Raw genomic sequence first — 82,263 nt, 5'->3', positions numbered from 1 at the left:
AACGGCAACACGCCGTTGGTGTAGGTCGGTCCGACCGCGATGCTTTCCCCCTTCACGGTGTCACGTCCACTGAACGGGTCCCTCAGGCTGCGCACGAAGACCACACTGCCGTGCATGGCGCTGGCCTGGGTGTCCAGCGCGTCCAGCACCTTGGGCAGATCGCGAGATTCTCCCGCCGTCACGACCACCACGCTGCGGCCCGAGGCCAAGGGAGATTCAAACCCCAGCAGCGCAGCCAAAGGGCCCGTGGCTTCGATGCGCTCCTGCGTCACGGAGCGGGTCTCGCGTGGCAAGCCGAAACCACCGTACAAGGCGGTGCCGGGGCGCGCGGGCTGACTGACGCTGCGCTGGGTGCCCGCCACCACGGCGGGCAGGTGCTCCTTCCAGTCCTGCAACAGGGGCTGCGCGGGCGCGGTGCCGATCAGCAGCAGGTCGCGGTCGCGCACCGTGTCCACCTGCCGCGGCCCCACCACGGCGACCTGGGTGGCCGGGGTGCCGGTGGATTCGCCCATGCGGCCCAGCAGCGTGAGCAGGGTCTCGATGTCGTCACGGCCCGGCTGCTCGGGCACGACCACCGCCGTCTGCGACAAGTCCGCGTACCGGGTGAAGGGAAAGCCCAGGGACGCGAAGTGGCTGAGCTGCGGCAGCTCGACGTAATGCGGGTAGCCGGAGAAATCGATGGTGGAGTCCGGATCGACCGCGCCGCGTGCGTTGTCCACGGCGGGGTTCTCGCAATCGGCGCCACGGTGCGTGGCGAAGGAATAGGCGTACTGCAACTGGCTGCGCGGCGCGAGCTGGAAGGGCGACAGCACCACGCGCTGGCGTTCGACGGCCAGGCCCTTGTCCATCAAAGGCAAGGACCAGGACCGCTCCTCGCCGCGGCCCGGCTCGGACGCGCGCAAGTTGAAGGCCTGCACCAGGGACTGGTTGAGGCTCATGGTCATGCGCGATTCGCCCGCGCGCACGGGCGGCGTGTAGCGGAACTTCAGGTCCACCGGCACGCCCTGGCTCTTCCAGGCGTAGAGGTCGGGCGGAATGCGCAGGTCCACGCGGATGCTGTCGGTCTGGCGGCCGGCCGCCTGCAGCTGCTCGGGCGTCTGAACCAGTTCACCGAAAGTCGTGGGGCGATCCATGCGCACCCAATTGGGCGCGTCGTAGGGCGCGCGCGCAGGGGCTGCCGGGCCGGGCTGCACCGCCACTTGCGAGCCCGAGAGCGCGATCGCGCCGCGCACCAGGGCGTCGGCGGCGACGCGCAAGTCTTCGCCGTCGCGGCCGCTGACCAGCAGCAGGCGCGACCCACCGTCGCCCGGGTTGCTCAGCATGCTCAGGCCGGGGCCGGTGAAGGGGGGCGTCTGGGCCAGCCAGGCCGGCCGCTCGCTGTTGGTCGCGAAGACCAGGGCGTGGCCTGCTGGCAAGGCGCCATCCACGCCGTCCAGGTGGGCCGTGAAACGCGCGCCGCGCCAGGCCGCCAGCTGGCCGAACCACGATGCGGTGATGCCCGCGGCGCGCAAGGTGGCGGGCGAAGGCTGCGCGGCGAACACGAAGGGCAGGTTCAAGCGCCCCAAGTCGCGCGGGTCGAAAAAAGGTTCGGGCAGGCGCGCCAGGTCGTTGCGCAACTCGATCGGGCGCACGGTCAGCTCCAGCTCGCTGGCGCCGCTGACATCAGCCCACAGACTGCTGTGCCCGGAGAGTTCGCAGTTCTGCGCGTAGTGGCCGACGAACTGCAGCGTCAGGCGGTTGAAGTCGACGATGAAACGCGGGTCGATCGTCACCTCTTGCGTCACCGGCTGGCCCGCGTTGTTGGCCGTGAGGGGCAGCGTGGTCATGACCTCGTCGTTGAGCAGCACCTTGATGTGCGACTGCCCGGGGATCAAGGCGGGCGAGTACGCGTAGCGCAACCGCAGCACGGCCTGGGTGACCAGTTCGTCGGCGCGCAGACCGAAGTTGATGTCGGCCCGGCCCTCGGTCGTGCGCAGGCGGAACGCGGTCTGGTTGCCGAGCTGCCCCAGGTTCAGACGGCGCACCCGCGTCGGCAGCGGTGACGCGGTCGTGTTGGAGACCGTGGGCATCGTGGCCGCGTTGACTGGGGCCGCGGACGCCGACGCCGGGGCCGCCCTCGACCAAGCCGGGCCCCCAAGCAGCGAAGACAGGGCGGTGACCAGGGTCAGCGCGGCGGCGCCCCCTCGGGATGGCGAAAAAACAAGGGTCTGTCGGTTCATGCGAATTCAGTGGGTCGGCGAGGACCGGCCTGCGGTACGGACTGCGGTACGGACTGAGCAGGCGACGAGCTGGGGAGCCTGCCGGAGACGGGCGTGCGCGGCAACAGGCTGGCGATCCTCGCGCCCCAGCGCCGGCTGGCTTGCGTGAAGGGGGCGGCGAAGGGCAAGGCGTGTTCGGCGATGCGCTGGTAGCCGTCCACGCCGGTGCGCAGCACCTGGCGCAGACCCGCCAGGGGCCGGTCGCGCCGCCGCCCTTGCGACCAAGTCAGCCAGGCATCGGCGCGCCCAAAGGTGCACTGCACCAGGGCCATGCGCTGCTCCACGCCCTCCAGGGCCCAGCGCAGACGCAGGCGCGTCGCCGAGCTGCCCACCACTTGAGCGGGAAAAACGAATTCCTCCGCGCCCCGCCACAGCGACACCTGCACCGACGCGTTGGCTGGCAAGCCCTGCTTGGCCGGCACGGTGAGCGACAGGCCGCCTTCAGAAAAGTCCTCGGTCTCGCAGCGCAGCAGCTGGCCATCGGGCCGGCGCAGCGCGGCGGGCAGTCGCATGTCGACGCGGTGAGTGCGGCGCACCTGCCGGGTTTCGGAGGCCACCGAAACAGCCGCGCCCAGCAACAGCACGTTGTAGCCCACCCAGAACAGGTTGAGCAGCGTGGTCGGAATCTCGTCCACCGGCCCCCAGAACACCCGCCAGATGCCAAAGCCCAGGCCCAGCAGGTTGAGTCCGATGATGACGAGGTAAGGCAGCGAGATGCGCCAGTCGAAGTAGTTGCGCTCGACCAGGCCGCCCTTGCCGGTGACATTGAATTGGCCCTGGCGCGGGTCGATCAGCGCGGCCAGGGTCGGGCGCCAGATGTACCAGGCCAGCACCGTCTCGTAGACCTCGGCCCAAAAGGAATGGCGGTGCGCGCCCTGGATGCGCGAGTTGGTGATGTTGGCGTGCACCATGTGCGGCAGCACGTAGAGCAGCACGGCGATGGCCGGCGTGTAGATCACGTAGGCGTGGAACAGCAGGAAGGCCAGCGGCGCGGTCAGGAAGATCAGGCGCGGGCCGCCGTTGAGGAAGTGCAGCATCGCGTTGCCGTAGCAGATGCGCTGCATCCAGTTCAGGCCCTTGCCCAGGAAGGGGTTGTCGATGCGGAAGATCTGCGCCATGCCGCGCGCCCAGCGGATGCGCTGGCCGATGTGGGCGGACAGGCTCTCGGTGGCCAGTCCCGCCGCCTGCGGCACGTTGATGTAGGCCGTGTTGTAGCCCAGCCGCTGCAGCTTGAGCGCAGTGTGGGCGTCTTCGGTCACCGTCTCGACCGCGATGCCGCCCACCTCCTGCAACGGCGCGCGCTTGAGCACCGCGCAGGAACCGCAGAAGAAGGCGGCGTTCCAGAGGTCGTTGCCGTCCTGGATCACGCCATAGAACAGCTCGCCCTCGTTGGGCATGGTGCGAAACAGACCCAGGTTGCGCTCGAAGGGGTCGGGCGAGAAGAAGTGGTGCGGCGTCTGCACCAGGGCCAGCTTGGGGTCACGCAGGAACCAGCCCATGGTGGCCTGCAAGAAGGAGCGCACCGGAATGTGGTCGCAGTCGAAGACGGCGATGTATTCACCCTCGGTGCGCGTCAGCGCGTGGTTGAGGTTGCCGGCCTTGGCGTGCTTGTTGTCGGGGCGGACGATGTAGCCCACGCCCGACTGTTCGGCGAACTGGCGGAAAGCCTCGCGCCGCCCATCGTCGAGCAGCCAAACCTTGATCTTGTCGCGCGGCCAGTCCAGGCCCAGGGCCGCATGGACCGTGGGCATGACCACGTTCAAGGGCTCGTTGTAGGTCGGAATGAACACGTCCACCGTCGGCCAGTCGCGCGTGTCCTCGGGCAGGGGCGCGGGCTTGCGCTTCAGGGGCCAGGCCGACTGCACGTAACCCAGCAGCAAGATGATCCAGGTGTAGACCTCGGCGGCCAGGAGCAGCAGGCCCCAGATCAGGTCCAGGCTTTCCTGCCAGTTCAGCGTCTCGGTCACGCGCCACCAGAGGTAGCGCGTGGAAGCGGTGAGGGACAGGACGATCAGCAACAAGGTCGCCACCGAGCCCGGCACGCGCCGCACCAGCATGGCAATCGCCCACAACAAGGTGATGAACACCAGTTGGGCCACGGTGTTGAAGGGGGTGGTCACGCACAGGAAAGCCAGCAAGGCGGCCAAGCCATAGGCGGCGTAGCGCAGCAAGGGCCGGTCCCACAGCCCATGTCCAGCGAGCGCTTCAGACCGCGTTTGCAAACGCTGCCAATCCGCCGAGCGCGGCCGGACCCGGTGACTCCAGGTCTCCCACCCCCTGCGCATGCGTCGTGGCACCCACCCAAGCGCGGCGCTCGCGACCCGTGACGGCAGCGCGCGCCAAGCCTGCCCCCACGCCCTTGAACGGCCGGGTGACCCGGTCCGCGGCATGGCGCGCACCAGGGCCAGCCACAGCAGCTGCAGGGGCACGCGCAGCACATCCCCCCAGCGCGGCCGGCGCAGGTTCACATGCGGAAAGGCCATCGCGCACCAAGAACACCAGCCCGACCAGGTGGTCCAAGGTGGCGCGCGAAAAACCAGGGACAGCAGGCGGTCGCGCCAGGGCAAGTCCGGCGCGACGCCTCCCGCGCGCCACAAGCGCCCCCAGAAACCCCCGGCATGGGTGCGGCCCGCGCTCACTCGGGGCGCCCCAGGTCCGGCCAATTCGCGGGGGCAGCGGGCAGCGGCCGACCGGCCGCACGGGCCTCGATCTGGCCCAGCCGGGCGAGTGTCCAGGTGGCCAGGGCGGCGCAATCGTGCGCGGCCTGGCTGGCTGGCGCGACATCGAACACCGTCTGCTTGCAGGCCAGGGCCTCGCGCAGCGATTCATCGCGGTGCACGAGGGTCGGGGCGAAGACCGACTTGTAGCCGGTCCGCAGCAACAGGGCGATGTCACGGTCCAAGAGGCGCGCGGGGTCATGGCCGTTGAGCACGATGGCGGTCTCGGGCGGGCGCCCTGTGTCGGGCGCGCCCGGCATGCCCACCGCCCCTTCCCACCCGCGCTCGATCCTGCGCGTGGCTTGGGCGTAGGACAGCGTGTCCGGCGCGCAGACCAGCAGCGCCAGGTCGGCCGCCGTCAGGGCCTGGTCGCGCAGCGCCGCGGCTGCGATGGGGCAGTCGCAGACCACGATGGTGCCCGGGTCCAACTCGGTCTCCTCCAAGCGGTCGCGCAGCCAGCGGGGGTGCGCGCGCAGCGTCTGCGCCAGGCGCTCCGTTGCGGCATCGTCACGCAGCGCGCCAAAGGGCACGAACGCGCGGCCCTGGCTGTCACGCCAGGCGGCGTCGTGCCAGGCCTGCTCCGCCAGCAATTGCCGGGCCCAGCCCTGCTCCTCGGCCCACTCCATGCCATAGAACAGGCGCAGGGCATTGGCTGGGGACAGATCGATGGCCAGGACGGGGCGCTTCTGCAAGGCCAGCGCGCAGGCCAAATGGGCCGCCACCGTGGTGGCGCCCGCACCGCCCGTGGCGCCCATGACCGCGACCAAGCGCACGTGTTGGCCTGATTCCTGGCTCAAGGCGCGCGCGACCGTCCGCACGACTGACCGACGATCTCCGCCAGCAAGGGCCAGCGGCCCGCCGCGGCCTGGGCGGCTTCGTCACGCACCAGCTCTTGGTAGTCCGCTGATCGCGATGCCGCGCCGACGTGGGCGAACAGGGCCGTGACGTCGCTGCCCGGTAGACCGGACGCAGCGCGGGTTTCGGAATTTCGAGTCGGAACCGCCATGGGAAATGGAGCAATCTACCTAGGGAATACCAGATTATGTTACAAATGAATCGATGGCTGTAACAATTAGTCCTCATTCCGTCTACGGTTTGAGTATCCAGAATCTGGCACCGGCACTCCACATGGAGACGGGCAAGGTGTATGCCATCGTGGGCGAGGACGATGCGCCATCCGCCGCGTTGCTGTGGCAAACGCTGCTCGACGCCTCTGAAAAAGGGGCAGCCGCCACCTTGATTTCGGCGCCGGGCATGGCCGAACACCTCGCGCAATCTGGCCTGCAAACAAAAGCACATGAGGCCCTACGCCGCAAGAGCCTTGCTGTATTTGAAACCGTGCCACCAGCGCGGTCGGCCACCCCGCCCACCCCTGCCGCGAACCTCGCCCACGCACACGGCCTGGTACAGGATTTGACGTATCTGGAACGCAAGACGGGCCGACGGGCCCAGCTGCTGGTGATCAACGGCATGGACACCCTGTTCCCAGCGCTCGACGAAGCCACGCTGCGCTTTTGGCGCACCTGCGCCGAGCAAGAGGACCGCGCCGTGGTTCTGCTGTTCCGTGAGCACGCTCGGGCCTTGTCGGCCCTCAGGCCCATGGTCCATGTCGTCGCGGGCCTGGCTGAACTCAAAAGCCGCTACGGCGCGACGACCCTGGGCATTTTTCACTGGTTCCACCGGGAAGGCCTGCTGGCGAGCCGCAGCGTGGCGGTGCGCCAAGGAAGCCGAGGCGCCCTGGAAGTCTGCGAGCCCCCGCGAGGCACGCAAGCTTCCAACGCCCTGACGACCCCGCCCCCGGCGGCGGACGAAGCCCAGTTCATCGCCATGGGCTCGGTCTTCGCACCGCAGGAGAAAGCCCCCTCGGGCTGGCGCATCACCGACGACGACCTCGCCCTGGTGCAGGCACTGGGCGAAGACGCGGTGGCCGCCACCTTCGTGCTGGCCTTCACGCCCGAGACCGACTTCGATCCCTTGGCGCGCTGCATCTACGGCCTGCGCAAGCGCGGCGGCCCCCGGGTGAAGATCCTGGTGCGCGAGGTCGGCACCCGACTGCGCTACAACCAGGAGACTCTGGCCGTTCGGCTGGGCGCCAACCTGGTGGTCCCGGCCGAACTCAGCACCGCGCGCTTTCTGAGCCTGAGCACCATGGTGCAGGGCCAGGTCTTCCCGCACAGTCTGCCGTCCAGCTACGAGCAGGCGCTCAAGACCAGCATGCCAGAGCAGGAACGCGGTTACCAGCCCCCCGCCGAGTTCACGCGCACGGTGCGGGCCGCGCTGGCCCAGAGTCAGGTGCTGGGCGTGCAGGTGGCGCTGGTGCGCCTGCCCCTGGCCTACGGCCTGCAGCCCTTGGACGCGCTGCGGTACTGCACGATCAAGCGCGCGGGGGACCTGTGCGGCGCGGACGCGGCGAGCGTCTACCTCTTCCTCTACGCCTGCCGCGAGAACGACGTGGACGCCACGCTCAAGCGCCTGTTCACCCTGCCCGTTGGAGAACTCTTCACGGGCGATGACCGCCTGCTCTCGCCGCGCGCCATCGAGGACGCGCTGCGTGACTACGACAGCCGCGGCGCGAGCGGGCGGTTCCCCGAGCTCACGGGCGAGCTGGCGCGGCTCGCCTCAGCCCCCGGGCTGGCGGCATCCAGTCCGTCGACGGTGAGCTCGGCGCCACAAGAATCCGCTGCCCAGCCGACCCCCGCCGCCAGCCGCGCACGCAACACCAGCGCCTCACTCTCGGCAGCGTATGTCGCACCACCGCCCGCGGTGCCGGCGCCGCTGACGCTGCGTGAGCCGCGCGCGGCCGTGGCGTTGGCAACTTCATCCAGCGACAACGCCGAAGGCCTCGCAGCTTCCGATCTCAGCCCCATGCTCTCGACCCATTCATGACTTTCACCGTTGCCCTGCTGCTCCTCGCCTTGGGGGTCCTGATCGGTTACCAGTTGCCCGGGCGGATGGCCGCCTTGAAGGCGCTGCTGCGACGCCTGCGCTACCGCCCACAGCACTTGCGCGCCTGGACCCCGGACCCGGCGCCCGCCCAGCCCCAGCCCCGGTCCCGCGCCGCCAACCCAGCCTCGCGCCGCCATGGCTGAGCCCGGTTCGTCCTCCGGGCCCCGCGCTTCGAACGCCCTGACCCCCGCGGCGCCCATCCACCTGGGCGGCTGGAGCTTTTATTTCATTGCCAAGTTCGTGCTCTACGCGCGCGAGCTGATCGGCTGGCATGCGCTGGAGAACCTGGCTTTCGCCGCCGCCCTGCTGGTGCCTGTGCAGCCCGCCTGGCGGCGCGTGCGCAACGGGCTCGCGCTGCCGGTGGCGGCCGCCCTGCTCTACCACGACTCCTGGCTGCCACCGTTCTCACGCCTGTGGTCACAAGCCACGCTGCTGAGCGACTTCAGCGCCGAGTACCTGCTGGAACTGGCCGGACGCTTCGTGAATGGGCAGGTGATCGCGCTGCTGGTGTTGGCCTGGGCCGCGCACCGTGTCGTGGCGCCCTACCTGCGCACGGGCGTGCTGGTGATGGCGGGATTGATCGGGCTGGCGCTCGCGCCCCATGTCCAGGCACTGATGCCCGGCAGCCCTCCGCCGGCCATGGCCGCGCAGAGCGCGGAGCCAGCACGGGGCCCGCTCGACCCGGACGCCCTGCTGCGCGAGTTCTACGCGGCCGAGGCGCAACGCGCGGTGCGCCTGCCCGACGCGGCGTCGACTGCGGCGCAAGCGCCGTTCGACATCGTCTTCCTGCATGTCTGCTCGCTGTCGTGGGACGACCTGCGCCTCGCCGGACTCGACCAACACCCCTTGTGGTCACGCTTCGACGCGCTGTTCACGCAATTCAATTCCGCGGCCTCGTACAGCGGTCCCTCGGCCATCCGCATTCAGCGCGCCCTGTGCGGACAAACCTCGCATCACGGTTTGTACGACCCAGCCAGCGACCAGTGTTATCTGTTCCCCAACCTCAAGCGCGCCGGCTACACGCCTGAGCTGGCGATGAACCATGACGGTCACTTTGACGACTTCCTGCCCGTGTTGCGCCGCCAGGGCCTGAACGCGCAGCCCCTGTCTCTGGCCGGCGTGCCCATCCCTCAGCGAGGCTTCGACAACTCCCCCATCCACGACGACCTGGCGGTCCTGACACGCTGGCTGGACGCGCGTCGGCAGCAGGACCCGGGCCAGACCGCCCAGGACCGCTCGGCGCTCTACTACAACACCATCAGCCTGCACGATGGCAACAAGCTGGTTTCCGGCGGCAAGCTCGATGCGGTGTCGAGCTACCGAGTGCGAGCGGGCAAGCTGTTCGACGACATCAACGCCTTCCTGAGCCTGCTCGAACAAAGCGGCCGCCGCGCCGTGGTCGTGCTGGTGCCTGAACACGGCGCGGCACTGCGCGGCGACAAGTTCCAGATCGCCGGGCTGCGTGAGATTCCCACGCCCAGCATCACCACCGTCCCGGTGGGCGTGAAAATCATTGGGGCCCAGCGTGACGGCGATGGCGCGCGCATCGACGCACCCAGCAGCTACCTCGCTCTTTCACAGTTGCTGGCGCATGTGATGACCCGCCCGCCCTTCGAGGCGGGGACGGCATCCGACACTCCGGCCCGCTTCCGCATGTCCGACTACACCGCCCAACTGCCCTCCACCCGCTACGTGGCGGACCACGAGGGCACGGTCGTCATGGCCTTGCCCGATGGCCATGGCGGGGACAGCACAGGCGCGGAAACCGCCGGCCATGCCACGCACTACCTCATCCAGCGCGCGGGTCAAGCCTGGCAAGACTATGCGCCCTGAGCAGCGGCTGAAGCGCTTGCTGACGATGCTGCTCGCCACCCTGGCGCTGACGGGCCAAGCTACTCCGGTGCCCGCTGAACGGTCAGGCCAGCCACCGGCATCGGCGCAGACCCGCGTGATCCGCTGGCCCCATGCTGTCGCTTCCGCGCATCCGGGCTCTGGGTCGTCCGCGTCGCCAGCGCTCAGGCTGCGCCCCGGCTTCGCGGCACCGCCCCTGGACTTCAGCCTGCGGGCGGACGAGACCGTGACCCAGGCCAGCGCCCGCCTGAGTTACGCCTTCGCGCCCGGCCTGTCCCCCTCGCTGACGCACCTGCGTGTGCTGCTCAACGGCGAGGTCGTGGCCACCGTGCCGATGCCGCGTGACGGGGCAGGCCCCAGCAACAAGCACAAGGGCAGTGGACAGACCGCCGCGCTGCGGACCCAGGACATTGCTCTCGATCCGACCGCGCTGCAGCGTTACAACCAGCTGAGGTTGGAGCTGGTGGCCGACGCAGATGCGACGGCGTCATGCCCCGCGCCCGGCAGTCCCAGGCCGGACCAGGGCTCGGCCCACTCCCCCGCGCCGGACGAACCCTGGGCGGACATCGCCGCGGACAGCGCGGTGCGTCTGACGGTGCGGCGGCGCAGCCTGCCCAACGATCTGGGCCTGTTGCCCGAGCCCTTCCTGGACCGCGCCGACGTTGGGCCTGTGTCCCTGCCTTTCGTCTTCGCGGCCGCGCCGTCCGACACGGTCTTGCGTGCGGCAGGCATCACGGCCTCCTGGTTCGGGATGCTGGCCCCATGGCACCGACCGCGCTTTCCCGTTCACGTGGACGAACTGCCCACCGGGCATGCCGTGGTCTTCGCCACCAACCGTGAACGCCCCGCCGCGCTCGCCCAGTTGCCGCCCTTCAGCGGCCCGGAGCTGCGGGTGCTGGACCATCCCACTGAGCCTCTGGCCAAGCTGCTGCTGATCGGCGGGCGGGACGACGCGGATCTGGCGCGGGCGGCCCAGGCGCTGGCCTTGGGATCGGGGGGGCTGTCCGGTGCGCAGGCCCGGGTGCATACCCCCCAGGATGCCCCCCCCAGGCAAGCTTACGACGCCCCGAACTGGGTCCGCCTGGACCGGCCCATGCGCTTTGGCGAGTTGGTGGACAACCCGGCACAACTGCAGGTGCAGGGCCAGTCGCCGCCCCCGGTGGCCTTGAGTCTGCGCCTTCCGCCCGACCTCTTCACCTGGCGCAGCCGCGGTGTGCCGGTGGACCTGAAGTTGCGCTACACCCCTCCAGGGCTGGAGGGCGGCAGTTCGGCCCGGGAGGGCCGGGAAGCCCAGGTGACCCTGCGCATCAACGGCGAAGCCGTGCAGACCATGCGGCTGAGCGCCAGTGGCCGGGGCGGTACCAGCGCGCGCGTGGTGCTGCCGCTGCTGGACGCGGGACTGATGGGCGACAGCCGGGAATTGCTGATTCCCGCCTTCAAGCTCGGCAGCCGCAACCAGCTGGACTACGTCTTTGACTTTGGGGGCGCCGCCGATCTCGGCTGTGGCGAGGCACGGCCAGGCAGCCTGCGCGCCCTGATCGATGCGGATTCGCGCATCGATTTCTCAGGCCACCCGCACTACGCCGAGATGCCCCACCTGGGCTACTTCGCCACGTCCGGTTTTCCCTTCACGATCCACGCGGACCTCGGTCAGACCGTGGCCCTGCTGCCCGAAACGCCCGCCCCGCGAGAAATCGAGGTGCTGCTGGCCTTGTTGGCGCGCATGGGCGAAACCACGGGCTACCCCGCCACACGGCTGCAGGTGATGCGCGGCCATCGGCAAGGCGAGCTCGGCCCGCTGCGGGACCGTGATCTGTTGATGGTCGGCACGCCCCAGCGGCTGCCGCTGCTGCAAAGCTGGCACAAGACCTGGGAACCGCTGCTGGCGGAACGGCACGAGTTCCAGGCGGCCGTGCTGGGTTTTGAATCGCCCCTGACACCGCGACGCAGCGTGGTGGCCGTGACCGCGACCACCCCCGAGTCCCTGACCCAGGTGCTCGACTTGCTGGACCAGGACGGGGCCGTCTACGCATTGCACGGTGGCGCCGTGCTGCTGCCGGGCCGTGAAGGCACGGCTGCCGACAGCATCCCGGCCCCGAAGGGTTACACGACGGGTGAACTGCCTTTCTGGACGGCGGTGTGGTACCCGCTGTCCCGACACCCCGTGTTGCTGGCCCTGATGGCGGTGCTGGCCGTGCTGGTCCTCGCCTTCGCGCTCTGGCGCAGCCTGAACGCCGCAGCACAACGGCGTCTGGGCGTACCTGAGGCCTGAGCCAGCGCCGACGGCAAGCGGCCACCGGCGGGAAATCAGCGCTTGAAGGCGACGACGCGCTGGGTCTGCGTGCCCAGGCCCTCGATGCCCAGCGTCATCACGTCGCCGGGCCGCAGGAAGCGCTGTGGCTTCATGCCCATGCCCACGCCGGGCGGTGTGCCGGTGATGACCACGTCACCGGGGGTGAGCGTCATGTATTCGCTGAGGTGGCTGATGATCTTGGCCACGCTGAAGATCATGGTGCGGGTGTTGCCGGTCTGCATGCGCTGGCCGTTGACGTCCAGCCACATGGCCAGCTTTTGCGGGTTCGGGATCTCGTCTTTCGTCACCAGCCAGGGCCCCAAGGGGCCGAAGGTGTCGCAACCCTTGCCTTTGTCCCACTGACCGCCGCGCTCCAACTGGAAGGCGCGTTCGCTCACGTCGTTGGCCAGCACGTAGCCCGCAACGTGGTCCAGCGCAGCCTTCTGCGTGACATGGCGCGCGGTCTTGCCGATGACCACGCCCAGTTCCACCTCCCAGTCACCCTTCTGGCTGCCCTTGGGCAGCATCACGTCATCGTCGGGCCCCTGGATACAGCTGATGGCCTTGGTGAAGACGATGGGTTCGGCCGGAATGGGCATGCCCGCTTCCTTGGCATGGTCGCTGTAGTTCAAACCGATGGCGATGAACTTGGGCGTCCCGGCGACCGGTGAGCCATAGCGGACCTTGCCGCGAACGAGCGGGAGTTTGTCGGCCTTCAGTTTTTGCAGCTTGTTCAGCGCTGCGTCCGACAGTTGCGCGGGCCCGATGTCAGGCAACACCCCGGCGAGCGAGCGCAGCTTGCCTTCGGCATCGATCAGGCCAGGCTTTTCCTGGCCGGGCTTGCCGTAGCGAACGAGTTTCATGGCGGTCTCCTACTTGTTGTTGGTCGTTCCGGGCCTTGTCATGCCCCACGGGTGCCAGGGCCTCAGCCCATGCCCCGACGGGGTGCAGTCTCGCCTGGAAGGGGCACAGGGCGGCGCGCAGGTGTCCGCCGCGCGTCGGCCTCAGCGCAGCATTTGCGCCAGGCTGTCGTCCAGGAATTCCGTGGGCGGACGGCGAAAGCCTGAGCGGGCAAAACGCTGCAGACGCCCCACCACGAAGGCCGTCAACACAGAAGCCTGCACCTGGGCATCGGCCGAGGGCGTGGAGGCGTCTGCCGCCCCGCCAAAGCGCAGGCCTTGCTTGAGCAGGGTTTCGATCTTGTCGAAAAACTGGTTCATGCGCTGCTGCAGGCGCTCGTTCTCGTAGACCAGGGCGTCACCCACCATCACCCGCACCATGCCGGGGTTCTTCTCGGCGAACTGCAGCAGCATGGTCACGACCGCCGCGGCCTGGCGCAGGCCCGCGCTGGGGTCGGTAGCCTGGGATTCGCGCTCGGCAATCTGGTTGGCCAAGGTGAACACGGACTGCTCGATGAATTCGATCAGCCCCTCGAACATCTGTGCCTTGCTGGCGAAATGGCGGTAAAGGGCGGCCTCGCTCACTTCCAGCCGGGCTGCCAGGGCGGCGGTGGTGATGCGCTCGGCGCCGGGTTGTTCCAGCATGGAAGCCAACGCCTGCAGGATTTGGATGCGCCGCTCGCCCGGCTTGGGGCGTTTGCGGGCCGGGGCGGCCTCCGCACCAGCCTCCAACTCGGGGGCGTCCGTGGCGGGAGGTTCGGCGGCGGAGGGAAGGTCGGCGTCGGACATTCGGTGCGGAGAATCAGTGTTGAGCGGTACGGGCCATTGTCCAACATTCGGCAGCGGTAATTCAGGATGGACAGGAATCTCCATCCCCCGGGCCCTCAATGCGAACGGATCATGGTGCCGTAGGCATCACCGGTCAGGATTTCCAACAGCATGGCATGGGGCACCCGGCCGTCGATGATGTGCACGGCATTCACGCCGCTGCGGGCCGCGTCCACCGCGCCCGCGATCTTCGGGATCATGCCGCCCGAAATGGTGCCGTCGGCGGTCAACTCGTCGATGCGTTTCATGGTCAGTTCGGTCAGCAATTGGCCCTGCTTGTCCAGCACGCCGGGAATGTTGGACAACATCAGCAATTTCTCGGCCTGCAACACCATGGCCAACCTGGCCGCCACCACGTCGGCGTTGATGTTGTAGCTCTCGTTGGCTTCGCCAAAACCGATGGGACTGATCACCGGGATGAACTGATCGTCTTGCAGGGCCTTGACGACCGAGGGATCGATGGCGGTGATGTCGCCGACCTGGCCCAGTTCGGGGTTCAAGGTTTTCGCGCGGATCATGCCGCCGTCACGCCCCGTCAGGCCCACGGCCTTGCCGCCCGCCTGGTTGATCAGGCCCACGATGTCCTGCTGCACCTCGCCGGCAAGCACCCATTCCACGACCTCCATGGTCTCGGCGTCGGTCACGCGCATGCCCTGGACGAACTCACCCTTCTTGCCCAGGCGCTTCAACGCCGTCTCGATCTGAGGCCCACCGCCATGCACCACCACGGGGTTGATGCCCACCAGCTTGAGCAACACCACGTCTTCCGCGAAGGCCCGCTGCAGCGCAGGCTCCGTCATCGCGTTGCCACCGTACTTGATGACCATGGTCTTGCCATGGAACTGGCGGATGTAGGGCAGGGCCTGGGCCAGGATGGCGGCTTTGTTCTGCGACGAAAAGACGGAGGATGAAGACATGACAGAAACAAGTGAGGCAGACGACGCGGATGGTACTGCGATCATTCTGCGGTGAGACAAGCATCTCTCAAAGTGCGCCGCGTCCAGTAAGAACCACCCGTACGGTTTTCATCAAAATGACAAAATCGAGCCACAGCGACCAGTTGCGGACGTACCAATTGTCCAGGGCGAGGCGTTGCTCGAAAGCGGCGTTGCTGCGTCCGCTGACCTGCCACAAACCGGTAATCCCTGGCTTCACGCTCTTGTAGGATGCAATGGCCTCAGGTGTGACGCGTTCCAGCTCACGATGCAGAAAGGGACGCGGCCCCACCATGCTCATCTCGCCGCGCAACACATTCCACAACTGCGGCAATTCATCAATACTCATGCGCCGCAACCATTTCCCACATCGCAACAAACGCGGATCGTCAGCCAGCTTGAAATTCTTTTGATACTTCGCATATAGCTCTGGATGGTCAGTCCGCCAAAGCTCCAGCGCTTGGTCAGCATCTCGAACCATGCTGCGAAACTTATAGAAGCCGAACTCATGGCCACCTTCACCAATCCGCATTTGGCGATAGAAGATAGGCCGACCATCTTCCAGCCAGATGCGTAGCGCCGCCCAAAGCATCAAAGGCGAGAACAGCAACAGCGCCAAGGACGCCCCGATGACATCCGCCACTCTCTTGGTCCAGATGGCTCGTCGCTTGAGCAGGTTTTGCTGTAAACGGAGGAAAACGGCATCACTACTCACGAAAGACTGAATCTGCATGCCGTGCACCGGCAAACCCCAAAGCGGCGGCGCGAGCAGCACATCGAAGCGGTGCGTTGTCGTTAGTACTTCCGCCAAGACCCGCGGACGAGGAGATTCAAAATTCTGTGGTGCGATGATGACGGTGCTGCACTCAAGTGCCTGTGCTTGCAAAGCGACATCTGATGTCATTTCACCCACAGTGGCTACGACCTCAAGACCGAGATGCCGCTCCTGCAGGATGGCCAAGCGTGCCTCATCCGCATTAATGCCCTGGCCAACTACAAGGGCACGCAAGCGCCACTGGCCGCTCAACAGCAGCATCTCACGCATAGCGAGCCGGGCCATCGGGATTAACAGGAATGCGAGCACCCATGCCAGCAGGAATTGCGTCCGTGTATAGGCCACTTGAGCGAAAAAACTCAGCGCGAAGCTACCCAAGGCCACGATGGCCAAGCTGCGCCAGACGATGCTCACCTCATCCCAAAAAGCAGCGCGCTTTGTGTACTGCCCCAAAAAGGCAAATACGCCAAGTGCAGCCAACGCACCCAGGACAAAGAGACTGCCGACTGGGCTGTTGAAGGGCCAAAGCTGGTGCCACACCCCACGCTCCAACAAGACGGCCCCCGCAACCGCCAGCCCCCATGCCAATAAAAAAGCACCCACATCGCCAACCAGCAATGCAAGCAAGCGAACCATCTGAACTCCCCGGGAGCGCGTAATCACAGGAAAAAAAGACAAAATCAAATGCTCTCTTTTTTATGTTCAACTTCATTCTGCTGCCAACGCCAGACGCTAGAACACATATCAACCAATCCACGCCGAGCTTGCCAGCCCAACATCTGCCGCGCCTTGTCTACCTTGGCGTAGGTCGATGCGACATCCCCCGGCCGACGATCCACGATCACGTAAGGAATCTTGCGCCCACTGGCCTGCTCGAAAGCGCGCACCAACTCGAGTACGCTACTTCCACGTCCAGCACCCAGATTGAATGCATGCCACCCTGAGTTAGTGCCTAAGAACTCCAAGGCAGCCAAATGCCCTTCCGCCAAGTCCATGACATGAATGAAATCACGCACTCCCGTTCCATCGTGGGTGTCATAGTCACCCCCAAACACTCTCAATTGAGAGCGGCGCCCCACAGCCACCTGTGAAATGAACGGCATCAAGTTGTTCGGCGTACCATTTGGATCCTCTCCAATCATGCTTGATTCATGAGCACCAACCGGGTTGAAATAACGCAAGCAAGCAATGCGCCAATCGGCATCCGATGCCGCCAAATCAGCCAACACTTCCTCAACGTGGAGCTTGCTACGCCCGTACGGATTGGTTGCGCCGGTAGGATGTTGCTCGTCCATAGGCAAATACCGAGGCTCACCATATACCGTTGCACTCGAACTAAAAACCAGAGTGCGCACGCCACCCTGCTGCATGGCACGCAAAAGACTTAGCGCGCCCGAGACATTGTTGTCGTAGTAGGCCAACGGCATGCCCACGGATTCACCCACCGCCTTCAGTCCCGCAAAATGCAGCACGGCATCAACACGATACTGGCATAACGTTTTCCTAAGCAGATCAGTGTCGCGGACGTCACCCCGCACAAGGGATGGGGCACGACCGAAGATCCGGCCCAGCCGCCCGGGCACATCTGCACGACTGTTGCAAAGGTTATCGAAAAGCACCACTTCGTGGCCAGCCTGACTCAATGCCACGGCCGCGTGGCTACCAATATAGCCATTGCCCCCTGTCAAAAGAATATTCACATTCCACCTCTTGCACTGCATCCCGGAACGCCGTCGCCCAATGCGCCGTCACTCCCCAGTGAGTCCTCAACGAATCCGGCAGTGTAGTCCCGGATCCGTCACATGGAGCCCTCTCCTGGGGGCGTTTTCGCTGCGGGTAGAATCCCCCGGCTATGGCATTGCAGCAATATTCCTAGAGACATCCTTCGGCCTGTCACCCGAACAGAACCCATGCAGCTCGTTTCAGTCGTACTTTCAGGCGGGGCGGGTACCCGCTTGTGGCCTGTTTCGCGCCAATCATTGCCCAAACCATTCATGCCGCTAGGTGGCAGTCCTTTGTTGACACAAGCGCTAGAACGTGGCCAGCATTGCGGCGCCAATGACACCTTGATAGTGACAAATCAGGATTATCTATTCCTGACCCGTAGCCTGATCGCCGACATGGACGCGCAGCCGGCTGCTCACTACCTGCTGGAACCACAAGGACGCAATACCGCACCCGCTATAGCCCTGGCTGCGCTGGCCTGCGCAACGATGCATGGCCCCGAAACCATCATGCTGGTGCTGCCGGCGGATCACCTGATCCCGGACACCGAGGCTTTCGTTGCCTGCGCGCTCGAAGCTGTTCACCATGCCCAAAAAGGTGAACTGGTCGTCTTTGGCATCCGCCCGACCAACCCGGAAACTGGCTTCGGCTACATCGAAGTTGCACAGCTCGGCCCACAAACTCAGGCGGCTCTGCGCTTTGTCGAAAAGCCCGACCAGCAAACCGCGCAGGAATACCTGGCAACGGGTCGTTATTACTGGAACAGCGGCATGTTTTGCTTCAGTGCTGGCGCTATATTGCAAGCCCTGAGAGAACACAGCCCAGAGGTGCTACAGGCCGCAGAACACACTTGGGGCCATGCCAGCACCCACGGCGACGCCAGTTGCTTCGATGCCCAGGCCTTCGCACAACTGCCCGACATCAGCATCGACTACGCCGTGATGGAGCGCGCACGCAATGTCACCCTGGTTCCTGCAAAATTCGGCTGGAGTGATGTCGGAAGCTGGCCTGCAGTGGCACAGGCCATTCCACCGGACCCTAGTGGCAACACCTTGAACTGCGCTCGTGGCACAGAATACATAGGCGTGGACACCAGCGGCACCCATGTGCACGTGGAAAGCCATGGCCCCAAAATCGTCGCGACAGTCGGCATTCGCGATCTGGTTATCGTAGACACACCCGATGCCCTGCTGGTCACTCACAAAGACGCAGCGCAGAAGGTCAAGTCTGTGGTGGACGCACTCAAAGCCCGCCAGCAAAGCTGTACGCAACTTCCCGCCATCGTGCATCGCCCATGGGGTACCTATGCCACGCTCAAAGAAGAAACGGGCTACAAGGTCAAACGGATCACGGTTCGCTCCGGCCAGTCGCTCAGCCTGCAATACCACCACCAACGCGCGGAACACTGGGTGGTGGTGCAAGGAACGGCCATCGTGCAAATCGGCGACTTGGAACACCTCACCGTGCCCGGCCAATACCGATACATCCCACTCAAGGAGAAACATCGCCTCACCAACATTGGTGACGACGAGTTGGTATTGATTGAAGTCCAGTGCGGCAGCTATCTGGGGGAGGACGACATCGTCCGCCTCGCGGATAAGTACGGTCGCACGGAACTGCCTGCCGGGAAATAGTTCGTTCGCCTCTTTCCGTTTTCATGACATTATTTCGAATCCTATGGGGATATCGCGGCTTCATCCTCGGCAGCGTCCAGCGTGAGTTTCAGCTCAAGTACCGGCATTCCGTATTGGGGATGAGCTGGGTCATCATCAATCCTCTGGCAATGATCACGGTTTATACCGTCATATTCGCTAATGTCATGCGCGCCAAGCTACCCGGGATAGAAAACACTTTCGGGTACAGCATCTATCTGTGTGCGGGCCTCCTCACCTGGGGTCTGTTCACCGAAATCGCAAGTCGTGGACTTATCACTTTTATTGAGCACGCGAACATGCTCAAGAAAGTGAGTTTCCCGCGCCTTGCCCTACCCGTCATTGTCGTCCTCAACGCCAGCGTCAATTTCGCAATTGTCTTTGGCCTGTTCGCCCTCTTTTTGCTACTTACAGGTAACTTCCCAGGTTGGCCCAGCCTGGCACTCTTTCCATTGCTGGCCTTGCTCGTCGTTTTCGCCATCGGTCTGGGCGTCACACTGGGCGTGCTAAATGTTTTCTTTCGCGACGTCGGCCATTTATTTGGCTTGATGCTGACCTTCTGGTTTTGGCTCACCCCCATCGTCTACCCCCTCAGCATCCTGCCCGCCTGGGCCCAGCCCTGGCTGAACCTCAACCCGCTGACACCGGTCATGGCCGCCTTCCAGTGCATTCTGGTCACCGGCCAGTGGCCTCACTGGCCCAGTCTCTGGTGGCCCGCGTTTGCGGCCTTTTTCTTTTGCGTTCTTGGCTTGCAGCTCTATCGCAAGCGCGCGGGCGAAATGACGGACGAACTGTAATGGGCTACATCACCGTGACCCGCCTTGGCAAGGCATATAAACAGTACACGCGCCGCTGGCATCGCGCGGCCGAATGGCTGGACCCGCGCGACAAACCACGCCACCAATTGCATTGGGTGCTGCAAGACGTTAGCTTCAACGTCCAACCTGGCGAAGCCGTGGGCATCATCGGCATCAACGGCGCAGGCAAAAGCACGCTGCTCAAGATGCTCGCCGGCACCACCCAGCCCACCACTGGCAGCGTGCGGATGACGGGCCGTGTAGCCGCACTACTAGAACTTGGCATGGGCTTCCACCCGGACTTCACCGGGCGGCAAAACGCCATCATGGCAGGGCAGTTGCTGGGCTATGGCGCAGAAGGACTCCAGCGCCTGATGCCGGATATCGAAGCCTTCGCCGAAGTCGGCGACTATATGGATCAGCCTGTGCGCGTTTACAGCAGCGGCATGCAGGTACGGCTGGCCTTTGCCGTAGCAACCGCCATACGGCCCGACATCCTGATCGTCGACGAAGCCCTCTCAGTTGGTGACGCCTTCTTTCAGCACAAGAGCTTCGACCGCATCCGCGAGTTTCGCAAGCAAGGCACGACCCTCCTGCTGGTGAGTCACGACAAACAGGCCATTCAGAGCGTGTGCGACCGCGCCATCCTGCTCAACAAAGGCGGTATCGCGATGGAAAGCAAGCCAGAAGAAGTGATGGATTACTACAACGCGATGCTGGCAGCTCATCAGAGCCAACGTGTGCAACAGATTCAACGGAGCGATGGCAAAGCGGAAACCACCTCCGGGACCGGTGAAGCCGTGGTCACGCAAGTCCAGATCACCAACATTGAAGGGCAGCCACTCGAATTCGTGGGCGTGGGCCAGCCAGTACGTCTGCGTATTACAGTCCAGGTCAAACAGGACATTCCCCGCCTGATTCTGGGCTACAGCATCAAAGACCGGCTGGGGCAAACGATCTACGGGACCAATACAGATCTGACAAAGCAGCCTTTGCTCAACGTGCGCGCAGGGCAAACGCATTTGTTTGACATCCAGTTTCCGGCCAACCTTGGCCCGGGAACCTATTCGATACAAACCGCGCTAGTCAGCACGGAAACTCATCTCGTCAACAATTATGAATGGCGGGACCTGGCCCTGATTTTCAATGTAGTCAACATCGACAAGTCGCATTTCGCAGGGTGTGCATGGCTGGATACGAAAATAGAAGTGACTCCGCAGATCTGAAATAGTGAATGCCCTTGCCCCTGAAATTGCATCCCCTGCACACAGCGATTTGCATGATCAACGCAATTGAGTGTTAAACAGTTCGGCTCGCAGACTCCATCTCCCGCTCTCCATGACTTTTGTTTCCTTCGCACAGAACCTCGAAGACGTCGTACTCTGGCGCGCCCTGAAGGGCGTGGCACAGGGCTTTTACATTGATGCTGGCGCCAACGACCCGCACGAAGACTCCATCACCAAGGCGTTTTACGAGCGCGGCTGGCATGGCGTCAATATCGAGCCACTGGCATCGCACTGGACCGACTTGGCCCGGGAACGCCCCCGGGACATCAATCTGCGCTGCGCCGCTGGGAATGCTCCTGGCGAGTTGGAGTTGTGGGAGGGCGATGTACGTGGCTGGGCGACCCTGGATCCGCAAGTCATCGCCAAGCACCAAGCCACGGGGCACAACGGCGTCTTGCACAAAGTTCCCGTGCGCACCTTGACCGACATTTGCACGGAACACGCGACTGGCAACATCCACTTTCTGAAAATTGACGTGGAAGGCTTTGAAAAAACCGTGCTGGAAGGGATGGACTTCCAACGATTCCGCCCTTGGATATTGGTTATTGAGGCCATCGCACCCAATTCGACAGTCGAAGACCACCAGCAATGGGAATCACTGGTATTGACTGCCAATTACGTATTTGCCTACGCGGATGGTCTCAATCGTTTCTATGTGGCTCAAGAGCATTCGCACTTGCTTGACAAGCTGCGCTACCCACCAAATGTGCTGGACGGCTTTGTGCGCGCGGCCGAAAAGCAGGCGCATGCCGAAGCCCAGCAGGCTCGAGCCGAAGCCCAGCAGGCTCGTGCTGAAGCCCAGCAGGTTCGCGCTGAAATTGAATCCATGCTCAAAAGCCGCTCTTGGCGCATCACAGCGCCAATGCGCTGGGGCGCTTTGCAAATCCGCCGCTTGCGCGAACAGGGTCTGAAATCCCGCTCGAAGGCGCTGCTGAAGAAACTCACCCGCCCCGCACAAAAAGCATTCGCCGATTGGAAGCACACGCTGAAGTTGGCGGCGATGAAGCCGATATTCTTTTTGCATCCGCTCATTGCAAGAAACCGGTTTCTCAAAGCAATGGCGCTGCGGGTTCTGAATCGATTTCCGGCCATCAAGCAAAAAATGCAGGTGGCGCTTGTCCGGCGCCGATTTGTGCATATCTCAAATCCGTCCGCGACGCGGACAAGCGCTTTATCTCCTTTGGCTGACGGCATACTGGGCAAAGACATCGTACGTGATAACCAACGAGTCGTTTTGCTTTATGTCGAGCACACAGCCTCGTTTGACAGGATCACCGGCGTCCAGCGCGTGTGCCACAAGCTCGCGCCGATGCTGGAAAGCAATGGCGAGATGGTTGTTCTGATCAAGCTCGATCCCACAACCCTCCGCTTGGCGCCGCTGGATGCCAGCGAGCGGCAGAACTTTCTCAAACAAGCGGGGTTCGGCAGCTTTGGAAATGACCGGCTTCATGATCCGGCGGTATTCGAGGGCATGCTGACGGCCTTGCAAGACCATCCACGCAAGCATTGGCTAATCATACCGGAGGTCACCTATCACACGCATCACGCCAATCCCCCGACATCAAGACTGATCAAGCTTGCCCGGGACTTCAGCATGCGGGTCGGTGTGATCTATTACGACATCATCCCTTTTCTCACCGAAGACGCAGGCGAGAACGCGCGGAACCACGCAGACTACACGTCAACGATTGCGCTCGCAGACGTCATTTGGCCCATCTCGCGCTATTCAGCTGAACATCTGATCGATTATTACAAGCGTTACGACAAGATTGATGACGCCGACATGCCTGCCATATCAGTTGCCGTGCTGGCAGAGGAGATGGACACACCGCGGCGGATTGACCGCGATTCCGACAACGACCGAAGCATTGTTTGCGTTGGAACCATTGACGAGCGCAAAAACCAAATCACGCTGATCAAGGCATTCAACAGATATTGCGCCAGTCATCAAGACACTCGGTGGAAGTTGAAGATCGTTGGCATGGTTCGCGAAAACTACAGGAAAATCATAGAGCGAGAGACCTCGCAAAACCCGAACATCGAACTTCACTATGGCGCCAGCGACGAGGACATCAAACAGTTTTATGTGAATAGTGATTTCACGGTATTTCCGTCGCTGGAAGAAGGCTTCGGCCTGCCCATCGTGGAAAGTCTCTGGAACATCAAGCCTTGCATTTGCGCCAACTTCAGTTCCATGGCCGAGCTCCATGCCAATGGCGGATGCGTGGCCGCCGATACCCAGAGTGTTGATGCACTCCTGTCCGCGATCACTGCACTGATCGAAGATGAGAGTCTCTATCGCGCAAAGATAGACGAAATCATGCGGCGCCCAGTGAAGTCATGGTTCGAGTATGCCGGTGGCCTGTGCGCTGACATGGACAAACTGCAGTTTGGCAAACCCGCCGAAGGGCCCATCTACTACTGGGTTGACGCCACCTTGGCGGCCAGCAGCAATACCGGCATCCAGCGGGTCACTCGCCAGCTCGCCAAGCATCTAATGAAACAAGGGCACAGGCTGGTGCCGATCAAATGGGACGAGCACAGTAATTCCATTGTCTTGGCCTCCAGGAAAGATTTGGACTACCTAGCGCACTGGAATGGTCCCGAGCCGGACAGTTGGGGCCAGTCGTTCGCCAGCACACAAATTGAGGCGGAAGCCGCCTATCTGATGGTGGAGTTACCACTCAATCGGCCGCTCGAAATTCAAGAACGAGTGCTCACTTTCTTCAAGGAAAGAGCTGTCCGCTGTGCCGCCGTTTTTTACGACGCTATCCCCTACAAGCTTTCAGCCCTCTATCCGCCCCACTTTGCCAGCGCCCACATGGACTACATGGAACTGCTGGACAGGATGGATTTCATCCTTCCAATATCTGGCACGAGCGCCAGAGACTTCATCGACTATCTCGGCACAAGCGCCTGTCGCGGCTTGTCGATCGAAACACGCGTCAAGACGGTCGCCCTTCCATTCGAGTTTCCAGAGGCGCGGGCAACAACGAGGGAAACAGCTTTCGATGCTGACAAGCCTTGCAATATCCTCGCCGTCGGAACAGTCGAACCACGCAAGAACCACGAGACACTGATTCGTGCTTTTTTTGAAGCGGAAAAGAAGTCGACTCGCAAGCTGCGGCTGACAATTGTGGGCGGCGACGAATCGTTCGACAAGGATTTGCCAGGAAAAATCACCGCGCTCATCGGCAACAGCAAGAGCATCACTTGGATCAAGAAGGCAACCGATGCGCTCCTGAAGGAACAATTCGAGCAGGCCGATTTCACTGTCTTTCCTTCTTTCGAAGAAGGATTCGGCATGCCTATCGTTGAAAGCCTGTGGTTCGACGTCCCGTGCATCTGCTCGGCAAGCGGTCAGATGGGCGAACTGGCCGCACATGGCGGCTGCGAAACTATTGACGTGCGAAGTGTCGAAGACATGAGCAATGCGATTGTGCGCTTGGCAAACGACCCAGATCGCGCGAAACAACTCAAGGACGAAATTCTCGACTGCCACTTCAAGACATGGGATGAATACGCGGCCGAGATTTCGGCCTGCATCCGGGCCGCGAATCTGAAACCGAATTCGAATTCACGACTGCAAACACCGCCCATTGCGAGTTATGAACTTCCCGCCCAGCCGACAATATCAATCTGTATTACCACATACAACCGCGCGGACTGGCTTGCCGTTAATCTGGAAAATTTGATGCGCGTCTCGCAGGCGGTCCGAGACAAAATTGAGATCATCGTTTGCGATAACTGTTCTGAGGACAAGACTCCAGAGATTGCGGCCCGGTTCTTTACCCACAAGAATTTCTTCTACTATCGGAACACTGCCAACATCGGGATGCTCGGCAATCTGCCGCAGACAGTTGCCCATGCGCGTGGCGCTTATGTTTGGCTTTTAGGTGACGACGATCTTCTACATCAGGGTGCGCTGGAACGTGTGCTTGGTGTCATCGAGAAAGATGCGCCGGATCTCATCAACGTCAATTACGCTTACACCCCCGAGCCGGTTCCTCCATCAATTGACAAGCTGGATCGCTATTTCGCAGCGGCCCTCAAGATCTCGCAAGGCGATGCATCAGGACCGGGCAAGGTGCAAGACATCTCCGCATTCAATGAGAACTTCTACACGGCGATCTACACCTTCGTTGTGAAGCGGAAACATGCTCAGAAGATCTTCAATCAGGACACCAGTGGAGCGCCGTTCTCGAACCTGCAGACCTGCGTGCCATCGTCGAAGTACATCTTGTCGTACATGATGGATCTGCCGGGATACTGGATCAACGAGCCCCAGATAACGATCAATATGAACGTCTCCTGGGGCAAGTACGCGCCCTTGTGGATCTTGGAACGACTTCCCGAGGTGTACGACCTGGCTGAGCTAAAAGGGGTTGCGCAAGAGCAGGCTGATCGCTGGCGGCGGCACACGCTGCAGATGGTTCCGGGTTTCTTCAAAATCCTCTTCGAGTCGGAATACGATCTTTCCTCTTTCGCATCTTTTGACGTGACACGTTTCATCCGTCGCTCGCGACATCTGAACGAGTTCCGGACACTCTATCCGCAACTGGAAACGATTTATGCCAAGGCGCAGGGGCAGAACCATCCCTTGGCCAAAACCTCCATGGATATCCTGAAAGCTGCAATGCAATGAGCGCCGCATCTGAGGACCGGCTGCTGTCCATCGCCATCCCCGTGCATAACTTCGGGGCCTTTCTGCCGCAGACGCTGGATAGCATTCTCGATCAAACACTTGCTGAAAAGATCGAAGTGCTTGTGTTTGATGGCGGATCAACGGACAACACACCACACGTCGCGCGCAGCTATGCCAGGCACTACCCGAACTTCCGGTATGTGCGCGCCTTGAAAAAAGGCGGCATTGACGCAGACATGGCACGCTGCGTCGAACTTGCAAGCACGCCCTATTGCTGGCTTTTCTCCGGCGATGACGTGATGCTGCCGGGAGCCATTGAAAAGGTCTTGAACACGCTGAGACGCTGGCAACCCGATCTCGTCCTGAGTCGGCACAACGAATGCACCGTCGATATGACGGTGCTCAAAGACTGGCCCGTTCTGTCGATCAAAACAAACAAAGTCTTCGATCTTCAGAATGGCGATGAAAGAAGCGCATATCTCGAGGCCGCACGCACGTCCGAGGCATTCCTATCGTTCATGGGTGGACTGGTAATCAAACGCCAACGTTGGTTTCAAGGTAGGCTTACGCCGTCGTTCAACGGTTCCAACTGGGCGCACATAGGGCGTTTATGGTCGCTGATGGACGAGCCATTCAGGCTTGCCTATCTCCACGAAGTTCTGCTGAACAGGCGTGGCGGCAACGACAGTTTCTCAAAAGACGGCATGCTCTCCCGTCTAGGCATTCAGATCGACGGTCTGCTTGATATCATCGAATCGATTTTCGGTGCCGAATCGATGGAGGCGCGACATCTCCGCCGCGTCATCAAAACCGAAGTCGAGCCGGATTGGGCAAATACCGTCCGGCGGGACCTGCAAAACCGGCATGCGCCTCAAAAGGACTTTGAACGGCTTGACCAAATGTTGAGTCGCATTGCGTGACGAACTCTACTCATATTGATTAAAAAGGCAAACATGCTGAACTATCATGAAATCACCCAATGTCGGGTCGGCAAGAGCAGCAATCTGGTTTCCGTGCTGAATCTTGGGCATCAGGCTCTGACCGGGGTTTTCCCCCGCAGCGCGTCCGAGCCTGTCACCAACGGTCCGCTGGAACTGGTGTGGTCGCCTGACAGCGGCTTGCTGCAACTCAAGCACAGCTACGAATCGTCGGAAATGTATGGCGAAAACTATGGTTATCGCTCGGGCCTGAACCAGTCCATGGTGGATCACCTGACGAGCAAGGTGCGCTATCTGGAGCGCTTGGTACCACTGACTACTGGCGATGCGGTGCTAGATATCGGCAGCAATGACTGCACCACGCTCAAGGCTTATGAGCGCAAGGATCTTCAGCGCATCGGCATCGATCCGACGGGCAAGAAGTTCGCCCAGTATTACCCGGCAGATATAAAACTGGTGCCGGATTTTTTCTCGGCAGCGGCTTACAAGTCCGCCATGAACAAGCCGGCCAAGATCATCACATCGATCGCGATGTTCTACGACTTGGAAGACCCGATCGCCTTTGCGCGGCAGATCGAGCAGTGCTTGGCAGATGATGGTGTCTGGCATTTCGAGCAGAGCTACATGCCGTCGATGCTGCGCCTCAACTCCTACGACACCATTTGCCACGAACACCTGGAATATTACTCACTAGGCGTCGTGCAGAAGATTTTGACCTCCGCCGGCCTGAAGGTCGTGGACGTCATCATGAACAACATCAATGGCGGCAGCTTCGCCGTGACTGCCACCAAGGTGGGCAATACGTCGCGCAAGGTCAATCACGCCGTGGTGCAATGGCTGCTGGAGCAGGAAGACCGCATGGGTATCCACACACCCAAACCCTACCGGGAATTCGAAGAGCGGGTTTTCCGCCACCGTGAGGACTTGGTGCGACTGATTCGAGCGCTGGTGGCTGACGGTAAGAAAGTGCTGGGTTATGGCGCCTCCACCAAGGGCAATGTGGTGCTGCAGTTTTGCGGTTTGACAGCCAAGGACATTCCGGCCATCGCGGAAGTAAACCCGGAGAAATATGGCCGAGTGACGCCCGGAACACACATCCCCATCGTGTCGGAAGCCGATGCCCGCGCCATGAACCCGGATTACTTCCTCGTCCTGCCCTGGCACTTCAAGGATGGCATTTTGCGCCGCGAGAAGGAATATCTGGCGAGTGGCGGCAAATTCATTTTCCCGTTCCCCGAGATCGAAATTGTCTAAATTGAACCGCGCATGAAAACTGCCATCATCACAGGCATCACAGGCCAAGACGGCGCTTATCTGGCACAACTGCTGCTCGAGAAAGGTTACACGGTTTACGGTACCTATCGCCGCACCAGCTCGGTCAATTTCTGGCGCATCGAGGAACTGGGCATTGCCAAGCATCCGAAGCTGCACTTGGTGGAATACGATTTGACGGATCTGTCGACAAGCATTCGTCTGCTGCAAACAACCGAGGCAGCCGAGGTCTATAACCTGGCGGCACAGAGTTTTGTGGGCGTGTCGTTCGAGCAACCCGTGACCACTGCGGAAATCACGGGCCTCGGCCCATTGAACCTGCTGGAAGCCATCCGTACCGTCAACCCGAGAATCCGTTTCTACCAAGCCAGCACGTCCGAGATGTTTGGCAAAGTGCAAGCCATACCCCAGGTGGAAAACACGCCCTTCTACCCTCGCAGCCCCTACGGCGTGGCCAAGCTCTACGCGCACTGGATGACGGTGAACTATCGCGAAAGCTACGGCATCTTTGGCAGCAGTGGCATCTTGTTCAACCATGAATCACCGCTGCGCGGTCGCGAGTTCGTCACGCGCAAGATCACAGACAGCGTGGCCAAGATCAGACTGGGTCAGCTGGACGCGCTGGAACTGGGCAACCTGGACGCCAAGCGCGACTGGGGCTTTGCCAAGGAATATGTGGAAGGCATGTGGCGCATGTTGCAGGCGGATGAGCCGGATACTTACGTGCTCGCCACCAACCGCACGGAGACTGTGCGCGATTTCGTGCACATGGCTTTCAAGGGTGCAGGCGTCATTGTGGAATTCAAAGGCAAGGACGAAAGCGAAACCGCCATTGACACCACCACCGGCAAAACCGTCATGCGCGTGAACCCCAAGTTCTACCGCCCGGCGGAAGTCGACTTGCTGATCGGGAATCCGGCCAAGGCCAAGGCCAAGCTAGGCTGGGAGCCCCAAACCACGCTGGAACAGCTGTGCCAGATGATGGTAGAGGCTGATTTGCGGCGCAACAAGGCCGGCTTCTCATTCTGAGATCGCCAAGAAAGCGTAAGGCAAACTCCCGTGAAAATCTTGCTCACCGGTGCCGGCGGCTTCACGGGACGGCACTTCACCCGCCATGCCCAAGCTGCGGGGCACGAGGTCGTGGCGCTGCGTGCCCAGCTGGGCGAACGCGAAGCCGTTGAACATGAAGTATTGGCCGCCGGGCCCGATGTAGTGGTGCACCTGGCCGCCATCAGCTTTATCATCCACCAGGATGAGCAGACGTTTTATGCCGTCAACACCATCGGCACCATGAATTTGCTGGCCGCCTTGGCCAAACTGCCCTCGCCTCCATGTCAGGTACTGCTGGCAAGCAGCGCCAATGTGTACGGCAACGCCGAAGCGTCGCCCCTTGTCGAAGACCAGTTCCCCGCGCCGGTCAACCACTACGCCATGAGCAAGCTGGCGATGGAGTACATGGCACGAACTTACGCGGACAAACTGCCCATTGTCATCGCGCGCCCCTTCAATTACACCGGACCCGGACAGGACAAGAGTTTCGTCATCCCCAAAATTGTGGGCCACTTTGCGAACAAATCACCATTCATCGAACTTGGCAATCTGCATGTGGAGCGGGAGTACAACGACGTGCGGATGGTATGCGATGCCTATTTGCAGCTGCTACAACATGGTGAAGTTGGACAGACCTACAACGTGTGCTCCGGTCAGACCTATACTCTGCAGCATGTCATTGAAACACTTTCACGATTGAGCGCGCACAAACTGGAAGTCAAGGTCAATCCAGCATTCGTACGCGCCAATGAAGTGCATCGGCTTTGCGGCAACCCTGCCAAGCTTCGCAAACTGCTCGCAGACCGTGGCGTCACGCAGCAGCAAGTGTCTTTGTCGGATACTTTGACCTGGATGCTCTCTTCCAATCAAGGATTTTGATGAAACTCATCATTCAAATCCCATGCTTCAATGAAGAAGCCACCTTGGGCATCACGCTGGCAGATTTACCGCGGAAAGTCCAAGGATTCGACTCCGTGGAATGGCTCGTCATTGACGATGGAAGCACCGATGGCACAGTTCAGGTGGCCAAATCGCATGGCGTGGACCATGTCGTCAGCTTCAACAAGAATCAGGGCCTGGCCAAAGGATTCATGGCCGGGCTGGATGCCTGTCTGAAAGCGGGGGCCGACGTCATTGTCAACACGGATGCGGACAACCAATATGACGCAAAGTGCATTCCCGATCTGGTGAAACCCATCATCGAGCATCGCGCCGACCTGGTGATCGGTGCTCGGCCCATCCGCGACATCGAGCATTTTTCACCGATCAAGAAACTGCTGCAACGGCTTGGCAGTCTGGTGGTACGCATGGTCAGCGGTACGACCGTCAATGATGCACCCAGCGGCTTTCGCGCCATCAGCCGTGATGCCGCGTTGCGACTGAACGTCTTCAATACCTATACCTACACACTGGAAACCATCATTCAGGCCGGGCAGAAAAACATGCGCATCGAATCCGTGCCGGTTCGCGTGAATGGCGAATTGCGCCCATCCAAGCTGCTCAAAAGCATTTCGTCCTACATCAAGAAGTCTGTCACGACCATCGTTCGGGTGTTTGTGATTTATCGCCCTTTCCGATTCTTCATGTCGATCGGGCTGATTTTAATTTTTCTAGGTGCCTTGCTAGGTCTGCGTTTCTTGGTCGCCTGGTTCACGCAGGGTTCTGACGGACACATTCAGTCGCTGATATTGGCATCCATTCTGATCGGCGCAGGCTTCTACACCGTGATTGCGGCCTTTTTGGCGGATTTACTTGGTGTCAATCGCAAGCTGCTGGAAGATGTGCAGTATCGGCTACGGCGCATGGAGCTGGCCGCACAGTGGCCCGAAAAGACCGAAACTCGTTAGTTAAATCTGCCCTGCCATGTATTGACCCAGCGGTTTCTGCAGAGGTCGGGCTGCTAAAGCATAGGCCTCAGTGGGGGTCTTCATGCCCAGCGCCTGGTGAGGGCGCCGGTGGTTGTAAAAGCCGATCCAGTCTGCGATCACACGGCAGGCATGCTGCGGGGTTTCGAACTGGTGGTGGTGCACGTACTGGTCTGCGTGCCGATGGCGGATTCAGTCTCTAACACCAGTACTTCACACCCTGCCCGGGCCAAAGCACGCGCGGCAGCCAGACCAGCGACAACAACATCAACCCGTTCGGACATGCGCGCCGTTCAGTCGAAGGTTGTTGCTAGCGCCAGCGGCACCCCTTGCTGATCCTTGGCCGAAAGCTGGACCTCCAACCCCTGCACGGGCCATCGGATACCGATGGCTGGATCGTTCCAGAGGATGCAGCGTTCGTGCTGCGGGGCATAATTTTCCGTCATCTTGTAAAGTACATCTGCGCTTTCGCTCGTGACGGCAAAGCCATGTGCAAAGCCGGGCGGTATCCAAAGCTGGCGCCGGTTTTCCTCGCTCAGTTCCACGCCCACCCATTTCCCAAAGTTAGCTGAACTCTTGCGGATGTCCACGGCCACATCGAACACGCTGCCACGCGTCACGCGGACAATCTTGCCTTGCGTCTGCTGGATCTGGTAATGCAGACCGCGCAGCACGCCCTTGCCACTCTTGCTGTGGCCGTCTTGCACGAAATTGAAGTTCGCTCCGGTAATTTCGACAAATACCTTCTGGTTGAAGCTCTCGAAGAAAAATCCGCGCGAGTCACCAAAGACTTGGGGTTCCAGGATCAATACGCCGGGCAAGGCCGTCGGATTTGCTTTCATGATTTGTGATCATGCCTTTGTTTTCGCCCAATCATTCAATACCTCGACCACCCGCTCAACCTCCTTGGTCGTGTGCGCAAAAGAGATAGGTAAGCTCAAGGTGGTCGCGTGGATTTCTTCCGTGATAGGAAGTTTTCCGTCATACGAATCCAGAATGCCTTTCATGGCCTCCTGCTTGTGCGGGGCAATCGGATAGTGAATCTCCGTGCCAATGCCGTTCTCCTGAAGGTACGCCTTCAGTGCATCTCGCTTGGGATGACGTATGTTGTAGATGTGGAAAACATCCTCGAAATCAGGGTGGCGAACAGGTTTGATGAAGCCGCCGCTCAAATGCGCGTCGTAAATGTCCGCCAAGGCGCGTTTATGCAGCGTGATTGCGGAAAGATGCGCGAGCTTGATATTCAGGAAAGCCGCCTGTACTTCATCAAGGCGCGAGTTGACGCCACGATAGATATTGACGTACTTCTTGAAGGATCCGTAGTTGCGCAGCGCCCTGACTTTGTTGGCTAAGGCTTCATCATCCACCAGCAACGCACCAGCGTCACCCAAAGCACCGAGGTTCTTGGTGGGATAAAAACTGAAGGCGCCGGCCTCGCCAAAGCTGCCCGCCGGGCGCCCCTTGTAGCGCGCATCATGTGCCTGAGCCACGTCTTCGAGCACGGCCAGCTTGGCGTCCTTGGCGATAGACAGGATCGGGTCCATGTCACAGACCTTGCCGTACAAATGTACAAGCATGATGGCCCTGGTTTTTTTGGTCAGCGCCTCCAGGATGCGCTTGGGATCGATGTTGTAGGTGCGAGGATCGGGCTCCACCAGCACCGGCTTGTGCCCGGCGTTGATGATCGCCAGAATCGTGGCGATATAGGTGTTGGCGGGAACAATGACCTCGCTGCCCTGTGGCAAATCAAGACTGAGGAGCCCAAGGTACAAGGCATCGAGCCCCGATGCGAGACCGATGCCGAATTTTCGATTGCACCTCTGCGCGAAATCGGCTTCGAACTGCGCAACCTGCTTGCCCAGGACATACCAGCCCGATTCGGCCGTGGCCTGAAAAGCCGCCATGTACTCCTTGAAGAAAGGCTCATTTGCCTTCTTCAAATTTTCGTAATCAATCGTCATAGGACTCATGGATATAGTCATCTTCGGAGTAGTTTTCGGAAGCCAGCACGAGCAAGACGCAATCGCTCGAAAAATGGAGCATCTCGTGCCAGTCTTCGGGCGGAACCAGCAGCACTTGGTCAGGCCGCGAAAGAACGACGTCTTCCCATTCCCCTTTGCGGCGATTAAGCCGGAAAGTGCAAGAGCCCTTTACGCAAATCGCCGCCTGAAAGTTATTGACATGGCGGTGACCACCACGCACGACATCTTCCGAAGGGACACCGTAAATGTAAAAAATTCGTTTGATAGCGAAGGGAAGCTGCTTTTCCAGCACGGTCAAGAAACCGCGGCTGTCTCCCCGACTGGTCGGCAATGTCAATACGGTAGCCATTGAGTGTCTTTCTCGTCAGTGAATGGGGCGCAATGTCATGTTGATGTGCTCGCCATATCGGAGCTGCGCGAGCAGCCAATCCAGGGGACGAATGGCTTCCATCAGGAGCAGGAGCACCCCTTTCCTGAATTTGGGATTCACGCCCGTCCGCGCCTCATATTCATCAAACTTGTGGCGATGCAGGGATGGGAAGAATGACGCAATCAGCGACGGCGGGTTGAAACGGGGAGACTTCGTACTGATGGAAACGATCTCGTAGCCGGCGCGTTTGCTCAGATTCCTGACCGACTGAATCGAAAACTGGTGAAGATGCCGCGGGTAGTCCAATCCTATCCATGCTTGGCGCTTGAGCCTGAAGCCCAGCGAGTCGAGATTGGGCAGGCCCTGGACAATGACCAAGCCACCGGGGTTCAGCAATCTCTTGCAAGTACGAAGATGCGCGAAGGGGTTGGGAACGTGCTCCAGCACGCCGTTGTAGGTGATAAGGTCAAATCGCTCGTCCCCGAAATCATGGGTCACCAGATCGCCTTGAGCAACATCGAGCTTGCGCTCCTTGACGCAATATTCAACTGCGCTGGGACTGAACTCGATGCCCTTCACCTTGGCCCCGGCATTTTGACAAATCATCAGAAAATCGCCCGTCGAACATCCGACATCAAGCAAGCTGATCCCGGGTCTGATGCGGCTCCGGATCAAAGAGAAATCTCGCATCATCAGGCGGTTGCGATACCAATGCTCGAACCGCTTGAGCAATGACGGCCGCTCCGCGCTCTCGCTGGTTCGCCAGAAAGACTGCGGATAGAACGAAGCAATCTCGTCTGAATCAGGAAAGGGAAACAGACAGACATGCCCGCACGCGCCACATTTCAGGTATGAGAAATTCAGCCTTGCTCCGGGGCGCAAGCGGTCCACTACGCGATCAAGAAATGGACTCAGCGAACCGCCGCAAGTGGGACAGTTAGACAGGATTTGTGCTGTCATGTGTTCTCTTTTCTTTACGTTGAAGCATTGCCGTCCCCGTGGCAATCGCAAAAGTTACGAGTTCCCCTGCGATATTCAGAATCCGAAGCCCCAAGAAAAGAGATGCCGCAGACGCACCACCAATCGAGGGAGCGAAAAGAGCGAAGGCTATAAATTCGCGAACCCCGACTCCTCCGGGGGCGCCCGGCATGACAAAACCGATGGCCCATGCCAATGCGAAGCCCCAGGTCAAGCTTGCCCAGCTCAGAAAAGCACCCTCCGAAACAAACAGAAATTGCAGAAGGTAAAGACTGATCCCAAGCATTATGTAGTCGGCCACATTCAACACAAATGCAAAAGCCAGACGCTTAGGAGACAGGTACGCGTGCTGGGCTCCCATCCAAGATCGTGTTCGGGGGTGCAATATGCCGGCCAAAATGATCGAGATCGCACATGCCAGTCCCAGTGCGAGCCACTTCGGAGAGAAATCGAGACCGAGCGCGGCAAGCAACTGCCAATCGAGAAACACACCAGGCGCTGTGACGAGCGCCGCCGCGGCAATCGCTAGCAAAACCTCCAGAATTGAGCAAACCGCCATGGCTTGTGGCGCAATCCCATAGGCTTTGCCCAAAACAATCCGACCGACATAGTGGAATATGTTGCCGGGCAGGTACTTTGCAATCGAGGAGCGTCCGTATAAGACAAAGGCATCACGCAGCTGCAAATTGACTTGCCCGCCGATGAGCAGCACTTTCAAGATGACTGCTCCAAAAAACTGCGTCAAAACGCCCAAACCTACGACGAAGCAGGCGATGAGGACCAAGCGGGCATTCCATTCAAGCGGTGGCAATGCATGAAATCCGTTCACGAACTGCCGGCCCAGAAAAACAATGCAGGCCACTGTCAACAGGTAGCCAACGATTTTCAGCGCGCGCTTCATGGTTTACCCAAGCCGAAAAATTCAAGGTATCGGGCCGCGATGCTTTTCCAGGAAAAGGTTTCCGCCATCGCCACGCTGTGAGCACCGAGCTCCCTGATGGCTTCGCGCTTTTCAAGCAGATGCCGCATCCTGGCGGCAAGCGCCAGGGGGTCACCATAACTCACCAGAAAGCCGTTGTAACCGTCTTTGACATAGGCTCTGTTGCCAGGATGATCACTGGCCAGCACGGGCAGACCGTAAGACACCGCTTCGATCATCGCCAACGATGACCCCTCGCGGTTGCCATAGAACAAATAGGCGTGGCTTGCCAGGTAATAGCGCTCAAGCTCCGCATATTCCACACGTCCTACCATCGTGACCATTCCGTTCAGGCCGCGCGCATCCAACAGGGTTTCGATCTCATCCTTCTTCTTGCCGTACCCGACGATGGTCAGATGGAAATCCGATCGCTCGGCCTTGAGGATCGCCAGTGCTTCAATGATGTCGCTGAACCCTTTGCGCAGCACCAGCCGGCCTATGGACAGAAACTGCACGACCTCGCCGGCTTGCAAAGGCGCGTGCCTAAGCTTGAGCGGCGTGCCGTTAGGAATGACCGTGACGTTCTGGTTTCGCATGTACGGCGTGGCCAGATCCTGCAGGCCATCGAGGATCACAACCCCCATGGAATACCGGGAGACGAAACGCAGCAAAAAGCCCAGGTACTTCACCAAGCCCTTCATTTCGGAATCAACACCTGGCGTATCTGCGGCATCGACAAAAACAAAGCTCGGCACCCTCAAGACCTTGCTCAGCACCACGGCCATCAAGCCCGACGGAAAGGCAAAAACGGGAAACAAGACGCAGGGTCGGCGCCACAGCAGATGGAAGAACATCTGCGGTAGCCCCAACAAGAAGAAAAACAGATGCTCATGCAGGCGAGCGTCCATCGCCGAGCGGCGCCCCGTGAAAAAGCGGCGCACTGTGAAGCCTTCGGTCATTTCCGACCGGGGAAATCTCAAGCCGATCCCGCTGGTCAAGACACTCACTTCATACCCGAGTGCAACGAACTCGGCGGCTATCTTGTGGGTGAACACGGTTCCACCACATAGCACGGGGTAATACTCGTGGGTCAGAATGACAATGCGCTTCTTTTTCACGGACGGTTCAGCCTCTCCAGACAGTTCGTCAAACCGGCTTGCAGTGCGATCTCGGGCTGCCAGTCCGTGGCCTTGCTCAATTCGGCATGGCTACCGACGAACGTGCGCTCGTCAATAGGCGAAAGCAGAATCTGCTTGTGCTCTATCGCGGACATTCGCCCCGTCATCCGCCCCGCTTCTTGTACCAGGAAGCGAACCATTTCGATGAATGGCGTGCCAATGCCAGTACAGACGTTGAATACGCGCGCGCCGGAAATTTTCAATTCTCCCGCGCGCACGAACGCGTCCACGACGTCGTTGACATGCACATAGTCACGCAGCCACGCGCCAGAGCCAAAGACCGTGATCGGCTCCGCCGCCAATGCCTTGCGGCCCAGCATCGTCACCACGCCCCTGTCCTGACCCGAAACGCCGTTGGACGGCCCATACACATTGGCGAGACGCAGGCTGACGGCACTCAATTCGCCCATCTGCGCAAAAAAACCAAGAAAGCTCTCGGCAGAGAATTTATGAATGTCATAAACGGTCAATGGCGACACACGCTGCGTCTCCTTGACCGGAAAGTCAGCGTAATCCGTCAGCCCATAGACCGTCACGGTGGAAGCAAGCACGACATGGCAAGGCGTCTTGCGAGGCTCCTTGCCATTTTTCAACGCTGCGGCCAAATGCAGAACAGGCGCGACGTTGAGCGCCCAATCGCCTGCGGGATCTCGATTCGCCTCATAGTGGCTGGTCTGCGCAGCCATGTGAAACACGAGATCGCAGTCGCGCACCCAATCGCCCCAGGCGGAAGGATCGCGGATGTCTCCTGCAATGATTTCGAGGTCGGCGCCAAAGCGTTCCAGCACCACCCGATCCAGGCCTTTGTCCTGGATGATCACGCGAGGACGAGCACCCAAGGCCAGCAGGCGCTCAACCAACAAGGACCCGATATACCCGGCCCCGCCGGTCACCAGGATGGTTCGTCCAGCATAGATGCCCACGAAAGCACCCCAACCATCAACCGGGCAGCAGCCCGGCCAGCAAATTCACTGTATCACCTACGCACTTGGTGATGTCGCCGGACGGCATGAACCCCTGGCGCTTGAACTTGTCATTCAAAACGCGATAGGAGAGTTGATTCATGATCTGGGTGTCAACAAACTTGACTTGCACGGCAGGGACAAATTTTTTGATTTCCGAGACGATCTGCCGCACCGTCGCGTTCAAAGTCAGGACGTTGTAGATTTCACCGTCAAACATGTCGTTGCGAAGAATATGGGCGATTGCTCGCACGCCGTCTTGCAAGTCAAGGTAGGGGCGCTCTTGGTCATACGCGGTCGTCCAGACGGTCAGCGGTTCGCCCACGACGGCTTGCCAGCAAAACTTGTTGACGGCGGTATGAAAACGCATCCCGGGAGATGTGCCGAAAATAGTTCCAAATCGGAAAGTGACAAAGCCGAAGCCCGGGTTCTCCCGGCGCATGTCCTGCAAGAGCTTTTCTTCCCGCAGCTTGGTTTCAGCATACGGGCTTTGCGGCTTCAGTTCCTCTTCGGTGCAGTTCTCGTCCACCCAGTCGTTCTGAGTCCCATAAACACTGGTGGATGAAAGAGCGATCAACTTGGCACCGACAGCATTGCACGCCTTGGCCACGTTGTGGGTCGCCCCGAAATTGACCTTCTCGACCTGCTGCCGCATCTCGAAGCTGCCCGCCGCATTGGTGATGGCTGCCAAATGAACGACAGCGTCATAGCCGTCAAACAACTTCGCAAGATCAGACTTCGTCACATCCGCCTCGACAAAGCGATACTTCGTCAAGCCCTTGGGTAAATTGAATACGGACGAATAGCGCTGGCACGAAAAATCGTCCAGCAGCAGGATTTCCTCGCAATGAACAATCTCCGGCAATTTCCGAATCAAGCTCGAGCCGATATGCCCTAGAGCGCCAGTCACCGCAATTTTCATGAGTTCAACCCTGCATTCGCCTGCTTATTCAATCCCGACCTGCGGGACAAAAACAATCCACTTGCCGCCCCTGGCCATAAAGTCACCTTCTTTTTCCAGAATCTCTTTCTTGTGATTCCAGCCAAACAGGAGCGCATAGTCGGGATAATTCTTCTTGAAGTTCTCGTAAGCTAACACCGGAATGTGCTGGCCTGGACTGAATTTCCCCTGCTTGTTTGGCGTCGTGTCGCTGATGAATTCAATCAGATCGGAAGAGATGCCGCAGTAGTTGAGCACCGTTGTGCTCTTGGACGTGGCCGCATAGCCCACGACGCGCTTGTTCTGGCGCTTGAGGTCAGTCAGCAATTTGACAAGATCGGCACGGGACTGCTCGCAATTTTTGCGAAACTGTTCGAAAGTCGCCAACGAGGCAAGCCCCAACGCCTTTTCCTTGAGCACTTGATTCTCGACCGCTGCCGTGATTCCGTGCTGCCCTTTGTGCCCGATGTAATACCGCATCGAGCCACCATGTGTTTCCTGCGCCTCGACGTCAAAAATCTCAAGCCCGTGAAGCCCCGCCAGATACTGCACTGACAGCACAGAAAACAGAAAGGTGTGTTCGTCGTAAACCTGATCGTAGGAAGTCTTCTCGATCACGTCGCCCAGGTACGGATCTTCAAACGCCAATACGCCACTCGGCTTGAGAATGCGACTGATACCCTTGAAAATCTGCCCGATATAAGGGATGTGGCACATCACATTGGCACTATAGAAAACGTCTGCCTGGCCATATTGCTTGAGAAGCAGTTCGGTGGTGTCTTCATCGAAAAAGCGCACGAGCGTATTAACACCCTGATCTTGCGCAACTTTTGCGACGTTGGCCGAGGGCTCGATACCTACATGGCGATAGCCCCAACCCTTGAAATTGCGCAGCATGATGCCATCGTTGCTGCCCATTTCAATGATCAAGGGATCTTTGGCCTCGCTCAAAAAACGAGTCCGAACCGTTTGCGCAAACTGCTCAAAATGACGCGCCATGTGCGTGGATGTACCTGAAAAGAACGCATAGTTCTCATTGAACATCTGCTCTCTATCTGGCTGCTCCGCAAGTTGCACCATATTGCATTTTTGGCAATGGCAAACCTGCATCTCAAAGAAATACTCCTTGCCAAAATCCTCTTTCTTCAAGAAACCGTTGGCAATGGGCTGCTTGCCAAAGGAAATGAAGGGGGTGACCGAACTGCCACACACGTGGCACGCATAGGATTTCGACATGATGCGATGAATGAAACCTGGTACTTGAGTTGAAAGCCGCGCGAATATGGAGTGTCGATCTACCGATAATGCCAAGACCATGACTCATCAAGCGAGGCCGGACCGACTTAGCGAGATTATCATAGTTGAAGTAGGTGTTTGCATAAACATTCAAGCCAGAAACAAGCTCCATGAAGCTCCAGAAATTCACCATAGCTCCATTCGACCTCGTCAGCGCAGCCATCATCAGCACCAGCATCGTCATGCTGCTCCTATTGGCATTCCGTGCCTTTGATGCGGCTGCCGCGATCGTGCTGGGCACATTGCTGACCAGCACGTTTTATTTCTCATGCGTGAAATCGATACGCTGGCCCAGCCGTACCAGTTGGGGCGTCGTTCTCGCGCTCGGCTTGGCGGCCTTAAGCCTGCGTCTTCATCCTGGCTTGTATGTCTGGGGCGGCCAAGACGAAGGTCTATATGTCAACATCTCCTCTTATGTTGAGCGCACTGGCTCATTGGCAATCAAGGACGAACTTCGTGAAGCGTTGCCAGTGGAAGCACGAGCCTACTACGACAAGTACAACTTCTGGAAATTTAAGAATGCAGTTCCTGACCAACACGAAGGAACCGCCGACCCCGGTGTGTACATCAAGGACCTGAACACATCACAGTATGTATTCCAGTTTTATCCCCTTCACTCGCTGTGGCTCGCTGCAGCCTCCACCATCGCGGGCCCGGATAACCGGGCATATGCGGCCGTGGTCTTTTCCCTGCTGAACATTCTTGTTCTTGGCCTGATTGCCTTCGAATTGTCAGGTAGGCGGCTTTGGGCCGGCGGCATTACTGCCGCGCTTCTGGCCACCAACACCATGCACGTTTTTCTGGCAGGCTTCCCCTTGTCGGAAAGTCTGGTCACCTTCCTTCTAGCGAGCACACTTTACTTCCTGCTGTGCTACTGGAAGCAGCGGAACGATGGCCAACGCAGCAACCATTACTTGCTATTTTCATTGGGCTGCTGGTTGTGCCTGACGTTCACACACATCTCGGCGTTTCTGTTCTTACCCATCTTGGGCCTAATCGCCTTGTCACTCGTCGTCGCGGCACGGGATGCGACTGAAGCTCGTACGCCGGCGCTGTACTTCATGCTCGTCTTGGTCACGTATTGCCTGTCGCTACTCTATGGCTTGACGTATTCCTTCCCCTACACCTACGATACTTTTAGAGCCATATTGGGACCGCATTTGGGATCGATATATCTCGATCACTCCCCGCTCATTTTTGCTATCGCAACGTTGACTTGTGCGCCGATCTTCCGGGCAGCCTGGAAATATCGCACCTCACTGCGGGAGTGGGCCGAAAAGCACGGCATTGTCACTGTCAGATACATCACGTCTGGATTGCTTTTGCTGGTCACCGTGTATTGCTGCGTCATCGGCTACCGGCTTGCTTTCACGGATGTCTACGCTGCCAATGAGTACTTGCAGGAATATCAATTACCTCATCAGGGACTGAACTCGCTCTCGCATGTCTCGCTGTTCGCGCTGATGCTGTACATATCACCGATGGTTTTGGTGCTCGCCGCGCTCTATGTCGTACGCGGCTCTCGCATCGCCGCATGGAGTGGCGCAGTATTCCTGCTGACCTTGGCCTGGATAACTGTGCTACGAACAGTGGCCGACGATCCAATCATTCCTTACTATTACTTTGGTCGCTATTTGTCCACTGATGCGGTGCCCATCGCCATCATTGCCGCTGCCCTTGCAATGGCGACGGGCCTGGACCATCCGAAGCGCTGGATCAAGATCGGGACATGGATCTCTCTTCTGTTTTGTTTGGCTTGGAATCTGAACTTGCTGGCAATACAGGGCGGGCAACGCGAAATGGCTCATCTGGATGCAAGCTTCAAGCCACTGATGCGTCACTTCGGCGATGAAGACCTTGTTCTGCTGGACATGCCTCACAAACAATACATGCCGTTAAGAACGGCGCTTCGGTACTATTACGGGAAGCGGGCTGTCTTCATTCACGGTTCAGACGGTGAAATTCGAAATTTCATTCAATCGATTCCGAAACGTTTTCTGGCCGGCAACATTTATATCCTCTCTACAAATATCTCCAAGCCTACTCAACTGGCTGCGGAAAATGAAGGAATTTTCACGCTCAAGCTTTCTTCCCATTACAGAGGGGAATACGACGTTCTTCCCATGGGAAATGTCGGGCAAGACTTGTCGCTCCACCTGTTCAAACTCAACTTCAGCGAGATCTCAACACTGAGTCGGCATGGGCGGATTCTTTTCGGCGGGCAAGGCCACAGCGATTGGTATGTCGGCGAGGGTTGGAGCGGGGCGGAGCCTGATGCCCGTTGGACGGAGGGTGACGGTGCCACGCTTAATCTGCCATTGGCGCCTGGGCGCTACCGACTGCGCTTCTCACTGGCCGGACTAAAAACGCAATCTGTCAACGTTTCGGTCAATGGCATTTTGCGAACGACATGGCGCGTTTCTGAACTCCCGGATGGCTATAAAGTTTATGAGTTGAATATTCAAGACGCAGATACCACCAAAGGCAGGGTTGATATTCGTCTGGAAACACCCATGGCCATTTCTCCCGCAGAAATCTCCACCAGCCAGGACACGAGAAAACTCGGCGTCATGGTCAAGTCGATAGATGTGGACTGAACGGCGAGATCAGTCATGCGGAAGATCGCATTCAACGCCAGCGCCCTGCTCTCCCCACTGACTGGCATTGGTCAGTATGTGCGACACATTGCATTGGGACTTCAGCAGCAGTCGGATTGGGAATCGGAGTTTTTCTACGACGTTTTCTGGAGCAGAGAGGTGCGTGATGCGCCCCTTGCGCTGACGACAAAGCTCTTACCTTGGGTACGCCAGCAAGTGCCCTTCTCTTATCTATTGCGCCGATTAGTGCAACATCGGCGCTTTGCCGCTCACGCCAAAGCGGAGCGCTTTGATCTGTATCACGAACCCAATCTGTTGCTGCTGCCTTTCGATGGCCCCTCCGTACTGACGGTGCATGACCTGTCCTGGATACGCCACCCTGAAGCGCATCCCGCGAAACGGGTACGCGCGATGAACCAGTATTTCGAGCCCAGCCTGCGTCGCGCAACACGGGTGTTGACGGATTCAGATTTCGTGAAGCGTGAGTTGATGGATGTATTTGGCATGCCCGCAGAGCGCATCCAGACCGTGCCACTTGGTGCCGAGGATCTGTTTCGACCGATGGCAGTGGACGAAACACGGGCCGCCCTAACCCCGCGCCAACTGACACACGGCCAATACCTGCTGGCCGTGGGCACGCTGGAACCGCGCAAAAACCTGGGCGTGGCGCTACGCGCCTACATGAATCTGCCATCCGCGCTGCGTCATCGCTTTCCGCTGGTACTGGCAGGCATGAAAGGCTGGAGCACCGGCATGCTGGAACAGCAAATGGCCCCATTGCTGCAAACGGGCGAAATACGGCTGCTTGGCTATGTGCCACGCGCAGAACTGGCCGCCATCATTGCCGGAGCGGCTGCGCTGGTTTATCCATCTATTTACGAAGGCTTTGGCCTGCCGCCACTGGAAGCCATGCGGTGCGGCGTGCCGGTCATCGCATCCAATGTTTCATCCATCCCCGAAGTTGTTGGAAGAAACGGCAGCGGTGGCGGCATCCTAATTGACCCGCAGGATGTGGACGGGTTCCAGCAAGCCATGTCAATGATGTTGACGGCCTCCGATGTGCGCGCCGACTTAGCAAACAATGCACTGGCGTACAGCAAACAGTTCAGTTGGGAACGCACCGTTACCGAGACGATGGCCGCTTACCGGCTGGCGTGCGGCAAATCCTGATACAACTGCAAGTGCCGCTGCGTCATCGCGGACAGAGAATACAGCCCCAGCGCGCGCGCCTGAGCTTGCCGCCCCATCTGTTGCCGCACGGCGTCGTTTTGCAATAGCAGATTCAGCGCGATGGCCAAAGCCCCCGCGTCTTGCGGTGGCACGGCCATCCCTGTTTCCCCATTTACGTTGACAACATTGACCCCGTTGTTCAGCAACGTACAGATCACAGGCTTGCCACAGGCCATGGCTTCAAGTTGCACTAGGCCAAAGGCTTCCACCTGCGTGACGGAAGGCAAGCAAAACACATCGCAGGCGTGGAAATAGGCTGCCAGATCAGCCTCGGGGATGCGTCCGACGAACGCCACTCGGTCAGCCACATCCAGCGCATGGGCCTGCGCCTTGAGCGCATCGCTCAACGGTCCGCTACCACCCAGCAACAACAAGGCATCCACTTGGCGCATGGCTGCGATCAGTACATCGAAGCCTTTGTAGGACACGTGGCGACCCAGCGCAAAGATCAATTTGCGTCCATCGGCACGGACACGCAATGCATCAACCAGCAAGACAGTGGAATGATTCAACGCCAGATTTCCGAAATCCAGCCCGTAGGGAATGACATGCTTGCGTTCGGCGGGGATATCCACCGGAATTTGCGCCGAGGTATCGAAGTGCGCTTGGGTGGCCGCCACCAATGCATCGGCACGGCGCAATTCGTTCTGCAACCAAGGCCTATATGCCGACAGCATTGCTTTCTGTCGCACGATGTCGTGATGCCAGGTGATGACCCGCGGCACCTTGCGCGGCAACAGCAGAGAAGCCAGATGAGACAGGGGATCCTGAAAATGCAGATGAAAAGCGTCAAACGGCTTTTCGCGGTGCAATTGCCGGGCCTTGAACACCAGCGCAGGGGACATGGCGGTGCGAAATGCCACGCCAAACGATGGTACCTGCACGAGGCGATAGCCATCGTGTGTAGTATCGCTACCCCCCAAGCCCGTAGCCGCCACTAAGTTGACAATCTCCACACCCTGCGCAGCTAGCCCTTTGCTGAGTTCGGCCACATGCCGCTCTATCCCGCCGTGCTGATCATTCCAGAAACGGCCAAATTGAAGAATGCGCATCAAGCAACGACCTCTGCCTGCACCGCCGGCAGCCTCTGCTGGTCCTTGGCCGACAACGTAACCATCATCACTTGCACAGGCCCTCGGATGTCCACCGCCACGTCAAACACACTGCTGCGCGCCAAGCACACGAGTTCGCTCTGTGGTTGCCCGATCTGGTAATGCAAATCGCACAGCACGCCCCTTGCGCTGCGGCTGTGATTGTCCGGCACGAAACGGTGGTTCCTGCCCGCGACCTCGTTGAAGGCGCACTGATTGAAACTCTCGAAAAAAAACGGCGAGCGGCGTCGAAGTCCTTGGGTCCGAGGATCGGCACCTCGAGCGAGGCGGTGGAGATGACGCTCATCACGCGCTATCCTTAAGCAAGCGCAACAGGTACTGGCCGTATCCATTCTTCGCCACGGGCTGAGCCAGTTTTTCCAGTTGCGCGTCATCGATCCAGCCCTGCCGCCAAGCAATTTCCTCGGGGCTGGCCACCTTCAGACCCTGGCGCTGTTCCAGCGTGGCGATGAACTGACTAGCCTCCAGCAAGCTCTCATGCGTGCCCGTGTCCAGCCAGGCGTACCCACGGCCCATGAGTTCCACGCTCAGCTTCCCCTGCTCGAGATACAGGCGATTGAGGTCGGTGATCTCGAGCTCGCCTCGCGCGGAGGGACGCACGCGCTTCGCCAACTCCACCACTTGAGCATCATAGAAATAAAGGCCGGTTACCGCATAGTTGCTCTTGGGCACCTTGGGTTTTTCCTCGAGCGACAGCACCCTGCCCTGCGCATCGAATTCCGCCACGCCATAGCGCTCCGGATCATTGACGTGATAGGCGAACACGGTGGCGCCACCCTGGTGCGCCATGGCCTTGCCCAGCAAGGTCTGGAAGTCATGTCCATGAAAGATGTTGTCGCCTAACACCAGAGCACTGGGGTGATTACCAACGAACCGCTCGCCAATGATGAACGCCTGAACCAACCCGTCCGGGCTGGGCTGCACGGCGTACTGGATGTTCAGGCCCCACCGGCTACCATCACCCAGCAACTGCGTGAAGCGCGGCGTATCCTGAGGCGTGCTGATGAGCAGGATGTCGCCGATGCCCGCGAGCATCAGCGTGCTCAAGGGGTAATAAACCATGGGCTTGTCATAGACCGGCAACAGTTGCTTGCTGATGGCCAGCGTGGCCGGATGCAGCCGAGTCCCGGAGCCGCCTGCGAGGATGATGCCCTTGCGTTTGGGAAATGCCATGGTGATCTTGTCTCAGAGAATTTCGTCGAGCATGCGCGTCATGCCGCTTTGCCAAGGCGGCAGTGCCAGACCAAAAGTCTGCCGCAGGCGTGTGCAATCCAACCGCGAATTGTGGGGCCTGCGCGCAGACCCAGGGTAGGCACTGGCTGGGATGGCCCGAACCTGCTGCGGAGCGACCTTGAGCACCCGGCCTTTTTGCTGCGCATGCGCCAGAACAAATCGCGCATAGTCAAACCAGCTAGCCTCCCCCGCCGAGGCGAGGTGATAGATACCTGAAGCTGCGCTGCCGTCGTTCGCAAGCACAACCCAACGAATTGCATGAGCCGTCACGTCCGCCAGCAGATCCGCCCCGGTCGGCGCGCCCAACTGGTCGTTGATCGCCCTTAGCTCGTCTTGTTCCACAGCGAGGCGGAGCATGGCCTTGGCGAAATTGTCCCCACGCGCGGCATAGACCCAACTGGTGCGAAAAATCAGATGTCGGCAGCTACTGGCTCGGATGGCTTGCTCGCCTTCCAGCTTGGTTCGGCCATACACGCTCAGGGGCGCGGGGGCATCGTCCTCACGCCAGGGCCGTTCACCGCTGCCATCAAACACATAGTCCGTGCTGTAGTGCACCAGTAGCGCGTCGTGTTGCGCGGCTGCACGAGCCAGCACCCCTGGTGCCTCTGCATTGATGCGGTACGCGGCGGCGACATCGGTCTCGGCAAGGTCCACCGCGGTGTAGGCTGCGGCGTTGACGATCACCTGGGGCTGCACGGCACGCACGGTGCGTTGCAGGCAGTCGAGGTCACTCAGGTCGCCGCACAGACCATCCACGCCCACACGATCCACCGCAATCACTTCGCCCAGCGGCGCCAGGCTGCGTTGCAGCTCCCAGCCGACCTGGCCGTTCTTGCCAAAAAGAAGGATCTTCATGCGCGCGCCGTACTTGGTGCTCAGGCGTACTGCTTTTGAACCCAGTCGCGGTAAGCGCCGGATTGCACCCTTGCCACCCAATCCGGGTTCTGCAGATACCACTCGACCGTTTTGCGGATGCCGGTTTCGAAGGTTTCGGTAGGCTTCCAACCCAGCTCACGTTCCAGCTTGCGCGCGTCGATGGCGTAGCGCCGGTCGTGGCCGGGCCGGTCCTTCACGTAGCTAATCTGTCGGGCATAAGCTTGACCGTCCCCCCGTGGATGCAACTCATCGAGCAAGGTACACAGGGTCTTAACGATCTCGATATTGGGTTTCTCGTTCCACCCACCCACGTTGTAGGTCTCGCCCACCCGGCCACTCACCAGCACCTCGCGGACGGCGCTGCAATGGTCCTTGACGTAGAGCCAGTCGCGTACCTGCATGCCGTCGCCATACACCGGCAGCGGCTTGCCGTCAATGGCGTTGACGATCATCAGCGGGATCAGCTTTTCGGGGAAATGGTAGGGTCCGTAGTTGTTCGAACAGTTGGTGGTCAGCACCGGCAGACCATAGGTATGGTGATAGGCGCGCACCAGGTGGTCACTCGCGGCCTTGCTGGCGGAATAGGGGCTGTTTGGTTCGTAGCTATGCGCCTCGGTGAAGGCTGGGTCTTGTGCCGCCAAGGAACCATAAACCTCGTCGGTGGACACATGCAGGAAGCGGAAGGCCGATCGGGTAGGCTCGTTCAGGCCACTCCAATAAGCCCGCACGGCCTCCAGCAGGCGGAAGGTGCCAACGATGTTGGTCTGGATGAAATCCTCGGGACCGTGGATGGAGCGGTCCACATGGGACTCGGCGGCGAAGTTGACGACGGCTCGCGGCCGGTGCTCGGCCAGCAGGCAGGTCAACAAGGCGCTGTCGCCAATGTCGCCCTGCACAAAAACATGCCGAGCATCACCTTGCAACGAGGCAAGATTTTCCAGATTGCCCGCGTAGGTGAGCTTGTCCAGATTCAGCACCGGCTCGTCGCGATGCGCATGGCCTGTCCCCAGCCAGTCCAGCACGAAGTTGGAGCCGATGAAACCCGCCCCACCTGTCACCAGAATCATTCCTGCCATCCCTCGGTATTTTTAATCGCAGGGATTATCGCAGCACCCTCTGGTGCTCCCCTCACCGACACCTTACAGTGCATACCTGCGGAGGAGACATCATGCAGAAACACCCTGATTTCGACGAAACCGCCCGTCAGATCTGGCAAGGCGGCCTGGACGCCTTGGCACGGGCTCAAGCGCAAGGCAGCCAGGTGCTGGACGCGCTGGTGCAGGAGGGCTTGGCCATGCAACGCCGCACCCAGGCCATGGCCGGCTCGGTGGCGGAAAAAGCTCAGGCCGCCTTTAACCAGAAGTTGGGCGACAACTTCAGTGACAAACTGAGTGACAACCTGGGTCAGCAGTGGAGCAAGCTGGAAGGTCTGTTCGAGGAGCGCGTAGCGCGCACCCTGCAGCGGCTGGGCCTGCCGACCGCCCAGGAGCTGCAGGCATTGAAGGACCGCATTGCGCGCCTGGAAGCCGAGCTTGAGGCCACCAACACCGACGGGCGCGGTACGGCGCGCGCCACAAAGACCGCGGCGAGGAAAAAAACCACGGGCGCGGCAAAGACAGCGGCACGCAAAACGCCCACCCGCAAGACTGCCGCCAAGCAGACCCGCTGAACGCGGGCCAACACCGCGATGACCCGCAAAGCTCCGCGCCGCACGGCCGAGCGTATCCAGGAAACGGCGCTGGCGCTGTTCAACCGCTATGGCGAACCGCAGGTGTCGACCGGGCAGATCGCTGCTGAGATGGGCATCAGCGCGGGCAATTTGCACTACCACCACCCCAGCAAGGATGGCCTGGTCAATACCCTGTTCGACCACCACCTGGAGGCCTTGTCCCCCCTTTTGACCGCCGCCTCGGATGCGCGCGACGTGGAAGACGCCTGGTTCTTCACCCACAGCTTGGCGGAACGCATCTGGGATTGCCGCTTCCTGTACCGCGACCTGAGCTTGCTGCTGCAGCGCAACCGCCACCTGGAACAGGGCATGCGTAGGCTGATGCTGGCCCAGACTGCCGCCCTGCGCCAGCTGCTCGACAGCCTGCAGGCGCAGGGCGCGCTCGAACCCGGTCGACTGGCCGAAGGCCCGGACGCGGCGCGGGACTTCGCGGCCCAGCTCGACCAACTGGCCACCACCCAGAGCGTGCTGCTGAGCCTTGGGCTTAGCCATGACTACGCCCTCGATCCACGCCATGCGCTCGAACCCGAACAATTGCAGAACGCGGTGCTGCGCGCAGCGGCCCAGTCCCTGGCTTTGCTGTTACCCTATCTGGTTCCAGCGCAACAAACGCTGCTGCGGCACCTGCTGCGCGCCTACCAGCCCGAGGCCATCCTGCTTCGTGAACGACAACCCCTGAACACGGAACCCCGCCATGAGCGACCTGAAAAAACAGTTTGAAGCCGCCATCGCCAAATCCAAGGAACTGGACGAACGCCCCGACAACGCCACCCTGCTCAAGATCTATTCCCTCTACAAGCAGGCGACCGAAGGCGACGCAACCGGCTCGCGCCCCAGCTTCACCGACATGGTGGCCCGCGCCAAGTGGGACTCGTGGAACGCGCACAAGGGCAAGAGCGCCGACGCGGCCATGCAGGACTACATTGATTTGATCGATTCCCTGAGCTGAACCCAGCGGCGCTACGCCCCCACCCGGGCGGCGCGCCGCTTAACCGACTGCACACCATGCTCTACAAGTTCCAGTCCCGCGCCGCCTCCGACCTGCTGATGCTGGAGCCGCAGGGGCGACGCATCCTGCAGATCATCGGCAAGTACGGTGAGGAACGGCGCGGGATCTTGCGCCCCGGCGACATGCCAGCGGCAGTCGCTGCGTTGGAGGCCGCGATCCAGCGTGAAGAGCAGGAAGCCGTCGAAGCTCACGCAGAGGATGTGGAAGATGGGGCCGAGGAGACCGTCAGCCTGCGCCAGCGGGCCGCCCCCTTCATCGACATGCTGCGACACAGCCGGGCAGCGGACGCGGACGTGGTTTGGGGAATCTGAGCATGGCTTGGAACGCCAGAAACGCAAAGCGCGAAAGGCCGTAGAACCGGCTTTGCCGCGCTGCTGGCGTTACCCCCTTGAGGGGAAGCGGCCACTGCCCCTCAGGGGTGGGCCTGCTGGACAATGCCGCCGCCCAGGCAGACTTCACCGTCGTACAACACGGCGCTTTGTCCCGGAGTCACCGCCCACTGGGCTTCGGGAAACCGCAGACTGAAACCTGAGTCCTCGACGTGGTCCAGCGTGCAGGCCGCGTCGGCCTGACGGTAGCGGGCCTTGGCGTGCAAGTCCCCGGGCAGGGGCGGCTCGCCCGCGATCCAGCTGGCATCCAGCGCGTGCAAGCCGTGGCTTTGCAGCAGCGGATGATCATGGCCCTGCACCACCCACAGCTGGTTCTTGTCCATGTCCTTGCGGGCGACGAACCAGGGCTCGTGCTCACCCCCGCCCTTTTGGGCACCCTTGTCCTTGATGCCGCCGATGCCCAAGCCCTGACGCTGCCCCAGGGTGTAGAAGCTCAGGCCCACATGCTTGCCAATGACGCGGCCATGGGCGCGTTCGTAGTCCGGGCTGCCCGGCAAGGGCGTGCCGTCCTTGATCGGGCCGGGTTCCTTCTGGATGTAGCGGTTGAGAAACTCGCGGAACGGCCGCTCCCCAATGAAGCAGATGCCGGTGGAGTCCTTCTTCTTGGCGTTCGGCAGGCCGATCTCGGCCGCGATGCGGCGCACCTCGGTCTTGTGCAACTCGCCCACGGGGAACAGCGTCTTGCTGAGCTGCGCCTGGTTCAGGCGATGCAGGAAATAACTCTGGTCCTTGGACGGGTCCAGCCCCTTGAGCAGTTCGTGCTTACCGGTCTTTTCGTTGAGTCGCACGCGGGCATAGTGCCCGGTGGCGATCTTCTCGGCCCCCAAGCGCATGGCGTGGTCCAGGAAAGCCTTGAACTTGATTTCGGCGTTGCACAGCACGTCCGGGTTGGGCGTGCGACCGGCCTGGTACTCGCGCAGGAATTCGGCGAACACGCGGTCCTTGTACTCGGCGGCGAAATTGACGTGCTCGATCTCGATGCCGATCACGTCAGCCACGGCGGCTGCGTCCACGAAATCGACGTTGGAGGAGCAGTACTCGTTGTCGTCGTCATCTTCCCAGTTCTTCATGAAGATGCCGACAACGTCGTGGCCCTGCTTTTTCAGCAGGTAGGCGGTGACGGCGGAGTCCACGCCCCCGCTCAAACCCACAACCACGCGCTGACCGCGATTCGACTTGTCCATGATGACCAGGATTATCCCCAGGCCTCCCGTAGACCGCCGGGCTGGGGATTTGTTGCAAGCTGAGCTAGTCGGTCGGGGCGGTCTCAGGCAAGGTACAAGGAAACGTCGGTGTAAACCACATCCAGCGGATAACGTTGTCCGCGCAGATGGTCTTCCATGCAGCGCAGCACCAAGGGGCTGCGATGGCGCTCTTGGCTGGCACGCACCTCGTCGGGACTGAGCCAGACCGTGCGCAAGATGCCTGCGTCGAGCACGCGGCCAGCCACCTGATCACCCAGCTCACCGGTGAAGGCGAAGCGCAGGTAGGTGATGTCCTGCAGCGGCTCACCCGGGCGCTGGCGCTGGAAGCGCGAAAGGTAAACACCCAGCAAATCGGTGGGCGTGAAGCGGTGGGTGGTTTCCTCCAGCGCCTCGCGCACACAGCCGTCCAGGGGTGATTCACCCGGCTCCAGATGGCCGGCCGGATTGTTCAGGCGCAAGCCCTCGGGCGTCTCCTCCTCGACCAGGAGATAACGGCCAGCACGCTCGATCACGGCGGCCACGGTGACACTGGGGCTCCAACGGTTGTCCATGGGGCGGGATTCTATGAAACGGCCTGGGACGCCCTGGAACGCCATAGCGCTTATTCCAAGGAGACATGAGTTTCTCGGGTAAGCTTGCCGCCCAATAGAGCGGCATCCCACCCGGCATGGAACGGCCTCCGGGCGACCCCGCGCGACTGTTTTCAAAACTACCCAGGAGATATGCATGCAGACTGGCTCAACGACCCCGGTCGCCCAGCGCATCGGCGTGCCGCGGGAAATTTTCCCCGGTGAACAACGCGTGGCCACCTCGCCCGAGGTGGTGGAAAAACTCGTGAAGCTGGGCTTCGCGGTCACGGTGGAATCCGGCGCGGGAGCGGCGGCGAATTTCAGCGACGAAGCCTTCCTTGCTGCGGGCGCGGACATCGCCGCGGATGCCACCGCCTTGTGGACAAAGGCGGACGTGGTGTTCAAGGTGCGCCCCCCGACCCCGGCCGAAGTCAGCCAGTTGCGCGAGGGCGCGACATTGATCGGCTTCGTCTGGCCCGCGCAGAACCCCGAACTGATGCAGCAGCTCGCCGCGCGCAAGGCCACGGTGCTGGCGATTGACTGCCTGCCGCGTACCCTGTCACGGGCCCAGAAGATGGACGCCCTGACCTCCCAGGCCAGCGTCGCTGGCTACCGCGCCGTGATCGAGGCCGCCAACGCTTTCGGCCGTTTCTTCAACGGCCAGATCACGGCTGCAGGCAAGGTACCGCCGGCCAAGGTCTTCATCGCTGGCGCGGGCGTGGCCGGCCTCGCCGCGATTGGCGCGGCAGCGGGTTTGGGTGCCATCGTGCGCGCCAATGACACGCGTGCCGAGGTGGCCGACCAGGTCATTTCCCTGGGCGGTGAATTCGTCAAGGTCGATTACGAGGAGGAAGGCTCGGGCGGCGGCGGCTACGCCAAGGTCATGAGCGAAGGTTTCCAAGCGGCGCAGCGCGCGATGTACGCGCAGCAAGCGCGCGAGGTGGACATCATCATCACCACCGCGCTGATCCCGGGCAAGCCCGCGCCCAAGCTGATCACGGCCGAAATGGTCCAGAGCATGAAGCCGGGCAGCGTGATCGTGGACATGGCCGCCGAGCAAGGCGGCAATTGCGAGCTGACCGAGCCAGGCCGGGCCGTTGTGAAGCACGGCGTCACCATCATTGGCTACACAGACCTGGTCAGCCGCCTGGCCAAGCAGTCGTCGTCGCTGTACGCGACGAATCTGTTCCGCCTGACCGAGGAGCTGTGCAAGGCCAAGGATGGCGTCATGCACGTCAACATGGAGGACGACGCCATTCGCGGCCTGACCGTGGTCAAGGACGGCACCATCACCTGGCCGGCCCCCCCGCTCAAGGCTGCGGCCCCCGCGCCCAAGCCGGCTGCCGCCGCACCCGAGAAAAAAGCCGCCGCTCACGGCCACGGCCCGGGCGGCCCCATGCCCGCCAAGACCCTGGCCATCGTCTTCGCGCTGGGCGCGCTGGCCTTCTGGTTCATCGGTGCCTACGCGCCGGCAGCCTTCGTCGGCCATTTCACCGTCTTCGTGCTGGCCTGCTTCATTGGTTACATGGTGGTCTGGAACGTCACGCCCGCCTTGCACACGCCGCTGATGAGCGTGACCAACGCCATCTCCAGCATCATCGCCATCGGCGCGCTGGTGCAGATCGCGCCGCCGGTCGCGGAAGGCGCGAGCCGGCCCGACGGGCTGATCCGTTGGCTGGCCGCCGCCGCGCTGGTGCTCACGGCGGTCAACATGTTCGGCGGCTTCGCCGTCACGCGCCGCATGCTGGCGATGTTCCGCAAGTAAAACGACAAGAAAGAGCAGAAGATCATGTCCTCAAGTCTCGCGACGGTGGCCTACCTGGGCGCCGCCATTCTTTTCATCCTGAGCCTGGGTGGTCTGTCCAACCCGGAAACCTCGCGCCGCGGCAATCTGTTTGGCATGGTGGGCATGGCGCTGGCCGTGCTCGCCACTGTGTTCGGTCCGCAGGTCAGCGCGGCAGGCATCGCGTGGATCGTCGGCGCGCTGCTAATAGGCGGCTGCGTGGGCCTGTACGCGGCCAAGGTCGTGAAGATGACCCAGATGCCCGAGCTCGTCGCGCTGATGCACAGCCTGGTCGGCCTGGCGGCTTGCTTGGTGGGCTATGCCAGCTATGTCGACACCTCCATCCATTTCGAAGGCGCCGAGAAGCTGATCCACGAGGTGGAGATCTATGTCGGCATCCTGATCGGCGCAGTCACCTTCAGTGGTTCTCTGGTCGCCTTTGGCAAGCTCTCGGGCAAGATCGGCGGCAAGCCCCTGTTGCTGCCCGCCCGCCACTGGCTCAACCTGGTCGGCCTGCTGGCCGTGATCTGGTTTGGGCGCGACTTCGTCCATGCCGCGACGCCGGCCGAGGGCATGGTGGCGCTCTACATCATGACCGCCATCGCCCTGCTGTTCGGCATCCACATGGTGATGGCCATCGGCGGCGCCGACATGCCCGTGGTCGTGTCCATGCTCAACAGCTACTCGGGCTGGGCTGCCGCGGCCACGGGTTTCATGCTGGGCAATGACCTGCTGATCGTCACGGGCGCGTTGGTCGGTTCTTCCGGGGCCATCCTGTCCTACATCATGTGCCGGGCCATGAACCGCAATTTCGTCAGCGTGATCGCGGGCGGGTTCGGTGCCGCACCGGCCAAGGCCGCCGCGGGCGCGGGCACACAGCCACAAGGTGAGGTCAGCCCGATCAGCGCGGCGGAGACGGCGGAACTGCTGGCCGGCAGCAAGAGCGTGGTCATCGTGCCGGGTTACGGCATGGCCGTGGCGCAAGCCCAGCACACGGTGAATGAAATCACCAAGACCCTGCGTGCACGCGGCGTCAATGTGCGCTTCGCCATCCACCCGGTGGCGGGCCGCATGCCCGGGCACATGAACGTGCTGCTGGCCGAAGCCAAGGTGCCGTACGACATCGTGATGGAGATGGACGAGATCAACGACGACTTTGGCGACACCGATGTGGCCATGGTCATCGGTGCCAACGACATCGTGAACCCCGCCGCGCAGGACGACCCGGCCAGCCCCATCGCCGGCATGCCGGTGCTGGAAGTGTGGAAGGCTCGCACCTCCATCGTCATGAAGCGCTCCATGGCCTCGGGGTATGCCGGCGTGGATAACCCCCTGTTCTACAAGGAAAACAACCGCATGCTTTTCGGGGATGCGAAGAAGATGTTGGACGAAGTGCTGGTCGCCCTGAAAATTTGACGGGCATAATTCCGCGGCGGAAAAAAGCACGACCGTGCTGGAATTTCCAGCACGGTCTTTTTTTCGCTATCGTCAGAACCGACAACACAGGAGACAAGACATGAGCGAACGCATCTGGCTCAAAAGCTACCCCGAAGGCGTGCCGCACGACCTGCCGCCCCTGCCCTACGACTCGCTGGTGGGCCTGCTGGACGAGAGCTTTCGCAAGTACACGGACCGCCCCGCCTACAGCTTCCTGGGCAAGGAACTGAGCTACGCGGACACCGACCGGCTGAGTCGCGCCTTCGCGGCCTATCTGCAAGGCCTGGGGCTGGTGCAAGGCGACCGTGTCGCCATCATGATGCCCAACGTCCCGCAATACCCGGTGACGGTGGCCGCCATCCTGCGCGCCGGCTACGTGGTGGTGAACGTCAACCCGCTGTACACGGCGCGCGAACTGGAGCATCAGCTCAAGGACAGCGGCGCCAAGGCCATCGTCATCATCGAGAACTTCGCCGCCACGCTGCAGAAGTGCATCGCCAACACCCCCGTCAAGCACGTGGTGCTGGCCGCCATGGGCGACCTGATCGGCCTCAAGGGCCACATCGTCAACCTGGTGGTGCGCAAGGTCAAGAAACTGGTGCCGCCCTTTGAGTTGCCGAACGCCGTGCGCTTCAACGACGCCCTGGCCCAGGGCGCGCGCAAGACCCTGACACCGCCCAAGTTGAAGCTCGACGACGTCGCTGTGCTGCAGTACACGGGCGGCACCACGGGTGTGAGCAAGGGCGCGGTGCTGCTGCACCGCAACGTCATTGCCAACGCCCTGCAGTCGGAGCTATGGAACGCCCCGGTCATGAGCAAGGTGCCGGCGGGCGAACAGCCCACAGGCGTCTGCGCTCTGCCGCTCTATCACATCTTCGCGTTCACCGTCGGCATGATGCTCAGCCTGCGCAATGGCAGCAAGCTGATCCTCATCCCGAACCCGCGCGACCTGCCCGCCGTGCTCAAGGAACTGAGCCAGCACACCTTCCACAGCTTCCCGGCGGTCAACACGCTCTTCAACGGCTTGGTGAACCACCCGGATTTCCACACCGTGGATTGGAGCAACCTCAAGGTGTCGCTGGGCGGCGGCATGTCCGTGCAAAGCGCGGTGGCGGACAAGTGGCTCAAGCAGACGCACTGCCCCATCGTCGAGGGCTATGGTTTGTCTGAAACCAGCCCCTCGGCCAGCTGCAACCCGGTGACCAACAAGGAGTTCACGGGCACCATCGGCGTGCCGCTGCCGTCGACGTACATGAGGATCATCGACGACGAAGGTCGCGAAGTTCCACAAGGCCAAGCTGGCGAGATCGCCATCAAGGGTCCGCAGGTGATGGCCGGCTATTGGCAGCGCCCGGACGAAACGGCCAAGGTCATGACCGCGGACGGCTGGTTCAAGAGCGGCGACATCGGCGTCATGGATGAGAAGGGCTACTTAAAGATCGTCGACCGCAAAAAGGACATGATCCTGGTCAGCGGCTTCAACGTCTACCCGAACGAAGTCGAAGACGTCGTGGCACGCATGCCCGGCGTGCTGGAAGTGGCGGCCGTGGGTGTGCCCAATGAGGAAAGCGGCGAGGCCGTCAAGCTGGTCATCGTCAAGCGAGATCCAGCCCTGACCCCGGAGCAGGTTCAGGCCTATTGCCGCGAGAACCTGACGGGCTACAAGCGGCCGAAGGTCATCGAGTTCCGCACCGAACTGCCCAAGACCCCGGTGGGCAAGATCCTGCGGCGGGAGCTGCGAGACAAAGCATGACTCCAAGGGTCATGCTTTGCGACTTAGGCAAACTTGGCGTCGCCAAGTTAAGCGCAGCGGGCCGAAGCCATAAGCGCGAGAAAGCACCATGACCATCGCCATCGTGTCCGCCATGCGCGAGGAACTCGCCGCCGTGCTCGAGGGCATCGAGCACGGTGAAACGGACCACATCGCGGGACGAGAATTTCGGCGCGGCCGCTTGCACGGGCACGAGGTCGTGGCGGTGCTGGCACGCATCGGCAAAGTCGCCGCAGCGGCCACGGCCACCGTGTTGGCGGAACGCTATCGGGTTGACGCCATCGTCTTCACCGGCGTGGCCGGTGGTTTGGCCCCCGGCGTGCAAAGAGGTGACGTGGTCGTGGCCGACGAGTTCCTGCAGCACGACATGGATGCCTCGCCGCTGTTCCCACGCTTCGAGGCACCGCTGTATGGTCGGGCCCGTTTTCCCACGGAGCCTCGTTGGAGTGAGCGGCTCGCGGAAGCCGTGAAACGGGCGCTTCCAAACGCCGTACTGCACCGCGGCCTCGTGGTCAGCGGTGACCGGTTCGTCTCCAGCGCGGCGGAAAGCCGTGCGCTGCGCAACGCCTTGCCCGATGCGCTGGCCGTTGAAATGGAAGGCGCGGCCATCGCACAGGTCTGTCTCGACTATGGTCTGGCCTATGCGGCCGTGCGGACGGTGTCGGATCGCGCCGACGACGAGGCGCACGGCGATTTCCAGAAGTTCGTCGAGGAAACGGCGAGCCGCCACTCCGCGGCCATCATCCGGGCGCTGCTGACCTGAGGCCCGCCCTCAATGGCAACTGGGCCCTGCAACGATCACCTCAGCGGATTTCCAGCGGCATGGTCACCCCGAAGAACCAGCGCCCGCCCTCGTCGGTGCCATTCAAACCTTGCTCGCGACTGACGTCGAAGTTCCCATTGCGGCCCACGCCGATGCGAAATCCGAGGCGCAAGTAATCAGCCTCGAAGCGGCGATACCGCTCGCCGACAAAAGACCACTGGCCCATGCCCGTCATCATTTCAGGTAGCCGCCCGGCCTGGGGCGTCCACTCCAACGCCACGCCCCAGCGGGAATAGTCTTCGCTGCCACCGTCGTTCCCACCTTGATCCACGATGTCCGTGCCAGCATTGAGGTGCACGGCGTACTCACGCCAGGAAGCGGGCTTCCAGGTGAACAGGCCATTGAAGGAGCTCAGCGCATACTCAGGCGGAAACGGGCGTGCATCGATCCCCAGTTCATAAGACAACCCCAACGCCACTTCTTCGTCCAGGGCATGGGCCCATTTCATTTGAAGTTCCAGTCCGGTTTGCGAGGCAAAGTCCGAATCAGGGTTGAGCGACCGTTCGTGCTCGGCAGACACGCCGAGCTCCACGGGCCCGACGCCGCAGGAAGCGCCCAGGTGCAACAACGTCGTGCGACTGTCCCCCATCCAGGCGTCAGCGACGCAGGACCGGGAATCCAGAGTCGCCGCGTCATCGACGGCATGGTGCCCACCTGCCGCGTGGGCCCCCATGGGCAAAACACAAACGCACAGCAACAGCACTGTGCGTCGAACGTCACGCGCTAGGTAATGTTTGTTCATCGTCGCAACCACCCTTTCTTGTGGAAATAGACCATGGGAACGACTGCGCTCAGCACCATCAACCCCAGGGCAAAGGGATAGCCCCAGGGCTGGCTCAGCTCAGGCATGTGCTCGAAGTTCATGCCGTAGAGACTGGCGATCATGGTGGGTGGCAGAAACGCCACGCTGGCCACGGAAAAAATCTTGATGATCTTGTTCTGGTTGATATTGATGAAGCCCACGGTGGCGTCCATCAGGAAGTTGATCTTGTCGAACAGGAAAGCCGTGTGCCCGTCCAGCGAGTCAATGTCCCGCATGATCTGCCGGGCCTCCTCGAACTGTTCGGCCCCCAGCATGCGGCTGCGCATCATGAAACTGACCGCGCGGCGGGTGTCCATCGCGTTGCGACGGATGCGCCCGTTCAAGTCTTCCTGCCGTGCAATCGCCGCGAGCACCTCGCCCGCCAACTCGTCGGTCACCTCGCCCGACAGCACCAGTTTGCTGGCTTTCTCCAATTCGTCGTACACGCCTTCAAGACGGTCCGCGCAGTACTCCACATCGGCGTCAAAAAGCTTGAGCAACACCTCGCGGGCATCGGCGATGAGCCCCGGCGCGCGACGCGCGCGCATGCGCAGCAGCCGGAAGACCGGCAAGTCTTCGTCGTGGATGGAAAACAGCACGCCCTTGCTTTTGAGCTGATCGTTGGCCAAATTCAGAATGAAGGCAGCGCGCACGGAGCGGGGCTGATCCTCGTCGGTGATCAGGAAGTCACTGCGAATGTGCAGGTCCCCGTTGTCTTCTTCGTAGAAACGCGCCGATTCCTCGATGTCCTCGTCCATCGCGTCTTCGGGAATCGAGAGGCCGTAATACTGTTTGACCCAGCGCTTTTCCTCGAGCGTGGGGGCTTCCAAGTCCACCCAGATGGGATGGAATCGCGACAATTCCTCGAGTGATTCAATCTCTTCCTGAAACAAGCGGCCATTGACGAGCGTGAAGATGTTGAGCATGGCGCTTATGGGGGAAAGCGTTGAACGAAATGCGCGCGATTATCGCACCGCACCATGCCGGGGCAGAGCACTTTTGCGGCCGATGAAGACCCTTTCGGCATTCTGCAATGAGACGAATTTCACGCGATGTCATGAATAAAAAAACAGGATAGAGCGGCAGGAAAAGGCATTGCATTTCCGTGACACCGGGCGCATAGTGAATTCGTCCGCAGCTGTGCAGCCCCGATCATCCAGCCGTGGTGCAAAGATGAATCAAGGGGTTGTCAGGTACGGCGTTTTCTCTCCCAAAGACTATGGAGGCGTCCATGAATTTGACGATCAGCGGCCATCATCTCGATGTCACCCCGGCCCTGCGCAACTATGTCACGAGCAAGCTCGACCGCATCACGCGCCACTTCGATCAGCTTGTCGACATCAAGGTGCTCCTGAGCGTGGAAAAGCAGAAGGAGAAGGAACGGCGACAACGCGCCGAATGCAACATCCACGTCAAGGGCAATGACCTGTTCGCCGAGAGCACGCATGCGGACCTTTACGCGGCCGTCGATGAGTTGATGGACAAGCTGGACCGCCAGGTGGTCCGCCACAAAGACAGACTCCAAAGCCATCACGGCGCAGCCGCCAAGCATCTCCTGCAGTGAGCTCATCGCCCGGGGCACCCTCGGGGTGCTCCGAAAATCAGGCGCCTGTATGCAGATACAGGCGCTTTTTCTTGCCCATCCGGCGCCACGCCCACTTATGCATAATCAGCGCTCCCATGAATCGCCTCGCCGCCATCCTGCCCGCCGCGCAAGTGCTCACGCACGTTGAAGCCACCAGCAAGAAGCGGGTGTTCGAGGAAGTCGGTCTGCTGTTCGAGAACCTGCATGGCTTGAACCGCGCGCTGGTCGCCGACAGTCTGTTCGCACGGGAGCGCTTGGGGTCCACGGGGCTGGGCCATGGCGTCGCCATCCCCCACGGACGCATCAAAGGCCTGAAGACGCCGCTGGCCGCTGTGCTGCAACTGTCTCGCCCCATCGTCTTCGATGCGCCCGATGCCCTGCCCGTCGGCCTCTTCATCGTGCTGCTGGTACCCGAAGCCGCCACGCAGAAGCACCTGGAAATCCTCTCCGAAATCGCCGAGATGCTGAGCGACAACGCCTTGCGCGATCGGCTCGCCGGTGACAGCGATGTTGCGTCGCTTCATGGATTGATCGCGGGCTGGCGCTCGTCGCAGGGCTCGGCTTACCCCCTGTCTGCGTAGCACCGGCTCCACCCTGCTGATCGTCCGTCAGACACTCACCCCACACAAAGAAGGAGCGCCATGAGGCCCACCGTCGTCAGCGCCGAGGTGCTGTTTGAAGAGTTCCGCGGAAGACTCAAGTGGGAATGGGTGGCTGGCCTGGGCGCGTCCGAACGCCGCTTTGACGAAGTGGCCGTGCGCGCGGCGCGTTCGGGCGCGGACTTGGTGGGTTATCTGAACTACATCCACCCTTATCGCGTGCAGGTGATGGGTGAGCGTGAAATCGCCTACCTGACACGCGGCACCCATGAAGACTGCGCACGCCGGGTGGCGCGCATCACGACACTGGAGCCGCCTGTGCTCGTCCTGGCGGATGGGCAGCCCGCCCCCAAGGCGCTGATTGACTTTTGCGAGAACGCGAACATCCCCATGTTCGCCTCGCCCGAATCCTCGGCCTATGTCATCGACATGCTGCGCAGCTACCTGTCGCGGCACTTCGCGGACCGCGCCTCCATGCATGGGGTGTTCATGGATATCCTGGGCTTGGGGGTGCTGATCACCGGTGAATCTGGCTTGGGCAAGAGTGAGCTGGGGCTGGAACTGATATCGCGGGGACACGGTCTGGTGGCAGACGACGCGGTGGATTTGTACCGAGTGAACCAGGACACGATCGAAGGCCGATGCCCCGAGTTGTTGCGCAACCTGCTGGAGGTGCGCGGCATCGGTCTGCTGGACATCAAGGCCATCTTCGGCGAGACCGCGGTGCGCCGACGGATGCGGCTCAAGCTCATCGTCCACCTCGTGCGCAAGGAAACGATGGAGCGCGACTACGAACGCATTCCTTCCGAACCGCTGCGTCAGGATGTGCTGGGCATACCGGTGCGCAAGGCCATCATCCAAGTCGTGGCGGGCCGCAACTTGGCGGTGCTGGTGGAGGCGGCGGTGCGCAACACCATCCTGCAACTGCGGGGCATCGACACCTACAAGGAATTCACCGAGCGGCATCGCAAGGCCATGGGCGGCTGAGGGGCAGGAAGCCAGCCAGTAGCCTCCCCGCGAAGCCGGTGAGCCTTCAACGCTGCGGCACGCCACCCTTGGTGCAATCGGCACACAGGCCATAGAGCGACATGGTGTGCTCCTGCAGCAGCCAGCCCTTGTCCTTCGCGATGGCCTTTTGCCGGCTCTCGATCTGCTCGTCGAAGAACTCCTCGACCTTGCCGCACTTGGTGCAGATGAAATGGTCGTGGTGGTGGCCCTCGTTCAATTCATAGATGGCCTTGCCACCCTCGAAATTGCTGCGAATGAGGATTCCGGCTTGTTCGAACTGGGTCAACACGCGGTAGACGGTGGCCAGGCCGACATCGGAATGTTCGTCGAGCAGCACGCGAAAGACATCTTCCGCGCTCATGTGCCTTTGCTTGCCCTTCTGGAAAATCTCCAGCACCTTCAGGCGGGGCAAGGTCGCTTTGAGACCGGTGCTCTTGAGTTCGTCGATGGTGCTCATGGGCAGGCTCCTGGACTGAGGGGATTCGTGGGCAGGATGAGAGAAAATACAATGAACGATGATAGCGCGTTCGCTGTTGCCGTCAGCCCGGTTCCGGGTTTACACCCGACTGCATCGCGCTTATTCCTTCTGGCCGCCCGCCTTTTTCCCCATGCTCAACACCTTGCGCCACCTTCACCGCGCGGTTTTATTCGCCGCACTGGCACTCGCCGCCGGCACCGTGACGCTGCTCACGGCTTGCGCCCCCTACCGACCCACCATCGTGCAGGGCAATGTGATCACCCGCGAACAGCTCGGCGCGCTGCGCCCAGGCATGAGCCGCATCCAGGTGCGTGACATCTTGGGCACGCCCCTGGTCAGCGACCTCTTCCACGCCAGTCGCTGGGACTATGTGTTCACCATCGACCAGCAAGGCGTGGCGCCGCAGGCACGCCGACTCACCGTGCTGTTCCAGGATGACCGGCTGGAGCGCTTCGAGACCAATGCCGAATTCCCGAGTGAAGTCGAATTCGCAGCCAGCCTGAGCAAGCCCGTCACCAAGCGCCCGCCCCTGTTGCAGGCCGACGAAAAAGACCTCGCGGATTTCCCCGCGCCCGCCCCGGCCGCCCCGCTCCCGCCCGTGCCCCCCCTGCCCAGCAGCTACCCGCCCCTGGAAAACGCCCCCCAATCATGAGCCTCGCCACCACCTCTTCCACGCCCGCCACCGCGCGCCGATACCGCGTCGCCGTGGCCGGCGCCTCGGGCCGCATGGGTCGCATGCTGATCGAAGCGGTCCAGGCGTCGACCTCCCATCAACTGGCAGGCGCTTTGGACCAGCCGCAGAGCGCCGCCTTGGGCCAGGAAGCCACGGCATTTCTGGGACAGACCAGCGGCGTGGCCATCACCTCCGATCTGCGGGCAGGCTTGCAAGACGCAGGGACGCTGATCGACTTCACGCGCCCCGAAGGCACGATGGCCCATCTCGCGGTCTGCCGCGAACTCGGCGTGGCCCTGGTCATCGGCACCACGGGCTTCAGCGATGCGCAGAAGGCTGAGATTTCCGCCGCGGCCCGCGATATCCCCATCGTGCTCGCGCCCAACATGAGCGTGGGTGTGAACGTGACGCTCAAGCTGCTGGCCATGGCGGCCCAGGCCTTGTCCACGGGCTACGACATCGAGATCATTGAGGCCCATCACCGTCACAAGGTGGATGCACCCAGCGGCACCGCGCTCAAGATGGGCGAGGTCATCGCCGAGGCGCTTGGCCGCGATCTGAAGGACTGCGCGGTCTACGAGCGTTACGGTCATACCGGGGAGCGCGATCCGTCCACCATCGGCTTCTCGACCATCCGCGGTGGTGACATCGTGGGTGACCACACCGTGCTCTTCGCGGGCACGGGCGAACGCATCGAAATCACCCACAAATCCGCGAGCCGCGCCACCTACGCCCAGGGCAGCCTGCGCGCCGTGAGCTTCCTCGCAGACAAACAAAACGGCCTGTACGACATGTTCGACGTGCTCGGCCTGAAATAAGTCTTTTCACCCGCACCATGCAAGAAAAATACTCGCCTCTCGAAGTCGAACACGATGCCCGGATCGACTGGCTCGCACGGGACGCTTACCGCGTGACCGAAAACGCGCTGGACGCGAAGGGCCAGCCCAAACCGAAGTTCTACGCCTGCTCCATGCTGCCCTACCCCAGCGGCAAGTTGCACATGGGCCACGTGCGCAACTACACCATCAACGACATGCTGGCGCGCAGCCTGCGCATGAAGGGCCACAACGTGCTCATGCCCATGGGCTGGGACGCCTTCGGCCTGCCAGCCGAGAACGCGGCCCTCAAGAACGGCGTGCCGCCGGCGAAGTGGACCTACGAGAACATCGCCTATATGAAGGGGCAGATGCAGGCCATGGGCTTGGCCATCGACTGGAGCCGCGAGGTCGCCACCTGCGACCCCACGTACTACAAATGGAACCAGTGGCTCTTCCTCAAGATGCTCGAAAAAGGCATCGCCTACCGCAAGACCCAGGTCGTCAACTGGGACCCGGTGGATCAGACCGTGCTGGCCAATGAACAGGTCATCGACGGACGCGGCTGGCGCACCGGCGCGCTGGTCGAGAAGCGCGAGATCCCGGGCTACTACCTCAAGATCACCGACTACGCCGAAGAGTTGCTGGACCATGTGCAGCTCGGCAACCCCAAGGCCACGCTGACCGGCTGGCCCGACAAGGTGCGGCTGATGCAGGAGAACTGGATCGGCAAGAGCGAGGGGGTGCGCTTCGCCTTCCCGCACGAGATCAAAGGCACGGACGGCCAGCTCATCCAGGACGGCAAGCTGTACGTCTTCACCACCCGCGCCGACACCATCATGGGCGTGACCTTCTGCGCCGTCGCGCCCGAGCACCCGCTGGCCACGCACGCCGCCCAGGGCAACGCCAAGCTCGCCGCCTTCATCGAGGACTGCAAGAAGGGCGGCACCACCGAAGCCGAACTCGCGCTCAAGGAAAAGGAAGGGCTGCCCACCGGCCTGTTCGTCACGCATCCGCTCACGGGCGAGAAGGTGGAAGTTTGGATCGGCAACTACGTGCTGATGAGCTACGGCGATGGCGCCGTCATGGGCGTGCCCGCCCACGACGAACGTGACTTTGCCTTCGCCAAGAAATACGGCATCCCGATCAAGCAGGTGGTCGCCGTCGCTGGCGAGGCCTTCTCGACCGACGCCTGGGCCGAGTGGTACGGTGACAAGCAAAAAGGCGCCTGCGTCCACAGCGGCGTGCTGGATGGCCTGGGCCACAAGGCCGCCGTCGACAAGGTGGCCGAACTGCTGGGCGCCAAGGGCCTGGGCGAGAAGAAAACCACCTGGCGCCTGCGCGACTGGGGCATCAGCCGTCAGCGCTACTGGGGAACGCCCATCCCCATCATCCATTGCGAAGAACACGGCGCCGTGCCGGTGCCCGAGCGGGATCTGCCCGTGGTGCTGCCGCAGGACTGCGTGCCCGATGGCTCCGGCAACCCGCTGCACAAGCACGAAGGCTTCCACGCCGGCGTGGTGTGCCCGGTCTGCGGCAAGCCCGCTAAGCGCGAGACGGACACCATGGACACCTTCGTGGACAGCTCCTGGTACTTCATGCGCTACTGCGACCCGGCCAACGCCGAGCAGATGGTCGCGGGTGGTGCCGACTACTGGATGCCGATGAACCAGTACATCGGCGGCATCGAGCACGCCATCCTGCACCTGCTGTACGCGCGCTTCTGGACCAAGGTGATGCGTGACCTGGGTCTGGTCAAGATCGACGAGCCCTTCACCCACCTGCTCACGCAGGGCATGGTGCTCAACCACATCTATTCCCGCCGCACCGAAAAGGGCGGCAAGGAATACTTCTGGCCGCACGACGTCGAACATCTGCTGGACGGCACCGGCAAGATCATTGGCGCCAAGCTCAAGAACGCGGTGGGCTCGCTGCCCGTCGGCACGCCCATCGATTACGAGGGCGTGGGCACCATGTCCAAGTCCAAGAACAACGGCGTGGACCCGCAGGATCTGATCGAGAAGTACGGCGCTGATACGGCGCGTCTGTACACCATGTTCGCCGCGCCGCCCGAGGCCACGCTGGAGTGGAACGACACGGCGGTCGAAGGCAGTCACCGTTTCCTCAAGCGCGTCTGGGCCTTCGGCGCCAAGCTCGCGGCCATGGACAAGAGCGCCGCCGAGGCCAGCGTGGCCGGCAAGCAATCGCTGAAGGACGTGGAATTCGGCCCGCAAGCCAAGGCCTTGCGTTTCGAACTGCACAGCGCGCTCAAGCAGGTGGACTACGACTACCAGCGCATGCAGTACAACACCGTGGTCTCGGGCGTGATGAAGATGCTCAATGCCCTGGAAAGCTTCAAGGGGCACGGCAGCCCGGGCGCGGATGTCGCGCTGATCGAAGGTTTCAGCATCCTGTTGCGCTGCCTCTACCCGGCCACGCCCCACATCACCCATGTTCTGTGGGAAGAGCTGGGCTATGCCGGTCAGTTTGGCGGCCTGCTGGACACCGCCTGGCCCAAAGTGGATGACAACGCCCTGCGCCAGGACGAGGTCGAACTGATGCTGCAGGTCAACGGCAAGCTGCGCGGCGCGCTGCGCGTGGCGGCGGATGCGAGCAAGGACGCCATCGAAGCCGCGGCGCTGGCCTCGCCCGACTTCGCCAAGTTCGCGGAAGGCAAGCCGGCGAAGAAAGTCGTCGTCGTGCCAGGGCGCTTGGTCAACGTCGTGGTCTGATGAAATCCCAACGCTCACCCCACTCGTGGCCGCTCAGGCTTGGAGTCATCGCGGGAGTGCTCGCTCTAACCTTGGTCCTGAGCGCCTGTGGCTTTGGTCTGCGCGCCCCCGTCGACTATCCTTTCCATACGCTCTACAGCAGCGCGCCGCGTTACTCGCCCTTGGGCGCGGAACTGCAACGCCAACTGCCGGCCAGTGGAAAGTTGGTCTACCTCACGCAACCCGCTCAACCCACGGATGCGCAGGTGGTGCTGGACGTGTTTGGCGAACAGCGCAAGAAAACCGTCATCGGCGTCAACGCCACGGGCCAAGCGCGTGAATTCCAACTGACCCTGACCCTCAAATTCCGCTTGCGCGTGCCCCAAAGCCATGTCGTCATTCCGGATACGACGCTCACTCAACAGCGCACGATGAGCTACGACGAAACCCTGGCACTGGCCAAAGAAGCCGAAGAAGCGGCACTCTATCGGAGCATGCAGGTTGACCTGGTGCAACAGATCGTTCGCCGACTTGCAGCCCTGGATGCCAAGGCTCTGGAAAAATCATCCGACGAGTAAGACAGTCACCTGAGCACGGAGACCGAAATTGACCAGAATGTTGCACCGCTGGCTCGCCCCCTTGTGGCTGGTTTCCTGTTTGCTGGGCCCCGCCTGGGCCGACGCCCAGGCGTACAACCCCATGTTCGGGGACAAGCAAAATCAGTTCGCACTGTACGCGGCGGGCTCTACGGGAACAGGCGCGGTCTCCCGGATGGGAAGCACCCTCAAAGTCCAGGAAGACATGGGTCTTGTTGAGCTGCAATACGCCCAGCCCTCGACTTTTTTCCGTTTGCCCGCAAGGTCCTCGGTCCATGTCGCGCAGATCATGGGCTTGGACAAAGACCAGCTGGTCTTCGGTTTGGCGCAGGAGTTCCTGTTCATCCCGAATTTCGAGCATTTTTACGCGGGCCTGGGACTGGGCATCTACATCAAGGAGCGCAGCACCGACGGGCGCGTTGATTCCGCCTTCACCTTTGGGGAAAAGCTGTTCCTGGGTTACCGTTTCGACAACGATGTCGCGCTGGAGCTTTACTGGCGGCATTTCTCCAACGGTGACATCACGCCTGTCAACGCCGCCTACAACTTCGTGGGTCTGGGTTTGATCAAGAATTTCTGACCATGCAAATCGCCGCGGGTCAACTCTCGGCCCATCTGCGCAAGGGTCTGAAAAGCCTCTACACGGTGCACGGGGACGAGGCCCTCCTACAGCAAGAGGCGGCGGACAGCATCCGGGCCGCCGCACGGGCGGAGGGCTTCAGTGAGCGCAGCGTGCACACGGTGGCGGGGGCGCACTTCGACTGGAGCGAGGTCCTGGCCGCGGGCGGCAGCCTGAGCCTGTTCGCGCAGCGGCAGATGGTGGAGATCCGGGTGCCCAGTGGCAAACCGGGCAAGGAGGGCAGCGCGGCCCTGCAGCAGATCGCCGAAGCGGCGCAAGGCAATGACAGCACCCTGACGCTGGTTCTGCTGCCACGCTTGGACATGCAGACCAAAAAAGGCGCTTGGTTTGGCGCGTTGGAAAGTTTTGGCGTCACTGTCCAGGTGGACCCGGTCGAGCGTCGGGCCCTGCCTGCCTGGATCGCCCAACGCCTGTCGGCCCAGGGGCAGCGCGTTGAGGAGGGAGAAGCGGGCCAACACAGCCTGCAGTTCTTCGCTGACCGGGTGGAAGGCAATCTGCTGGCGGCGCATCAGGAAATCAGCAAACTGGCGCTGCTCTACCCGGCAGGTACCCTGAGTTTCGAACAGATCGAATCCGCCGTGCTCAATGTCGCGCGTTACGACGTATTCAAGCTCGCCGAAGCCGTGTTGGCCGGACAGAGCGCCCGCGCACAGAAAATGTTGGATGGATTGCAGGCCGAAGGCGAAGCCGAGGTGCTGGCGCATTACGCCATCGCCGAGGACATCCGCGGCCTCAAGCGCGTCAAGGACGCACTCGGCCAGGGCCGCCCCCTGCCCATGGCACTGCGCGAGCAGCGCGTCTGGGGCGCCAAGGAAAAACTCTACGAACGCGCCCTGCCGCGGCTGTCAGAGACGCAACTCAACGATTTGCTTCACGCCGCGCACCAGGTGGATGGCATCGTGAAAGGCCTCAAAGCCCCCGGTTGGCCCGCGAACGGCTGGCAAGCCCTGCACCGGCTCGCCATGGAAGTATGCCAAGCGGTGCAATAGCCCTCCGGCGTAAAATGCAGGCATGAACGCGCCAGAAAAAGCCCCTTTGCTCGCCCAGTCGGCGTCCGGGGCCGGAGCCGAGTCCGCCTCGCCGGACCTGAACGAGTTGATGCAGACCTTGGGTGTCCAAGCCCGGGCGGCCTCGGCGCTGATGGCCAAGGCCCACTCGGCCAGCAAGAACGCCGCGCTGCGCGCGCTGGCGCGTCGGCTGCGTGAGCACACCACCGAACTGCAGGCCAGCAACGCGCTGGACCTGGAACGCGCTCAGGCATCGGGCCTGAGCGAGCCCATGGTGGACCGGCTCAAGCTCACGCCCAAGATCCTTGAGACCGTGGCGCTGGGTTGTGAGCAGCTGGCCGCGATGCCCGACATCATCGGTGAAATCTCCGGCCTGACGCAGCAGCCTTCGGGCATCCGCGTGGGCCAAATGCGCGTGCCGCTGGGCGTGTTCGGCATGATTTACGAGAGTCGGCCAAATGTGACGATCGAAGCCGCCAGCCTTTCGATCAAGAGCGGCAATGCCTGCATCCTGCGGGGCGGCTCGGAAGCCATCGAATCGAACAAGGCGCTGGCTCGCCTGGTGCACGCAGCACTGGCCGAGGCCGGACTGCCAGCGGACGCGGTGCAGCTCGTGCCCACCACCGACCGCGCGGCCGTGGGCCGGCTCATCGCCATGCCGGACTATGTGGACGTCATCATCCCGCGCGGCGGACGCAGCCTGATCGAACGCGTGAGCCGCGAGGCCAAGGTGCCCGTGATCAAACACCTGGATGGCAATTGCCACACCTACGTTGACGCCCCGTGTGACATCGACATGGCCGTCACGGTGGCCGACAACGCCAAGACCCAGAAATACAGCCCCTGCAATGCCAGCGAAGGCCTGCTGGTGGCGCGTGACGTGGCGCGGGAATTTCTGCCCAGGATCGGCGCCGTCTATGCCGCCAAAGGCGTGGAAATGCGCTGCGATGCCGAGGCTCAGTCCATCCTGGCCTCGGTGCAGAACGCCAAGGTGACAACCGCCAGCGAGCAGGACTGGTACACCGAGTACCTGGCTCCGATCATCAGCGTCAAGGTGGTCGATGGCCTGGACGAAGCCATCGCGCACATCAACCGGTACGGCAGCCATCACACGGACGCCATCCTGACCACCGACCATGTTCATGCCCAGCGCTTCTTGCGCGAGGTCGACTCGGCCAGCGTGATGGTCAACGCCAGCACACGCTTCGCCGACGGCTTCGAGTACGGGCTGGGCGCGGAGATCGGCATCAGCACGGACAAGTTCCATGCCCGCGGCCCGGTGGGCCTCGCTGGGCTGACTTCGCTCAAATGGGTGGTGCTGGGGCAAGGGGAAATCAGGACGTAAGGCCCTGGCGGGCCGAGCGTCTTCCAAGATGCGCTCGTCCCGCGCCCCTCAACACAAAAAGGGTTTGCATGGTTCCGCATCTCATCACCGCCCTCACGGGGCCGATCAACGAACTCGAACAGCGCGTGCTGGACTCGATGCCCGCCATCGAACGCTGGTTCCGTCTGGAGTGGATGGAGCACACACCACCGTTCTATTGCTCCGTCGACATCCGCAACGCGGGTTTCAAGCTCGCACCGGTGGACACCAACCTCTTCCCTGGCGGCTGGGACCACCTCACGCCCGAGATGCTGCCGCTGGCCGTGCAGGCCGCAATGGCCGCGGTGGAGAAGATTTGTCCGGAGGCGCGCAACCTGCTGCTGATCCCGGAAAACATCGATCCTGCGAACGCCGGGCGCAACACGTTTTATCTGAGCAACATCGCACAACTGCAGCGCATCTTCCACATGACGGGGCTGAACGTGCGCATCGGCTCCATCAGTCCCTCGATCAAGAAGAACACCACCATCCCCTTGCCCGGCGGCGAATCCATCACGCTGGAGCCCGTGGTTCGCAGCAAGACCCGCCTGGGCCTGAAGGACTTCGACCCTTGCACGATTCTGCTCAACAATGACTTGTCCGCTGGCATACCGGGCATTTTGGAAGACATCCACGAGCAATACTTGTTGCCACCCTTGCACGCGGGTTGGAGCCTGCGGCGCAAGAGCCGCCACTTCAAGAGCTATGAGGAAGTCGCCAAACGCCTGGGCAAGTTGTTGGGCATTGATCCCTGGCTGATCACGCCCATGCATGAGCAATGCGAAGGGGTGGCGTTCTCGGACACCAACACGGACTCTGGGCTGGAATGCCTGAGCAGCAATGTCGACACCCTGCTCACGCGCATCCGTCGCAAGTACAAGGAATACGGCATCAAGGAAAAGCCCTTCGTGGTGGTCAAGGCCGACAATGGGACGGACGGCAAGGGCATCATGACCGTGCGCGACACCAAGGACCTGCAAGTCCTGAACGAGCGCGCCCGCGCCAAGCTGCTCGCCCAGAAGGACATCCCGAGCATGATCATCCAAGAGGGCGTGCTCACGCACGAACGCATGCACGATGCGGTGGCGGAGCCCGTGGTCTACATGATGGACCGCTACGTGGTGGGGGGCTTCTACCGCATCCATGCCGAGCGTGGCGAAGACGAAAACCTGAACGCCCCCGGTGCCAGCTACGTTCCCTTGGCTTTCGACCAGAGCACGCAATTGCCCCAGCCCGGCGCGAAGCCTGGCGCGTCGGTGCCCAACCGCTTTTACATGTACGGTGTGGTCGCCCGCTTGGGACTGCTGGCCTCGAGCTATGAGCTGGAGGCCACGGACCCCGAGGCCGAGGTCTACGCCTGACCGGGCCCACGGCTCGCCCCACCACGCAACGGCCCAGCGCCATCCACCATGAGCGCCTCCAAGTCCTCCCTCGCCGCACTGACTCTCGGCGCCATCGGCATCGTCTATGGCGACATCGGCACCAGCGTGCTCTATGCCGTCAAGGAAGTGTTCGGCTCCGGCCATGTGGTGTTCACACCAGAGAATGTGTACGGCATCCTGTCCATCTTCTTCTGGACGCTGACCCTCATCGTCTCCTTGAAATACGTGGTGCTCGTCTTGCGTGCCGACAACAAGGGAGAGGGTGGCCTCGTCGCCATGCTGGCTCTGGCCTCTCAGTCCGTCAAGGACAAGCCAGCACTGCGTCGCGTGCTGCTGATGGTGGGCGTCTTTGGCGCGTGCCTGTTCTATGGTGACGGTGTCATCACGCCCGCCATCTCCGTGCTGTCGGCCATCGAGGGCCTGGAAGTGGCGTCACCCGCTTTCAAGCGTTTGGTGATTCCGCTCACCTTGATCATTCTCTTCTGCCTGTTTTTCGTGCAGAAGTACGGGACCGGTGGCATTGGCCGCTTTTTCGGCCCGATCACCTTGCTGTGGTTCGTCACCATCGCGGCGCTGGGGGTGATGCACATTGCGGACAACCCGGCCATCCTGGCCGCGCTCAGCCCCCACCACGCCCTGCGATTCATTGGCGACAACCCGGGCACTTCCTTCATCATCCTGGGGGCAGTGGTACTCTGCGTGACCGGCGCCGAAGCGCTGTACGCGGACATGGGCCACTTCGGCAAACGCCCCATCCGCCTGGCTTGGTTCGCCATCGTGATGCCCGCGCTCACCCTCAACTACTTTGGTCAAGGTGCGCTGCTGCTGCAACGCCCCGAAGCGGTCAAGAATCCTTTCTACCTGATGGCCCCCGATTGGGCGCTGCTGCCCCTCGTGGTCTTGGCCACCATGGCCACGGTGATTGCGTCACAGGCCTTGATCTCTGGCGCATTCAGTGTCACGAAGCAAGTCATCCAGCTGGGCTACCTGCCTCGCCTTCAGATCCGCCACACCAGCGTGAAAGAGACGGGGCAGATCTACATGCCCTTCATCAACTGGGGCCTGTTCATCGCCATCGCGCTGGCCGTGATGCTGTTCAAGTCGTCCAGCAATCTGGCGTCGGCCTACGGCATTGCCGTCACGCTCGACATGCTGATCACCACGGTCTTGACCTTCTTCGTCATTCGCTACGGTTGGCGCTACCCGTTGTGGCTGTGCATCTCGGCCACTGGTTGCTTCTTCGTGATTGACTTGGCTTTCTTCAGCTCCAACATGCTCAAGCTCGCGGATGGTGGCTGGTTCCCCCTGCTCATAGGGGGCGCCATCTTCACCTTGATGCTCACCTGGAAGGAAGGGCGCCACCTGCTCGCGGACAAGCAACGCGCCGACGCCATCGACCTGCGGAGTTTTCTGGATGCGGTGTTCATCAGCCCGCCCGCGCGGGTCGAGGGGACGGCGGTATTCCTGACCTCCGAGGCGGGCACGGTGCCCAATGCCCTATTGCACAACCTCAAGCACAACAAGGTGCTGCACGAGAACAACCTCTTCGTCACCGTGCGCAACCATGAAACGCCCTGGATCGGTCTGGACAAGCGCATCGAGATCACTCCCCTGGGCCACGACTGCTGGCAGGTGATCGTCAACTACGGCTTCAAGAATGACCCGGACCTGCCCGCGGCACTGGAGCCCGTGCGCAACCGCGGCTGCCTGATGGACGCGATGAACACCAGTTACTTCCTCTCGCGCGACGTCGTGGTGCCCACCTTTGGGGGCGGCATGGCCGACTGGCGCGAAAAGCTCTTTGCCCAGATGCACCACAACGCGAGCGCGGCGGCCGACTTCCTCCACCTGCCGAACAACGCCGTGGTGGAGTTGGGCAGCAAGGTCGAAATCTGAGCGCGCTGGACCGCCAACTGTGGTGGGACAGCAAGTCACAAGGCCGCTGTGCCAAGCACAGGATGTAACAGCCTCCGCACTCGGCCTCAGGCAGGCACGACCTCGTGCAACTCCCTGTTGCTCACGCGCAACTGATGCAGATCAAAGGCATGCTTCTTGCGTACCAAATCCCCCAGACGGCCGTGACTAGGCTGTCATAATTCCCAACGGTCTTTCGAAGACTTTGTTCAACCCATCAAGGACTTTTCACATGAAAAAAGCTCTGATTTCCGCCGCAGCCGCAGCCGCCCTCTTGGGCGCTGCCGGTGTGGCCCAAGCCCAAGTGACGGCTTATGGCCTGTTCGACATCAGCGTTGGTAAGAGCGTCACGGGTGACTCCACTGGCAACGACGTCGGCCTGCACTCGGGCGGCGACGGCGGTGCCAGCGAAGGCAATTCCACCACGCGCTTTGGTATCAAGGGCAGCGTGGATGTGGGCAGTGGCATCAAGGCCAACTTCAACTACCAAGCGGGTATCACTGGCGCTGGTGCGACGAACGGCAAAACTACCGGTACGGACGGCGACAGCAAAGACGACAACCTGCAACTTTTCAATCGCCAAGCCTGGGGCGGCCTGTCGGGTGGGTTCGGTGAATTCCGTTTTGGTCAGCAAGACAGCGTGCCCTTCCAGACCTTCATCGGCCTGGACTACAACGGTGCCTCCAACGGCGTGTCTGCGGCTTACTTCGCTGGCTCTGAGTGGCTGCAACTGTCTCGTCAAAGCAACTCGCTGCAGTACATCTCCCCGGCCATGGGCGGTCTGACCGTTCAAGTCGGCTACACGATGGACAGTGCTGCCAACGACTACAAGTCGGCAACGGATGACAACGAAGACAAGAAGAATGTCGTGTCCGCCGGCGCGACTTATGTCGCGGGCCCGCTGACCCTGGCCGCTGCCTTCCAAGGCCAATCGACCAAGGACGACGACAAGTCGACCAAGGACTTTGACGAAACTGCCCCTTACATGGGCTTTGGTGCTCAGTACGACTTCGGCGCATTCAAGCTGAAGGCCGACTATCACAAGGTTGACACCCGTTCCAGCATCAACGCTGGCGTTGTCACCACGGTGGCTGGCGGCTGGAGCTTGGGTGCTCAGTACTCCATCGGCAATGACAAGTCTCGTGTGTCGAATACCACTGACGACGTGAAGACCACGGCCTACGAACTGTTCGTGAACAAGGAAGTTCTGAAGAACGTCTACGGTTACGCTGAAATCGGCGGCGCCAAGACCGATGCTGACACCCTGTGGTTCGGCGACGACAGCGATTCCGCCACCGGTTTCGCCGTGGGCATGATCCTGGTGTTCTGATCCTTGCCAGCTGATCGGTGCTCGGGGCAAGGCCTGGCACCGATTTGATGCAATCTCAGACAAAACCCCGTGCAGCGTGAGCTGCACGGGGTTTTTTAATGCCTTCCTGAAAGCATTGCGCCGTGTGGGCAGCTGTCCGCTCGCTCGCCGTCTATTTCTTCGCGCCTTGCACTTCCGGCTTGTTGCTCAGGCACTGGCTCATGAAGCTCTTGCGCTCCTCACCTTTCAAGGTCTTGGCCTTGGCCTCGGCGTTGCAGCTTTTCATGCGCTCCTGCTGGGTTTGTTTTTTCCCCGGGTCCTGGCTCGGCTGAGCCTGCGTGAGGGTCGCGGGCTTGGCGGGTCTCGCCGTGTTGCCGGCAGGTGTTGTGGTCGTTGACTGCGTCGGCACAGCCGCCCACACGGCGCTCAGCCCCACCGCAAGACCCAGGGCCAGACTGAATTGCAGCGCCAAATATGCACATTTCAAAGAGGATGATTTCATGATGAGACCTTTTGCATGAAGTTGCTGGGGCATTCATTCCAGCAGGTCTCATCGACGTCATCCAGTCGCTGCACGGAGCCAAAGCCAAGACCTTGGGAATCCGGACTCGAAAATCAGAGATCCGGATCGGCCAGACGGCTGAGCCCGAAGCCTGGCATGTGGCAGTTCAACCCATCCCCACCGGCCACACCACGCCCTTGTCGTTGAGGATGGCGTCCAAGGGCACATCATGGGGCTCGGGTTCAAGATCGTCCACGAAACCCGGGGCATAACCCAGGCCCACGGTGTGGGGCTTGGGCTGCAAGGTGGCAAGCGTGCGGTCGTAGAACCCCCCGCCATAGCCCAGGCGATACCCTCCAGGGCCATAACCGACACAGGGCACGAACAGCAGCGTCGGGACGATGACTTCCGTGTCCTTGGGCTTGGGAATGCCGTAGGCGTCTTCTTCCATCGGGCAGCCGGGGTACCAAGCGTGGAACGTCAGCGTTTTGTGCACCTTGTCGATGACCGGCAAGCCGATGCGACGGCGCTGCGGCTGGTCCAGCAGTTCGCCATCTTCCTTCCAGCGGTGCAGGGCTGGCAAAGGATCGAATTCACCCTTGATCGGCCAGTAAGCCCCGATCACCCGGTCAGTGCGCCCAATCAGCCAGATGCGCATGACCTGCTGCAAGGCCGCTGCCCGACCCATGCGGTCGGGCAAGTTCAGGCGCTCGGCGATCAGGCGCTTGCGCAGTTCCTGCTTTTCTGACCCTATTCCTGTGGTTTTTTCTGACATATCGCGGGGCCCGGTCATGGTCATAATTTGGGCATGAAGTTTCGAGCTATTCTGACATTGACCGTCGGCCTGATGCTGGGCGGCTGCCTGCTGGCCTCAAGCCATGCCGCGCCAGCTCAGGGCGAGGCCGCGCCGGACGTCCCAGCCGCGTTCTTGGTGCCACCTTCCCCTGCTGCGACGACGGGCACCTCAGGATTGACTCCCACCGCAGTGTCGGGAACGCCAGCCCCCCTGCTTTCAGCACCAACGGTGCCCGCCCCAAGCAACCCAGCACCTGCCGCGGCCATCCCTGCGGTGCCGACGGCCTCACCAGCCTTGGCAAAACAAGGGGCCGAAGCAGAGTCCGTGGCCCTGGCCACCCCCGCCGGAACGCCCACGGGGGCCTGGAACAAATCGCGTCAGGACGTGCTGATGGGCGACATGTCCATGGCCTACAAGAAGCTGGATCGCCGCCGCATGGCCGAGTTGCTGCCGCAGGTGCGAGGCCATGCCCTGGAAATCTGGGCGGCCTACTGGGAGCTGAGCTCCCGGCTCGAGGACGCCAAGACGGCGGACATCGAAGCCTTCCTGACCCGTTACGCGGGCAGCTACCAAGAAGACCGGTTGCGCAACGATTGGCTATTGATCCTGGGCAAGCGACGCGACTGGCCCCGGTTCGAGGCTGAGTACGCGAAGTTCCGCATGCACGACGATCCAGAGGTGCGCTGCCATGCCCTGCACGCCACCTACGCGCGTGAGGGCGCCAACACGCCAGCCGAAGTGGCCGATCCCATCGTGCGGCAGGTGACGGAGCTTTGGCTGGGCCAGTTGTTCACTCCCGGCGAGGGCTGTGCTGCGGCGGCCCAGCGCCTGCTGCATGACGGGCGGATGGACCCCATGGTGGTCTGGCGGCGCGCTCGCCTCGGTTTTGAATTCGATCAGCCCCAGATTGCCCAGCAAGCAGTGAGCCTGCTCAATCCGGCCTGGGCCGTGGGCTTGAACCAGCTGTATGCCGGCCCCAAGCGCTACTTGGATGAGAACCTGACGGCCTTCCGCCCCAAAACCCGGGAGTGGGTCACGCTCGCCATCGTGCGCATGGCCTCCAACGACCCGCACGCCGCGGCCGAGGAACTGAACAAGCTGCGCTGGCGCGCCCAGTTGACCGACGAGGAACGCAGCTGGATTTGGGGCGTGATCGGCAAGCGCTCGGCTCGCCTGCTGTCCGACAAGGCGCTGGAGTACTACGCCCAGGGCGACCCCGCCAGCATGCACAGCGACCAGTTGCTCTGGCGCGTGCGCGCCGCGTTGCGCGCCAATGACTGGCAGCAAGTGAACGACGCCATCAATGCCCTGAGCCCCGCGCAGTTGCGCGACCCCACCTGGGTTTACTGGCGCGCACGTGCCCTGCTAGCGCTGCAAGTGCCGGACGCCGAGCAGCGCGCCCGCGTCCTGTTGCAATCCATCGCCTCGCCCAGCCATTTCTACGGCCAGCTCGCGCTGGAGGAATTGGGTCAGGCCATAGCGGCGCCGACGGAGCAAACGGTACCCAAGACCGAGGAATTGCAAGCCGCGCGCGATAACCCGGGCTTGCAGCGCGCGCTGCAGGCGATCCGCATCGGCTTGCGCGACGAAGGCGTGCGGGAATGGAACTACACCATCAGCCTGCACGTTCCTGGCGGCATGACCGACCGCGAACTGCTGGCCGCGGCGACGCTGGCCTGCGAGGCCCAAGTCTGGGACCGCTGCATCAACACCAGCGACCGCACGCGTGCGTTCATGAATTACGCGCAGCGTTTCCCGACACCTTATCGCGAGCAGGTGCAGGAGCGCGCCGTGCAGACCGGGCTGGAGCCAGCCTTCATCTACGGGCTGATCCGTCAAGAAAGCCGCTTCATCGCGGAGGCCCAGTCCAGCGTCGGCGCCGCAGGTTTGATGCAGGTGATGCCCGCCACCGCGCACTGGACGGCGCGCCGCATCGGTCTGCGCAACTACAAACCCAAGCAAATCACCGACCGCGACACCAACATAACCTTGGGCTCCAGCTACCTCAAGCTGGTGCTGGAAGCCTTTGATGGGTCCATGCCCATGGCCGCTGCCGCCTACAACGCCGGCCCCAGCCGTGCCCGGGTCTGGCGCGGCGAGGTGAACGACCCGGTGCTGGAAGCCGCCATCTGGATCGAAAACATCCCCTTTGGCGAAACCCGCGATTACGTGAAAAAGGTGTTGCCGAACACCGTGAACTACGCCGCCGTGCTCAGCGGTCAGCCGCAGTCGCTCAAGGCCCGGCTGGGGTATGTCGGCCCTCAGGGCGTAGCCAAGCCTGAACCTGTCGAGGAGCTGCCATGAAGCGCGTGCTAGTGCTGGGCGGCACGGGCTTTGTCGGCCGCCATGTCTGCGAACACCTGGTCCGGCGTGGCTGCGGGGTGACGGTGCTCACGCGCCGAGCCGAGCATGCCCGCGCGGTGCAACACCTGCCCGGCCTGAGCGTGCTGGAAGGGGATGTCCACGACGAAGCCACCTTGCGCCGTCTGCTGCCCGGCCACGACGCCGTGGTCAATCTGGTGGCCATCCTGCACGGCGGCACCGCTGCGTTCGAACGCGCGCACGTGAAGCTGCCCCGAACGCTGGCGCGAGCCAGCCTGGCCAGCGACGTTCGGCGGGTGATCCACATCAGCGCGCTGGGCGCCGCCCCCGAGACCGCCGCGTCCGCGCCTTCGCGGTATCTGCGCAGCAAGAGCCAGGGAGAAGCGGTGCTGAGGGAAGCCGCGGACAGCAACGGCCTGCAACTCACCGTGCTGCGCCCAAGCGTCATCTTCGGTTCGGACGATCGCTTCCTCAACCTCTTCGCCGAGTTGCAGCGCATCTTTCCGCTGGTGCCGCTCGCCGGCGCGCAGGCGCGTTTCCAGCCCGTCTGGGTGGAGGACGTGGCCGAGGCGGTGACCCGCTGCCTCTTCGATCCGCGCACGGTGGGTCAGACCTACGAGCTGTGCGGCCCCTCGGTGCACAGCTTGCGCGAACTGGTGCAACTGGCCGGCCGTTCGGCCGGTGTGCCGCGCCCCGTGATTGCACTGCCGCCCTTGCTGGGCCGGCTGCAGGCGATGGTGATGGAGTGCGCTCCGGGCGAACCGCTGATGAGCCGCGACAACCTGGATTCGATGAAAGTCTCCAACGTGGCCACCGGCCAGCTGCCGGGCCTGGACGCGCTGGGCATCACGCCGGCTTCGCCACTGGCCATCGTTCCCGCTTATCTGGGCGCATCCGACCACTTGCAAGCGCTGCGCGCACGCGGGCCATCGGCACGCCGCTGAGCCGCGAAGCCCGCACGCGCAGGGCTTCCTCGGCTCCTCAAGCGCGGGCTTGCGACAAACGTCGCCACCCCGTGTACTCCAACTCCGTCAGCAGGACGACCGCCAGCGCCTGCGCCCCCAGGAACACCTGGCCGAGCACGGTGAGCGGCAGCACGAACCAAAGATAGGCGCTGCCAGCCACCCAGGCCGCATTGCCCAGGATCACGAGCCAGACCAGGGCCGCCGGAGGCCGGGCGCTGCGCGCGGCCAACAGCATCAAGGCCGCGAACGGGAAGAGGGCCAGACCGCTGGCCAGCAGGAGCTGAGCGGGCATGCCCAGCCAAGAGGCCAGGGGATCGGCCAGGGCCACCAGGGGCAAGCCCATGGCCATGCCGCTGATGGCGTCACCGCGCAGGGCGAGGTGCAGGAGGCGGGGCGAGGCAAGCACTTGAGTCAAAGCAGACATGGCGAACTCCTTGGGGTGAATGACGGCGTGAGTCTCCATCTCGGCCTGCGGCGCGTCGATTACCTGTCAGGTCATGGAAGCCCCGCGCAAAATGCCGCATGCTGAACGCGGTCAGCGCCGTGAACGCCCCCAAGAATCGCCCACCCCATGAACATCCTGAACCCACCACCTGCCACCACCTCCCGCCCCACCGCGGTGGGCGGCATTGGCGATTTGATCCGGGAATGGCGCCAGCAACGGCGACTGAGCCAGATGGACTTGGCGCTGGACGTGGGCATCTCGCCCCGCCACCTGAGCTTTGTGGAGACGGGGCGCGCCAGACCGGGGGCTGAAGTGCTGCTGGCGATCGCCGAGCGGCTGGCCCTGCCGCTGCGCACGCGCAATGTCTGGCTGATGACCGCCGGCTACGCGCCGCGCTACACCGAGCAACCGCTTGCGTCCGGACAGATGCCACAGATTCACGCCGCGCTGGACAAGCTGCTGCGGGCGCACGACCCCTACCCCGGCGTGGTGCTGGACGGCGGCTGGAACGTGGTGCGCGCCAACCGCGCGGCGCAGCGCCTGATCGCCCTGCTGCCGCCCGCGCTGCGCGAACCGGGCGTCAACATGTTTCGCGCCAGCCTGCACGCCGAAGGCTACGCCGCACTGACCCGCAACTTCCACGAATGGGGGGCCTACCTGCTGCGCACCCTGCGCCGTCAGGTGCAGGAGTCGCGCGACCCGCAGTTGGCGGCGTTGGAACAAGAGGTACTGGCCTATCCCCACGTGGCTGCGCTGTTGGACGCGTCCGGCCCGGCCGACGGCACGCCCGAGCTGCTGATCCCCTGCGAGATGGAGATTGGCGGCCACCCGCTCTCGCTGTTCACGACCCTGACGGCCTTCGGCACGCCACGCGACATCACGCTGGCCGAGCTGAGCATCGAGCTTTTTTACCCGTCCGACCCCGCGACGGACGCGCTACTGCACCAGTTCGCCGCGGCAGTCTGAGCACGGCCACCCACGCCTGCCGTGCGCCAGCCCACCGCACATCGCCGCGATGAGGCTCACCACGGGACTCAGAACACAAGCGGCTAGACTGTCCCCATGCAGATCTACATGGTGGGCGGCGCGGTGCGCGACGCCTTGCTCGGCCTACCGGTGAAGGACCGGGATTGGGTGGTGGTGGGTGCCACCCCCGAGGCCATGGCCGCCCAGGGCTTCACGCCCGTGGGCAAGGACTTCCCGGTCTTCCTCCACCCCGAGACCCGCGAAGAGCACGCGCTGGCGCGCACCGAGCGCAAGACCGCGCGCGGCTACAAGGGCTTCGCCGTGCATGCCGCGCCCGACGTGACGCTGGAGCAAGACCTGGCCCGGCGCGACTTGACCCTCAACGCCCTGGCCGTGGCACGCGAGCATTGCCGGCCCGACGGTGGTTTCGACCCCGCGCAGGTCGTCGACCCCTACCAGGGCCGGCGCGACCTGGAACAGCGCATCCTGCGCCACGTCACCCCGGCCTTCCGCGAGGACCCGGTGCGCATCCTGCGCGTGGCGCGCTTCTCGGCACGTTTCACGGACTTTCAGGTCGCACCCGAGACCCTGGCGCTCATGGGCGAGATGGTCGAAGACGGCGAGGTCGACCACTTGGTGCCCGAGCGCGTCTGGCAGGAACTGAGCCGCGGCCTGATGGAAGCCCGGCCCTCGCGCATGCTCGAGGTGCTGCGCGTCTGCGGTGCGCTCAAGCGCCTGCTGCCCGAAGTCGACCGGCTCTGGGGCGTGCCCCAACCCGCCGAGCACCATCCCGAAGTGGACACGGGTGTGCACCTGATGCTGGTGCTGGACCTGGCCGCCGAATTGAACGCGCCCCTGCCGGTGCGCTACGCCTGCCTGGGTCACGACCTGGGCAAGGGCACCACGCCCGCTGACGTGCTGCCGAGACACCTTGGCCACGAGGGGCGCAGCGCGCGGCTCTTGCAAGGCATCTCCGAACGCTTGCGTGTGCCCGTGGACTGCCGCGAATTGGGCGAGGTGGTGGCGCGCGAACATGGCAACATCCACGCCAGCGGCAAGCTCAACGCCGAAGCCGTGCTGCGCCTGCTGGAGCGCTGCGATGCCCTGCGCAAGCCCGAACGCTTCAGCCAGGCGCTGCTGGCCTGCACCTGTGACGCACGCGGGCGAGGTGTCGCGGGCGATGGCCTGCGTGATCGCCCTTATCCGCAGGCGACACGTCTTCAAGGTGCACTGCACGCCGCGCTCGCCCTGCCCACCCATGACATCGCCACGCAGGCCATGGCGCAGGGCTTGAAGGGACCGGAAGTGGGTCGACGCATCCATGCGGCGCGTGTGCGCGCCATCGAACAGGCCCTGGCAACGATGCAGATGGCGTGAATCGCGTGAAGCGGACCAGCCGGGTGCGGCCCGACGAGCATCGAGTGCCATGGACTCCAGGACAAGCGCCGCGCAACGGCTTCTCAGAGGCTCAGATCAACCGGGCAATCAGCGCGGCCGCGAGGCTCAGCAGGATGGTGCTCATGAACGGCAGACTGAAGCGTCGGCCGAACAAGGTGAAGTTGAAATCCCCCGGCAGGCGACCGAAACCGATGCGCTGGAACCAAGGCGTCAACGCGTTGACGATCAGCAGGATGATGAAAACAGCCAACAACCAGCGCCACATGTTCTGTCCTTGCGTCGGGTTCCGTCAGAGCGCGTGGGTGCGATCGCCAGAGGTGAACCCCAGCGCCGGCGCGTCCGCCCAAGGTGAGGCGCCCGTCACATCCCGGGTGGCGAAGCCGATGACCTTGAACAACTCGCCCATCTCGTGCTCCATGACCAGCTTGCTGGCCTGCACGCGCCGGGCCAGCGCCTCTGGCGTGTCGGCTGCGGTTTCATCGGGCGCCATCAGGCGCGCCAGGCCGCAGTTGAACAAAAAACGCCCCTGCGAGGTGTAGCCCAGTACTTCCAGTCCAGCCTCCTGGCCGGCCAGGGCGATGCCCGTGAAGTTCACATGGGCGGTGATGTCCTTCAGACCCACGTCGCTCAAGGGATCGGTGTCGGACTGGTGCGCGCGATGGCACATCACCGTGCCCATGTGACGCTGGGGGTGGTAATACTCCACCTCCGGAAAGCCATAGTCGATGAAGAAAGCCGCGCCAAGCCGCCCCTCGCGGGCGCCGCGCAAGAGCTTGCCAGCCACCGTGCGCATGAAGGCTTCGGCCTGTGCGTGCGTTTCGGTCAGGTAGTCGTGTTCGCCCGCGACCGCCACCGGCGGGGGCCGGG

Annotated in this window: 75 protein-coding genes; 40 read left to right on the top strand and 35 right to left on the bottom strand. The window is 61.8% G+C overall.

From position 1 onward, the window contains the following. The 4 genes from bcsB (HGR_RS06780) to bcsR all read right to left on the bottom strand — a co-directional run. Positions 1 to 2,069: cellulose biosynthesis cyclic di-GMP-binding regulatory protein BcsB (bcsB, locus tag HGR_RS06780; protein ID WP_006297427.1), on the bottom strand; the 2,069-nt coding region annotated here is incomplete at its 3' end. A gap of 146 nt (positions 2,070 to 2,215) precedes the next feature. After that, positions 2,216 to 4,897, bottom strand: coding sequence for a UDP-forming cellulose synthase catalytic subunit (bcsA, locus tag HGR_RS06775; RefSeq protein WP_006297426.1), 2,682 nt, complete (start codon positions 4,895 to 4,897; stop codon positions 2,216 to 2,218). Then, positions 4,894 to 5,772, bottom strand: coding sequence for a cellulose biosynthesis protein BcsQ (gene bcsQ / locus HGR_RS06770; protein ID WP_138922425.1), 879 nt, complete (start codon positions 5,770 to 5,772; stop codon positions 4,894 to 4,896). The genes bcsA and bcsQ overlap by 4 nt, the downstream gene beginning before the upstream one ends. After that, positions 5,769 to 5,981: a BcsR/BcsP family cellulose biosynthesis protein gene (gene bcsR / locus HGR_RS17255; protein WP_006297424.1), complete on the bottom strand. Its 213-nt coding sequence runs from the start codon at positions 5,979 to 5,981 to the stop codon at positions 5,769 to 5,771. The genes bcsQ and bcsR overlap by 4 nt, the downstream gene beginning before the upstream one ends. Positions 5,982 to 6,034: 53 nt before the next feature. Between bcsR and bcsE the strand changes: the two genes are divergently transcribed. Genes bcsE through bcsB (HGR_RS06750) form a run of 4 tightly spaced genes read left to right on the top strand, consistent with a single transcriptional unit; the run spans position 6,035 to position 12,044 of the window. Further along, the gene (gene bcsE / locus HGR_RS06765) at positions 6,035 to 7,861 is read left to right on the top strand and encodes a cellulose biosynthesis protein BcsE (protein ID WP_081463467.1); all 1,827 of its coding nucleotides are present in this window, start codon (positions 6,035 to 6,037) and stop codon (positions 7,859 to 7,861) included. Next, positions 7,858 to 8,064 (top strand): hypothetical protein, encoded by a 207-nt coding sequence (locus HGR_RS06760; protein WP_006297422.1) that lies wholly within the window; start codon positions 7,858 to 7,860, stop codon positions 8,062 to 8,064. Before bcsE ends, HGR_RS06760 begins: the two co-directional genes overlap by 4 nt. Continuing rightward, positions 8,057 to 9,754 carry a cellulose biosynthesis protein BcsG gene (gene bcsG / locus HGR_RS06755; protein ID WP_006297421.1) on the top strand — a complete coding sequence of 566 codons (1,698 nt, stop codon included), beginning with the start codon at positions 8,057 to 8,059 and terminating at the stop codon, positions 9,752 to 9,754. The genes HGR_RS06760 and bcsG overlap by 8 nt, the downstream gene beginning before the upstream one ends. Further along, positions 9,696 to 12,044: a cellulose biosynthesis cyclic di-GMP-binding regulatory protein BcsB gene (gene bcsB / locus HGR_RS06750; RefSeq protein ID WP_169312680.1), complete on the top strand. Its 2,349-nt coding sequence runs from the start codon at positions 9,696 to 9,698 to the stop codon at positions 12,042 to 12,044. The genes bcsG and bcsB (HGR_RS06750) overlap by 59 nt, the downstream gene beginning before the upstream one ends. Positions 12,045 to 12,079: 35 nt before the next feature. On the opposite strand, the gene HGR_RS06745 is transcribed toward bcsB (HGR_RS06750), so the two are convergent. The 5 genes from HGR_RS06745 to galE all read right to left on the bottom strand — a co-directional run bounded on the left by HGR_RS06745 (position 12,080) and on the right by galE (position 17,202). Next, the gene (locus HGR_RS06745) at positions 12,080 to 12,928 is read right to left on the bottom strand and encodes a fumarylacetoacetate hydrolase family protein (RefSeq protein ID WP_006297419.1); all 849 of its coding nucleotides are present in this window, start codon (positions 12,926 to 12,928) and stop codon (positions 12,080 to 12,082) included. Between the two features lie 141 nt (positions 12,929 to 13,069). Continuing rightward, positions 13,070 to 13,753 carry a nucleoid occlusion factor SlmA gene (gene slmA, locus HGR_RS06740; protein ID WP_006297418.1) on the bottom strand — a complete coding sequence of 228 codons (684 nt, stop codon included), beginning with the start codon at positions 13,751 to 13,753 and terminating at the stop codon, positions 13,070 to 13,072. A 95-nt stretch (positions 13,754 to 13,848) separates the two neighbouring features. Further along, positions 13,849 to 14,709, bottom strand: coding sequence for an acetylglutamate kinase (gene argB, locus HGR_RS06735; protein ID WP_006297417.1), 861 nt, complete (start codon positions 14,707 to 14,709; stop codon positions 13,849 to 13,851). Between the two features lie 67 nt (positions 14,710 to 14,776). Further along, complete coding sequence (locus HGR_RS06730) at positions 14,777 to 16,138, bottom strand: exopolysaccharide biosynthesis polyprenyl glycosylphosphotransferase (RefSeq protein ID WP_006297416.1); 1,362 nt, start codon at positions 16,136 to 16,138, stop codon at positions 14,777 to 14,779. Between the two features lie 44 nt (positions 16,139 to 16,182). Continuing rightward, positions 16,183 to 17,202 carry a UDP-glucose 4-epimerase GalE gene (gene galE / locus HGR_RS06725; protein WP_039852733.1) on the bottom strand — a complete coding sequence of 340 codons (1,020 nt, stop codon included), beginning with the start codon at positions 17,200 to 17,202 and terminating at the stop codon, positions 16,183 to 16,185. Positions 17,203 to 17,412: 210 nt separating this feature from the next. On the opposite strand from galE, the gene HGR_RS06720 reads away from it, so the two are divergent. From HGR_RS06720 to HGR_RS06680, 9 genes are all read left to right on the top strand, one after another. Next, on the top strand, positions 17,413 to 18,861 hold the full coding sequence (locus HGR_RS06720) for a mannose-1-phosphate guanylyltransferase/mannose-6-phosphate isomerase (RefSeq protein WP_039852706.1): 1,449 nt from the start codon (positions 17,413 to 17,415) through the stop codon (positions 18,859 to 18,861). Between the two features lie 23 nt (positions 18,862 to 18,884). Next, complete coding sequence (locus HGR_RS06715; RefSeq protein WP_006297413.1) at positions 18,885 to 19,676, top strand: ABC transporter permease; 792 nt, start codon at positions 18,885 to 18,887, stop codon at positions 19,674 to 19,676. Then, positions 19,676 to 20,902 (top strand): ABC transporter ATP-binding protein, encoded by a 1,227-nt coding sequence (locus HGR_RS06710; protein ID WP_006297412.1) that lies wholly within the window; start codon positions 19,676 to 19,678, stop codon positions 20,900 to 20,902. The genes HGR_RS06715 and HGR_RS06710 overlap by 1 nt, the downstream gene beginning before the upstream one ends. A 112-nt stretch (positions 20,903 to 21,014) precedes the next feature. Further along, positions 21,015 to 25,607 carry an FkbM family methyltransferase gene (locus HGR_RS16795; protein WP_006297411.1) on the top strand — a complete coding sequence of 1,531 codons (4,593 nt, stop codon included), beginning with the start codon at positions 21,015 to 21,017 and terminating at the stop codon, positions 25,605 to 25,607. After that, entirely contained in the window at positions 25,604 to 26,527 is a 924-nt protein-coding gene (locus HGR_RS06700; RefSeq protein ID WP_006297410.1) for a glycosyltransferase family 2 protein, read from the top strand. The genes HGR_RS16795 and HGR_RS06700 overlap by 4 nt, the downstream gene beginning before the upstream one ends. Positions 26,528 to 26,560: 33 nt before the next feature. Further along, positions 26,561 to 27,799: a class I SAM-dependent methyltransferase gene (locus HGR_RS06695; RefSeq protein ID WP_006297409.1), complete on the top strand. Its 1,239-nt coding sequence runs from the start codon at positions 26,561 to 26,563 to the stop codon at positions 27,797 to 27,799. Between the two features lie 12 nt (positions 27,800 to 27,811). Beyond that, positions 27,812 to 28,846 (top strand): GDP-mannose 4,6-dehydratase, encoded by a 1,035-nt coding sequence (gene gmd / locus HGR_RS06690; protein ID WP_006297408.1) that lies wholly within the window; start codon positions 27,812 to 27,814, stop codon positions 28,844 to 28,846. Positions 28,847 to 28,876: 30 nt separating this feature from the next. Then, positions 28,877 to 29,746 (top strand): GDP-mannose 4,6-dehydratase, encoded by an 870-nt coding sequence (locus HGR_RS06685; RefSeq protein WP_039852704.1) that lies wholly within the window; start codon positions 28,877 to 28,879, stop codon positions 29,744 to 29,746. Continuing rightward, complete coding sequence (locus HGR_RS06680) at positions 29,746 to 30,714, top strand: glycosyltransferase family 2 protein (protein WP_006297405.1); 969 nt, start codon at positions 29,746 to 29,748, stop codon at positions 30,712 to 30,714. Before HGR_RS06685 ends, HGR_RS06680 begins: the two co-directional genes overlap by 1 nt. On the opposite strand, the gene HGR_RS06675 is transcribed toward HGR_RS06680, so the two are convergent. From HGR_RS06675 to HGR_RS06630, 11 genes are read right to left on the bottom strand one after another with little or no spacing between them, the layout of a single operon-like run. Further along, positions 30,715 to 30,855: an integrase core domain-containing protein gene (locus HGR_RS06675; RefSeq protein WP_237701383.1), complete on the bottom strand. Its 141-nt coding sequence runs from the start codon at positions 30,853 to 30,855 to the stop codon at positions 30,715 to 30,717. It abuts the gene before it with no gap. After that, complete coding sequence (locus HGR_RS17030) at positions 30,852 to 31,016, bottom strand: NAD(P)-binding protein (RefSeq protein WP_081463465.1); 165 nt, start codon at positions 31,014 to 31,016, stop codon at positions 30,852 to 30,854. The genes HGR_RS06675 and HGR_RS17030 overlap by 4 nt, the downstream gene beginning before the upstream one ends. Before the next feature lie 9 nt (positions 31,017 to 31,025). Then, positions 31,026 to 31,574, bottom strand: coding sequence for a dTDP-4-dehydrorhamnose 3,5-epimerase (gene rfbC / locus HGR_RS06670; RefSeq protein WP_006297403.1), 549 nt, complete (start codon positions 31,572 to 31,574; stop codon positions 31,026 to 31,028). 9 nt (positions 31,575 to 31,583) lie between these two features. Next, positions 31,584 to 32,693, bottom strand: a complete 1,110-nt coding sequence (locus HGR_RS06665; RefSeq protein ID WP_006297402.1) for a DegT/DnrJ/EryC1/StrS family aminotransferase — start codon at positions 32,691 to 32,693, stop codon at positions 31,584 to 31,586. Further along, positions 32,683 to 33,063 carry a sugar 3,4-ketoisomerase gene (locus HGR_RS17025; RefSeq protein ID WP_006297401.1) on the bottom strand — a complete coding sequence of 127 codons (381 nt, stop codon included), beginning with the start codon at positions 33,061 to 33,063 and terminating at the stop codon, positions 32,683 to 32,685. Before HGR_RS17025 ends, HGR_RS06665 begins: the two co-directional genes overlap by 11 nt. Positions 33,064 to 33,078: 15 nt before the next feature. Beyond that, on the bottom strand, positions 33,079 to 34,044 hold the full coding sequence (locus tag HGR_RS06655) for a class I SAM-dependent methyltransferase (protein ID WP_081463464.1): 966 nt from the start codon (positions 34,042 to 34,044) through the stop codon (positions 33,079 to 33,081). Beyond that, positions 34,022 to 34,963, bottom strand: coding sequence for a lysylphosphatidylglycerol synthase domain-containing protein (locus HGR_RS06650; RefSeq protein WP_006297399.1), 942 nt, complete (start codon positions 34,961 to 34,963; stop codon positions 34,022 to 34,024). Before HGR_RS06650 ends, HGR_RS06655 begins: the two co-directional genes overlap by 23 nt. Continuing rightward, complete coding sequence (locus HGR_RS06645; protein ID WP_138922423.1) at positions 34,960 to 36,099, bottom strand: glycosyltransferase family 4 protein; 1,140 nt, start codon at positions 36,097 to 36,099, stop codon at positions 34,960 to 34,962. Before HGR_RS06645 ends, HGR_RS06650 begins: the two co-directional genes overlap by 4 nt. Further along, a complete protein-coding gene (locus tag HGR_RS06640; protein WP_006297397.1) occupies positions 36,096 to 37,082 on the bottom strand; it encodes an NAD-dependent epimerase/dehydratase family protein in 987 nt (328 codons plus the stop codon). The genes HGR_RS06645 and HGR_RS06640 overlap by 4 nt, the downstream gene beginning before the upstream one ends. A gap of 16 nt (positions 37,083 to 37,098) precedes the next feature. Next, a complete protein-coding gene (locus tag HGR_RS06635; RefSeq protein WP_006297396.1) occupies positions 37,099 to 38,043 on the bottom strand; it encodes an NAD-dependent epimerase/dehydratase family protein in 945 nt (314 codons plus the stop codon). A gap of 24 nt (positions 38,044 to 38,067) precedes the next feature. Continuing rightward, positions 38,068 to 39,297, bottom strand: a complete 1,230-nt coding sequence (locus tag HGR_RS06630; RefSeq protein WP_039852728.1) for a class I SAM-dependent methyltransferase — start codon at positions 39,295 to 39,297, stop codon at positions 38,068 to 38,070. Positions 39,298 to 39,467: 170 nt separating this feature from the next. Here HGR_RS06630 and HGR_RS06625 point away from each other — a divergent pair, with 170 nt between their 5' ends. Both HGR_RS06625 and HGR_RS06620 read left to right on the top strand, forming a co-directional pair. Further along, positions 39,468 to 41,954, top strand: coding sequence for a dolichyl-phosphate-mannose--protein mannosyltransferase (locus HGR_RS06625; RefSeq protein ID WP_006297394.1), 2,487 nt, complete (start codon positions 39,468 to 39,470; stop codon positions 41,952 to 41,954). A 15-nt stretch (positions 41,955 to 41,969) separates the two neighbouring features. Beyond that, the gene (locus HGR_RS06620; protein ID WP_039852699.1) at positions 41,970 to 43,124 is read left to right on the top strand and encodes a glycosyltransferase family 4 protein; all 1,155 of its coding nucleotides are present in this window, start codon (positions 41,970 to 41,972) and stop codon (positions 43,122 to 43,124) included. On the opposite strand, the gene HGR_RS06615 is transcribed toward HGR_RS06620, so the two are convergent. The 5 genes from HGR_RS06615 to rfbB are packed head-to-tail and all read right to left on the bottom strand — an operon-like array spanning position 43,097 to position 47,472. Beyond that, on the bottom strand, positions 43,097 to 44,236 hold the full coding sequence (locus tag HGR_RS06615; protein WP_039852698.1) for a glycosyltransferase: 1,140 nt from the start codon (positions 44,234 to 44,236) through the stop codon (positions 43,097 to 43,099). The genes HGR_RS06620 and HGR_RS06615 overlap by 28 nt on opposite strands. Then, the gene (locus tag HGR_RS17020; RefSeq protein WP_081463462.1) at positions 44,236 to 44,628 is read right to left on the bottom strand and encodes a dTDP-4-dehydrorhamnose 3,5-epimerase family protein; all 393 of its coding nucleotides are present in this window, start codon (positions 44,626 to 44,628) and stop codon (positions 44,236 to 44,238) included. Before HGR_RS17020 ends, HGR_RS06615 begins: the two co-directional genes overlap by 1 nt. Then, complete coding sequence (gene rfbA / locus HGR_RS06605; protein ID WP_006297389.1) at positions 44,582 to 45,469, bottom strand: glucose-1-phosphate thymidylyltransferase RfbA; 888 nt, start codon at positions 45,467 to 45,469, stop codon at positions 44,582 to 44,584. Before rfbA ends, HGR_RS17020 begins: the two co-directional genes overlap by 47 nt. A gap of 12 nt (positions 45,470 to 45,481) precedes the next feature. Beyond that, positions 45,482 to 46,384 (bottom strand): dTDP-4-dehydrorhamnose reductase, encoded by a 903-nt coding sequence (rfbD, locus tag HGR_RS06600; RefSeq protein WP_006297388.1) that lies wholly within the window; start codon positions 46,382 to 46,384, stop codon positions 45,482 to 45,484. Between the two features lie 20 nt (positions 46,385 to 46,404). Next, a complete protein-coding gene (gene rfbB / locus HGR_RS06595; RefSeq protein ID WP_006297387.1) occupies positions 46,405 to 47,472 on the bottom strand; it encodes a dTDP-glucose 4,6-dehydratase in 1,068 nt (355 codons plus the stop codon). Between the two features lie 101 nt (positions 47,473 to 47,573). Here rfbB and HGR_RS06590 point away from each other — a divergent pair, with 101 nt between their 5' ends. The 4 genes from HGR_RS06590 to HGR_RS06575 are packed head-to-tail and all read left to right on the top strand — an operon-like array spanning position 47,574 to position 49,454. Beyond that, positions 47,574 to 48,074: a phasin family protein gene (locus tag HGR_RS06590; protein WP_006297380.1), complete on the top strand. Its 501-nt coding sequence runs from the start codon at positions 47,574 to 47,576 to the stop codon at positions 48,072 to 48,074. Between the two features lie 18 nt (positions 48,075 to 48,092). After that, on the top strand, positions 48,093 to 48,854 hold the full coding sequence (locus HGR_RS06585) for a TetR/AcrR family transcriptional regulator (RefSeq protein ID WP_006297378.1): 762 nt from the start codon (positions 48,093 to 48,095) through the stop codon (positions 48,852 to 48,854). Further along, entirely contained in the window at positions 48,829 to 49,083 is a 255-nt protein-coding gene (locus HGR_RS06580) for an acyl-CoA-binding protein (RefSeq protein ID WP_006297376.1), read from the top strand. The genes HGR_RS06585 and HGR_RS06580 overlap by 26 nt, the downstream gene beginning before the upstream one ends. A 56-nt stretch (positions 49,084 to 49,139) precedes the next feature. Next, the gene (locus HGR_RS06575) at positions 49,140 to 49,454 is read left to right on the top strand and encodes a DUF1840 domain-containing protein (protein WP_006297374.1); all 315 of its coding nucleotides are present in this window, start codon (positions 49,140 to 49,142) and stop codon (positions 49,452 to 49,454) included. A 101-nt stretch (positions 49,455 to 49,555) separates the two neighbouring features. On the opposite strand, the gene mnmA is transcribed toward HGR_RS06575, so the two are convergent. Both mnmA and HGR_RS06565 read right to left on the bottom strand, forming a co-directional pair. Further along, positions 49,556 to 50,716 carry a tRNA 2-thiouridine(34) synthase MnmA gene (gene mnmA / locus HGR_RS06570; protein WP_006297373.1) on the bottom strand — a complete coding sequence of 387 codons (1,161 nt, stop codon included), beginning with the start codon at positions 50,714 to 50,716 and terminating at the stop codon, positions 49,556 to 49,558. A gap of 83 nt (positions 50,717 to 50,799) precedes the next feature. Next, a complete protein-coding gene (locus HGR_RS06565; protein ID WP_039852695.1) occupies positions 50,800 to 51,288 on the bottom strand; it encodes an NUDIX hydrolase in 489 nt (162 codons plus the stop codon). 175 nt (positions 51,289 to 51,463) lie between these two features. Between HGR_RS06565 and HGR_RS06560 the strand changes: the two genes are divergently transcribed. From HGR_RS06560 to HGR_RS06545, 4 genes are all read left to right on the top strand, one after another. Next, positions 51,464 to 53,071: a Re/Si-specific NAD(P)(+) transhydrogenase subunit alpha gene (locus HGR_RS06560; RefSeq protein WP_006297371.1), complete on the top strand. Its 1,608-nt coding sequence runs from the start codon at positions 51,464 to 51,466 to the stop codon at positions 53,069 to 53,071. A gap of 24 nt (positions 53,072 to 53,095) precedes the next feature. After that, on the top strand, positions 53,096 to 54,505 hold the full coding sequence (gene pntB / locus HGR_RS06555; protein ID WP_006297370.1) for a Re/Si-specific NAD(P)(+) transhydrogenase subunit beta: 1,410 nt from the start codon (positions 53,096 to 53,098) through the stop codon (positions 54,503 to 54,505). Between the two features lie 100 nt (positions 54,506 to 54,605). Then, positions 54,606 to 56,279: a long-chain-fatty-acid--CoA ligase gene (locus HGR_RS06550; protein ID WP_006297369.1), complete on the top strand. Its 1,674-nt coding sequence runs from the start codon at positions 54,606 to 54,608 to the stop codon at positions 56,277 to 56,279. 88 nt (positions 56,280 to 56,367) lie between these two features. Continuing rightward, positions 56,368 to 57,060 carry a 5'-methylthioadenosine/adenosylhomocysteine nucleosidase gene (locus tag HGR_RS06545; RefSeq protein ID WP_006297368.1) on the top strand — a complete coding sequence of 231 codons (693 nt, stop codon included), beginning with the start codon at positions 56,368 to 56,370 and terminating at the stop codon, positions 57,058 to 57,060. Between the two features lie 40 nt (positions 57,061 to 57,100). On the opposite strand, the gene HGR_RS06540 is transcribed toward HGR_RS06545, so the two are convergent. Together HGR_RS06540 and corA are read right to left on the bottom strand one after the other, a co-directional pair. Continuing rightward, entirely contained in the window at positions 57,101 to 57,568 is a 468-nt protein-coding gene (locus HGR_RS06540) for a hypothetical protein (protein ID WP_138922422.1), read from the bottom strand. A 290-nt stretch (positions 57,569 to 57,858) separates the two neighbouring features. Further along, entirely contained in the window at positions 57,859 to 58,848 is a 990-nt protein-coding gene (gene corA, locus HGR_RS06535) for a magnesium/cobalt transporter CorA (protein ID WP_006297366.1), read from the bottom strand. 305 nt (positions 58,849 to 59,153) lie between these two features. Here corA and hpf point away from each other — a divergent pair, with 305 nt between their 5' ends. From hpf to hprK, 3 genes are all read left to right on the top strand, one after another. Further along, a complete protein-coding gene (hpf, locus tag HGR_RS06530) occupies positions 59,154 to 59,486 on the top strand; it encodes a ribosome hibernation-promoting factor, HPF/YfiA family (RefSeq protein ID WP_006297365.1) in 333 nt (110 codons plus the stop codon). Positions 59,487 to 59,602: 116 nt separating this feature from the next. Further along, positions 59,603 to 60,088, top strand: a complete 486-nt coding sequence (locus tag HGR_RS06525) for a PTS sugar transporter subunit IIA (RefSeq protein ID WP_006297364.1) — start codon at positions 59,603 to 59,605, stop codon at positions 60,086 to 60,088. A 60-nt stretch (positions 60,089 to 60,148) separates the two neighbouring features. Next, the gene (gene hprK / locus HGR_RS06520) at positions 60,149 to 61,093 is read left to right on the top strand and encodes an HPr(Ser) kinase/phosphatase (RefSeq protein WP_006297363.1); all 945 of its coding nucleotides are present in this window, start codon (positions 60,149 to 60,151) and stop codon (positions 61,091 to 61,093) included. A gap of 46 nt (positions 61,094 to 61,139) precedes the next feature. Here hprK and fur read toward each other — a convergent pair whose 3' ends face one another. Further along, positions 61,140 to 61,571: a ferric iron uptake transcriptional regulator gene (gene fur, locus HGR_RS06515; RefSeq protein WP_006297362.1), complete on the bottom strand. Its 432-nt coding sequence runs from the start codon at positions 61,569 to 61,571 to the stop codon at positions 61,140 to 61,142. 151 nt (positions 61,572 to 61,722) lie between these two features. Between fur and HGR_RS06510 the strand changes: the two genes are divergently transcribed. The 10 genes from HGR_RS06510 (at position 61,723) to HGR_RS06465 (ending at position 74,023) form a co-directional block, all read left to right on the top strand. Beyond that, positions 61,723 to 62,244, top strand: a complete 522-nt coding sequence (locus HGR_RS06510) for an outer membrane protein assembly factor BamE (RefSeq protein WP_081463470.1) — start codon at positions 61,723 to 61,725, stop codon at positions 62,242 to 62,244. After that, positions 62,241 to 63,083 (top strand): 4-hydroxy-tetrahydrodipicolinate reductase, encoded by an 843-nt coding sequence (gene dapB, locus HGR_RS06505; protein WP_006297360.1) that lies wholly within the window; start codon positions 62,241 to 62,243, stop codon positions 63,081 to 63,083. The genes HGR_RS06510 and dapB overlap by 4 nt, the downstream gene beginning before the upstream one ends. Positions 63,084 to 63,100: 17 nt before the next feature. Next, complete coding sequence (gene leuS / locus HGR_RS06500) at positions 63,101 to 65,812, top strand: leucine--tRNA ligase (protein WP_006297359.1); 2,712 nt, start codon at positions 63,101 to 63,103, stop codon at positions 65,810 to 65,812. A 56-nt stretch (positions 65,813 to 65,868) separates the two neighbouring features. Beyond that, a complete protein-coding gene (locus HGR_RS06495; RefSeq protein ID WP_237701382.1) occupies positions 65,869 to 66,369 on the top strand; it encodes an LPS-assembly lipoprotein LptE in 501 nt (166 codons plus the stop codon). A 37-nt stretch (positions 66,370 to 66,406) separates the two neighbouring features. Beyond that, on the top strand, positions 66,407 to 66,967 hold the full coding sequence (locus HGR_RS06490; RefSeq protein ID WP_006297357.1) for an acyloxyacyl hydrolase: 561 nt from the start codon (positions 66,407 to 66,409) through the stop codon (positions 66,965 to 66,967). Positions 66,968 to 66,969: 2 nt separating this feature from the next. Next, complete coding sequence (holA, locus tag HGR_RS06485) at positions 66,970 to 68,016, top strand: DNA polymerase III subunit delta (RefSeq protein ID WP_006297356.1); 1,047 nt, start codon at positions 66,970 to 66,972, stop codon at positions 68,014 to 68,016. A 109-nt stretch (positions 68,017 to 68,125) separates the two neighbouring features. Further along, a complete protein-coding gene (locus tag HGR_RS06480; protein ID WP_039852714.1) occupies positions 68,126 to 69,379 on the top strand; it encodes a glutamate-5-semialdehyde dehydrogenase in 1,254 nt (417 codons plus the stop codon). Positions 69,380 to 69,447: 68 nt separating this feature from the next. Continuing rightward, positions 69,448 to 70,758, top strand: coding sequence for a glutamate--cysteine ligase (gene gshA / locus HGR_RS06475; RefSeq protein ID WP_006297354.1), 1,311 nt, complete (start codon positions 69,448 to 69,450; stop codon positions 70,756 to 70,758). Between the two features lie 48 nt (positions 70,759 to 70,806). Then, entirely contained in the window at positions 70,807 to 72,675 is a 1,869-nt protein-coding gene (locus HGR_RS06470; protein WP_006297353.1) for a potassium transporter Kup, read from the top strand. Between the two features lie 250 nt (positions 72,676 to 72,925). Continuing rightward, the gene (locus HGR_RS06465) at positions 72,926 to 74,023 is read left to right on the top strand and encodes a porin (protein ID WP_006297352.1); all 1,098 of its coding nucleotides are present in this window, start codon (positions 72,926 to 72,928) and stop codon (positions 74,021 to 74,023) included. A gap of 151 nt (positions 74,024 to 74,174) precedes the next feature. Here the strand turns inward: HGR_RS06465 and HGR_RS06460 are convergent, their stop codons facing one another. Beyond that, the gene (locus tag HGR_RS06460) at positions 74,175 to 74,537 is read right to left on the bottom strand and encodes a PsiF family protein (RefSeq protein WP_237701381.1); all 363 of its coding nucleotides are present in this window, start codon (positions 74,535 to 74,537) and stop codon (positions 74,175 to 74,177) included. Between the two features lie 133 nt (positions 74,538 to 74,670). Beyond that, the gene (locus tag HGR_RS06455; RefSeq protein WP_006297350.1) at positions 74,671 to 75,279 is read right to left on the bottom strand and encodes a 5-formyltetrahydrofolate cyclo-ligase; all 609 of its coding nucleotides are present in this window, start codon (positions 75,277 to 75,279) and stop codon (positions 74,671 to 74,673) included. Positions 75,280 to 75,624: 345 nt separating this feature from the next. On the opposite strand from HGR_RS06455, the gene HGR_RS06450 reads away from it, so the two are divergent. Next, the gene (locus tag HGR_RS06450) at positions 75,625 to 77,604 is read left to right on the top strand and encodes a lytic transglycosylase domain-containing protein (protein ID WP_006297349.1); all 1,980 of its coding nucleotides are present in this window, start codon (positions 75,625 to 75,627) and stop codon (positions 77,602 to 77,604) included. Beyond that, a complete protein-coding gene (locus HGR_RS06445; RefSeq protein WP_006297348.1) occupies positions 77,601 to 78,566 on the top strand; it encodes a complex I NDUFA9 subunit family protein in 966 nt (321 codons plus the stop codon). Before HGR_RS06450 ends, HGR_RS06445 begins: the two co-directional genes overlap by 4 nt. 37 nt (positions 78,567 to 78,603) lie before the next feature. On the opposite strand, the gene HGR_RS06440 is transcribed toward HGR_RS06445, so the two are convergent. After that, a complete protein-coding gene (locus tag HGR_RS06440; protein WP_039852710.1) occupies positions 78,604 to 79,011 on the bottom strand; it encodes a hypothetical protein in 408 nt (135 codons plus the stop codon). 147 nt (positions 79,012 to 79,158) lie between these two features. On the opposite strand from HGR_RS06440, the gene HGR_RS06435 reads away from it, so the two are divergent. Beyond that, a complete protein-coding gene (locus HGR_RS06435) occupies positions 79,159 to 79,998 on the top strand; it encodes a helix-turn-helix domain-containing protein (protein ID WP_006297346.1) in 840 nt (279 codons plus the stop codon). A gap of 96 nt (positions 79,999 to 80,094) precedes the next feature. Continuing rightward, positions 80,095 to 81,375 carry a multifunctional CCA addition/repair protein gene (locus HGR_RS06430; RefSeq protein ID WP_006297345.1) on the top strand — a complete coding sequence of 427 codons (1,281 nt, stop codon included), beginning with the start codon at positions 80,095 to 80,097 and terminating at the stop codon, positions 81,373 to 81,375. A 91-nt stretch (positions 81,376 to 81,466) separates the two neighbouring features. Here HGR_RS06430 and HGR_RS06425 read toward each other — a convergent pair whose 3' ends face one another. Together HGR_RS06425 and HGR_RS06420 are read right to left on the bottom strand one after the other, a co-directional pair. Further along, entirely contained in the window at positions 81,467 to 81,661 is a 195-nt protein-coding gene (locus HGR_RS06425; RefSeq protein ID WP_006297344.1) for a DUF2905 domain-containing protein, read from the bottom strand. Between the two features lie 24 nt (positions 81,662 to 81,685). Further along, positions 81,686 to 82,263, bottom strand: a 578-nt coding sequence (locus tag HGR_RS06420) for an SAM-dependent methyltransferase (protein ID WP_006297343.1), incomplete at its 5' end; no start/stop codon positions are given.

It is taken from the genome of Hylemonella gracilis ATCC 19624, assembly GCF_000211835.1.
GTDB classification, from domain to species: Bacteria; Pseudomonadota; Gammaproteobacteria; order Burkholderiales; family Burkholderiaceae_C; genus Hylemonella; species Hylemonella gracilis.
The sequence above is the reverse complement of the archived record's forward strand: the minus strand, read 5'-3'. Positions and strand labels throughout refer to the sequence as shown.

What these genes read in the sequence shown, in the direction of transcription:
- bcsR (WP_006297424.1), bottom strand. Translation starts at nt 5,981, where the DNA reads ATGGCGGTTCCGACTCGAAATTCCGAAACCCGCGCTGCGTCCGGTCTA.
- bcsE (WP_081463467.1), top strand. Translation starts at nt 6,035, where the DNA reads ATGGCTGTAACAATTAGTCCTCATTCCGTCTACGGTTTGAGTATCCAG.
- HGR_RS06760 (WP_006297422.1), top strand. Translation starts at nt 7,858, where the DNA reads ATGACTTTCACCGTTGCCCTGCTGCTCCTCGCCTTGGGGGTCCTGATC.
- bcsG (WP_006297421.1), top strand. Translation starts at nt 8,057, where the DNA reads ATGGCTGAGCCCGGTTCGTCCTCCGGGCCCCGCGCTTCGAACGCCCTG.
- bcsB (WP_169312680.1), top strand. Translation starts at nt 9,696, where the DNA reads ATGCCACGCACTACCTCATCCAGCGCGCGGGTCAAGCCTGGCAAGACT.
- HGR_RS06745 (WP_006297419.1), bottom strand. Translation starts at nt 12,928, where the DNA reads ATGAAACTCGTTCGCTACGGCAAGCCCGGCCAGGAAAAGCCTGGCCTG.
- slmA (WP_006297418.1), bottom strand. Translation starts at nt 13,753, where the DNA reads ATGTCCGACGCCGACCTTCCCTCCGCCGCCGAACCTCCCGCCACGGAC.
- argB (WP_006297417.1), bottom strand. Translation starts at nt 14,709, where the DNA reads ATGTCTTCATCCTCCGTCTTTTCGTCGCAGAACAAAGCCGCCATCCTG.
- HGR_RS06730 (WP_006297416.1), bottom strand. Translation starts at nt 16,138, where the DNA reads ATGGTTCGCTTGCTTGCATTGCTGGTTGGCGATGTGGGTGCTTTTTTA.
- HGR_RS06720 (WP_039852706.1), top strand. Translation starts at nt 17,413, where the DNA reads ATGCAGCTCGTTTCAGTCGTACTTTCAGGCGGGGCGGGTACCCGCTTG.
- HGR_RS06715 (WP_006297413.1), top strand. Translation starts at nt 18,885, where the DNA reads ATGACATTATTTCGAATCCTATGGGGATATCGCGGCTTCATCCTCGGC.
- HGR_RS06710 (WP_006297412.1), top strand. Translation starts at nt 19,676, where the DNA reads ATGGGCTACATCACCGTGACCCGCCTTGGCAAGGCATATAAACAGTAC.
- HGR_RS16795 (WP_006297411.1), top strand. Translation starts at nt 21,015, where the DNA reads ATGACTTTTGTTTCCTTCGCACAGAACCTCGAAGACGTCGTACTCTGG.
- HGR_RS06700 (WP_006297410.1), top strand. Translation starts at nt 25,604, where the DNA reads ATGAGCGCCGCATCTGAGGACCGGCTGCTGTCCATCGCCATCCCCGTG.
- HGR_RS06695 (WP_006297409.1), top strand. Translation starts at nt 26,561, where the DNA reads ATGCTGAACTATCATGAAATCACCCAATGTCGGGTCGGCAAGAGCAGC.
- gmd (WP_006297408.1), top strand. Translation starts at nt 27,812, where the DNA reads ATGAAAACTGCCATCATCACAGGCATCACAGGCCAAGACGGCGCTTAT.
- HGR_RS06680 (WP_006297405.1), top strand. Translation starts at nt 29,746, where the DNA reads ATGAAACTCATCATTCAAATCCCATGCTTCAATGAAGAAGCCACCTTG.
- HGR_RS17030 (WP_081463465.1), bottom strand. Translation starts at nt 31,016, where the DNA reads ATGTCCGAACGGGTTGATGTTGTTGTCGCTGGTCTGGCTGCCGCGCGT.
- rfbC (WP_006297403.1), bottom strand. Translation starts at nt 31,574, where the DNA reads ATGAAAGCAAATCCGACGGCCTTGCCCGGCGTATTGATCCTGGAACCC.
- HGR_RS06665 (WP_006297402.1), bottom strand. Translation starts at nt 32,693, where the DNA reads ATGACGATTGATTACGAAAATTTGAAGAAGGCAAATGAGCCTTTCTTC.
- HGR_RS17025 (WP_006297401.1), bottom strand. Translation starts at nt 33,063, where the DNA reads ATGGCTACCGTATTGACATTGCCGACCAGTCGGGGAGACAGCCGCGGT.
- HGR_RS06655 (WP_081463464.1), bottom strand. Translation starts at nt 34,044, where the DNA reads ATGACAGCACAAATCCTGTCTAACTGTCCCACTTGCGGCGGTTCGCTG.
- HGR_RS06650 (WP_006297399.1), bottom strand. Translation starts at nt 34,963, where the DNA reads ATGAAGCGCGCGCTGAAAATCGTTGGCTACCTGTTGACAGTGGCCTGC.
- HGR_RS06635 (WP_006297396.1), bottom strand. Translation starts at nt 38,043, where the DNA reads ATGAAAATTGCGGTGACTGGCGCTCTAGGGCATATCGGCTCGAGCTTG.
- HGR_RS06630 (WP_039852728.1), bottom strand. Translation starts at nt 39,297, where the DNA reads ATGTCGAAATCCTATGCGTGCCACGTGTGTGGCAGTTCGGTCACCCCC.
- HGR_RS06625 (WP_006297394.1), top strand. Translation starts at nt 39,468, where the DNA reads ATGAAGCTCCAGAAATTCACCATAGCTCCATTCGACCTCGTCAGCGCA.
- HGR_RS06620 (WP_039852699.1), top strand. Translation starts at nt 41,970, where the DNA reads ATGCGGAAGATCGCATTCAACGCCAGCGCCCTGCTCTCCCCACTGACT.
- HGR_RS06615 (WP_039852698.1), bottom strand. Translation starts at nt 44,236, where the DNA reads ATGCGCATTCTTCAATTTGGCCGTTTCTGGAATGATCAGCACGGCGGG.
- HGR_RS17020 (WP_081463462.1), bottom strand. Translation starts at nt 44,628, where the DNA reads ATGGATACGGCCAGTACCTGTTGCGCTTGCTTAAGGATAGCGCGTGAT.
- rfbA (WP_006297389.1), bottom strand. Translation starts at nt 45,469, where the DNA reads ATGGCATTTCCCAAACGCAAGGGCATCATCCTCGCAGGCGGCTCCGGG.
- rfbD (WP_006297388.1), bottom strand. Translation starts at nt 46,384, where the DNA reads ATGAAGATCCTTCTTTTTGGCAAGAACGGCCAGGTCGGCTGGGAGCTG.
- rfbB (WP_006297387.1), bottom strand. Translation starts at nt 47,472, where the DNA reads ATGATTCTGGTGACAGGTGGGGCGGGTTTCATCGGCTCCAACTTCGTG.
- HGR_RS06590 (WP_006297380.1), top strand. Translation starts at nt 47,574, where the DNA reads ATGCAGAAACACCCTGATTTCGACGAAACCGCCCGTCAGATCTGGCAA.
- HGR_RS06585 (WP_006297378.1), top strand. Translation starts at nt 48,093, where the DNA reads ATGACCCGCAAAGCTCCGCGCCGCACGGCCGAGCGTATCCAGGAAACG.
- HGR_RS06580 (WP_006297376.1), top strand. Translation starts at nt 48,829, where the DNA reads ATGAGCGACCTGAAAAAACAGTTTGAAGCCGCCATCGCCAAATCCAAG.
- HGR_RS06575 (WP_006297374.1), top strand. Translation starts at nt 49,140, where the DNA reads ATGCTCTACAAGTTCCAGTCCCGCGCCGCCTCCGACCTGCTGATGCTG.
- mnmA (WP_006297373.1), bottom strand. Translation starts at nt 50,716, where the DNA reads ATGGACAAGTCGAATCGCGGTCAGCGCGTGGTTGTGGGTTTGAGCGGG.
- HGR_RS06565 (WP_039852695.1), bottom strand. Translation starts at nt 51,288, where the DNA reads ATGGACAACCGTTGGAGCCCCAGTGTCACCGTGGCCGCCGTGATCGAG.
- HGR_RS06560 (WP_006297371.1), top strand. Translation starts at nt 51,464, where the DNA reads ATGCAGACTGGCTCAACGACCCCGGTCGCCCAGCGCATCGGCGTGCCG.
- pntB (WP_006297370.1), top strand. Translation starts at nt 53,096, where the DNA reads ATGTCCTCAAGTCTCGCGACGGTGGCCTACCTGGGCGCCGCCATTCTT.
- HGR_RS06550 (WP_006297369.1), top strand. Translation starts at nt 54,606, where the DNA reads ATGAGCGAACGCATCTGGCTCAAAAGCTACCCCGAAGGCGTGCCGCAC.
- HGR_RS06545 (WP_006297368.1), top strand. Translation starts at nt 56,368, where the DNA reads ATGACCATCGCCATCGTGTCCGCCATGCGCGAGGAACTCGCCGCCGTG.
- HGR_RS06540 (WP_138922422.1), bottom strand. Translation starts at nt 57,568, where the DNA reads ATGAAATGGGCCCATGCCCTGGACGAAGAAGTGGCGTTGGGGTTGTCT.
- corA (WP_006297366.1), bottom strand. Translation starts at nt 58,848, where the DNA reads ATGCTCAACATCTTCACGCTCGTCAATGGCCGCTTGTTTCAGGAAGAG.
- hpf (WP_006297365.1), top strand. Translation starts at nt 59,154, where the DNA reads ATGAATTTGACGATCAGCGGCCATCATCTCGATGTCACCCCGGCCCTG.
- HGR_RS06525 (WP_006297364.1), top strand. Translation starts at nt 59,603, where the DNA reads ATGAATCGCCTCGCCGCCATCCTGCCCGCCGCGCAAGTGCTCACGCAC.
- hprK (WP_006297363.1), top strand. Translation starts at nt 60,149, where the DNA reads ATGAGGCCCACCGTCGTCAGCGCCGAGGTGCTGTTTGAAGAGTTCCGC.
- fur (WP_006297362.1), bottom strand. Translation starts at nt 61,571, where the DNA reads ATGAGCACCATCGACGAACTCAAGAGCACCGGTCTCAAAGCGACCTTG.
- HGR_RS06510 (WP_081463470.1), top strand. Translation starts at nt 61,723, where the DNA reads ATGCTCAACACCTTGCGCCACCTTCACCGCGCGGTTTTATTCGCCGCA.
- dapB (WP_006297360.1), top strand. Translation starts at nt 62,241, where the DNA reads ATGAGCCTCGCCACCACCTCTTCCACGCCCGCCACCGCGCGCCGATAC.
- leuS (WP_006297359.1), top strand. Translation starts at nt 63,101, where the DNA reads ATGCAAGAAAAATACTCGCCTCTCGAAGTCGAACACGATGCCCGGATC.
- HGR_RS06490 (WP_006297357.1), top strand. Translation starts at nt 66,407, where the DNA reads ATGTTGCACCGCTGGCTCGCCCCCTTGTGGCTGGTTTCCTGTTTGCTG.
- holA (WP_006297356.1), top strand. Translation starts at nt 66,970, where the DNA reads ATGCAAATCGCCGCGGGTCAACTCTCGGCCCATCTGCGCAAGGGTCTG.
- HGR_RS06480 (WP_039852714.1), top strand. Translation starts at nt 68,126, where the DNA reads ATGCAGACCTTGGGTGTCCAAGCCCGGGCGGCCTCGGCGCTGATGGCC.
- gshA (WP_006297354.1), top strand. Translation starts at nt 69,448, where the DNA reads ATGGTTCCGCATCTCATCACCGCCCTCACGGGGCCGATCAACGAACTC.
- HGR_RS06470 (WP_006297353.1), top strand. Translation starts at nt 70,807, where the DNA reads ATGAGCGCCTCCAAGTCCTCCCTCGCCGCACTGACTCTCGGCGCCATC.
- HGR_RS06465 (WP_006297352.1), top strand. Translation starts at nt 72,926, where the DNA reads ATGAAAAAAGCTCTGATTTCCGCCGCAGCCGCAGCCGCCCTCTTGGGC.
- HGR_RS06460 (WP_237701381.1), bottom strand. Translation starts at nt 74,537, where the DNA reads ATGCCCCAGCAACTTCATGCAAAAGGTCTCATCATGAAATCATCCTCT.
- HGR_RS06455 (WP_006297350.1), bottom strand. Translation starts at nt 75,279, where the DNA reads ATGTCAGAAAAAACCACAGGAATAGGGTCAGAAAAGCAGGAACTGCGC.
- HGR_RS06445 (WP_006297348.1), top strand. Translation starts at nt 77,601, where the DNA reads ATGAAGCGCGTGCTAGTGCTGGGCGGCACGGGCTTTGTCGGCCGCCAT.
- HGR_RS06440 (WP_039852710.1), bottom strand. Translation starts at nt 79,011, where the DNA reads ATGTCTGCTTTGACTCAAGTGCTTGCCTCGCCCCGCCTCCTGCACCTC.
- HGR_RS06435 (WP_006297346.1), top strand. Translation starts at nt 79,159, where the DNA reads ATGAACATCCTGAACCCACCACCTGCCACCACCTCCCGCCCCACCGCG.
- HGR_RS06430 (WP_006297345.1), top strand. Translation starts at nt 80,095, where the DNA reads ATGCAGATCTACATGGTGGGCGGCGCGGTGCGCGACGCCTTGCTCGGC.
- HGR_RS06425 (WP_006297344.1), bottom strand. Translation starts at nt 81,661, where the DNA reads ATGTGGCGCTGGTTGTTGGCTGTTTTCATCATCCTGCTGATCGTCAAC.